107 protein-coding genes and 1 riboswitch (1 of these 108 running past the window's edge) are annotated in these 112,433 nt (G+C 65.0%); of the genes, 60 read left to right on the forward strand and 47 right to left on the reverse strand.

The window, feature by feature from the left end; translation table 11 throughout:
• From dnaA to gyrB, 3 genes are all read left to right on the forward strand, one after another.
• Entirely contained in the window at positions 1–1,464 is a 1,464-nt protein-coding gene (dnaA, locus tag AXYL_RS00010) for a chromosomal replication initiator protein DnaA (RefSeq protein WP_013390765.1), read from the forward strand.
• A 2-nt stretch (positions 1,465–1,466) separates the two neighbouring features.
• A complete protein-coding gene (gene dnaN / locus AXYL_RS00015; protein ID WP_013390766.1) occupies positions 1,467–2,576 on the forward strand; it encodes a DNA polymerase III subunit beta in 1,110 nt (369 codons plus the stop codon).
• Positions 2,577–2,671: 95 nt separating this feature from the next.
• A complete protein-coding gene (gyrB, locus tag AXYL_RS00020; protein ID WP_013390767.1) occupies positions 2,672–5,119 on the forward strand; it encodes a DNA topoisomerase (ATP-hydrolyzing) subunit B in 2,448 nt (815 codons plus the stop codon).
• Positions 5,120–5,315: 196 nt separating this feature from the next.
• Here gyrB and AXYL_RS00025 read toward each other — a convergent pair whose 3' ends face one another.
• Positions 5,316–6,011 (reverse strand): GntR family transcriptional regulator, encoded by a 696-nt coding sequence (locus AXYL_RS00025; protein WP_013390768.1) that lies wholly within the window; start codon positions 6,009–6,011, stop codon positions 5,316–5,318.
• A 101-nt stretch (positions 6,012–6,112) separates the two neighbouring features.
• Between AXYL_RS00025 and AXYL_RS00030 the strand changes: the two genes are divergently transcribed.
• Genes AXYL_RS00030 through AXYL_RS00065 form a run of 8 tightly spaced genes read left to right on the forward strand, consistent with a single transcriptional unit; the run spans position 6,113 to position 12,681 of the window.
• A complete protein-coding gene (locus AXYL_RS00030) occupies positions 6,113–6,850 on the forward strand; it encodes an HAD family hydrolase (RefSeq protein ID WP_013390769.1) in 738 nt (245 codons plus the stop codon).
• Positions 6,851–6,866: 16 nt separating this feature from the next.
• Positions 6,867–7,754, forward strand: a complete 888-nt coding sequence (locus tag AXYL_RS00035) for an amino acid ABC transporter substrate-binding protein (RefSeq protein WP_013390770.1) — start codon at positions 6,867–6,869, stop codon at positions 7,752–7,754.
• Positions 7,755–7,776: 22 nt separating this feature from the next.
• Positions 7,777–8,493, forward strand: coding sequence for an amino acid ABC transporter permease (locus AXYL_RS00040; protein ID WP_041654646.1), 717 nt, complete (start codon positions 7,777–7,779; stop codon positions 8,491–8,493).
• Positions 8,490–9,152, forward strand: coding sequence for an amino acid ABC transporter permease (locus AXYL_RS00045; protein WP_013390772.1), 663 nt, complete (start codon positions 8,490–8,492; stop codon positions 9,150–9,152). The genes AXYL_RS00040 and AXYL_RS00045 overlap by 4 nt, the downstream gene beginning before the upstream one ends.
• Positions 9,153–9,178: 26 nt before the next feature.
• Positions 9,179–9,907, forward strand: a complete 729-nt coding sequence (locus AXYL_RS00050) for an amino acid ABC transporter ATP-binding protein (RefSeq protein WP_148260571.1) — start codon at positions 9,179–9,181, stop codon at positions 9,905–9,907.
• A gap of 23 nt (positions 9,908–9,930) precedes the next feature.
• Entirely contained in the window at positions 9,931–11,055 is a 1,125-nt protein-coding gene (locus AXYL_RS00055; RefSeq protein ID WP_193353238.1) for a threonine/serine dehydratase, read from the forward strand.
• Entirely contained in the window at positions 11,052–12,278 is a 1,227-nt protein-coding gene (locus AXYL_RS00060) for a pyridoxal phosphate-dependent aminotransferase (RefSeq protein ID WP_013390775.1), read from the forward strand. The genes AXYL_RS00055 and AXYL_RS00060 overlap by 4 nt, the downstream gene beginning before the upstream one ends.
• Positions 12,256–12,681, forward strand: a complete 426-nt coding sequence (locus tag AXYL_RS00065; RefSeq protein WP_237709964.1) for a RidA family protein — start codon at positions 12,256–12,258, stop codon at positions 12,679–12,681. Before AXYL_RS00060 ends, AXYL_RS00065 begins: the two co-directional genes overlap by 23 nt.
• A gap of 72 nt (positions 12,682–12,753) precedes the next feature.
• On the opposite strand, the gene AXYL_RS00070 is transcribed toward AXYL_RS00065, so the two are convergent.
• Entirely contained in the window at positions 12,754–13,677 is a 924-nt protein-coding gene (locus tag AXYL_RS00070) for a LysR family transcriptional regulator (protein ID WP_013390777.1), read from the reverse strand.
• Positions 13,678–13,996: 319 nt separating this feature from the next.
• On the opposite strand from AXYL_RS00070, the gene AXYL_RS00075 reads away from it, so the two are divergent.
• The 6 genes from AXYL_RS00075 to AXYL_RS00100 all read left to right on the forward strand — a co-directional run bounded on the left by AXYL_RS00075 (position 13,997) and on the right by AXYL_RS00100 (position 19,980).
• The gene (locus AXYL_RS00075; RefSeq protein ID WP_013390778.1) at positions 13,997–14,683 is read left to right on the forward strand and encodes a hydrolase; all 687 of its coding nucleotides are present in this window, start codon (positions 13,997–13,999) and stop codon (positions 14,681–14,683) included.
• A 116-nt stretch (positions 14,684–14,799) separates the two neighbouring features.
• Positions 14,800–16,392, forward strand: coding sequence for an MFS transporter (locus tag AXYL_RS00080; protein ID WP_013390779.1), 1,593 nt, complete (start codon positions 14,800–14,802; stop codon positions 16,390–16,392).
• 81 nt (positions 16,393–16,473) lie between these two features.
• Positions 16,474–17,178 carry a pirin family protein gene (locus AXYL_RS00085; RefSeq protein ID WP_013390780.1) on the forward strand — a complete coding sequence of 235 codons (705 nt, stop codon included), beginning with the start codon at positions 16,474–16,476 and terminating at the stop codon, positions 17,176–17,178.
• A 41-nt stretch (positions 17,179–17,219) separates the two neighbouring features.
• Positions 17,220–17,483, forward strand: a complete 264-nt coding sequence (locus tag AXYL_RS00090; RefSeq protein WP_013390781.1) for a XapX domain-containing protein — start codon at positions 17,220–17,222, stop codon at positions 17,481–17,483.
• Between the two features lie 128 nt (positions 17,484–17,611).
• Positions 17,612–19,498, forward strand: a complete 1,887-nt coding sequence (locus AXYL_RS00095) for an amidohydrolase (protein WP_041652031.1) — start codon at positions 17,612–17,614, stop codon at positions 19,496–19,498.
• Between the two features lie 11 nt (positions 19,499–19,509).
• Positions 19,510–19,980 carry a DoxX family protein gene (locus AXYL_RS00100; RefSeq protein ID WP_013390783.1) on the forward strand — a complete coding sequence of 157 codons (471 nt, stop codon included), beginning with the start codon at positions 19,510–19,512 and terminating at the stop codon, positions 19,978–19,980.
• A 66-nt stretch (positions 19,981–20,046) separates the two neighbouring features.
• On the opposite strand, the gene AXYL_RS00105 is transcribed toward AXYL_RS00100, so the two are convergent.
• The gene (locus AXYL_RS00105; RefSeq protein ID WP_148260572.1) at positions 20,047–21,171 is read right to left on the reverse strand and encodes a hypothetical protein; all 1,125 of its coding nucleotides are present in this window, start codon (positions 21,169–21,171) and stop codon (positions 20,047–20,049) included.
• Between the two features lie 436 nt (positions 21,172–21,607).
• Here AXYL_RS00105 and AXYL_RS00110 point away from each other — a divergent pair, with 436 nt between their 5' ends.
• The 4 genes from AXYL_RS00110 to AXYL_RS00125 are packed head-to-tail and all read left to right on the forward strand — an operon-like array spanning position 21,608 to position 25,754.
• Positions 21,608–22,459 (forward strand): transporter substrate-binding domain-containing protein, encoded by an 852-nt coding sequence (locus tag AXYL_RS00110; RefSeq protein ID WP_013390785.1) that lies wholly within the window; start codon positions 21,608–21,610, stop codon positions 22,457–22,459.
• Between the two features lie 22 nt (positions 22,460–22,481).
• Positions 22,482–23,990 (forward strand): amino acid ABC transporter permease/ATP-binding protein, encoded by a 1,509-nt coding sequence (locus AXYL_RS35395; protein ID WP_013390786.1) that lies wholly within the window; start codon positions 22,482–22,484, stop codon positions 23,988–23,990.
• Entirely contained in the window at positions 23,974–25,323 is a 1,350-nt protein-coding gene (locus AXYL_RS00120) for an amidase (RefSeq protein WP_013390787.1), read from the forward strand. The genes AXYL_RS35395 and AXYL_RS00120 overlap by 17 nt, the downstream gene beginning before the upstream one ends.
• Before the next feature lie 29 nt (positions 25,324–25,352).
• On the forward strand, positions 25,353–25,754 hold the full coding sequence (locus AXYL_RS00125; RefSeq protein WP_013390788.1) for an ectoine synthase: 402 nt from the start codon (positions 25,353–25,355) through the stop codon (positions 25,752–25,754).
• Between the two features lie 18 nt (positions 25,755–25,772).
• On the opposite strand, the gene AXYL_RS00130 is transcribed toward AXYL_RS00125, so the two are convergent.
• From AXYL_RS00130 to AXYL_RS00140, 3 genes are all read right to left on the reverse strand, one after another.
• The gene (locus AXYL_RS00130; RefSeq protein WP_013390789.1) at positions 25,773–26,447 is read right to left on the reverse strand and encodes a GntR family transcriptional regulator; all 675 of its coding nucleotides are present in this window, start codon (positions 26,445–26,447) and stop codon (positions 25,773–25,775) included.
• A 53-nt stretch (positions 26,448–26,500) separates the two neighbouring features.
• Positions 26,501–27,346 carry an urea carboxylase-associated family protein gene (locus AXYL_RS00135; protein WP_013390790.1) on the reverse strand — a complete coding sequence of 282 codons (846 nt, stop codon included), beginning with the start codon at positions 27,344–27,346 and terminating at the stop codon, positions 26,501–26,503.
• A 96-nt stretch (positions 27,347–27,442) separates the two neighbouring features.
• A complete protein-coding gene (locus AXYL_RS00140; protein WP_013390791.1) occupies positions 27,443–28,366 on the reverse strand; it encodes a LysR family transcriptional regulator in 924 nt (307 codons plus the stop codon).
• A gap of 164 nt (positions 28,367–28,530) precedes the next feature.
• Between AXYL_RS00140 and AXYL_RS00145 the strand changes: the two genes are divergently transcribed.
• A complete protein-coding gene (locus AXYL_RS00145; protein WP_013390792.1) occupies positions 28,531–29,013 on the forward strand; it encodes a VOC family protein in 483 nt (160 codons plus the stop codon).
• Positions 29,014–29,030: 17 nt separating this feature from the next.
• Positions 29,031–29,705 carry a flavin reductase family protein gene (locus AXYL_RS00150; RefSeq protein WP_013390793.1) on the forward strand — a complete coding sequence of 225 codons (675 nt, stop codon included), beginning with the start codon at positions 29,031–29,033 and terminating at the stop codon, positions 29,703–29,705.
• Between the two features lie 18 nt (positions 29,706–29,723).
• On the opposite strand, the gene AXYL_RS00155 is transcribed toward AXYL_RS00150, so the two are convergent.
• Positions 29,724–30,656: a LysR substrate-binding domain-containing protein gene (locus AXYL_RS00155; protein WP_013390794.1), complete on the reverse strand. Its 933-nt coding sequence runs from the start codon at positions 30,654–30,656 to the stop codon at positions 29,724–29,726.
• A gap of 171 nt (positions 30,657–30,827) precedes the next feature.
• Between AXYL_RS00155 and AXYL_RS00160 the strand changes: the two genes are divergently transcribed.
• The 6 genes from AXYL_RS00160 (at position 30,828) to AXYL_RS00185 (ending at position 36,079) form a co-directional block, all read left to right on the forward strand.
• On the forward strand, positions 30,828–31,739 hold the full coding sequence (locus tag AXYL_RS00160) for an amino acid ABC transporter substrate-binding protein (protein WP_013390795.1): 912 nt from the start codon (positions 30,828–30,830) through the stop codon (positions 31,737–31,739).
• A gap of 93 nt (positions 31,740–31,832) precedes the next feature.
• On the forward strand, positions 31,833–32,579 hold the full coding sequence (locus AXYL_RS00165; RefSeq protein ID WP_041654658.1) for an amino acid ABC transporter permease: 747 nt from the start codon (positions 31,833–31,835) through the stop codon (positions 32,577–32,579).
• Positions 32,580–32,588: 9 nt separating this feature from the next.
• Positions 32,589–33,278: an amino acid ABC transporter permease gene (locus AXYL_RS00170; RefSeq protein WP_013390797.1), complete on the forward strand. Its 690-nt coding sequence runs from the start codon at positions 32,589–32,591 to the stop codon at positions 33,276–33,278.
• Positions 33,279–33,335: 57 nt separating this feature from the next.
• On the forward strand, positions 33,336–34,070 hold the full coding sequence (locus AXYL_RS00175) for an amino acid ABC transporter ATP-binding protein (RefSeq protein ID WP_041652034.1): 735 nt from the start codon (positions 33,336–33,338) through the stop codon (positions 34,068–34,070).
• A gap of 5 nt (positions 34,071–34,075) precedes the next feature.
• The gene (locus AXYL_RS00180) at positions 34,076–35,131 is read left to right on the forward strand and encodes a threonine aldolase family protein (protein WP_013390799.1); all 1,056 of its coding nucleotides are present in this window, start codon (positions 34,076–34,078) and stop codon (positions 35,129–35,131) included.
• A gap of 42 nt (positions 35,132–35,173) precedes the next feature.
• Positions 35,174–36,079 carry an O-acetylserine/cysteine exporter gene (locus tag AXYL_RS00185; protein WP_013390800.1) on the forward strand — a complete coding sequence of 302 codons (906 nt, stop codon included), beginning with the start codon at positions 35,174–35,176 and terminating at the stop codon, positions 36,077–36,079.
• 78 nt (positions 36,080–36,157) lie between these two features.
• Here AXYL_RS00185 and AXYL_RS00190 read toward each other — a convergent pair whose 3' ends face one another.
• Positions 36,158–36,454, reverse strand: a complete 297-nt coding sequence (locus tag AXYL_RS00190) for an acylphosphatase (protein WP_013390801.1) — start codon at positions 36,452–36,454, stop codon at positions 36,158–36,160.
• A gap of 159 nt (positions 36,455–36,613) precedes the next feature.
• Here AXYL_RS00190 and AXYL_RS00195 point away from each other — a divergent pair, with 159 nt between their 5' ends.
• The 4 genes from AXYL_RS00195 to AXYL_RS00210 all read left to right on the forward strand — a co-directional run bounded on the left by AXYL_RS00195 (position 36,614) and on the right by AXYL_RS00210 (position 40,970).
• Positions 36,614–37,510, forward strand: a complete 897-nt coding sequence (locus tag AXYL_RS00195; RefSeq protein WP_013390802.1) for a phytanoyl-CoA dioxygenase family protein — start codon at positions 36,614–36,616, stop codon at positions 37,508–37,510.
• Positions 37,511–37,715: 205 nt separating this feature from the next.
• A complete protein-coding gene (locus tag AXYL_RS00200; protein WP_013390803.1) occupies positions 37,716–38,879 on the forward strand; it encodes an alpha-hydroxy acid oxidase in 1,164 nt (387 codons plus the stop codon).
• A 104-nt stretch (positions 38,880–38,983) separates the two neighbouring features.
• Complete coding sequence (locus tag AXYL_RS00205) at positions 38,984–40,057, forward strand: extracellular solute-binding protein (protein ID WP_013390804.1); 1,074 nt, start codon at positions 38,984–38,986, stop codon at positions 40,055–40,057.
• A 79-nt stretch (positions 40,058–40,136) separates the two neighbouring features.
• The gene (locus AXYL_RS00210) at positions 40,137–40,970 is read left to right on the forward strand and encodes an AraC family transcriptional regulator (protein WP_013390805.1); all 834 of its coding nucleotides are present in this window, start codon (positions 40,137–40,139) and stop codon (positions 40,968–40,970) included.
• Positions 40,971–41,000: 30 nt separating this feature from the next.
• Here the strand turns inward: AXYL_RS00210 and AXYL_RS00215 are convergent, their stop codons facing one another.
• The 5 genes from AXYL_RS00215 to AXYL_RS00235 all read right to left on the reverse strand — a co-directional run bounded on the left by AXYL_RS00215 (position 41,001) and on the right by AXYL_RS00235 (position 47,134).
• On the reverse strand, positions 41,001–42,281 hold the full coding sequence (locus tag AXYL_RS00215) for an amidohydrolase family protein (protein WP_013390806.1): 1,281 nt from the start codon (positions 42,279–42,281) through the stop codon (positions 41,001–41,003).
• A 211-nt stretch (positions 42,282–42,492) separates the two neighbouring features.
• Entirely contained in the window at positions 42,493–43,443 is a 951-nt protein-coding gene (locus tag AXYL_RS00220; protein WP_013390807.1) for an ABC transporter permease, read from the reverse strand.
• A 10-nt stretch (positions 43,444–43,453) separates the two neighbouring features.
• Positions 43,454–44,527, reverse strand: coding sequence for an ABC transporter permease (locus tag AXYL_RS00225; RefSeq protein ID WP_013390808.1), 1,074 nt, complete (start codon positions 44,525–44,527; stop codon positions 43,454–43,456).
• 49 nt (positions 44,528–44,576) lie between these two features.
• Positions 44,577–46,106 carry an ABC transporter ATP-binding protein gene (locus AXYL_RS00230; protein WP_013390809.1) on the reverse strand — a complete coding sequence of 510 codons (1,530 nt, stop codon included), beginning with the start codon at positions 46,104–46,106 and terminating at the stop codon, positions 44,577–44,579.
• Positions 46,103–47,134 (reverse strand): BMP family protein, encoded by a 1,032-nt coding sequence (locus tag AXYL_RS00235; RefSeq protein WP_013390810.1) that lies wholly within the window; start codon positions 47,132–47,134, stop codon positions 46,103–46,105. The genes AXYL_RS00230 and AXYL_RS00235 overlap by 4 nt, the downstream gene beginning before the upstream one ends.
• A 731-nt stretch (positions 47,135–47,865) precedes the next feature.
• Between AXYL_RS00235 and AXYL_RS00240 the strand changes: the two genes are divergently transcribed.
• The 7 genes from AXYL_RS00240 (at position 47,866) to AXYL_RS00270 (ending at position 53,112) form a co-directional block, all read left to right on the forward strand.
• Positions 47,866–48,507, forward strand: coding sequence for a hypothetical protein (locus AXYL_RS00240; RefSeq protein WP_013390811.1), 642 nt, complete (start codon positions 47,866–47,868; stop codon positions 48,505–48,507).
• Positions 48,508–48,641: 134 nt separating this feature from the next.
• A complete protein-coding gene (locus tag AXYL_RS00245) occupies positions 48,642–49,571 on the forward strand; it encodes a DedA family protein/thiosulfate sulfurtransferase GlpE (protein ID WP_013390812.1) in 930 nt (309 codons plus the stop codon).
• 50 nt (positions 49,572–49,621) lie between these two features.
• A complete protein-coding gene (gene panE, locus AXYL_RS00250) occupies positions 49,622–50,548 on the forward strand; it encodes a 2-dehydropantoate 2-reductase (RefSeq protein WP_013390813.1) in 927 nt (308 codons plus the stop codon).
• A gap of 264 nt (positions 50,549–50,812) precedes the next feature.
• Complete coding sequence (locus AXYL_RS00255; protein WP_013390814.1) at positions 50,813–51,424, forward strand: NAD(P)-dependent oxidoreductase; 612 nt, start codon at positions 50,813–50,815, stop codon at positions 51,422–51,424.
• Positions 51,425–51,558: 134 nt separating this feature from the next.
• Positions 51,559–52,017: a nuclear transport factor 2 family protein gene (locus tag AXYL_RS00260; RefSeq protein ID WP_013390815.1), complete on the forward strand. Its 459-nt coding sequence runs from the start codon at positions 51,559–51,561 to the stop codon at positions 52,015–52,017.
• Between the two features lie 10 nt (positions 52,018–52,027).
• Complete coding sequence (locus tag AXYL_RS00265; protein WP_013390816.1) at positions 52,028–52,597, forward strand: flavin reductase family protein; 570 nt, start codon at positions 52,028–52,030, stop codon at positions 52,595–52,597.
• Between the two features lie 5 nt (positions 52,598–52,602).
• Positions 52,603–53,112 carry a nucleoside 2-deoxyribosyltransferase gene (locus tag AXYL_RS00270; RefSeq protein WP_013390817.1) on the forward strand — a complete coding sequence of 170 codons (510 nt, stop codon included), beginning with the start codon at positions 52,603–52,605 and terminating at the stop codon, positions 53,110–53,112.
• Between the two features lie 63 nt (positions 53,113–53,175).
• Here the strand turns inward: AXYL_RS00270 and AXYL_RS00275 are convergent, their stop codons facing one another.
• Positions 53,176–53,826 carry a TetR/AcrR family transcriptional regulator gene (locus AXYL_RS00275; RefSeq protein WP_013390818.1) on the reverse strand — a complete coding sequence of 217 codons (651 nt, stop codon included), beginning with the start codon at positions 53,824–53,826 and terminating at the stop codon, positions 53,176–53,178.
• Positions 53,827–53,975: 149 nt separating this feature from the next.
• Here AXYL_RS00275 and AXYL_RS00280 point away from each other — a divergent pair, with 149 nt between their 5' ends.
• Entirely contained in the window at positions 53,976–55,175 is a 1,200-nt protein-coding gene (locus tag AXYL_RS00280) for an arabinose transporter (RefSeq protein ID WP_013390819.1), read from the forward strand.
• 38 nt (positions 55,176–55,213) lie between these two features.
• Here the strand turns inward: AXYL_RS00280 and ribB are convergent, their stop codons facing one another.
• Together ribB and AXYL_RS00290 are read right to left on the reverse strand one after the other, a co-directional pair.
• Entirely contained in the window at positions 55,214–55,933 is a 720-nt protein-coding gene (gene ribB / locus AXYL_RS00285) for a 3,4-dihydroxy-2-butanone-4-phosphate synthase (protein WP_013390820.1), read from the reverse strand.
• Between the two features lie 111 nt (positions 55,934–56,044).
• Positions 56,045–56,199: riboswitch (FMN riboswitch) on the reverse strand.
• A gap of 112 nt (positions 56,200–56,311) precedes the next feature.
• Positions 56,312–56,839: an SET domain-containing protein gene (locus AXYL_RS00290; protein ID WP_013390821.1), complete on the reverse strand. Its 528-nt coding sequence runs from the start codon at positions 56,837–56,839 to the stop codon at positions 56,312–56,314.
• 107 nt (positions 56,840–56,946) lie between these two features.
• On the opposite strand from AXYL_RS00290, the gene AXYL_RS00295 reads away from it, so the two are divergent.
• Positions 56,947–57,867 carry a bestrophin family protein gene (locus AXYL_RS00295; protein WP_013390822.1) on the forward strand — a complete coding sequence of 307 codons (921 nt, stop codon included), beginning with the start codon at positions 56,947–56,949 and terminating at the stop codon, positions 57,865–57,867.
• Between the two features lie 7 nt (positions 57,868–57,874).
• Here the strand turns inward: AXYL_RS00295 and AXYL_RS00300 are convergent, their stop codons facing one another.
• The gene (locus tag AXYL_RS00300; protein WP_013390823.1) at positions 57,875–58,345 is read right to left on the reverse strand and encodes an Lrp/AsnC family transcriptional regulator; all 471 of its coding nucleotides are present in this window, start codon (positions 58,343–58,345) and stop codon (positions 57,875–57,877) included.
• A gap of 93 nt (positions 58,346–58,438) precedes the next feature.
• On the opposite strand from AXYL_RS00300, the gene ilvB reads away from it, so the two are divergent.
• The gene (gene ilvB / locus AXYL_RS00305; protein WP_085947774.1) at positions 58,439–60,259 is read left to right on the forward strand and encodes a biosynthetic-type acetolactate synthase large subunit; all 1,821 of its coding nucleotides are present in this window, start codon (positions 58,439–58,441) and stop codon (positions 60,257–60,259) included.
• 95 nt (positions 60,260–60,354) lie between these two features.
• Here the strand turns inward: ilvB and AXYL_RS00310 are convergent, their stop codons facing one another.
• The 5 genes from AXYL_RS00310 to AXYL_RS00330 all read right to left on the reverse strand — a co-directional run bounded on the left by AXYL_RS00310 (position 60,355) and on the right by AXYL_RS00330 (position 66,697).
• Positions 60,355–61,134, reverse strand: coding sequence for an SDR family oxidoreductase (locus AXYL_RS00310; RefSeq protein ID WP_013390825.1), 780 nt, complete (start codon positions 61,132–61,134; stop codon positions 60,355–60,357).
• A 110-nt stretch (positions 61,135–61,244) separates the two neighbouring features.
• Positions 61,245–62,099, reverse strand: coding sequence for an ABC transporter permease (locus AXYL_RS00315; RefSeq protein ID WP_013390826.1), 855 nt, complete (start codon positions 62,097–62,099; stop codon positions 61,245–61,247).
• Positions 62,100–62,112: 13 nt separating this feature from the next.
• Complete coding sequence (locus tag AXYL_RS00320; protein ID WP_013390827.1) at positions 62,113–62,883, reverse strand: ABC transporter ATP-binding protein; 771 nt, start codon at positions 62,881–62,883, stop codon at positions 62,113–62,115.
• A complete protein-coding gene (locus tag AXYL_RS00325) occupies positions 62,883–63,941 on the reverse strand; it encodes an ABC transporter substrate-binding protein (RefSeq protein ID WP_013390828.1) in 1,059 nt (352 codons plus the stop codon). The genes AXYL_RS00320 and AXYL_RS00325 overlap by 1 nt, the downstream gene beginning before the upstream one ends.
• 131 nt (positions 63,942–64,072) lie before the next feature.
• Positions 64,073–66,697 carry a DNA topoisomerase III gene (locus tag AXYL_RS00330; RefSeq protein WP_013390829.1) on the reverse strand — a complete coding sequence of 875 codons (2,625 nt, stop codon included), beginning with the start codon at positions 66,695–66,697 and terminating at the stop codon, positions 64,073–64,075.
• A 62-nt stretch (positions 66,698–66,759) separates the two neighbouring features.
• On the opposite strand from AXYL_RS00330, the gene AXYL_RS00335 reads away from it, so the two are divergent.
• The gene (locus AXYL_RS00335) at positions 66,760–69,390 is read left to right on the forward strand and encodes a GDYXXLXY domain-containing protein (protein ID WP_013390830.1); all 2,631 of its coding nucleotides are present in this window, start codon (positions 66,760–66,762) and stop codon (positions 69,388–69,390) included.
• Here the strand turns inward: AXYL_RS00335 and gluQRS are convergent.
• The 4 genes from gluQRS to AXYL_RS00355 all read right to left on the reverse strand — a co-directional run bounded on the left by gluQRS (position 69,377) and on the right by AXYL_RS00355 (position 74,134).
• A complete protein-coding gene (gluQRS, locus tag AXYL_RS00340; protein WP_013390831.1) occupies positions 69,377–70,273 on the reverse strand; it encodes a tRNA glutamyl-Q(34) synthetase GluQRS in 897 nt (298 codons plus the stop codon). The genes AXYL_RS00335 and gluQRS overlap by 14 nt on opposite strands.
• 66 nt (positions 70,274–70,339) lie before the next feature.
• Positions 70,340–70,798 carry a DUF494 family protein gene (locus AXYL_RS00345; protein WP_013390832.1) on the reverse strand — a complete coding sequence of 153 codons (459 nt, stop codon included), beginning with the start codon at positions 70,796–70,798 and terminating at the stop codon, positions 70,340–70,342.
• Between the two features lie 241 nt (positions 70,799–71,039).
• The gene (locus AXYL_RS00350) at positions 71,040–73,064 is read right to left on the reverse strand and encodes a TRAP transporter permease (protein ID WP_013390833.1); all 2,025 of its coding nucleotides are present in this window, start codon (positions 73,062–73,064) and stop codon (positions 71,040–71,042) included.
• A gap of 110 nt (positions 73,065–73,174) precedes the next feature.
• Positions 73,175–74,134, reverse strand: a complete 960-nt coding sequence (locus AXYL_RS00355; RefSeq protein ID WP_013390834.1) for a TAXI family TRAP transporter solute-binding subunit — start codon at positions 74,132–74,134, stop codon at positions 73,175–73,177.
• A 252-nt stretch (positions 74,135–74,386) separates the two neighbouring features.
• Here AXYL_RS00355 and AXYL_RS00360 point away from each other — a divergent pair, with 252 nt between their 5' ends.
• Positions 74,387–75,526: a DSD1 family PLP-dependent enzyme gene (locus tag AXYL_RS00360; protein ID WP_013390835.1), complete on the forward strand. Its 1,140-nt coding sequence runs from the start codon at positions 74,387–74,389 to the stop codon at positions 75,524–75,526.
• Between the two features lie 3 nt (positions 75,527–75,529).
• Positions 75,530–76,912 carry a hypothetical protein gene (locus AXYL_RS00365; protein WP_013390836.1) on the forward strand — a complete coding sequence of 461 codons (1,383 nt, stop codon included), beginning with the start codon at positions 75,530–75,532 and terminating at the stop codon, positions 76,910–76,912.
• A 79-nt stretch (positions 76,913–76,991) separates the two neighbouring features.
• On the opposite strand, the gene AXYL_RS00370 is transcribed toward AXYL_RS00365, so the two are convergent.
• The 3 genes from AXYL_RS00370 to AXYL_RS00380 form a co-directional block, all read right to left on the reverse strand.
• A complete protein-coding gene (locus AXYL_RS00370; RefSeq protein WP_013390837.1) occupies positions 76,992–77,120 on the reverse strand; it encodes an entericidin A/B family lipoprotein in 129 nt (42 codons plus the stop codon).
• Between the two features lie 56 nt (positions 77,121–77,176).
• Positions 77,177–77,362 carry a CsbD family protein gene (locus AXYL_RS00375; protein WP_013390838.1) on the reverse strand — a complete coding sequence of 62 codons (186 nt, stop codon included), beginning with the start codon at positions 77,360–77,362 and terminating at the stop codon, positions 77,177–77,179.
• Positions 77,363–77,583: 221 nt separating this feature from the next.
• A complete protein-coding gene (locus AXYL_RS00380; RefSeq protein WP_013390839.1) occupies positions 77,584–79,083 on the reverse strand; it encodes a helix-turn-helix transcriptional regulator in 1,500 nt (499 codons plus the stop codon).
• 181 nt (positions 79,084–79,264) lie between these two features.
• Here AXYL_RS00380 and AXYL_RS00385 point away from each other — a divergent pair, with 181 nt between their 5' ends.
• Positions 79,265–79,516 (forward strand): hypothetical protein, encoded by a 252-nt coding sequence (locus tag AXYL_RS00385; protein WP_013390840.1) that lies wholly within the window; start codon positions 79,265–79,267, stop codon positions 79,514–79,516.
• A gap of 85 nt (positions 79,517–79,601) precedes the next feature.
• Here AXYL_RS00385 and AXYL_RS00390 read toward each other — a convergent pair whose 3' ends face one another.
• A complete protein-coding gene (locus AXYL_RS00390; protein WP_013390841.1) occupies positions 79,602–80,567 on the reverse strand; it encodes a Bug family tripartite tricarboxylate transporter substrate binding protein in 966 nt (321 codons plus the stop codon).
• Positions 80,568–80,779: 212 nt separating this feature from the next.
• On the opposite strand from AXYL_RS00390, the gene AXYL_RS00395 reads away from it, so the two are divergent.
• Positions 80,780–81,973, forward strand: coding sequence for an acetylornithine transaminase (locus tag AXYL_RS00395; RefSeq protein WP_013390842.1), 1,194 nt, complete (start codon positions 80,780–80,782; stop codon positions 81,971–81,973).
• Positions 81,974–82,249: 276 nt separating this feature from the next.
• Positions 82,250–82,465, forward strand: a complete 216-nt coding sequence (locus AXYL_RS00400; RefSeq protein ID WP_237709965.1) for a barstar family protein — start codon at positions 82,250–82,252, stop codon at positions 82,463–82,465.
• Between the two features lie 36 nt (positions 82,466–82,501).
• Here AXYL_RS00400 and AXYL_RS35250 read toward each other — a convergent pair whose 3' ends face one another.
• Both AXYL_RS35250 and AXYL_RS00405 read right to left on the reverse strand, forming a co-directional pair.
• Positions 82,502–82,639 (reverse strand): hypothetical protein, encoded by a 138-nt coding sequence (locus AXYL_RS35250; RefSeq protein ID WP_237709966.1) that lies wholly within the window; start codon positions 82,637–82,639, stop codon positions 82,502–82,504.
• Between the two features lie 64 nt (positions 82,640–82,703).
• Positions 82,704–83,474 (reverse strand): Fic family protein, encoded by a 771-nt coding sequence (locus AXYL_RS00405; RefSeq protein WP_237709967.1) that lies wholly within the window; start codon positions 83,472–83,474, stop codon positions 82,704–82,706.
• Positions 83,475–84,187: 713 nt separating this feature from the next.
• Here AXYL_RS00405 and AXYL_RS34235 point away from each other — a divergent pair.
• From AXYL_RS34235 to AXYL_RS00420, 3 genes are all read left to right on the forward strand, one after another.
• Complete coding sequence (locus AXYL_RS34235; RefSeq protein WP_013390846.1) at positions 84,188–85,066, forward strand: restriction endonuclease; 879 nt, start codon at positions 84,188–84,190, stop codon at positions 85,064–85,066.
• A 126-nt stretch (positions 85,067–85,192) separates the two neighbouring features.
• Positions 85,193–90,508, forward strand: a complete 5,316-nt coding sequence (locus AXYL_RS00415) for a hypothetical protein (protein ID WP_013390847.1) — start codon at positions 85,193–85,195, stop codon at positions 90,506–90,508.
• 355 nt (positions 90,509–90,863) lie between these two features.
• Positions 90,864–91,196: a hypothetical protein gene (locus AXYL_RS00420; RefSeq protein ID WP_013390848.1), complete on the forward strand. Its 333-nt coding sequence runs from the start codon at positions 90,864–90,866 to the stop codon at positions 91,194–91,196.
• Between the two features lie 41 nt (positions 91,197–91,237).
• Here the strand turns inward: AXYL_RS00420 and AXYL_RS00425 are convergent, their stop codons facing one another.
• Positions 91,238–91,795, reverse strand: coding sequence for a sugar O-acetyltransferase (locus tag AXYL_RS00425; protein WP_013390849.1), 558 nt, complete (start codon positions 91,793–91,795; stop codon positions 91,238–91,240).
• Between the two features lie 271 nt (positions 91,796–92,066).
• Between AXYL_RS00425 and AXYL_RS00430 the strand changes: the two genes are divergently transcribed.
• On the forward strand, positions 92,067–92,939 hold the full coding sequence (locus AXYL_RS00430; protein ID WP_013390850.1) for an alpha/beta fold hydrolase: 873 nt from the start codon (positions 92,067–92,069) through the stop codon (positions 92,937–92,939).
• 11 nt (positions 92,940–92,950) lie between these two features.
• Here AXYL_RS00430 and AXYL_RS00435 read toward each other — a convergent pair whose 3' ends face one another.
• Entirely contained in the window at positions 92,951–93,373 is a 423-nt protein-coding gene (locus AXYL_RS00435; RefSeq protein WP_013390851.1) for a hypothetical protein, read from the reverse strand.
• 15 nt (positions 93,374–93,388) lie between these two features.
• Entirely contained in the window at positions 93,389–93,763 is a 375-nt protein-coding gene (locus AXYL_RS00440; protein WP_013390852.1) for a glutaredoxin family protein, read from the reverse strand.
• Between the two features lie 282 nt (positions 93,764–94,045).
• Between AXYL_RS00440 and AXYL_RS00445 the strand changes: the two genes are divergently transcribed.
• The 4 genes from AXYL_RS00445 (at position 94,046) to AXYL_RS00460 (ending at position 96,943) form a co-directional block, all read left to right on the forward strand.
• Positions 94,046–95,116 (forward strand): hypothetical protein, encoded by a 1,071-nt coding sequence (locus AXYL_RS00445; protein ID WP_013390853.1) that lies wholly within the window; start codon positions 94,046–94,048, stop codon positions 95,114–95,116.
• A 187-nt stretch (positions 95,117–95,303) separates the two neighbouring features.
• Positions 95,304–95,963 (forward strand): hypothetical protein, encoded by a 660-nt coding sequence (locus AXYL_RS00450; protein WP_013390854.1) that lies wholly within the window; start codon positions 95,304–95,306, stop codon positions 95,961–95,963.
• A 6-nt stretch (positions 95,964–95,969) separates the two neighbouring features.
• A complete protein-coding gene (locus AXYL_RS00455; RefSeq protein WP_013390855.1) occupies positions 95,970–96,467 on the forward strand; it encodes a hypothetical protein in 498 nt (165 codons plus the stop codon).
• Positions 96,468–96,547: 80 nt separating this feature from the next.
• The gene (locus AXYL_RS00460) at positions 96,548–96,943 is read left to right on the forward strand and encodes a YkvA family protein (RefSeq protein ID WP_013390856.1); all 396 of its coding nucleotides are present in this window, start codon (positions 96,548–96,550) and stop codon (positions 96,941–96,943) included.
• 29 nt (positions 96,944–96,972) lie between these two features.
• On the opposite strand, the gene AXYL_RS00465 is transcribed toward AXYL_RS00460, so the two are convergent.
• The 4 genes from AXYL_RS00465 to AXYL_RS00480 form a co-directional block, all read right to left on the reverse strand.
• Complete coding sequence (locus tag AXYL_RS00465) at positions 96,973–97,683, reverse strand: hypothetical protein (RefSeq protein ID WP_013390857.1); 711 nt, start codon at positions 97,681–97,683, stop codon at positions 96,973–96,975.
• A gap of 56 nt (positions 97,684–97,739) precedes the next feature.
• Positions 97,740–98,225 (reverse strand): hypothetical protein, encoded by a 486-nt coding sequence (locus tag AXYL_RS00470; RefSeq protein ID WP_041654665.1) that lies wholly within the window; start codon positions 98,223–98,225, stop codon positions 97,740–97,742.
• A gap of 63 nt (positions 98,226–98,288) precedes the next feature.
• Positions 98,289–98,864 (reverse strand): isochorismatase family cysteine hydrolase, encoded by a 576-nt coding sequence (locus tag AXYL_RS00475; RefSeq protein ID WP_013390859.1) that lies wholly within the window; start codon positions 98,862–98,864, stop codon positions 98,289–98,291.
• A gap of 191 nt (positions 98,865–99,055) precedes the next feature.
• Positions 99,056–100,180: an agmatine/peptidylarginine deiminase gene (locus tag AXYL_RS00480; RefSeq protein ID WP_013390860.1), complete on the reverse strand. Its 1,125-nt coding sequence runs from the start codon at positions 100,178–100,180 to the stop codon at positions 99,056–99,058.
• Positions 100,181–100,328: 148 nt separating this feature from the next.
• Here AXYL_RS00480 and AXYL_RS00485 point away from each other — a divergent pair, with 148 nt between their 5' ends.
• On the forward strand, positions 100,329–101,207 hold the full coding sequence (locus tag AXYL_RS00485; RefSeq protein ID WP_013390861.1) for a LysR substrate-binding domain-containing protein: 879 nt from the start codon (positions 100,329–100,331) through the stop codon (positions 101,205–101,207).
• A 90-nt stretch (positions 101,208–101,297) separates the two neighbouring features.
• Positions 101,298–102,050: an SDR family NAD(P)-dependent oxidoreductase gene (locus AXYL_RS00490; RefSeq protein ID WP_013390862.1), complete on the forward strand. Its 753-nt coding sequence runs from the start codon at positions 101,298–101,300 to the stop codon at positions 102,048–102,050.
• A 104-nt stretch (positions 102,051–102,154) separates the two neighbouring features.
• On the opposite strand, the gene AXYL_RS00495 is transcribed toward AXYL_RS00490, so the two are convergent.
• The 5 genes from AXYL_RS00495 to AXYL_RS00515 form a co-directional block, all read right to left on the reverse strand.
• Positions 102,155–103,048: a hypothetical protein gene (locus tag AXYL_RS00495; protein ID WP_013390863.1), complete on the reverse strand. Its 894-nt coding sequence runs from the start codon at positions 103,046–103,048 to the stop codon at positions 102,155–102,157.
• 295 nt (positions 103,049–103,343) lie between these two features.
• On the reverse strand, positions 103,344–105,770 hold the full coding sequence (locus tag AXYL_RS00500; protein ID WP_013390864.1) for a TonB-dependent siderophore receptor: 2,427 nt from the start codon (positions 105,768–105,770) through the stop codon (positions 103,344–103,346).
• 100 nt (positions 105,771–105,870) lie between these two features.
• Entirely contained in the window at positions 105,871–106,893 is a 1,023-nt protein-coding gene (locus AXYL_RS00505) for a FecR family protein (protein WP_013390865.1), read from the reverse strand.
• Complete coding sequence (locus AXYL_RS00510) at positions 106,890–107,435, reverse strand: RNA polymerase sigma factor (RefSeq protein WP_013390866.1); 546 nt, start codon at positions 107,433–107,435, stop codon at positions 106,890–106,892. Before AXYL_RS00510 ends, AXYL_RS00505 begins: the two co-directional genes overlap by 4 nt.
• Positions 107,436–107,618: 183 nt before the next feature.
• Positions 107,619–108,839, reverse strand: coding sequence for an MFS transporter (locus tag AXYL_RS00515; protein ID WP_013390867.1), 1,221 nt, complete (start codon positions 108,837–108,839; stop codon positions 107,619–107,621).
• 209 nt (positions 108,840–109,048) lie between these two features.
• On the opposite strand from AXYL_RS00515, the gene AXYL_RS00520 reads away from it, so the two are divergent.
• Positions 109,049–109,990: a LysR family transcriptional regulator gene (locus tag AXYL_RS00520; RefSeq protein WP_013390868.1), complete on the forward strand. Its 942-nt coding sequence runs from the start codon at positions 109,049–109,051 to the stop codon at positions 109,988–109,990.
• Between the two features lie 11 nt (positions 109,991–110,001).
• On the opposite strand, the gene trxB is transcribed toward AXYL_RS00520, so the two are convergent.
• The 3 genes in view from trxB to AXYL_RS00535 are tightly spaced (at most 42 nt apart) and all read right to left on the reverse strand, a layout consistent with a single transcriptional unit that may run on beyond the window.
• Positions 110,002–110,967: a thioredoxin-disulfide reductase gene (gene trxB / locus AXYL_RS00525; RefSeq protein WP_013390869.1), complete on the reverse strand. Its 966-nt coding sequence runs from the start codon at positions 110,965–110,967 to the stop codon at positions 110,002–110,004.
• Positions 110,964–111,980, reverse strand: coding sequence for a Bug family tripartite tricarboxylate transporter substrate binding protein (locus tag AXYL_RS00530; protein WP_013390870.1), 1,017 nt, complete (start codon positions 111,978–111,980; stop codon positions 110,964–110,966). Before AXYL_RS00530 ends, trxB begins: the two co-directional genes overlap by 4 nt.
• 42 nt (positions 111,981–112,022) lie before the next feature.
• A protein-coding gene (locus tag AXYL_RS00535; protein ID WP_013390871.1) for a CaiB/BaiF CoA transferase family protein crosses the window boundary here: on the reverse strand, positions 112,023–112,433 show its 3' end. Its footprint extends 822 nt past the window's final position; 411 of the gene's 1,233 nt are visible here — the last part of the coding sequence; the start codon falls outside the window, past its right edge; its stop codon occupies positions 112,023–112,025.

Genomic DNA, 112,433 nt, shown 5'->3' on the forward strand with positions numbered 1-112,433 from the left:
ATGAAAGAATTCTGGCAGACCTGCGTCAGTCGTCTTGAGCAGGAACTCCCCCCCCAACAAATCAGCGCGTGGATACGACCGCTGGTCCCGCTTGCGTACGACGAAACGCAGGCGGTGCTGCGCGTTGCCGCGCCCAACCGCTTCAAGCTGGATTGGGTGCGAAAGAACTTTTCCCACCAGATCGAAGCGTTGGCCGCGGAGTGGTTCGAGCGTCCGGTGCAGGTACTGTTTGAGTTGCCCTCCCAAGGCACTGCGCCGCGTATGCCGGTCGCGCCCGTGCGCGCTCCGCAACCCGCGCAAACGTACCCGTCCGGTGGTTCCCCTGCAGGCGGCGCGCCGCCGCCCGGACCCGCGCTAGCGCCCGCCCAGCCTGCTCCTGCGCCCGCGACGACGGCGGCTGCGCAAGCGGTGAACGCGGACGCAGCCAACATCGTGTACGAGCGCTCGCGCCTGAACACCGACCTGACGTTCGAGAACTTCGTGACGGGTAAGGCGAACCAGCTGGCGCGCGCCGCCGCGCTGCAGGTGGCCGAGAACCCCGGCACGTCCTACAACCCACTGTTCCTGTACGGCGGCGTGGGCTTGGGCAAGACCCACCTGATCCACGCCATCGGCAATGCCATGGTGGCGGCGGGCACCGGTGTGCGCGTGCGCTATGTGCATGCCGACCAGTACGTGTCTGACGTGGTGAAGGCGTACCAGCGCAAGGCGTTCGACGATTTCAAGCGCTACTACCATTCGCTCGACCTGCTGCTGATCGACGATATCCAGTTCTTCTCCGGCAAGAACCGCACGCAGGAAGAATTCTTCTACGCGTTCGAAGCGATGGTGGCCCAGCGCAAGCAGATCATCATCACCAGCGACACGTATCCGAAGGAACTGTCGGGCATCGACAGCCGCCTGATCTCGCGCTTCGATTCCGGCCTGACGGTGGCCATCGAGCCGCCGGAACTGGAAATGCGCGTGGCGATCCTGCTGCGCAAGGCGGAATCCGAAGGCGTGCCCATGCCCGAGGAAGTGGCGTTCTTCATTGCCAAGCATCTGCGCAGCAACGTGCGCGAACTGGAAGGCGCGCTGCGCAAGGTCCTGGCCTACGCCCGCTTCCACGGCCGCGACGTGCTGACGGTGGATGTCTGCAAGGAAGCCCTGAAGGACTTGCTGTCGGTATCCAACGGCCAGATCACCGTGGAGAACATCCAGAAGACGGTGGCGGATTTCTACAAGATCAAAGTGGCCGACATGTACTCGAAACGCCGGCCCGCCAATATCGCTTTGCCGCGCCAGGTCGCGATGTACCTGGCCAAGGAGCTGACCCAGAAAAGCCTGCCGGAAATCGGCGATCTGTTCGGTGGTCGTGATCACACCACCGTGCTGCATGCCGTACGCAAGATTTCCGACGCCCGCGCCAAGCAAGCGGAGCTCAACCATACCCTGCACGTGTTGGAACAAACTCTAAAAGGATGAACATGCAACTCGTACAAACCACACGCGATGCATTGCTGAAACCGCTATCGACTGTGGCGGGCATCGTCGAAAGACGCCATACCCTGCCCATTCTGGCGAACATCCTGATGCGCAAGGAAGGCAACAAGGTTGCCTTCATTGCGACCGACCTGGAAGTACAGATCACCACCCATGCCGATTTCGGCGTGGGTCAAGACAACGAATCCACCACGGTCGCCGCGCGCAAGCTGCTGGACATCCTGAAGGCCCTGCCGGACACCGGCGACGTGCGCCTGGCGCTGGCCAGCAACAAGCTGTCGGTACAGTCGGCCAAGAGCCGTTTCGCGCTGCAGACGCTGGCTGCCAGCGAATTCCCCACCGTGGCTCAGCCCGAGCAGTGGGACGTGTCGCTGACCATGCCGCAGCGCACGCTGCGTCACCTGTTCAACATGGTGCACTTCGCCATGGCGCAACAGGACATCCGCTACTACCTGAACGGCATGCTGCTGGTGTTCGAACCGGGCCGCGTGCGCGCCGTCGCCACCGATGGCCACCGCCTGGCGCACTGCTCGACGGAAGCCGACGGCATCAGCGAACGCCATGAAGTGATCGTGCCGCGCAAGACCGTGCTGGAAATGCAGCGCCTGCTGGAAGACTCCGACGAGCCGGTTTCCATCGACGTGGCGCCGGGCCAGATCCGCTTCCGCTTCGGCGACGTGGAACTGGTGTCCAAGCTGGTCGAAGGCAAGTTCCCCGATTTCACCCGCGTGATCCCGACGAACTACACGCGCCATTTCCTGGTCAACCGCGAAGCGCTCCAGGGCAGCCTGCAGCGCGCCGCCATCCTGACCACCGACAAGTTCAAGGGCGTGCGCCTGCAACTGGCGCAGAACCAGATGAAGATCTCGTCTTCCAACGCCGAGCAGGAAGAGGCGCAGGAAGAAATCGACATCGACTACGGCCATGAAGCGCTGGATGTGGGCTTTAACGTCGGCTACCTGCTCGACGTGCTGGCCAACGTCAAGGTGGACAACATCCAGTGGTCGGTCATGCCCGATGCCAACGCGTCGGCGCTCATCACCTTGCCCGAAGACGACCAGTTCAAGTACGTCGTCATGCCCATGCGGATCTGATCCGCGCCACTTGTGGGTTTGTGCCGCGGCGCAGCCTCGTGCTGCGTCCGCGGTCCGGCCGCCAGGCCGTTCTTTAAAGCGTTATCGATACAGACATGTCAGATCAGCAGAACACCACTCCCGAGAACAGCGGCTACGGCGCTGACTCGATCAAGATGCTCAAGGGGCTGGAGGCCGTGCGCAAGCGCCCCGGCATGTACATCGGCGACACGTCCGACGGCACCGGCTTGCACCACATGGTGTTCGAAGTCGTCGACAACGCCATCGACGAAGCCCTGGCCGGCTATTGCGACGACATTGTCGTCACGATCCACACCGACAACTCCATCTCGGTCACCGACAACGGCCGCGGCATTCCCACCGACATCCACAAGGACGACGAATTCCACCGCAGCGCGGCGGAAATCGTCATGACCGAACTGCATGCCGGCGGCAAGTTCGACCAGAACTCCTACAAGGTGTCTGGCGGCCTGCACGGCGTGGGCGTGTCTTGCGTGAACGCGCTGTCCGAATGGCTGCGGCTGACCATCCGCCGCAACGGCGAAGTGCACCAGATGGAATTCCGCCAAGGCGAGCGCGTCGCGCCCCTGGCGGTGACCGGCACGACCGACAAGCGCGGCACCGAAGTGCGCTTTCTGGCCGACCCGATCATCTTCAACAACATCGAGTACCACTACGAGATCCTCTCCAAGCGCCTGCGCGAGCTGTCGTTCCTGAACAATGGCGTGAAGATCCGCCTGATCGACCAGCGCCAGGGCAAGGAAGAGAACTTCGCGTTCTCCGGCGGCGTGAAGGGCTTCGTCGAATACATCAACCGCAGCAAGACCGTGCTGCACCCGAACGTGTTCTCGGTCACCACCGAGTCCTCGGCGGGCGGCGTGCCGGTCGGCGTCGAAGTGGCGATGCAGTGGAACGACAGCTATAGCGAAAGCGTGCTGTGCTTCACCAACAACATCCCGCAGCGCGACGGCGGCTCGCACCTGACCGGCCTGCGCGCGGCGATGACCCGCATCATCAACAAGTACATCGCCGATAACGAACTGGCCAAGAAGGCCAAGGTCGAAACCTCCGGCGACGACATGCGCGAAGGCCTGGCCTGCGTGCTGTCGGTGAAGGTGCCCGAACCCAAGTTCAGCAGCCAGACCAAGGACAAGCTGGTCTCCAGCGAAGTGCGCCCGGCGGTTGAAGAAGCCGTGGCCCGCACGCTGGAATCCTGGCTGCTCGAGAACCCGATCGACGCCAAGGCGCTGTGCGCCAAGATCGTCGAAGCCGCCCGCGCGCGCGAAGCCGCGCGCAAGGCGCGCGAGATGACCCGCCGCAAGAGCGTGCTGGAAGGCGCCGGCCTGCCCGGCAAGCTGGCCGACTGCCAGGAAAAGGATCCGGCGCTGTGCGAGCTCTACATCGTCGAGGGTGACTCCGCAGGCGGCTCGGCCAAGCAGGGCCGCGACCGCAAGTTCCAGGCCATCCTGCCGCTGCGCGGCAAGGTGCTGAACGTGGAGAAGGCGCGCTTCGACCGCCTGATCGCCAGCGAACAGATCGCCACGCTGATCACCGCGCTGGGAACCAGCATCGGTCCCGACTTCAACGTCGACAAGCTGCGCTACCACCGCCTCATCATCATGACCGACGCGGACGTGGACGGCGCGCACATCCGCACCCTGCTGCTGACGCTGCTGTACCGCCAGATGCCCGAGCTGGTGCAGCGCGGCTACGTGTATATCGCGCAGCCGCCGCTGTACAAGGTCAAGGTCGGCCGTGAAGAACGGTATCTGAAGGACGACCAGGAAGAAGCGCAGTTCATGCTGCAACTGGCGCTGAAGGATGCCGAGATCATCTCGGGCGGCAACATCATCCGTGGTGACGAGTTGAGCGACCTGGCGCGCCAGTACGTGGCGGCCGACGGCGTCATCGCGCGCCTGTCGCGCGTGTTCGACGTGGGCGCGCTGTCGGCCATGGCCGAAGGCGTGGAGATCAATCTGGAATCTGCCGAGTCCACCGCCGATTCCGCCCGCCGGCTGGCCGATGCCATGCGCGATCCGGTCAGCGGCAACGGCGTCGAAGTGGTGCCGCAGTTCGACGAGGCCACCGAACGCCATCGCCTGTCGGTGCAACGCATGCACCACGGCAACGTGCGCGTCAGCATCATCGACGCGGACTTCGTCAACGGGTCGGACTACGCCGTGCTATCCAAGGCCGCCAAGAGCTTCTCCGGCAAGGTCAGCGCGCGTTCGCTGGCGGCCCGCGGTGAAGGCGAAAAGCGCAAGGAACAGACCGTGTCCGACTTCCGCGAAGCCATGCAATGGCTGCGCAGCGAAGCCGACCGCAGCATCTCCAAGCAGCGCTACAAGGGTCTGGGCGAAATGAACCCGGAACAGCTGTGGGAAACCACCATGGACCCGAAGGTGCGCCGCCTGCTGCGCGTGCAGATCGAGGACGCCATCGCGGCCGACGAGGTCTTCACCACGCTGATGGGCGACGACGTCGAACCGCGCCGCAACTTCATCGAGACGCATGCGCTGTCGGCGGGGAATATCGACGCCTGATCGGCGCGCGATCCCGCGAAAATCTGGATTCTTCCTGGGAACTCCGGATTGTGTGAAAAGGGGGGCTGCATCGCAGCCCCCTTTTTTCTTGGCGCAAACGCGCCGGGCTTTGGGCTCCCAGCCTATCCGTGAACTGCCAGGCTGCGCCGGTGCCCTAGCCCGTCAGGGATGCGCGCCAGCCCTGGCTCCAAGTGCTTCAAAGCTTGGACGTTTGTTCAATCGGCCGCTTCGCGAGGCATTCGACGAGCAAGTCTCCCGTTGCACGGATGTGCTGCGTCAGGAGGCTGCAGGCGTTGTTTACTTCACCCTGCTTGCACATCGCCAGAAGTTCCCAGTGCTCCTGTTGCGAGCGATCCCGGTGGGTCGTGAACTCCCACGTGTAACGCAAATAGCGTTCGAAGCCCAGACGCAATGTCTCGACCATCGTCAGCGTCCTTGGGCGGTTAGCAGCGGCATATAGCCCCCGGTGAAAGCGGGCATTCAGCAGGATGATTTGATCGACGCTGGTTTCGTTGTCCAGCTCCTTGAGCACGCGCTCGGCTGCTTCGAACTGAACCTCTGTCAGCTTGGGGATGGCCCAAGCCAAGGCTTGCGGCTCGACCACGCTGCGCAACGTCGTCATTTCTTCGGCTTCGTCGGCCGACATGGTCGCCACGCTGACGCCGCGACGAGGCTCCGAGACCAGGAAGCACTCGCGGATGAGGTCCTTGAACGCCTCTCGCACGACGGTTTGGCTGACCCGGAAACGCGAGGCCACGGCATCCTGGCGCAGGCGTTCTCCTGGCTTTAGCTGGCCGTGGATGATTTCTCCGCGCAGGGCGTCTACCACCGCGCCAGCGATCGAACGATCCGCCAGGGCCTGCGCCACCGGCGACGCTTCACTGTAGTCCATAGATTTCCTCCTCTTAGGGATTATACGGACTGATCAGGTATTGCCGATTATCGATTATCGATTATAGTTCACGGACCCCTCACTTTTCATCAAGGTTGCATATGACGCTCCGCCTTTCCGATTTCGATGCCGTGACCTTCGACGTGTATGGCACGTTGATTGACTGGGAGCCTTCGATCGCCAAGTTTCTGACGCGCTGGGCGCGCGAGAACCGCATCGAGGCCGACGCCGAAACCCTGATCATGGCTTTCGATGGCGCCCGCGCGGCGATCCAGAAGGAACGCCCGGCGCACCTCTACCCCGACGTCCTGACCAAGTGCTTCGAGCGCATCTGCGTCCAGTTCAAGGTGGCCGTGGACCCGGACCTGCGCCGCCAGTTCGCGGCCGCGCCGCACACCTGGCCGGCATTCGACGACAGCCATGCTGGATTGGTGCGCCTGCAGCAGTCCGCCAAGGTGGGCGCGTTCAGCAACATCGACCAGGCTTCGCTCAATACCTCGTGCGACAACCTGGACTTCCGCTTCGATCTGGTGGTGACGGCACAACGCGTAGGCGCCTACAAGCCCGATTGGCCGCACTTCGACACGGGCATAGGCGATCTCATGCGCATGGGCATCCCGCGCGAACGGATCCTGCACGTCGGCCAAAGCTTGCGGGCCGACATCACGCCGGCAAACCGGCTGGGCGTCCGTTGCGCCTGGGTCAACCGCCCGGGCAGGCTGCTGGGCTTGTCGGGCGAAGGCGCGGCCGAGGCGAAACCCGACCTGACGGTTTCCAGCCTCGCAGAACTGGTTGCCGCCCTGACCGGCGCCGATCAACCCGCCCCAACGCTGGTGTGACAAGAGGAGTGACCCCATGACCACCACCATCCATTTCGTGCCCCGCGTCCTGCGCGGCGCCCTAGGCGCAGTCCTGCTCGCAGGCAGCGTGGCGGCGATGGCGCAGAGTACTGATCCCATCCTGGAGCGCATCAAGGCAAAGGGAACCATCACGCTGGGTTATCGCGAATCGTCGATTCCCTTTTCCTATCTGGACGACGCCAGGAAGCCTGTGGGTTACGCCATGGACCTGTGCATGAAGGTGGTGGACGCGGTCCGGCAGCGATTGCAGATGCCGGCACTGAAGGTCGACTACATCGCGGTGAACCCGCAAAACCGGATCGCGTTGGTCGCCAACGGCACCGTCGACCTCGAATGCGGCTCGACGGTCAACTCCCTCGGCCGCCAGGCCCAGGTTGACTTCAGCGCCCCGCACTTCATCTCGACCACCCGGCTGCTGGTGCGCAAGGGCGCGGACATCAAGGAGGTTGAGGACCTCAACGGAAAGGCTGTGGCGCTGCCGATCAACACCACTCCCGAACGGCTGATCAAGGCATTGATCGAAGCGAAGAATCTGCAGGTCCGCATCGTTCCTGTGAGGGACAACTCCGAGGGTTTTCTGGCGCTCTCGACGGGCCGGGCCGACGCTTTCTCCACTGACGACATCCTGCTCTATGGATTGCGCAAGAGCGCGCCGACGCCCGTCGACTTCGAAGTGGTCGGCCGGCCCCTGTCATTCGATCCGTACGGCCTGATGCTGCAAAAGAACAGCACCGTGTTCCTCAGCCTGGTGAACGCCACCATCGCGCGCAGTGTGCGCTCCGGGGAACTCAACGCTTCCTACGACAAGTGGTTCGCGCCCATGGGCGTTCCGCTGTCTAAGGACCTGGCAGCGGCATTCAAATTGGCCGCACTCCCGGAATGACGCGATCCGCTCGGGGCTCATGATGAACTACGCATGGAATTGGAATGTCCTTTTCGAGGAGCCTTACGCGGGCTGGCTGATCTCCGGGCTGCAAGCGACGGTGCTGATCTCGCTCGCAGCCTGGGCCATCGCCGTCGTGATCGGCCTGGCGCTGGGCGTGCTGGGCTCGCTGCCCGGCCGCATACGGTGGTTGTTGACGGTCTACGTTTCGGTATTCAGGAACGTGCCGCTCCTGGTTCAGTTGTTCATCTGGTTCTTCGTGGTGCCGGAACTGCTGCCGGGAGAGGTCGGTCGATGGCTGAAGCGTGATCTGCCGATGCCGGAGATCTGGACGGCGATTGCCGCCCTGGGCTTGTTCACCGCCGCGCGCGTGGCGGTACAGGTCCGCTCCGGCATCGCCGCATTGTCGCGCGGACAACGGCTCGCGGCCTACGCCAGCGGCATGACGCTGGCGCAGGCCTATCGCTACATCCTGCTGCCCCAGGCGCTGCGGCTGGTCCTGCCGCCGATGACCTCGGAGTTTCTTACGGTCTTCAAGAACTCCGCCTTGGCGCTGACCATAGGCGTATTCGAGATGACGGCGCAGAGCCGCCAGATCGAGAGCTATACCTTCAGCGGCTTTGAAGCATTTACCGCCGCCACCCTGGTGTACCTCTCCATCGCCCTATGCGTCACCGCAGGCATGCGCAGCCTGGAAAAGAAGCTGCTGATCCCAGGCACCCAAGGAGGACGGATATGAATGGCGTATTCGACGTCTCGGTCATCGTGAAGGCGTGGCCGTTCCTGCTGGAGGGGCTGGGGCTGAGTCTGCTGCTGACCCTGGTGGCGATGGCCGGCGGCCTCGTGCTTGGCCTGCTGCTGGCGCTTGCGCGCCTCTCCAGGCATGCGCTGCTCGCGGGAGCCGCTGCCGTGTATGTGAACGGCTTCCGCGCCGTGCCATTGATCCTCGTCATCTTCTGGTTCTATTTCCTGGTGCCGCTGATCGTCGGCAAGCCCGTGGGAGCGCTACCCTCGGCGTTGATTGCCTTCACGCTGTTCGAGGCAGCTTACTACTCGGAAATAATCCGCGCGGGCCTGCAGAGCGTGCGTTCGGGGCAATGGCAGGCTGCTGCGGCGTCGGGCCTGAGCCGTGCGCAGGCATTGCGCTTCGTGGTGCTGCCACAGGCGCTGCGCAACATGATGCCCGTGCTCATCACGCAAGCGATCGTGCTGTTCCAGGACACCTCGCTCGTCTACGTCATCTCGTTGCGAGACTTCATGACGTCCACCAGCATCGTGGCCAACCGGGACAACCGATTGATCGAGATGTACCTGTTCGCAGCGCTCGTCTACTTCGTGCTCTGCGCATCCCTTTCACTGGCGGCACACCTGGCTGCCAAGCGCAGGAGCGCCGTATGACATCAGAACAGCGAGAAGAAGCGCCCATGATCGAAGTATCCGGACTGCACAAATCCTATGGCGCGACCCCCGTGCTCAATGGTTGCGACATGGCGATCCGCCGCGGCGAGGTGGCCGTGATCTGCGGACCCTCGGGCTCCGGCAAAAGCACGCTGATCAAGTGCTTCAACGGTCTGGAGTCGTTCCAACGCGGCAGCGTGCGGGTCGACGGCGTCGATGTGGGCGCCGCTGCCTCCAATCTGAGCGATCTGCGCAGCCGTGTCGGCATGGTGTTTCAGCATTTCGAGCTCTATCCGCACCTGACCGTGCTCGACAACCTCTGTCTTGCCCCCATGAAGGTGCTGGGGCGAACGCGGGAGGCTGCGCACCACAAGGCCCGGGAATTGTTGGGCCGTGTCGGGCTGCCTGGAAAGATCGACGCGTATCCGGCCCAGCTTTCCGGCGGCCAGCAGCAGCGCATCGCGATTGCGCGGGCGCTGGCAATGGACCCCATCGTCATGCTCTTCGATGAGCCCACGTCGGCGCTGGATCCAGAGATGATAGGCGAGGTGCTTTCCGTGATGCTGGAGCTTGCCCAGGACGGTATGACGATGGCCGTTGTCACGCATGAGATGGGCTTTGCCAGGCGCGCCGCGGACAACGTCATCTTCATGGATGCCGGGAAAGTCGTGGAGAACACGCCGACGGACATGTTCTTCGCATCGCCCCGTTCCGCGCGCGCGCAGGACTTTCTGTCGGGGCTGGTCTCCCATTGAAGCTATCGAATCCGAAAATCCCCATGACACGAAACAGACCGAAGACCAGACCTGGCGCGTTCATCGCACACGAATCACTCGGCAAGATGCGCGTGCCCGTTTTTGACGATGTCAGCGCAGCGCTCGAACGCATCCGGCCTCATGTGGTCACGACGCCGCTCATGCGATCGGCAGCCCTCGATTGCATCGTGGGCGCGCCAGTCTGGATCAAGGCCGAGAACCTCCAGGTGACGGGATCCTTCAAGGCGCGCGGCGCGTTCAACGCCCTGTTGGGCTTGAGCGAGTCTGAACGGCAACGGGGCGTCGTTGCCTATTCCACCGGCAATCATGGCCAGGCCGTGGCCTGGGCGGCACGCTGTCTCGGCATTCCGGCAACGATCGTCATGCCGGCCGACGCACCTCGCAACAAGGTCGCTCGAGCACTGGCCCACGGCGCACGCGTGGTTCATTACGACCGGCGGCGCGAAAGCCGGGAAGTCATCGGCATGCGGTTGTTGCTGGAGTCAGGCGGCACGCTGATCCCTCCTGGCGATCACCCCGACGTGCTGGCGGCGCAAGGAACCGTGGCGCTGGAAGCGCTGGATGCGCTTGCGCCCGCGGCCAGGGCAAATCTGGGTACGTTTGCCGCGCCTTGCGGCGGCGGCGGACTGGTGGCCGGCTGCGGACTGGTGCTGGACGCCCTTCTGCCGAACCTGCGCGTGGTGGCCGTGGAACCCTGCGGGTTCGACGACACCGTGCGCTCGCTCGCCAGCGGAACCCGGGAGGTCAACGCGCCCACGGCGACCACGCTGGCGGATGCCTTGCAAGCGGTAACGCCCGCGCAACTGCCGTTCGAAATCAATCGGCATTTTCTTGATGAAGCCTTGGCCGTGACGGACGCAGAAATTGCGTACGCCATCCGGTTTTCGCTGACGGAGTTGGGCATGGTGGTTGAGCCGGGCGGAGCCGTGGCGTTGGCGGCGGTACTGGCCGGACGGCTGCAGTCAGGCGGCAAGGACATGCTGATCGTGTTGTCCGGCGGCAATATCGACATGCCGTTGCTGGCGCGATTGCTTCAGGAGAACGATGACACGGTCGAGATCGATCGGAATAGAGCCGCCGAACCATCACAAGTCACCCATTTTGTTAACACGACGAGAACGCCATGAATGCGATTGAAGAAAAGTTCCTGAAGCTGGGCATTGATAACGCGCCGGGCCAGGAAGTGCGGGAAAGCCACGGCGGCGAACGTCTGCTGCATGAAGGCGCAAGCCTTCCGGGCGTGGCCGTGGATTTCTCGCACGGCGACGTCAATGCCGGTGCGTTTGAACCCACGCCGGGGGCGCTTGACGCTTTCGTCCAAGGCGTTCATCGCGGCGGTTCCCAGGCCTATACCGAATACCGTGGCCAGTCGGCCATCCGCGAGAAGCTCGCGCTCGATCTGGCGGCGTTTTCGGGCCATCCCGTTTCGGGTGCCGAAGAACTCATCATCACGCCCGGTACCCAGAGCGCACTGTTTCTCGCTGTCGCAAGCACCGTGACTGCCGGCGAAAAAGTCGCGATCGTGCAGCCCGACTACTTCGCCAATCGCAAGCTGGTCGAATTCATGGGGGCGGAGATGATCCCTGTGCAACTCGACTATCTGAACAACACGGCGCATGCCGGCCTGGATTTGCAGCAATTGGAATCGGCATTCAAGGCGGGCGCCAAGGTCTTTCTCTTCTCGAACCCGAACAACCCCACAGGGGCTGTGTATTCCCGCAACGAAATCGGGCAGATCGCTGCGCTGGCCGAGAGGTTCGGCGCAACGGTCATTGTCGACCAACTCTACTCCCGTCTGCTGTATGCGGGGCAGCCATATGTCCATTTGCGAGGCGTCCCGCAGGCGGACGACAACGTCGTCACCATCATGGGACCGTCAAAAACGGAATCGTTGAGCGGCTATCGATTGGGGGTGGCATTTGGCAATGCCCGCATCATTCAGCGCATGGAGAAACTCCAGGCCATCGTCTCGTTGCGCGCGCCGGGTTACTGCCAGGCTGTGTTGCAGACCTGGTTCTCCGAACCCGCCGGATGGCTGGCCGACCGCATCGGAAGGCACCAGCAGATCCGCGACGACCTGCTGTCGCTGTTTCGCGGCATCGAGGGTGTGGCGGTCCGCACACCGCAAGCGGGCAGCTACCTGTTTCCGCAGCTGCCCAAGCTACACATGACTTTGCAGACCTTCATCCGGACGCTGCGGTCGCGGGCTAACGTCACGGTCACGCCGGGGACTGAATTCAGCCCGCACGCCGGCGACAGCATCCGCCTCAATTTCTCGCAGAACCACGAGGCGGCGGTCGACGCCGTCAAACGCATCGCGACCGTCCTTGAAGAACATCGTCTCGCTTAACCCAAGCCACCCCGAAAAAATGATCAGAAAAGCGTATTCCAGCGAATCGACGCCGCCGCCGGCCGGCACCTACAGCGTGGCCATGCAGGCTGGCCAACTCCTGTTTCTCTCGGGCCAGACACCGCGCGATCGCGACAACGTCAGACATGGAGACAAGCCCTTTGCCGCCCAGGCAAGAATGGCGCTCGACAATCTCGAGGCTGCCGCGAATGCGGCAGGGGCTAGCCTGCGCGACGCAGTCAAGGTGGGTGTGTTCTTGAGGGACCTGGCCCATGCGCAGGAATTCGACGCGATCTACGCGACCTATGTTGGGGAACCGCCGCCTGCCAGGACCTTGATCCAGTCCGGTTTCAGCGCGTTCGACATCGAGGTCGATGCGATACTCGTTCGAAGTTTCGCCTAATCATTCAATGATGGCGCGCGCCGGTTCCGACTGGCGCCGCCACCCTGGCGCAGGCCGGGAGCCGCGGGCCAGCTACACATGCACATCATTGGCCCAAGGCTCCGCCGTCAACCGCTCGGCCAGATACTCGATGAAAGCCTGTACCCGGGCCGGCCGGCGGCGCCCCGGCGGCGTGACGATATGCAGCGCGATGGGATCAACCTGCCAGTCGTCCATCACGGTCTCCAACGCGCCCGATTGCAGATCCTTCCATGCCAGGAACTCCGGCTGCAGCGCCAGCCCCATGCCCGCTTGCAGCGCCGGCGTCAGGGCTTCGGCGTTGTTCACGTTCAGGTGCACGGGCAAGGACTGCGAGAAATCACCATGCTTTTCATGGCGGAAACGCCAACTCGAGCCGTTGCGCGCATACATGTATTGCAGCGCGGTGTGGTGCGCCAGGTCCTTGGGATGTTTGGGACGGCCTGCGCGTTTAAAGTAACTGGGCGCACCCACCAACAGAATGCGCACGGAGCACAATCGCCGTGCCAGCAGCGTCGAGTCCACCAGGTTGGAGATCCGCAGCGCCAGGTCGAAGCGTTCCGACACCAGGTCCGCCTGCTTGTCGCTGAATTCGATTTCCAGGGCGACATCGGGATTGGCTTGCATGAACGGAGGCAGCATCGGCGCCAGATGGGTGACGCCGAAGGACATGGGAGCCGACAGCCTGATCTTGCCGCGCAGGCTGCTTGATTTTTCGGTGACCTCGGATTCGACCGCCTCGCCTTCCTCGAGGATGCGGGCGGCGCGTTCCAGCGCTGCGTAGCCCGATTCGGTCAGGGTCATGCTGCGCGAGGTGCGGTGGAACAGGGTCGTTTTCATCCTGGCTTCCAGACGGCTGATGCTCTTGGAAACCGTGGCTTGAGACAGGGAAAACTCGGCCGCCGCCTTGGCGAACGATCCCGTCTCGGCGACCTTGGCGAAGATCGCCCAACCTTCTAAATCCGGCAGCTTGCTCATCTCGTGTTCTCGGGAAATGCCCGCGCCGATGATAGCTCCTGCCTATGGCACGGACAAGAATGGTGGTGAACGCAGCGCAGCAAAAGCCTGTCACGCCATCGTCATCATGCAAGAAATGGAAAGGATGGAATTCCTTGCCGCGGGTTCTCAGGATCGCGGCCGCTCCCTACTATGCATATACCGGCTGACGAGATGCACGGCCTGCTTCCAGCAGCGCTTCCGTCACCGACTAGCCGGCGCGAACCAGGATGGTTTGCCAGCAGCACCGAATTCTTTCCCCCCGCCCCATTTGATCGTTTTCCTGAAAGAGAGCCCTGCCATGTCCGCCAACAAGTACCTTGAAGTCCTGACCCCGCAGAACAGCCAGATCATCTTCATCGATCAGCAGCCGCAGATGGCGTTCGGCGTCCAATCCATCGACCGACAGACCTTGAAGAACAACGTGGTGGGCCTGGCCAAGGCCGCGCGCACCTTCAATATCCCGACCACCATCACCACCGTCGAAACCGACAGCTTCTCTGGCAACACCTATCCCGAATTGCTGGCCGTGTTCCCCGAGCACAAGATCCTGGAGCGCACCTCCATGAACTCCTGGGACGACCAGAACGTGCGCGATGCGCTGGCCGCCAATGGCCGCAAGAAAGTCATCGTCGCCGGCTTGTGGACGGAGGTTTGCAACACCACTTTCGCGCTGTGCGCCATGCTGGAGGGCGAGTACGAAATCTATATGGTGGCTGATGCTTCGGGCGGCACCTCGGTGGACGCGCACAAGTACGCCATGGACCGCATGGTGCAGGCCGGCGTGGTGCCGGTGACCTGGCAGCAGGTGCTGCTGGAATGGCAGCGCGACTGGGCCCGCAAGGAAACCTATGACGCCGTCACCGCCATCGTCAAGGAACATTCGGGCGCTTACGGCATGGGCATCGATTACGCGGTCACCCACGTCCACAAGCTGGCTGAGCGCGTCCAGCACGGCGAACGCATCGGCCCCAACCCCGCCAAGTAAACCGCAAGCCGGGTCGACCAGACAGATTCTGGCCGGCCCGGCATTCTGCTTTTGAACACGGCGGGCGGCGGGACTTGCGGGTCCGTATGCTGCCTGGCGCGATCCAGGAGAGTCCCATGCCAGACCAGAAGAGCAACGCGACGCGCGGCACCTTCGCGCCCTTGCGCCAGTCCGTGTTCGCCGTCCTGTGGGCCGCGACGGTGCTGGGCAATATAGGAAGCTTCATGCGGGACGTGGCCAGCTCCTGGCTGGTGACCGACCTGTCGGCCAGCCCGACCGCGGTGGCGCTGATCCAGACGGCCGCGACCTTGCCGATTTTCCTGCTGGCGATTCCGGCCGGCGTGCTTTCCGACATTCTGGATCGCCGCCGCTTCCTGATATTCGTGCAGCTGCTGCTGGCCTCGGTAAGCGGCACGTTGCTGCTGCTGTCGCACTTCGGCGCGCTGACCGTCGATTACCTGATCGCGCTGACCTTTGTCGGCGGTATCGGCGCGGCATTGATGGGGCCCACCTGGCAATCCATCGTGCCTGAACTGGTTCCCCGCGAGGAACTCAAGGGTGCTGTCGCGCTGAACTCGCTGGGCATCAACATCGCGCGCGCCATCGGTCCGGCGGCGGGCGGGTTGATCCTGGCCAGCTTCGGCGCGGCGGTCACGTATGGGCTGGACGTGCTGAGCTACGTGTTCGTCATCGCCGCCTTGCTGTGGTGGAAACGTCCGGTAGCCGTCGACAGCGGGCTGTCGGAGAACTTTTTCGGCGCGTTCCGCGCGGGCCTGCGCTATACGCGGGCCAGCAAGGAGCTGCATCGCGTACTGCTGCGCGCCGCCGTCTTTTTCCTGTTCGCCAGCGCGGTCTGGGCGCTGCTGCCCCTGGTGGCGCGACAGATGCTTGGAGGTACTGCCGGCTTCTACGGCGTGCTGCTGGGTGCGGTGGGCGCGGGCGCGATCATCGGCGCCCTGGTCATGCCCAAGCTCAGCGCCCGCCTGAATACGGACGGGCTGGTGTTGTTGGCTTCCGTGGCCAGCGCGGCGGTCATGGCGGGGCTGGTGTCTGCGCCGCCCCAATGGGTGGCCGTGCTGCTGCTGGTGGTGCTGGGCATGGGCTGGATTACCGCGCTTACCACGTTCAACGGCGTGGCCCAGGCCATCCTGCCCAACTGGGTGCGCGGCCGCGGGCTGGCCGTCTATCTGATGGTCTTCAACGGCGCGATGGCCGCCGGCAGCCTGGGCTGGGGTTTGGTGGCGCGGGAAATCGGCGTGCCCTATGCGTTGGCGGTCAGCGCCGCTGGCCTGGTGGTGGTGGCGCTGCTGTTCCATCGCGTGCGCCTGCCGATCGGCGAAGCGGATCTGCAGGCGTCGAATCACTGGCCGGAGCCGCTGCTCGCCGAGCCGGTCGCCAATGATCGCGGCCCGGTGCTGGTGCAGGTCGAATACCGCATCCGCCAGGAAGACCGGCCCGCCTTTCTCGACGCGATGAAGCGCCTGTCGCAAGAGCGCTTGCGCGACGGGGCCTATGCCTGGGGCGTGGTCGAGCATACCGGCGATCCGCAGCGGGTGGTCGAGTGGTTCTTCGTCGAATCCTGGGCCGAGCATTTGCGTCAGCATCATCGGGTGTCGCACGCCGACGCCGATCTGCAAGCCGAGGCGCTGCGCTTCCATATGGGGCCGGACAAGCCCGAGGTGCATCACTTCCTGGCCTTGAAGCACTGACGGGCAGCAGCGGGAGCCAGCTCATGAACCATACGACGCCTGCTGTCGCGCAGGCCGGCAACCGGAACGCGGAGGCGCGCCATGGTTGAGCGCCGTCCTCTTGCAAGCCTGGGGCATGCCCGTCGCGGCTGGCTTGACGTGAAGCACCATTTTTCTTTCGCCGCTTACCAGGATCCGGAGCGCATGAACTGGGGTGCGCTGCGCGCCTGGAACGACGAAACCATCGCGCCGGGCTCGGGCTTTCCGCCTTTGCTGCATGCGGACGTGGAAATCATCACCTGCGTGCGGCAAGGCGCGCTCACTCATGAAGATGATCTGGGCAACCGCGGACGCACGGGCGTCGGCGAGGTGCAGGTCATGAGCGCGGGCAGCGGAATGACGCACGCCGAATTCAACATGGAAGGCGGACCCGCGCAGGTGTTCGAGATCTGGATCGAGCCGGATCGCCGCGGCGCGCCGCCGAGTTGGGGCAGGAAGTCCTTTACGCGCGAAGCCTGCAAGGGCCGGTTCATCACGCTGGCCAGCGGCATGGACGGCGACGAAGACGCGCTGCCCATCCGCAGCGATGCGCGGGTGCTTGCGCTGGCGCTGAAGGCGGGCGAGGACGCCACCTATCGCTTTGCGCGCGGCGCGCGGCGCGGCTACCTGGTTGCCTCCAAGGGCAGATTGAAGGTCAACGGCGTGGAGATCGGGCTGGGCGACGGCGCCGCCATCCGCGACGAAACGGAGCTGCGCCTGACGGCCCTGGACGACGCGGAAATCCTCCTGGCCGACACGCACGCCTGAGCGGCATCCTTTTCCTATCCATCGACACAATGAGGACGCACATGAAGATCTATCTGCTTTCCCTGGGCGCCGGGCTGCTGGTCGGCGTGGTTTACAGCCTGCTGCAGGTCCGCTCGCCCGCCCCGCCCCTTGTAGCCCTGATCGGCTTGCTCGGCATATTGGTTGGCGAGCAGATCGTTCCAGTGGGCCGGCAACTGCTCAGTGGAACCGCCTTCGTCGCGGCCTGCGACAAGGAAAAGGCCGTCAGCCACGTGCTCGGCCAATTGCCCGGCCGCCATCAGGCTCAGGACAAGGAACACGGCTGAGCCGATTCCCGCATCAAAGGAGATATTGCATGCCTACACGCCGCGATCTCATCGGTGTTGCTTCCGCCCTGGCGCTCAACGGGATGTTGGGACGCCACGCCATCGCCAGTTCGAAAGGAGAACCCAATATGTCCAACGCTACGCCGGATGTCATTTTTCACAATGGCCGCATCACCACGCTGGATCGCAGCAAACCGCAGGCCAGCGCCGTCGCGATCAAGAACGGCCGGTTCGTGGCCGTCGGGACCGATGCCGAAATCATGCCGCTGGCGGGGGCAGGCACCCGCGTCGTCGATCTGAAGCGCCGCGCAGCCTTGCCTGGTCTGTACGACAACCATACCCACGTGGTGCGTGGCGGCCTCAACTACAACATGGAGCTGCGCTGGGACGGCGTGCGTACGCTGGCCGACGCCATGGCCATGCTGAAACGCCAGGTCGCCATCACGCCCGCGCCGCAATGGGTGCGGGTGGTGGGCGGCTTTACCGAGCACCAGTTCGCCGAGAAGCGATTGCCCACGATCGACGAGATCAACGCCATCGCGCCCGATACGCCGGTGTTCATCCTGCACCTGTATGACCGCGCATTGCTCAACGGCGCTGCGCTGCGTGCGGTGGGCTACACCAAGACCACGCCCAACCCGCCTGGCGGCGAGATCATGCGCGATGCCCAGGGCAACCCCACGGGGCTGCTGCTGGCCAAGCCCAATGCGACCATCCTGTATGCCACGCTGGCCAAGGGGCCCAAGCTGCCCTTCGACTATCAGGTCAATTCCACGCGCCACTTCATGCGTGAACTGAACCGCTTGGGCGTGACAGGCGTGATCGATGCAGGCGGCGGCTTCCAGAATTATCCGGACGACTACGCCGTCATCCAGAAACTGGCCGATGAAAACCAGATGACGGTGCGGCTGGCCTACAACCTCTTCACGCAAAAACCCAAGCAGGAAAAGGAAGACTTCCTCAACTGGACCTCCAGCGTGAAGTACAAGCAAGGCACGGACTACTTCCGCCACAACGGCGCGGGCGAAATGCTGGTGTTCTCGGCGGCCGACTTCGAGGACTTCCGCGTCGAGCGTCCGGACATGCCGCCGGAGATGGAAGGCGAGCTGGAAGAGGTCGTGCGCGTGCTGGTGCAGAACCAGTGGCCCTGGCGCTTGCACGCCACCTACGACGAGACCATCTCGCGCGCCCTGGACGTGTTCGAGAAAGTGCATCGCGACACGCCGCTGACCGGGCTGAACTGGTTCTTCGACCACGCCGAAACCATCTCCGACAAATCGATCGACCGTATCGCCGCGCTGGGCGGGGGCATCGCCGTGCAGCACCGCATGGCCTACCAGGGCGAGTACTTCATCGAACGCTACGGCGCGAAGGCCGCCGAAGCCACGCCGCCCGTCGCCAAGATCCTGCAGCGCGGCGTGAAGGTCTCGGCCGGCACAGATGCCACCCGCGTCGCGTCCTACAACCCCTGGGTGTCCTTGTCCTGGATGGTCACGGGCAAGACCGTGGGCGGCACCCGCCTCTACCCTGCGCGCAACTGCCTGGACCGCGAGACCGCGTTGCGCATGTGGACCGAGAACGTGGCCTGGTTCTCCAACGAGGAAGGCAAGCGCGGCCGCATCGAGCCCGGCCAGCTGGCCGACTTCATCGTGCCGGACAAGGACTATTTCAGCTGCACGGAGGACGAGATCTCCTTCCTGACCTCGGACCTGACCGTGGTGGGCGGCCGCGTGGTCTACGGCGCGGGCGAATTCGGTCCGCTGGACGACAATCCGCTGCCGCCCGCCATGCCCGACTGGTCGCCTACCCGGCTGTTCGGCGGCTACGGCGCCTGGGGCGATCCGCAGGGCGCCGGCCGCAACTCGCTGGGCTATCGCAACATGGCGGCCTGCGCGTGCGCCAGCTCTTGCGGCCTGCATGGGCATGACCATGCCCGCGCGTGGGCATCGAATGCGCCCAGTTCGGACCTGCAGGGCTTCTTCGGCGCGTTGGGCTGCTCTTGCTGGGCCGTTTGAGGGGACCCGCCATGAGTACGCTCTTTCAATGGGAACGGCGGCTGGCCGATATGGCCCGCCCGCTGTTCGGTGCGTCGATGGTCCGGTTCCTGGCCTATCTGGGCCTGTGTGCCGCCTACCTGCAGGGCGGGCTGGTGAAGCTGTTCGACTTTCCCGGTGCGGTGCGCGAGATGGCGCATTTCGGGCTGTCGCCCGAGCCCTTGTTCGCGGCGCTGGTGATTGCGCTGGAACTGGTCGCTTCCCTCATGATCCTGACGGGCCGGCTGCGATGGCTGGGCGCGCTGGCGCTGGCAGCCTTCACGCTGGTGGCGACCGGGATCGCGTTGCGCTTCTGGGAGATGCCGCTGGGACAGGAACGCTTCATGGCGGCCAACTCGTTCTTCGAGCACTTGGGGTTGGCGGGCGGGTTGCTGCTGGTGGCGTGGTTGGATCTCAGGGAGACCAAGTTTGGCGGGGCGACGTCCTGGGGGCAGGCAACATAGCCTATCTTGTCGGGCGGACCAAGGTCTGCGTAACTGGCACACCGGGGGCATGCCGCAGCCATAGGGCTACTTGCCGGCGTTGCGCGAACAATCCCGGTACTTGGCGCGGGCCGCGTCGGTCGCGACCCGGTCGCGGTCCTGGCGCGCGGCCAGCACTTCCGTCTGCAGCGCCTCGCGGCAGGCTTGAAGCTTCGCGTTGCGCTCGTCCTCGCGGGCCTTGCGTGCATCCAATTTCTGGCGTGCCGCGGCGTTTCTGTCTTGAATCGCCTGCGCTTCGATGGGATCCAGGGGAATCGAATTTCTTTGTGCGCGGGCGTCGCGAGCCATTTCGGGCGTGATGACCGCCTTGATTGGCGAGGCCTCGATGGCGCGCGCCTGCTTGTCGTCCGGGGGACACTGATCGACCGCATGGTCTTTCAGCCGGGCAAGGCCGCCGGGATTCATCGCAAGCAGGATGGCAATGTCCTGCGGCGGCCGGCCCTGCCAGAAATAGAAAAGTGAAGTCTCTTCCTTGCGGCCCGCGTACATGCAGCGCAGGATATGATTTTCAGGCTTGCCCACCCGATGATCGAATCCCCGCATCATCGGCGTTTCGCCAAAAAACAGGCGCGCGGGTATCACGCTGCCGGGCTCGATCAGTTTGCGGGCCGCGCCGCTGCGCTGAGCTTCCCAGTCGTCGTACTCAGCCTGATCCCGCAGGCGCCGGTAGGTTTCGTACTCTTTCAGGCTGCCGCTGCTGGCCAGGGCGGCAGCGGCCTTGATCGGATCCGGGGTCATTCCTAGCCCGGCCCCGACGCTGAAGCCCACGGCGGAAGTCCAGCTGTTGAAGGCCTGTCTGGCGCTGGGCGGAATGCCGCCGTCGAGCGGGCGGCCATTGTTTCCGAGCGCCATGAGACTGGCCAAGCGCTGGGCCTGGTCCCCGCCGGCACTGATGCGCGGCCACGCAATCATCAGGTCCTTCTGGAACAGCAACTCGCCGAACTTGTCGCCGGCCGCGGCGCGATCCGCGGGAGCGGCGGCGAAGTATGCGCGCCGCGCTTCCCCGACCCGCGCCTCGAACTGCGCCATCTGCTGGCGCAGTTCGGCGTAGCCTTCGACGGCACGCTGGACATTCAGGGCCAAATAGTCGCGGGCTGAGGGCTGGCCGATCCAGATGACATCCTGTCCGAAAGCGCTGGCGGCCGCCAGCATGCCAATCAGGATCAGGAGCCAGCGCGGCCGGCGCCAGACCCTCGGATCCGCTTTCCTGCAGACATATGCAGGTTCAGGATGGTGCATGGGCAAGCTCTCCGGATGTAGTCCGGCGCAGGGTGTCCGGATAGCAGATGCAGCCTTTCTTGGCGGTGGAGTGCGAAGAACTATAGGTGAACGGCCTGGTGGCGTCTGTCCTCTCTTTGGATGGCATGGCGGTCCGCAGGCCGTGCATATGGCCAGATCCGAACCCGATGGCTGACAGCGCGAAGTTCACCGCATCCGGCGAAAGCGCTAGGGAAAATACCCATATCCGCTATCTCCTCGTTGCCGGAAAATCGCAAAAATTGTTCAACAATCCTGGCGCGAAAATACCTCGGGGTATAGGGCAGACCCAATCTGGCCGCGGCTTTCAGGGCGTTCCATAGGGGAAAGCATGTTCACTCAGATTCTGGTGGCGTCGCGTCTCGGCGTCGCTCACGCACTGGGCGCGTTCATGTTGTGCACGGCAGCTCCCATGGCGTTTGGCGCCGCCACCATCAAGGCGGACAGCCTCACGGTCGGGTCCGACCTCACCTACCCGCCCTATGCCTACATGGATGGTGGCAAGCCCGCCGGATTCGACGCGGATTTTTCCCGGCTGCTGGCCTCCAAGCTGTCGCTCGCGCCGGTGTTCGTCGACACGCGCTTTCCCGACCTGATCCTGGGCATGCGGGCGCGCCGCTTCGATACCGTCGCGTCGGCCCTTTATGTCACGCCCGAGCGCACCAAGCTGATCGATTTCATCCCGTACCTGAAGACGGGTGCTTCGCTGCTGGTGCTGGCTTCCAGCCAGTACGCACCCACGGGGCCGGAGGCGCTGTGCGGCAAGCGGGTGGCGTCGATCAAGGGGGCATCATGGACGCCCAAGCTGCAGAAGGTCTCGCGCGAGACTTGCCAGCCCAAGGGCCAGGGCGAGATCAAGGTGCTGGAGTTTCCGACCTCTCCCGAGGCGATGATGGCGCTGCGCTCGCAGGCGGCGGACGCGATGATCGAGGATGCGGCGGTGGTGCACGGCATGCTGGCGCAGTCCAAGGACAGCTTGAAAGTGACCTCCACCTCTCTGCTCTATCCGATCGTGATCGGGCTGGGGATCAACAAGGAATCGAAAGAACTGCAGAGCGCGCTGAACGGTGCGCTGCAGCGGGCCCGCGATAGCGGCGAGTACCAGGCGCTGCTGGCCCGCTACGGGTTGGAGGAGCCGTCCGCCGCCGAAGTCCAGGCCGCTCTGGCAGGCCCGGCGCGATAAGGCCGCGAGGGAAGCCGCAACCATGCATTTCGATTGGGATTACGCCGTCAGCCTGCTTTGGGACACCGACTTCTGGAAAGCGTGTTGGGTGGTGGTGAAGCTAAGCACGGCAACGTGGGTGATAGGCGTGGCGGCGGGTTTCCTGCTGGCGCTGGGCAAGCAGGCGAAGAACCCCTTCGTCAGCCGCCTGGCGGGTCTGTACATCTGGTTCTTCCGCAGCTTGCCTCTGTTGGTGCTGCTGGTGTTCATCTACAACCTGCCGCAGGTGTTCCCCGCGGCGGGCGCGCTGTTGTCGGACCCGTTCTACGCCGGCCTGACCGCCCTGGTCGTAAGCGAAACGGCCTTTATCGCCGAGATCCATCGCGGCGGCATCCTGGGCGTGCCGCGCGGTCAGATCGAGGCCGGACGGGCGCTGGGCATACGCTATGCCGGCATCCAACGCATGATCGTGATTCCGCAGGCATTGCGGATCGCGCTGCCCGCCCTGAGCAACGAGTTCATCACGATCGCCAAGCTGACCTCGCTGGTGTCGGTGATCTCGCTGGCCGAGATCCTGCTGGTCGGACAACGCCTGTACACGCAGAACTTCCTGGTGTTCGAGACCATGTTGGCGGTAGCGCTGTACTACGTGCTGATCGTCACACTGTTCGACAAGCTGCTGGGCTGGCTGGAGTCGCATATGAACATCCTGCGGCGCGCGCCCAAGCCCCTGGCCCTGGACGAATCGGCGCGGCGCGAGATCCAGGAAGGACAGTCCGGACCGGCGCTGACCGCCGCCGGCGACGCGCCCGCGCTGGAAGTGCGGCAGGCCCGCAAGCGCTTCGGCGACCATGAAGTGCTCAAGGGCATAGACCTGACGGTCAAGGCCGGGGAAGTCATCAGCATCATCGGTCCGTCCGGTTCGGGCAAGACCTCATTGATACGCACGTTGAACGGCCTGGAGACGCTGGACGGCGGCGAGGTGCTGTTGCATGGCAAACCCTTCCTGGGATCGCCGGGGACCGGCGCGCAGGCGGGACCTGGCGACCGCATCCTTGATATCGGCATGGTGTTCCAGAGCTTCAACCTGTTTCCGCACAAGACCGTGCTGCAAAACGTGATGCTGGCCCCGGAGTACCACGGTCGCGGCAGCGCCGGCGTATTGCGCCGCGAAGCCCTGGTCCTGCTCAACAAAGTGGGCATGCTGGATCACGCGCACAAGTATCCGCATCAACTGTCCGGCGGTCAGCAGCAACGCGTGGCGATCGCCCGCGCGCTGGCCATGCGCCCTTCCATCATGCTGTTCGACGAGCCGACGTCGGCGCTGGATCCGGAACTGGTGGCCGAAGTGCTCAAAGTCGTGGAAACGCTGGCGCGCGAAGGCATGACGATGTTGATCGTGACACACGAGATGGGGTTCGCATTCAAGGTGTCTGATCGCGTGGTGTTCATGGAGACCGGCCGCGTCCTGCTGGATGCGCCGCCGGCCGATGTGCTGGCCAGCGAGGACCCGCGCGTCAAGGATTTCCTGAGCCATGTCCATGTCTCCTGAGCGTTGCGACATATCCCTGCGCGCGGTGTCGACCTGCCTGGAGCGGGCGTCGGCGGACCCTGTTAGCGCGGCTCTCGCTCTGGTGGCGCGCCGCGACGAGGACGCGCTGGCCGAGGCACGGGCGCGGGATGCCTTGCGCGCAATAGCGCCGGATGACGAGCCGCTGGCCGGCATGGTATTGGGCGTGAAGGCTTGCTTCGACGTGCGCGGCTGGACGACGCACGCGGGTTCGCAGGTGCTGGCCGACGCGCCCGCCGCCAGGCGGGACGCTGCGTTGGTCCAAGCGCTGCGGCGCGCCGGCGCAGTGCTGCTGGCGCAGAACAATATGACCGAGTTTGCCTACGGCGCGCTGGGGCTGAATGCACGCTTCGGCACGCCGCTATCGCCGCTGATGGCCGACGTGCCTCGTGTCGCGGGCGGCTCCAGCAGCGGCGGCGCGGTGGCGGTGGCACAGGGCATGGTGAGCCTGGCTCTGGCCTCGGATACGAGCGGATCGGCCAGGATTCCGGCCGCGTTCTGCGGCGTCGCCGGATTCAAGCCGTCTCGCGGCCGCTATGAGGACGCGGGCATGATGTATCTGTCGCCCACCTTCGATGTGCCCGGCATCATCGCCGCGGACGCCGCGCAGTGCCTGCTTGTGGATAAGGTGCTGGCGCCCTGGGATGCGGCCATGCCGGCGCCGGGCGTTCAAGGCGCGACGCCGCTGGCGAGCAAGGTGTTCGTGGTGCCGGACCACGTGGAGGATCTGTTGGAACCCGAAGTCAGGCGCGCCTTCGCCGCATGGCTGGAATGCCTGATGGATGCGGGCGCCGCGCTGCGCCGCGAATCCATGCCTTGCCTGGCGCTGGCCGGCAAGGTAGCGCGTGACGGCGGCATCATCGCGGCTGACGCGTATGCCCTGCATGCGTCCTGCTTGGCGGCGGACGCAGCCCGCTACGATCCCCGCGTGGGGCCGCGCATGCTATTGGGAGCGCAGGTGCCGGCGCATGCCTATATCGCGGCACAACGCCGGCTGGCCGACTTGCGGCGGGAGTACGACCGCGCCATCGCGGGCGCGGATGCGGTACTGACGCCGACAGTGCCCATGCTGCCTCCGCCGGTCGCGCAGCTGGACGACGACGACAGCTATCTGCGCGAGAACGGCCGGGCATTCAGCCTGACGGAATTCGCCAATCGCCTGGACCTGCCCAGCATTTCCATACCGGGCCATCGGGCCGCGAAACAAGCGGTGGGGCTGATGGCGACCGGCTTGCGCGGCGGTGACCGAGCCTTGCTGCTGGCCGCCGCGCAGATCGAAGATGCGCTCGGATCGGCCTCGCGCCGCCAGCATTGATTTTTTCCACCCATTCGCGGATCTCATCCATGATAGTTATCCACAGCGACGACCTGACCGACACTGAACGCCACGCCCGGGGACCGGGCTGGGAGAGCAAGCGCATCATCATCAAGCGTGACGGCATCGGGTATTCGGTGCACGAAACCCGAGTTTTCGAAGGCGCCGAGCTGCACCTGCATTACAAGCATCACTACGAGGCGAACTACTGCATGGAAGGCGAAGGCGAGGTGTTGGACGTCGCCACGGGCGCGACGCACGCCATACGGCCCGGCACCCTCTACGCGCTGGACAAGAACGACCAGCATGTACTGCGGGCCGTGAAGGGAGACCTGCGCCTGGTCTGCGTCTTCAATCCGCCTTTGAGCGGGCAGGAGACACACCGTGCGGACGGCAGCTATGCCGAACCTGAAGCGCAGGCGCGCGCATAGACGGCGCGCCCAGCAGCCCTATTTGGCCTGCTGCTTAAGGCGGGTCAGCACGGCCATCAGCGTGCGTTCGGAATCGTCGAGATAGTCTGTGAGGGCTTGTGCGGCCAGGTCGCGCCGGCCCTGCACCAGCAGGCCGTGGATGCGGCGCTCGCGCTCGATCCAATCGGGTGTCTGGATCAGGCTTTCGTCGACCTCGGACGCGAACACCAGGCGCAGCTGCGCACAGAGCGTAAGAAAGAACTCGTCCAGCAGGCGGCTGCCCAGCTGCGCGACGATATGCTGGTGCACTTGCAGGCTCAGCGTGCCGACATTGCGCCATTTCTTCTTGGACAGCGCGCGCTCCGCCGCGTCGATGGCCGCGAGCATCTTGTCCAGCAAGGCGGGCTGCAACGGCAGGCTGCCGGCGATGGCCTGCAGCTCCAGGGCACGGCGCGCCGCGTAGATCTCGCGCAGATCCTTGCGTTCCATGCGGCGGACCACGACTCCCTTGTGGCGGATGAACGTGGCCAGCCCTTCACGGCCCAGCTGATGCAGGACTTCGCGAATCGTGTTGCGCGATGCGCCATAGTCAGCGGCCAGATCGACTTCGACCAGTTGCGTGCCGGGGGGCAGCTTGCCTTCCATGATGTCGTCGCGCAGCTGATGGCTGATGCGTTCGGCGATCGAGATTCCGCTGTCGCGTTCGGCGGGCATGATGGCATGGGCTCCTGGCAAGGCGCCGCGGCGTGGCCGGGCGCCTGTTGTTGTTATTTCCACTCGACCTTTTCAGGGTGCAGTCCGTGGACGCCCTTATACGGTGAAACCTCGGGCGGTGTCCAGCCTTGCAGCAGGGCCGGATCCAGCGCATAGACCTCCACGCCCAGGGGGCGGCACACGTCGATGGGATCGCGCGCATCGGGGCCCCACATCGGCACGGACAGGTCGCCGCCGGGGCAGGTGGACAAGGCGCAGAGCAGGTCCATTTCGGCGAAGAACTCCAGATAGTCGCCCGGCTTGGCTGGACATGCCTTCATGAAGTACTTGTCGTCGTCGTTCAGCCCTGTGACCTGGAACACGTTGAGAACATCGTGGACATCGAATTCCGTCAGGCCGTGCGGCGCCACGGCGCGGGTCAGGTTGGAATGGCAATGGAAGTGGAAGTCCTCGCCGCTGAGCAGCTTGTTGACGTAGGGATCGCAGCGCGTGCCCAGTAGATCGTGCACCCGTCCGCCGTCGCTGTCCGTGCCGTAGCCGGCCAGCGTGTCATCGGTGATCGTGACCATGGGGCGCAGGTACGGCAGCGTGGACCAGATGCGGTCGTGGGTGCTCACATGCGCCTGTTGCAGCTGGCGGGTGCGGGAGGCCCACATGCGTTCGCGCGGATTGTGCAGGTTCCACATATTGAAGTCCGCCACTTGCGGGCCTTCCAGCGTGACGATACGGAAAACGTGGCCGGCCGGAACCTTCCAGGCGAAGCCGCTGCGGATGGGAACGACGTGCGTTTCAAGCAGCTTGCGCTGCGCCGGGTCGGCGATGAGCGTCCGGTAGAAATCCCGGTCCACATTCAATACCGAACCCTTGCTCACCTGGTACGCCGCGGGGTAATTCGACATGGCCTGCCTCCTGGAAACGCTCCTGGATCCAACGCCAGGATTGTTGAACAATTGTGGGGCAGTATACAGGAGAGGAAAAGGCCTGGAGCCCTATTTTTACAGGGTCGGGGAAGCTTCCGCAGGCGTACCGCAGACCTGCTTGATCGTCTGCCTTAGCCAGCGGTGTGCCGGGTCGCTGTCCAGCCGAGGCGGCCAGGCCTGCACCACCGTGACCGGGCGCATGGACACCGGCACTTCGAAGGCGCGCAGCTTCAGGCCCAGGCGCTCGACGCCGGGCATCAGGTTCTGGGGCATCGACGGCAGCACCAGGTCGGAATCGGCCAGGGCGAAGATCGCGGCGTGGAAGGTGGGCGTGATCAGCGTGACGTGGCGCGCCAACCCGAGTTCTTCCAGGGTGTCGTCTATAGGTCCTTGCGCGCGTCCCCGACGTGAGACGCTGACGTGGTCGTAGGCGCAAAAGCGCTGCGGGGTGATGGGCGCCTTGAAGATCGGGTGTTCATTGCGCGCCAGACCGCAGAAGGCGGTAGTGAACAGGGTCTGCACCTTGATATCGGCGCCGAACTTCTGCGAGGAACCGATATAGAGATCGGCATCGCCGCTGAGCGCGTCGGCGTCGTGATTGCCTTCGGAGACGAAACGCAGCACGGCGCGCGGCGCATAGCGGCGCAAGTGTTCGCGCAGCCGGCCGCCGTAGCCGCCCACGAACACGTCGTTGGCGCGCAAGGTGAAGACACGGGTCAAGGTCGCCAGATTGACGTCTTCGCCGAAGGCCGTGAAGACGGCCTGCGCTTGATCGATCACGTGGCGCACCTGTTCATGCAGGGCCAGCGCGCGGGGCGTGGGCGCCAGGCCCCGGCCGGAACGCACCAGCACGGGGTCGCCGACGGCTTCCCGGATGCGTGCCAGGCTGCGGCTCATGGCGGGAGTGCTCAGGTTCAGCCGGCGCGCCGCGCCGACGACGCTGCCTTCCTGGATCAGCACGTCCAGGGTCAATAGCAGATTCAGGTCTAGCGGTTTCATGCGTCCAAGCATAGCGCGGCGGACAAACCCGGCGGGCGTTCCAGGGTTGCGTCTGGTGCACTTCTCGATTGCTCGGGACGGCATTCCCCGGCGTTCGGACCGGGACCAACATTCCAGCCTTGGCCGCGCGTGGGCGCAGGCCGATGAAAACCAAGGAGAGACAAATGGCGCTGGAAGTTCTGGAGCTGCATCATCACGCCGTGCGCATGCCGCTGGACAAGGTCGCGGCCATGGGCGCGTTTTATGGACACGTGCTGGGGCTGGACACGGACCGTGGCCGTTGGGAGATTCCGGGCATCGCCGGGTACTTCCTGGACATGGGCAACGACTGCCAGATCCATCTGCTGGGCAGCGACGGGCCGTCGCCCTATTCCCAAGGCCCGGGCTGTGATCCTGTGGAAAACCATGTGGCGCTGGCGGTGCGCGATATCGCGGCGGCCGAGGCGGAACTGCAGCGCCTGGCCGTGGACTACTGGAAGCTGGACAACGTGGCGGCGCCCGAACTCATGCAGCTGTTCCTGCGCGACCCGGTCGGCAACCTGATTGAGCTGCATCAGATCGGCCGCTGCCGCTGCAAGCGCAGCGACCGCGCCTTCGCCGACGCGAAGGCCGCGCAAGGCGCCGCGCCGTCGCAGGGCCGGGACTGAGGGGCTGGGGATAAGCCATGTTCATCGATCTGAATGACCTGGCGGGCCCGGCGCGCTACAAGCTGCTGACCGCGGCGATCGTGCCGCGGCCCATTGCCTGGATCGTGTCGCGTGACGCCGCAGGGACGACGAACGTGGCGCCGTTCTCGTTTTTCAACCTGATGTCGGGCGATCCGCCGCTGATCTGCGTCGGCATCGGCGTGCGCGGCGATGCGCCCAAGGACACCGCGCGCAACATCGCCGAGCGTGGCGAGTTCACGGTCAGCCTGGTGTCCGCGCCGCAGGCCGGGCGGATGAATGTGACCGCGGTGGATTTTCCGGCGGGCGTGGACGAGTCCCGGGAAGCCGGCCTGGAGCTGTCGCCATCGCGGCGCATCGAGGTGCCCTGGGTGGCGCAATCGCCGGTGGCGTTCGAGTGCCGGGTGCATGAGCTGATGCGCATCGACCGCCGCAGCCTGATCGTGGCGCAAGTGGCGGCCATGCACGTGCGAGACGACGTGGTGGCGGACCGGGAGCATCTGTATCTGGATGGCCCGGCGATGGATCTGCTGGCGCGGTTGCACAACCCGGGCTGGTATTGCAGGCCGCAGGCGGCCTTCCAGATGCCCCAGCTGACGCTGGCGCAGTGGGAGGCGTTGAAGCAGTCGGGCGAGGCCGAGCGGTATCTGGAGCAAGGCGCCGGAGAGCGCTGATGGAACCAGCGCGCGGCGTCACCGCCCCGTCCGCGCCTTCAGATCCCCCATCTCCTCTAGCATGAGCTGGTGCGCATAGCGTGAGAACACGCTGACCAGCCGCGTGCGCGTGTGGTACGGCGGGTAAAGCAGCGCCACCGTCACCGGCACGGCGGGACTGAAGGGGCGGATCTCGACATTGTGGGCGGCGTACTCCTCGCGCGCGGCCAGCGGGTTGATGAGGGCCACGCCCAGGCCCGCGCCGACCAGGGCGCAGATGGACGAGCCCAGGCCGGCCTCGGCCACGGTCTGGCGTTCGACCTTGGCCGTCCTGAACACCGCGTCGATCTTTTCGCGCAGCGGCGTGCCGCTGGTGAAGGCCACGAACGGCTCGCCGGCGAAGTCCGCGGGCTTGAGTTTTTTCAGTTTGGCCAGGCGATGGCCTTTGGGCACCACCGCTACGCAGCTCATCGTCAGCACGGGTTCGACCTGGATGCCGGGGGAGTCTCCCGACAGCATGGCCAGCCCGGTGTCGCAGAACCCTGAACTGATCCAGTTGTGCACCGTGCTGGCGTTGCCGGAATGGATGGACACCATCACGTCCGGGTATTCCGTCTTGAAGGCGGCGACGATGCGCGCCAACAGGCCGCCGGCCAGCCGCGGCATGGCGGCCACGCTCAGGCGGCTGGCGCTGAACGAGCGGATGCTGGCCGCGGCTGACTCCAGTCCGGCCAGGCCGATGAAGGTCTTCTCCACTTCCTGGAAGAAGCGCGAGCCGTCCTGCGTCGGGCTCAGGCGGCTGCCGTTGCGGTCGAACAAGGCGAACTGGGTAATGGCTTCCAATTGCGCAATTAAGCGGCTAACGTGCGGCTGCGAGGTGTGCACGCGGCGCGCGGCGGCGGTCATTGAGCCGGTCATCATGACGGCGCGGAACGCCTCGATGTGCCTCAGGCCCATCCGTGGAATGGCCATGTCAAATCCGTATAGAGGAATACTTGATTGGAACTGGATAAAACCATACCGCTAGTTGATACTTTTCGCCAGCCGCGGGGCTCATCGCGGGACGAGGCGGCTGTCAGCCTGGCTGGCGCCGTCGATCGTGAACATAAGCATGCGCCGCTCGAACGGCGCCAAGGGAATCAGATGAAAGCACTTGCTGCGATCTCCGCCGCCGTGGCCCTCTTGGGTGGTGCGGCCTCCGCCCACGCCGAAGGCCCCAGCCGCCTGGACAAGATCAAGGAAACCGGCGTGATCACGCTGGGCCACCCGGAGACCTCGGTCCCCTTCGCCTATCTCGACGGCAACCAGAAGCCGATCGGCTACACGGTGGAGATCTGCCAGGAAGTCGCCCAGTACGTGAAGGCCGCCCTGAAGCTGCCCAAGCTCGAGGTGCGCTACAACCCGACGACGTCGGCCACGCGCATTCCGCTGCTGGCCAATGGCACCATCGACCTGGAATGCGGCAACACCACCAATAACCTCGAACGCCACAAGCTGGTGTCGTTCGCGCCCACGACCTTCGTGGCGCAGGTGGTGCTGGTGGCGCGCAAGGACGGCGGCGTGGATCCCAACAACCTGGAGTCCTTCCGCGGCAAGTCCATCGCCGCGCAGGCCGGCGGCCAGACCTTCCGGCTGATCTCGCAGCTGAACGCCAAGGGCAACCTGGGCATCACCATGGCGCCGACCAAGGACACCGCCGAAACCATCCTGATGGTGGAATCAGGCCGCGCCGCGGGCTCGGCCAATGACGACGGCATCGCCTATGGCGCGGTGGCTTCGTCGAAGAATCCGGACGCCTTCGTGATCGGCACCAAGGGCCTGGAAATGGCGCCTTACGGCATCATGGAGCCCAAGGATGATCCGGCCTTCAAGAAGGTGGTGGACGATGCCGTGCGCGACTTGATCAAGACGGGCAAGGTCGCCGCGATCTACGACAAGTACTTCAATTCGCCGATCCCGCCCAAGCAGATCAACCTGAAGTACCCGATGAGCGATGCGCTCAAGCGCGCGCTGGCCAATCCGACCGATTCCGGCGATCCCAAGGCGTACGAGTAAGCAGGCTGCGCGCGGGACGCCTAGCGTCCCGCGGCTTGCGTGCAAGGATGCCGGCCGCCAGGCGCGGTGGGCATCGCCATCAAGGGACGGGGCATGAATTACAACTGGAGCTGGAGCGTCTTCCTGGATATGTCGCCGGACGGCGTGCATACCTTTCTGCAGACGATCTTCATCGGCGTGGGCTGGACCCTGGCGCTGGCCCTGACGGCGTGGGTGTTCTCGCTGTTGCTGGGGTCGGTGCTGGGCGTGATGCGCACCGCCAGTTCGCGCCTGATGAATGCGCTGGGCGCGACCTATGTGGAGGTCTTCCGCAACATCCCGCTGCTGGTGCAGATGTTCCTGTGGTATTTCGTGCTGCCCGAGCTGCTGCCGCATGCCTGGGGTCTGGCCATGAAGCAGATGCCGCAGCCCTGGGGCCAGTTCGTGCCCGCGGTGCTGTGCCTGGGGTTCTATGGATCGGCGCGCGTGGCCGAGCAGCTGCGCGCGGGCATACAGTCGCTGCCGCGCGGCCAGTTCCAGGCGGGCACCGCGCTGGGCCTGACCGAGGCGCAGGTGTACCGCTACGTCATCCTGCCGGAAGCGTTCCGCATCGTGCTGCCGCCCCTGACTTCCGAGTTCATGGGCACCATCAAGTATTCGTCGGTGGCGCTGACGATAGGACTTTTGGAACTGACCGGCCAGGCGCGTTCGATGGCGGAATTCAGCTTCCACATCTTCGAGGCGTTTTCTGCTGCCACGGTGATCTACCTGATCATCAATGGCATTGTGGTGCTGGGCATGCGCATGCTTGAACGCCACGTAGCCGTGCCCGGGCTGATCGGTTCGGCGAAAAGGCCCTAGGACGACGCCATGGGCAAATTCGATTTCGATGTGATCTGGGCGGCGCTGCCCTATCTGTTCAAGACGGGCATGACATTCACGCTGACGCTGACCGCGCTGGCGGGCGTGATGGGCCTGGCGTTGGGCACGCTGCTGGCGATGATGCGGCTGTCGCGCTTCAAGATACTGTCGGTGCCAGCGGGCATCTACGTCAACGTGATGCGTTCGATTCCGCTCTTGCTGGTGATCTTCTGGTTCTATTTCCTGGTGCCGTACATTGCCGCCTGGGTGGTGGGGTCGCCCACGCCGCTGCGCGTGGGGGCGTTCAATTCGGCGGTGATCACCTTCACCTTGTTCGAGGCCGCGTACTTCTGCGAAATCATGCGCGCGGGCATACAGTCGATCGCGCGCGGGCAGGTGTCGGCCAGCATGGCGCTGGGCCTCAACCACTGGCAGGGCATGCGCTACGTGGTGCTGCCGCAGGCCTTCCGCAACATGCTGCCGGCGTTGCTGACGCGCATCATCATCCTGTTCCAGGACACCTCGCTGGTGTATGTGCTGTCCTTGACCGACTTCCTCGGCGCGGCGGCCAAGATCGGCCAGCGCGACGGCCGGTTGGTGGAGCTCTATCTGTTCGTGGCGGTGGTGTATTTCGTGATCTGCTTCACGGCGTCCCGCCTGGTCAAGCTGCTGGAAAAGCGCACGCGAGTGCTGCGCTAGCGCAGCCCTTCCAGTTATCCACAGGTTCCAACAATGCAACTCTCTTCCCAGCCCCCGATGATAGCGATCAAGCAGGTCAGCAAGTGGTACGGCGACTTCCAGGTACTGGACGATTGCTCCACCACCGTGGGCCGTGGCGAGGTCGTGGTGGTTTGCGGGCCGTCTGGCTCGGGCAAGTCCACGCTGATCAAGACCGTGAATGCGCTGGAGCCCTTCCAGAAGGGCGAGATCCAGGTCAACGGCATTTCGGTGGGCGATCCGCGCACCAACCTGCCCAAGCTGCGCGCGGTGGCCGGCATGGTGTTCCAGCACTTCGAACTGTTCCCGCACCTGTCGGTGACGGAGAACTTGTGCCTGGGCCAGCTCAAGGTGCTCAAGCGCGGCAAGGACGAAGCCCGCCAGCGTGCGCTGGCCCTGCTGGAGCGCGTGGGCCTGTCGGCGCACAAGGACAAGCACCCCGGCGAACTGTCGGGCGGCCAGCAGCAGCGCGTGGCGATAGCGCGCGCGCTGTCGATGGACCCGGTGGTCATGCTGTTCGACGAACCGACCTCGGCGTTGGATCCGGAGATGGTCAACGAGGTCTTGGACGTGATGACCGACCTGGCCGCCGAAGGCATGACGATGATGGTGGTGACCCATGAAATGGGGTTTGCCCGCCGCGTCGCCGACCGTGTGATTTTCATGGACGGCGGCAAGATCGTGGAAGACTGCGACAAGGAGCAGTTCTTTGGCGACGTGGAGGAGCGTGCGCCGCGCACGCGCCAGTTTCTTTCCAAAATCCTGCAGCACTGATAGCCATGACCCAGACCCACCCCGCCGCCACCCGCGCACCCGTCGACCTGCGCAGCGACACGGTCACCCATCCCACCGCGGCCATGTACGAACGCATGCGTACCGCGCCCATCGGCGATGACGGCCTGGACGGCGACCCCACCGTGCGCGAGCTCGAGGCATACGTGGCCACGCAATTGGGCAAGGAAGCCGGGCTGTTCGTGCCCAGCTGCACCATGGCCAACCTGTTGGCGGTGTTGGCGCAGACGCAGCGCAATGAACAGGTGGTGCTGGAGTCGGCCGCCCATATGTACACGTCCGAACGCGGCGCCGCCACGTTCACCGGGTCGTTCTACCTGGGCGTGCGTGGTTCTGATGGCGCCATGGACCTGAACCGCCTGGAGGAAGCCTTGCTGTCCGGCGGCCACAGGTTGAAGACGGCGCTGGTGACGATGGAGACCTCGCACAACAATGCCGCCGGGGCGGTGCTGCCGCTGGACCACATGCAGGCGGTGCTCGGTCTGGCGCGTGCGGCGGGCGCGCCCGTGCACCTGGATGGCGCGCGCCTGTACAACGCCGCCGTGGCGCTGGGCGTGGCGGCGGGCGAGATCGCCCGCCATGCCGACACGGTGTCCCTGTGCTTGTCCAAGGGCTTGAGCGCGCCGGTTGGCGCGGTGCTGGTCGGCAGCCAGCCTGTCATGGCCCGCGCGCGCGTGCTGCGCCGCATGTTGGGCGGAACGCAACGCCAGTCGGGCATCATGGCCGCGGCCGGCCTGGAAGGCGTGCAGGCAATGAGCGGGCGGCTGGCCGAGGACCACGTCCGCGCGCGCCGCCTGAGCGCCGGCATCAACCGCCTGGGGCGGACGATCTCGGCCACTGAACCGCAGACCAACATCGTGCAGGTAGAGACGGCCGGGACCGGCATGAGCAATACCGAGTGGGTCGCGGCGCTGCAGGCCGCGGGCCTGCTGGTGCGCCCCTGGGGCCGCACGCGGTTGCGCTGCGTGACCCACCGCCACATCGGCGACGCCGACATCGACGCGGCCGTGCGGGCTTTCGAAACGGTGCTGAACGCCGGCTGATCTGCTCCGTTTCGGGGGGCCTGCGCGATGCGATAATGCCGCATGACCACGACCCATCTTTCCCGAAAAGACTATCTCTGCGCACTGGCGGTCGTGGTCATCTGGGGTACCAACTTCGTCGCCATGAAAGTCGGCATGCGGGGTCTTTCCCCCATGCTGCTGGGCGCGCTGAGATTCGCGCTGGCGGCCTTCCCCCTGATTCTCTTCGTACGCGCGCCGCGCCTGCCTTGGCGCTGGGTGGCGGCCTATGGGCTGGTGCAGGGCCTGGGCCAGTTCGGGCTGCTCTTCACCGCCTTGAAGTTCGGCATGCCGGCCGGCATGGCGTCGCTGGTGATCCAGACGCAGGCGTTCTTCACGCTGCTGCTGGCCGCGCCGCTCCTGCATGAGCGCGCGCAGCGCCATCACTGGATCGGGCTGGGCGTGGCGGCGCTGGGGCTGGCGGTCATCGCTGGCGGCCGCGGCGAAGGACCGGGCCAGATGACCATGGTGGGCTTTGCGCTGACGCTGGGCGGCGCGTTCATGTGGGCCGTGTCCAACATCATCGTGCGGCTGGCCAGCCGCAAGGCGCCCGGCTACGACCCGTTTGCCTTCATCGCCTGGAGCAGTGCCGCGCCGGTGCTGCCTTTCCTGCTGCTGGCCGTGCTGATCGACGGCTGGGAGCCGGTGACCGGCATGATCCTGGGCATGGGCTGGGGGGAAATCCTGTCGGTGTTGTACCTGGCGGTGCTGGCCACCTTGGTGGCCTACACGCTATGGACGCAATTGCTGACGCGCCACGCCGCCGCCAAGATCGCGCCGTTCTCGCTGCTGGTTCCCGTGGTGGGGCTGTGGGCCGCGTCGATGGCCTTTGGCGAGCGGCTGGAGCCGCTGCAATGGCTGGGCGTGGCCTGCGTTCTGGCCGGCCTGCTTTTCAACCAGCTGGGCGGGCGCTGGCTGCGCACACGCTGATTCGGGCTGCCGAGAACCCTACCCCGCGCCGCCTCGCCCGTGCGGACTAAGCCGTAACGGCGAGCAGACCCGGCGGCCTCAGAGTTGCTCGAAACGGATGTAACGCTTATCGGTGTACTCCCGGCGGGTGGTGATCTCTTCCACGCTGGCGCCCGGGGGACCGCGCCGCAGCCATTCCAGCATGTGGTCGACCTGATCGGCGGTGCCTTGCACCAGGGCTTCGACCGTGCCGTTCGGCAGGTTCTGCACCCATCCCTTGGCGCCCAGCATGTGGGCGCGCCGCACCGTGGCGTGGCGGTAGCCCACGCCCTGCACGGTGCCGGTAATCGTGACGTGCACGGTCTCGATATGGGTATCGGCTTTAGGGTCTTGCATTGTTTCTCTCTTGGATGAGGCGCCGCGCTCGGCGATGTACGTAGACGGTAGTGACTACGGCGGATGGTCTATAGGCCCGGGGGTCGCCTGGCGATACGTTAGAGCTCATGTCAAAACGTGCCAACGGGAACACCGTTACCAGAGCTTGGAGAAGCCATTATGGAAGAGACCAGTTTGTTGTCGGAAGCTGAGACAGCGCGCTACAGGGAGCAAGGTTACCTGGCCCTGAACGACATGTGCCCGCAGGACGAGGTGGGTTACATCCGCAGGACGCTGCTCGACCTGTTTGCGAACAAGACCGGCTACAACGAGGGTGCGCAGTATGACTTTGTGAGCCGTGACGACCCGTCCAAACCTGCCAAGTTTCCCAGTTTGCACGATCCGCGCCATTATGCCCCGGGCCTCCTGAAGACCGAGTACCACGAGCGCACCCTGGAACTGGCGCGCCAGCTGTTGGGCCCCGAGGCCGCCCTGTACGGCGAGCACGCCCTGCTCAAGCCTGGCCCGCACGGACCGGAAACCCCGTGGCACCAGGACGAAGCGTTCCGCTCGCCGGACTTCATCTACAACGAACTCAGCATTTGGCTGGCGCTGCAGCCGGCTACGCTAGAAAACGGCTGCATGCAGTTCATCCCGGGCTCCAACCAGTGGGAAGTGCTGGAGCATCGTTCGCCGGGCGGCGACAAGACACTGCATCCGTTGGAATGCTGCGGCGATTTTGCGCGCGACCAGGCGGTGCCGGAACCGTTGGACCCGGGCGGCATCACGGTGCACGACGCTCGCACCCTGCACTTCACCGGACCCAATACCTCGCAGTCGCCGCGCCTGGCCTACATCCTGATCTACAACACGCCGCCGGTCTACAAGCCGGGACGCCGCGAGTTCCCGTGGCTGGAAGGCCGCTGGACCGACAGCCAGACCCGCAAGAAGCAGTGGCACAAGCGCGGCGGGCTGGCCGTGGACGTGATGCGCCGTTTGCCGGGCGCGCGGCTGACCAGCCCGCGCTGGGTGGCCTGGGCCACGATCCGGGCGGTGTCCAAAGTCTGGCCGCGATAACGGGGGCGCAGGGGCCGCAAGAGTCCCTGCGATAAGGGGGGCGAACGAGGCCGGCAAGCAACGCTTGCCGGCCTCGGCGCGTATACTGGGCGGCGTTGCGGGCCCTGGGGGGCCCGCGCAATCGCTGGAGCTGCCCGCAGCTGGCGGCCCGGCGTCTAACAATAACGAGCCGCAGCTGGCGCCCCATCACTCCATAGACCACTTCATGACCGCTAACCTTTCCAAGATCACCTGCGTCGAAGATCTGCGCGCCATTGCGCAGAAACGCGTGCCGCGCATGTTCTACGACTACGCGGATTCCGGCGCCTGGACCGAAGGCACCTACCACGCCAACGAAAGCGATTTTCAGAAGATCAAGCTACGCCAGCGCGTGGCGGTGAACATGGAAGGCCGGTCGCTGCGCACCACCATGGTGGGCCACGATGTCGTCATGCCGTTGGCGATTGCGCCCACCGGCCTGACCGGCATGCAGCACGCTGATGGAGAAATCCTGGCGGCCAAGGCGGCGGCGGATTTCGGCGTGCCCTTCACCCTGTCCACCATGAGCATCTGCTCACTGGAAGACGTGGCCGAAGCGACCAAGAAGCCCTTCTGGTTCCAGCTCTACGTGATGCGCGACCGCGAGTTCGTCGCCAACCTGATCGACCGCGCCAAGGCTGCCGGCTGCTCGGCGCTGGTGCTGACGCTGGACCTGCAGATCATGGGCCAGCGCCACAAGGACATCAAGAATGGCCTGTCGACGCCGCCCAAGCCCACCCTGCGCAATCTCATCAACCTGGCGACCAAGCCGCGCTGGTGCATGGGCATGCTGGGCACCAAGCGCCGCACCTTCGGCAACATCGTCGGACACGTCAAGGGCGTGGACGACCTGTCCTTGCTTTCGTCCTGGACGGCCGACCAGTTCGATCCTCGCCTGAGCTGGGACGACGTCGAATGGATCAAGCAGCGCTGGGGCGGCAAGCTCATCATCAAGGGCATCCTGGACGTCGAGGACGCGCAGATGGCCGCCAATAGCGGCGCCGACGCGCTCATCGTCAGCAACCACGGCGGACGCCAACTGGACGGCGCCATGTCGTCCATCGCCGCCCTGCCCTCGATCGCCGATGCCGTCGGTTCCAAGATCGAAGTGTGGATGGACGGCGGCGTGCGTTCCGGCCAGGACATCCTGAAGGCCGTGGCGCTGGGCGCGCGCGGCGCCATGATCGGCCGCGCCTTCCTGTACGGCCTGGGCGCCTACGGCCAGGCCGGCGTGAAACGCGTGCTGGAGATCCTGTACAAGGAAATGGATACGACGATGGCGCTGTGCGGCCGTCGCTCTATCGAGCCCGGCGACCGCAGCATCCTGCTGCCCGGCACCTACCCGAACTGAACGGTTCGGCGGCCCATGAGAAAAAGCCTGGATACGGTAGCGTGCCAGGCTTTTTTCGTTGGCGCGCGCTCTGGGAGGGCACATGAGCAAACGCAGGAGCCATCATGACGCGTAACAAACAAGACAAGGCACGCCACCCGGGCGCGGGCAAGCGGCTGCTGGGCGCGGCGGTGGCGGCGTTGCTGTCGGCCGGGGCCGCGGCGCAGCAGACCACGCTGCATGTCGGCATGAACGGCGGCGACATGGCGCGGGTGTTCACGCAGCATGTGTTTCCGGCTTTTGAGCGCGCCCATAACGTCCGGATTGTGGTGGAGCCGGGCATATCGACAGAGGTGCTGGCGCGGGCCCAAGCGGAAAAGGACAAGCCGCGGCTGCACCTTATGTTCCTGGACGACGGCGTCATGGCGCGCGCGATATCCATGGGGCTGTGCGCGCAACTCAATGACGATCCGGTGTTGAAGGAGCTGTACCCCACCGCGGTGAAGAAGGATCGCATGGCCGCGGGGATCGACATCGGCATGACCGGCCTGGGCTACAACACCAAGGTCTTCGCCGAGCGGGGCTGGGCGCCGCCGACTTCGTGGATGGACCTTGCCGATCCGAAGTACAGGGGCCAGGTCGTGGTCCAGTCGGCCTCGAGCAGCACCTTTGGCCTGCATACGTTCCTGATGATCAACCGCATCCTGGGCGGCGACGACCGGAACTACGGACCGGGCTTCGCGCACTGGCCGACCGTGGTCGGCCCGAACGTGCGCGAATACTTGCCGGATTCGGCGCGCCTGGCCGACATGGTGCAGGCCGACGAAGCGGCGCTGTTTCCCTGGACACCCACCGCCATCACTCGCCTGAAGAAGCGCGGCGTGCACGTGGAATACGCGCAACCCAGGGAGGGATCGATGATCCTGATGGTGGGCGAATGCGTCGTCGCCGGCAACAGCCAGCCGGAGCTGTCGCAGAAGCTGGCGCTGTATTTGCTGTCCGAGCGGGCGCAGACCAAGGCGCTGGAGATGGGCGGGCACTTCCCGTCCAACCGCAACGTGCTGGCTCCCGCCGACCATGCGGATGCGCTGCAACGTTTCCAGGGCTATATGTCGAACGCCAAGATACCGAACTGGGACCAGATCAACGAGACCCGGCCCGCGTTCAACGCCCGCTGGAACCGGGAGATCGGGCGCTGACGGCCTCTGTCCCGGGTGGGCCAAAAAAGCGCAAAATCTGCAAAGGCCGGCCCGCTACATTGCTCTCCAAGGAGACCGCATGAAGCCCGCAACCCTGAACCACTATGGCCAGCGCCTGGAGCCCGTCCTGCGCTGGCTGGCAAGCCACCCCGACGCCGACCCGGACCTGTACCGGCTGGCCGAGCTGGCCTGCCTGTCGCCCTATCACTTCCATCGCGTCTACCGCGCCATGATGGGAGAGACGGTGAACGCCACCGTGCAGCGTATCCGCATGCACCGCGCGGCGGTGGCGTTGGGGAATTCCGAGGCTTCCTTGCGCGAGGTGGCGCAGCGCGCCGGCTATGAGTCGGACGCGGCGTTCAACCGGGCATTCGGCGCGACCTTCGGCATCTCGCCGGGGCGATACCGGGCTGTCCGCTCCCGTCCCTTCGACCCCCAGGAGCTAGGCATGTATCCCATCAAGATCGAAACTTTTCCCGGCGCGACGCTGGCGGTCCTGCCGCATCGCGGCAGCTATCAGGAGATCGGCCCGCTGTTCTCGCGCGCCTTCATGCTGGCCGTGAGCCGCGGCATTGCGCAGCCCGATTCCATTGGCTATGGCGTGTATTTCGACGACCCCGAGCAGGTGCCGGCCAGCCAGCTGCGTTCCATGGCCGGCATGTCGGTGGCGCCCGACGCCGACCTGGGCGCGGAGCTGGAACGCTTCGAGATCCCGCAAGGCCGCTGCGCCATCCTGACCTACACCGGGCCCTACAACGAGATGGACAAGCCCTACAACTGGATGTTCTCGGAATGGCTGCCCGGCAGCGGCGAGGTGCCGGCGGATTTTCCGATGTTCGAGCAGTATCTGAATGATCCGCGCACCACGCCGCCGGCGCAGCTGCAAACGCGCATCTGCCTGCCGTTGAAGTAAGGCGCGGCACCGCCGCCGCGCCTTGCGCGCTCAGCGGGCTGGCGTCTGGAAGCTGACCGAGGCCGGACGGCCGGGCAGGTTCAGGGTCGCGGTGGCGGGCGGCGTGGTCGCCACCACCTGGCCGGCGCGCAGCACCATCAGGCGGGTGGCGCGCAGGCGCAGCGCTTCGACGGCATCGCGCGCCTGCAGCAGCACCAGATCAGCGCGCTTGCCGACCGCCAGGCCGGTTTCGTCCAGACCCAGGATCTTGGCCGGCGTGGTGGTGACGGCTTCGAAACAGGCGCGCATCGCGTCCTGGCCCGTCATCTGGGCCACGTGCAGGCCCATGTGCGCGACTTCCAGCATGTCGCCCGAACCCAGGCTGTACCAGGGGTCCATCACGCAGTCGTGGCCGAAGGCCACCGGCACGCCGGCCGCCAGCAACTCGGGCACGCGAGTCATGCCGCGGCGCTTGGGATAGGTGTCGTGGCGGCCTTGCAGCGTGATGTTGATCAGCGGGTTGGCGATGGCGGCCACGCCGGCCTCGCGCATCAGTGGGATCAGCTTGGAGACGTAGTAGTTGTCCATGGAGTGCATGGACGTCAGGTGCGAGCCCGTCACGCGGCCTTGCAGGCCCAGGCGTTGCGCGTGGTATGCCAGCGTCTCGATATGGCGCGATAGCGGATCGTCGCTTTCGTCGCAGTGCATGTCCACGCGCAGGCCGCGTTCAGCAGCCAGTTCGCACAGGATGCGCACCGATTCCGCGCCGTCCTGCATGGTGCGTTCGAAGTGCGGAATGCCGCCGACCACGTCCACGCCCATGTCCAGCGCGCGCTTGAGATTGTCCAGGGCGCCGGGGGCGCGCAGCACGCCGTCCTGCGGGAAGGCCACCAGCTGCAGGTCCAGGTAGGGCCTGACCTTCTCGCGCACGTGCAGCAGCGCTTCGGTCGCCAGCAGGCGCGGGTCGCACACGTCCACGTGCGAACGGATGGCCAGCAGGCCGCGCGCCACGGCCCAATCGCAATAGGCCAGCGCACGCTCGACCAACGCTTCCTGGGTCAGCAGCGGTTTGAGTTCGCCCCACAGCGCGATACCTTCCAGCAGCGTGCCGGACTGGTTCACGCGTGGCAGTCCGAAGGACAGCGTGGAGTCCATATGGAAATGCGCATCGACGAAAGGCGGCGCCACCAACTGGCCCGCCGCGTCCACGGTCTGCGCCGCCTCGGCCTTCAGCGCCGGCTCCAGCGCAACGATGCGGCCGTTGGCGATGCCGATGTCGATGTTCTGGCGGCCATCGGGCAGCGTGCAGTGTCTGAGTATCAGGTCGAGCATGGTGTTCCTAGCTGAAGGTTTCTGTGGTTCATGGTACTGCGCCCCTCGTTGCATTAAACCGGCGCCGCCCTATCCGGGACGCTCAGCCGGTCCGAAGCGATGCTCATTGGCGGCATGAAGCTGGTGCTCCCCCATCCGGGTCGCATGGAGCCGGCTCTGCCGGTCCATCGCGACGCCCCTGGGGGAAGCGCGCAGCGCTCGGGGGGGCCCCCTACCTTTCGCCTTTGCGATAGGGCTTCATCAGCGCCTGCGGATACGCGGCGCGGCGCGCCATCACCACCAGGGCGAGGATGGACAGCACATAGGGCAGCATCAGATAGACCTGGTACGGCAATTCCGGCAGGCCGGGCAAGGCCGCGCCGCCTTGCTGCATGCGCAGTTGCAGCGCGTCGAAGAAGGCGAAGATCAGCGCGCCCAGCAGCGCCTTGCCGGGCCGCCATGACGCGAACACGACCAGCGCCACGCAGACCCAGCCGCGGCCGTTGACCATGTTGAAGAAGAAAGCGTTGAACGCCGCCAGCGTCAGGAAGCTGCCGGCCACGCCCATCAGCGCGGAGCCCGCGACGATGGCGCCCATGCGCAGGCGCGTCACCGACAGGCCCTGCCCTTCGGCCGCAGCCGGGTTCTCGCCCACCATGCGGATCGCCAGGCCGACCGGCGTGCGGTTCAGCACCCAGGCCAGGATGGGCACGGCGGCCAAGGCCAGCAAGGTCATGGGCGTCTGTCCCGCCAGCACCGGGCCGATGAACGGAATGCCGTCCAGGAACTTCATCTCGGCGAACGGCGTGATGGTGGGCGGCGTGGTCACGCTGGGGAAGGTGACACGGTAGGCGAAATAGCTCAGGCTGGTGGCCAGCAGCGTGACGCCCAGGCCGGACACGTGCTGCGACAGGCCGAGTGGCACGGTCAGCACTGCGTGCAGCAGCCCGAATACCGCGCCCGCAAAGGCGGCCGCCAGCACGCCCACATAGAGCGGCGCGCCCAGGTACACCACCAGCCAGCCGGTGAAGGCGCCAGCGGCCATGATGCCTTCGATGCCCAGGTTCAGCACGCCCGCGCGCTCGCACAGCAGCACGCCCAGCGTCCCCAGTATCAGCGGCGTCGCCAGGCGCAGCACTGCCACCCAGAACGCCGAAGAACTCATCAGATCCATCCATTCCATGGCGTGTTCCTCAGGCCCGGTTGCGGCGCAGGCGGTACTGCGCGAATAGCGTCGCGACCAGCATGGCGAGCAACGATGTGGCGACGATGACGTCGGCGATGTAGTTCGGCACTGCGATGGCGCGGCTCATGCTGTCCGCGCCCACCAGCATGCCGGCCACGAACAGGCTGGCCAGGATCACGCCCAGCGGATGCAGGCCGGCCAGCATGGCCACCACCACGCCGGTGTAGCCATAGCCCGGCGACATGTCGAGCGTGACGTAGCCGGTGCGGCCCGCGACCTCGATCGCGCCCGCCAGCCCGGCCAGCGCGCCGGACAGCATGGCGGTGCCCAGCATGACGCGGCTCACCGGCAGGCCCAGGAAGCGCGAGGCGTGTGCGTTGGCGCCGACCGCGCGCATCTGGAAGCCGAATACGGTGTAGCGGTTCAGCAGCCACAGTCCCAGCGCCAGGCCGGCGGCCCACAGCAGGCCGGTGTGAGCGCGGGTGCGTTCGATCAGCTTGCCGAGTTCCAGGTCGCCGTTGAGCGCCACGGACTGCGGCCAGCCCATGGCCATGGGATCCTTCATGGGGCCGTCCAGCATCATCGACACGAACAGCAGCACGATGAAGTTGCCCAGCAGCGTGGTCACCACTTCGTCCACGCCGAGGCGGGTCTTGAGGATGGCGGGAATCAGCAGCAGCAAGGCGCCAGCCAGGGCGGCGGCCAGCATCATGCCGGCAAACAGCGCGGGCACCGGCAGGTCGAAGCCGGTGCCGTCATGCAGGCCGCCCACCGCCACCGCGGCCAGCGCGCCCAGGTACAGCTGGCCTTCGGCGCCGATGTTGTAGAAGCGCGCGCGGAACGCCACCGCACAGGCCAGGCCAGTCAGCATCAACGGCGTGGCGCGGGTCAGCGTTTCCGACAGCGCGAAGCGCGAGCCGAACGCGCCTTCGAACAGCAAGGCATAGGTGCGGCCCACGGGGGCGCCGGCCCAGGCCACCAGCAAGGTGCAAACCGCCAGCGTGAAGGCGATGGCCGCGAAAGGCGCCAGGGCCAGCGCCAGGCGGCTGGGTTCCGGACGGCGTTCCAGGATCAGTTTCATGCGAGTAATGCTCGGTAGGGGGTGGAGTCGCGCGGAAGGGAGCGGGTTGTCATCCCTGCGTGCCCGTCATGGCCAGGCCCACCGTGGCGGGCGTCCATTCGGACACCGGCTTCACGGCGATCAGCTTGCCGCTGCACAGCACGGCGATGCGGTCGGCCAGCGCGAAGATTTCTTCCAGGTCTTCGGATACCAGCAGCACGCCCGCGCCGCGCGTGCGCGCCGCCAGCAGTTGCTCGCGCACATAGGCGACCGCGCCGATGTCCAGGCCCCAGGTGGGCTGGTCGGCCACGATGAAGCGCGGTTGGCGCGCCAGCGTGCGGCCCAGGATCAGCTTCTGCATGTTGCCGCCGGACAGGCTGCGGGTGCGGACGTCGAGCGACGCGGCTCGCACGTCGAACTGCTTGGCCAAGGCTTGTGCGTACGCTTTGCCGGCGCGCGCCCGAATCAGGCCCCAGCGCGCAAAGCGCGGGTCCTTCAGGTCTTCGACGATGGCGTTTTCCCACAAGGGGCTGTCGCCGATCACGCCTTCGCCGTGGCGGTCTTCCGGGATGCGGCCGACGTGGGCCGCAGTCCAGCCGGCTGGCGTCGTGGGGGCCGCCGCATGCTCGGGGCCCAGGCGTATGGTGCCGTCCGTGGGCTGGCGCAGGCCGGTCAGCACCGATACCAGCGCCTGCTGGCCGTTGCCGGCCACACCCGCGATGGCGACGATCTCGTGCTTGTGGACCACCAGGTCCAGGCTGTCCAGGCGCGTGGCGCCGTCGCGGCCGTCGCGCACCGTCACTTGCGACAGCGTCACCACGGGCGCGGCCTGCTCGGCGGCGGCCACGGCTTCGGCGTGCGGCATGACGACCTTGCGGCCCACCATCAGCTCGGCCAGTTCGGCCGGGTTGGTGCTGGCGGTCTCGCGCTCGGCCACCAGCTTGCCCTGGCGCAGCACCGCCACGCGGCCTGACACCGCCATCACTTCGTCCAGCTTGTGCGAGATGAAGATCACGGCCAGGCCTTCGTCGACGAAGCCGCGCAGGGTGGCGAACAGGTCCTGCACTTCCTGCGGCGTGAGCACCGCGGTGGGCTCGTCCAGGATCAGGACGCGCGCGCCGCGGTACAGCGCCTTCAGGATCTCGACCCGCTGCTTCTCGCCGACCGACAGCGTGCCGACGCGTGCGTCCGGGTCCACGCCCAGGCCGAAGCGCTGGCCCAGTTCGACCAGCCGCTGGCGCGCCTTGCCGCGGCCGGATGCCAGCTTCCACAGCGATTCCGTACCAACCATGATGTTATCCAGCACGGTCAGGTTGTCGGCCAGCGTGAAGTGCTGGTGCACCATGCCGACCCCGGCCGCCAGCGCGGCGTCGGGCCGGCCGGCGGGCAAGGGTTGGCCAAAGACTTCGATGTTGCCTGCGTCGGCCACGTAATGGCCGAACAGGATCGACACCAGGGTCGATTTGCCGGCGCCGTTCTCGCCCAGCAAGGCCAACACTTCGCCCTGGCGCAGCGTGAGCGATATGTCGTCGTTGGCCGTGAGGCTGCCGAAGCGTTTGGTGATCCCCGACAGTTGCAGGGCGAGAGGCGCGTGGTTCATCGTGCCGAGGACTTGGGTTCTTTGTCGTTGACCTTGACGCTGAAGCCGCCGTCCAGGATGGCCTTCTGCTTGGCCTGCACCTTGGCCATCAGGTCGGCCGGGATCTTGCTTTCGAAGGTACCCAGCGGCGCCAGCGACGAGCCCTTGTGCTTCATCAGCGAGTACTGGCCGTAGTCATCGGCCTTGAAGGTGCCGGCGCGGACCTGCTTGAGCGCTTCGTCGATGGTCGGTTCCATGCTCCACAGCGCCGAAGCCACCACGGTCTCCGGATACTGCTGCTGCGTGTCGATCACGTTGCCGATGGCCAGCTTGCCGCGTTCGCGGGCGGCATCCGACACGCCGAAGCGCTCGGCATAGAGCACGTCCGCGCCCTTGTCGATCATGGCGAAGGCGGCTTCCTTGGCCTTTGGGGGATCGAACCAGGAACCGATGAAGGTCACGGTGAATTCGGCTTGCGGGTTCACTTCCTTGGCGCCTTCGATGAAGGCGTGCATCAGGCGGTTCACCTCAGGAATGGGGTAGCCGCCCACCAGGCCGATCTTGCCCGTCTTGCTCATGCCGCCGGCGATCATGCCGGTCAGGTAGGCGGGTTCCTGGATGTAGTTGTCGAACACCGAGAAGTTGGGCTGCTGCGGCTTGCCCGAGGAACCCATCAGGAAGGCGGTCTGCGGATAGTCCTTGGCCACCTTGCGGGCGGCGGCTTCCACCGCGAAGGCCTCGCCCACCACCAGCTTGTTGCCCTGCTCGGCGTACTGACGCATCACGCGCTCGTAGTCGGCGTTGGTGACGTTTTCCGAGAACGTGTATTCGATCTCGCCGCGATCGCGGGCCGCGACCAGCGCCTTGTGGATGCGCGACACCCATTGCTGTTCGACCGGCACCGTGTAGATGGCGGCGACCTTGGTCTTGGCGGGTGCCTGGGCCTGGGCGACGCCCGAGAACAGCAGCGCGCCGGCAGCGGCGGCGGCCAGCTTGAGCAGACCGCGGCGGGCGATGCCGGCGACGGACGGGGTGGAAAAGGCTTTCATGCGGGTGACTCCTGCGCAGGGAAGGAAAGGGATGGGGATGGGAGGCGATGCGGGTCCCACACGGGCCCGCGCGCGCCTGGAGCGCGCGCGCTGCCGCGGCCCGGTTCCATATGGCGGCCGCCGGCAGGCGTGCCGGGACTAGCGTACGGAAACGAGGGCTTGGGATCGGTCATCGGATGGGAGCGCCAGGAGGCGCACCCATCCGAATGGTCGGGTTCGCAGCCAGTCCTGGCGAAGCAATTTGTATGCCATGGGGCATTCCCGCGACAAGTCGGGGAAACCTGATGGCCGGGCAGGATTATAGGCACCCTGGCGGGGATTGGTGGCACCAGAGCGGTGCGCGGCGTTTCAAGGGGTGGACAGACCGCGTGTCAGGTCGAAGTTCAGTGTGTCTGAATTTCACCTGGGCACGGATCGCCGGTCCTGCGGACGCTGCATCATTGAGACTTGAATTTGGTCCGCGTATTGGTGCGCAGCAAACAGAACGGGCAGGGACGGGCCAGTCTGAGGATAGGCGGGCGCCACGGGCCGATTTGATGAACCGGTTGCTCAAATAGGGAGGCCCCACCGGAGTGGGGCCATCGTTCGGACCTAGTTGCATCACCAGCATTCACATCTGGGAGTGGCTTTGCTAGGGCAGCGCGTCGACTGTAGCGTTTTTGAGCATGGCTTTCAACCAAGTTTTCGGCGGCGCATGCAGGACTGCCTTCTTGGAAGGAGAAATAGGACCAATGGAATGGGAACTGCGTGAAACGGTGTTCTCCGCCCCTCGAATGGGGCGCTACCTGAACCGCTATGGCGGAGACGTGTTACGGGCGGCCGTTGCCTACGATCACAATGTCCTGTTGGCGCAGGCGCTGATGCCTGCCTTGCAGACGATGGAAATAGTCCTTCGAAACGCCATCCATCGAAGCTTGAGCAGGTCGATGGGAAGCGTCGACTGGTGGAATGGTTTGCCCTCCCCTGAGTTCGAGTGGTTGCAAAGGGCGGTGGGCGACGCAGGGGTCAAGATTCAACGACGCCGGGAACGCGTCACCACCGATAAGATTGTTGCCGAGTTGACTTTTGGATCTTGGACGCGACTGTTCAATGCCCAACATGGACGCACGTTATGGGGGCGTCTCCTCCTGGCCTTTCCCACCTGTCCCAAAGCCAAGCGTCAGCGCGGCCCCATCAGTTCGTCCCTGAACCGCATTCGCGACTTGCGAAACCGAGTCATGCACCATGAACCGTCGCTGTGGGTAGCGCCTTCGGTGAAGGATATTCACGACGATATCCAGGAGGTCCTGGACTGGATCGATCCGGGCATCAACCGCTGGCTCGTCCATCACGACTCCCTGCCAGCGAGATGGGCGGAATGCGCGGCGATTTGAATGCCGCAGCCCAGGCTCGATGAAATTCGAGGCATGGAACGGCCCGTTGCAGCCGCAGGCGTGCCGATCCGGGTGTCACGAGCCTAAAATCACCTACATGAACCGCGCGCGTGCGCGGCAAGCTGGAAGACCCCATGCAAGATATACAACTGCTGCTGGAACAGTACGGCGGGTGGCTCGTATTCGCTAACGTGCTGGTCGAGCAGGCCGGCCTGCCGGTGCCCGCCTATCCCATGCTGATCGCCGCCGGTGCGCTGGGCGGTGCGGGCGGGTGGCTCGTGCCCTGGATGGCGGCTACGGTCGCTTGCCTGCTGGCTGACAGCCTCTGGTACGCGGCCGGGCAGCGCTATGGTTCACGTCTATTGGGCGTGATCTGCAAGATGTCGCTGTCGCAGGATTCCTGCATCCGGCAGACGCAGCGCCTGTACCTGCGCATCGGCGTGCGCGCGCTGCTGGTGTGCAAGTTCCTGCCGGGCGCGGGCGCACTGTCCACCGTCATGGCGGGCCTGACGGGCACGCCCTATCGCCGCTTCCTGGGTTATGACCTGGTGGGCTCGCTGATCTGGTCGGGTTCGGCCCTGCTGCTGGGCGGCCTGTTCCACAACGTGGTGAACGACTTCCTGGAAATCCTGGGCACCTATGGCGCCATGGGACTGGGCGTGCTGGCGTCGGTGCTGGCGCTGTACATCCTGGCGCGCTTCCTGCGGCGCCGCATCCTGCTGCGCAGCTTGCGCGTGATTCCGCGCCTGTCGGTGGACGAGTTGATGCAGTGGCGCCAAGCCGGCCGCAACGCGCTGGTTTTCGACGTGCGTCCCGAAGCGATGCGCGAAGAGCAGCGCATTCCCGGCGCCATCGCGGTGGACCTGAAGGCGCCCTTGCCGCGGCTGGACGCCGAGGCGCTGGAATCCGACATCGTCGTGTACTGCGCCTGCCCCAACGAGGTATCGGCCGCGCTGCTGGCGTCGCGGCTGCGCGCTGCCGGCTATCCCAAGACCTGGGCCTTGCGCGGCGGATATCAGGCTTGGCAGGAGCACGAGCACCCGCTCCCCCCGCAAGGCGCATAATTCCGCCATGAGCCCGCGCAGACGGCGGGCAGCCTACAGGAGAGACAGGCATGCGGATTTTGTTCTTGGGCGCCGGCGGCACCGGCGGTTACTTTGGCGGACGGGCAGCCCAGGCGGGCGCGGACGTGACCTTCCTGGTGCGCGAACCGCGCGCCGCACGCATCCGCGAACAGGGCCTGCGCATCAAGAGCCCGCTGGGCGACGCCACGCTGCAGCCGCAACTGGTCACGCAGCAGACCCTGCAAGGCAGTTACGACGTGGTGGTGCTGAGCTGCAAGGCCTATGACCTGGCCAGCGCCATCGAGGCCATCCGCCCCGCGGTCGGACCCGATACCGCCGTGCTGCCCATCATGAACGGCGTGCTGCAGTACGACGTGCTGGACCGCGAGTTCGAGCCGCACCGGGTGCTGGGCGGGCTGTGCCAGATCAACGCCACCCTGGGTCCCGAGGGCGAAGTGGTGCATCTGGGCAAGTACGCCAATATCGTCTTCGGCGAGCGCGCCGGCCCCGCCCGCAGCGACCGCTGCGTCGCGCTGGAACAGGCCCTGGCCGGCGGCGAGTACGTCAGCCGCCTGAGCACCGACATCTACCAGGACATCTGGGAAAAATACGTGTTCCTGACGACGCTGGCCGCCGCTACCTGCCTGATGCGGGGCTCGGTCGGGCAGATCGCCTCTACCGACGACGGCATAGACATCATGAGCGGGCTGCTGCAGGAATCGCAAGCCGTTGCCGCCGCCTCGGGCCACGCGGTGCGGCCGGAGGCCGACGCCTCGGCGCGCAAGCTGATTACAGACCGTACCCAGCCCGTCACCGCGTCGATGTTCCGCGACCTGAGCCAGGGCCTGCCGGTCGAGGCCGACCACATTGTCGGCGACATGGTGCGGCGCGCCCGCACCCTGGGCGTGGACGCGACCTACCTGCGTACGGCTTACGCGCATCTGCAGGTCTACCAGGCGCAGCGGGCCGCGGCCTGAACGCCGTCCTCTCCGGCGGCCCCCTGTTCAAGCGGGACCGCCGGGAGCACACTGGCCTGGCGGCTGCGAAAGCGCCCGGCAGACTTCCCTTCCGCCCGCCCCGTCCGGATTTGCCGGCTATTGGTGCATAAATTGCAAAGAACTAGTCCGATTTAGCGGGTTTTTTGATCGGATTTGAACGAATAGTATGGCTTTGCCTGAGCCAAAGCGCGTAGCGCCGCAAGTTGCGGCGGCCCTGGCTCCCCTACCCCAAGGAGCAAGACCATGAAAGTTGCATTGATCGGAATTACCGGCCGCGTGGGTTCGCGCGTGGCTGACGAATTGCTCAAGCGTGGCCACCAGGTCACGGGCATCGCCCGCAATCTGTCCGACGTGAACCCGCAGCTCGGCCTGACCATCAAGCAGGGCGACGCCACTGACCCGGAAGCGCTGACCTCGTTGCTGACCGGCCATGACGCCGTGATCAGTGCATCGCGCTTCGTGTCGTCGGACGCCAAGCCGCTCTTGAGCGCCGTGAAGGATGCGGGCGTGCCGCGCCTGCTGGTGGTCGGCGGCGCGGGCAGCCTGCTGGTCGCGCCCGGCAAAATGCTGATCGACACCCCCGAATTCCCCGACGCCTACAAGCCCGAGGCCCGCGCCGGCGTGGTGTTCCTGGACACGCTGCGCCATGAAAAGGTGCTGAACTGGACCTTCCTGTCGCCCTCGGCGCTGTTCGAGCCGGGCGAGCGCACCGGCAAGTTCCGGTTGGGCGACGACACCCTGCTGGCCGATGACGAAGGCAAGAGCTGGATCTCGATGGAAGACTACGCCATCGCGCTGGTCGACGAGCTCGAAGCGCCCAAGCATTCGCGCCGCCGCTACACCGTGGGCTATTGATTCCGGCTGTCGGCGGACTGAAGGGGCCTCGGCGAGAGGCCCCTTTTTCATTCCGGATACGGGCCGGAATCGATGTTTTTGTTTGTAAACTGGCGCACCGCCAGCCGGCGTTCCAACCCCTGAGTTTGCCCTGTATGCGTATGAAGTTGAAATCGTTGGCCCTTTGCATGCTGGTTGCCGCATCCTGTCTGGCGGCGGTGCCGGCCGCCGCAGCCGCGCCCCAGTCCAACAAGGACCTGGTGGTGGCGTTCTTCCGCATGATGTTCCAGGACCGCGACATCGACGAGGCGGTGCGCCTGTACGTCAGCCCGAACTACATCCAGCACAATCCCTACATGCAGGATGGCGTCGGGCCGCTGGTGGATTTCTTTCCCGCCTATTTCGAGCAGCATCCGCAGTCCATCGTCGAGATCAAGCGGGTGATCGCTGAGGGCGACCTGGTGCTTATCCACAACCTGTGGCGCGATTCGCCGGAAGACCGCGGCCAGGCCGTGATGGACATCTTCCGCGTGGAAAACGGCAAGATCGTGGAACACTGGGACGTGAGCCAGGAAATCCCCGAGAATCCCGCCAATAAGAACGGCATGTTCTAGGAAGCGCCGCATGGCCAGCATCGAACCCGTAGACCTGTCCCGCGCTTATCTGCTGCTGAATCATGGCCCCACGGTGCTGGTGACCAGCGCTCATGGCGACGCGCGCAACGTCATGGCGGCCGCCTGGGCCATGCCCCTGGATTTCAGCCCGCCCAAGATGCTGGTGGTGGTGGACAAGAACACCTACACGCGCGGATTGATCGAAGCGTCCGGCGAGTTCGCGCTGTGCATCCCGTCGCGCGCGCAAGCCCGCGCCACGCTGCGGGTGGGCACCGATTCCGGGCGCGACGAAGACAAGTTCCAGGCCAGCGGCCTGACGACCTTTCCCGCCAGCAAGATCGGCGCGCCGCTCATCAGCGGTTGCCTGGGCTGGCTGGAATGCCGCGTCGTGCCCGAGCCGCACAACCAGCAGGCCTACGACCTCTTCATCGGCGAGGTCGTGGCCGCATGGGCCGAGCCGGAAGCGTTTTCCGGCAACCGCTGGCATTTTCCCGACGACGAGCGCCGCTCGGTGCATTACGTGGCTGGCGGTTCTTTCTTCGCCACCGGCGAAGCCTTCAACGTTTCCGATCCGGAGTAATCATCATGCGCAGCGTATATCTGGCGGGTTTCGACGTGTTCCTGCCCGATGCGGCCGCGCATGGCAAACGTTTGCAGGCGCTGTGCGCCACCTACGGTTTCGACGGCTTGTTCCCGCTGGATAACGAGGCGCCGCGAGACCTGTCGGGCCAGGCGCTGGCGCAATGGATCTACCGCGAGAATGTCGCGCTGATCCGGCGCGCGGACATGGTGATGGCGAACCTGAATCCGTTCCGCGGCGCCGAGCCCGATTCCGGCACGGCTTTCGAAGTGGGCTACGCCATCGCTTGCGGCAAGCCGGTATGGGGCTACACGGGCCAGGCCGGTTCGCTGATCGACCAGGTGGCGGTGGGGGCGGCGGCCGACGACGGCGCCTCGCGCATGGTCGATGCGCATGGCTATACCGTGGAAGACTTCGGCTTGAACCTGAACCTGATGCTGGCGTGCAGCGCCCGCATTGTCACGGGCAGCGCCGCCGACTGCCTGGCGCAGATGGCGCGGGAGCCGGGGCGCTAGCGGCCCGGCATCGGTGCTTGCCGCCCACTTCCTGCGCTCATTGCCCGGGCGAAAGCGGCAACGCTAGCGGCGCGCCGTCTTGCGCGGTGCGGCGCGCGCGGCCGGTTCGCCCAGGTATCCCATCACCGCGTCGACCACTGCCTGTTCCAGCTGCTGCGTGGAAAACCCCGCGGGCGGCTCCAGCGCTGCGGCATGCACCAGCGACTCCATGATGCGCAACACCACATAGGTCGCCAGATCCCGATCCTGCTGCGCAATTTCGGCGCGATGCAGTTCCAGCAGATGACGCATGCGCCTGTGAATATCCTGGTCCGCGCGGCTGTGTTCGTGCGGCTGGTCGAACAGCGGGAACTCCCTTTCCAACACGCGATGCAGCGCGGGCTCCAGCATGTGGGCATGCAGCATCGCTTCGACGATGGCCGCGACGCGCTCGCGCAGCGTGGCCGCGGGATTGCTGTCCAGGACCCCGTCGATCACGTCCAGCATCTGGTTGTCGTGGCGGTTGTGCAGCGCCGCGATCAAGGCGTTCTTGTTGGGGAAGTACTGGTATAGCGAACCGACGCTGACGCCGGCCGTCTCCGCGATCAGGTTGGTGTTGGTGCCCGCGTAGCCGTGGGTGGCCAGAACGCGAGCCGTGGCTTGCAGAATCGTCTCTACGGTGTGCTGGGATCTGAGCTGGCGCGGCGATTTCCGGGGCTGTGGGATGGCGGTCATGGGTACTGTGAAAGGCGAGTATCGAATATGAGCAACGGCTCATAAAATTTCCGGCAGGCAATCCGGTTCATCGCCCGCACACGGCGATTATGCCATCGGCGGTTTTCAAACTGGTTCCGGATTGCGCATCTCTCACTTAAGGAAATTCAATGTCGCATTCATCGACGGCCGGGGCCATGCCCGCGGCCCAGGGGCCCGTGCGCTCCGTCTTCGCGCAGGTGCTGCCGCTGGCGCTGGCGGTATTCGTCGGGTTCTTCATGATCGGCCTGCCCATGCCGGTGCTGCCTCTGTATGTGGATGGAACGCTGGCGCTGGGGGCGCTGGTCGTTGGCGTGGTGGCGGGCCTGCAGTTCGCCGCCGCCTTGCTGTCGCGCGCCTATGCGGGTTCGCTGGCTGATCGTCGCGGCGCGAAGCGCGCCGTGGTGGGCGGCTTCGTGCTGGGCTCCGTCGCCGGCCTGTTCTATCTCTTGGCCGACGATCTGTCGGCACGGCCGCAGGCGGCGCTGGCCGCGCTCTTGGCCGGACGCGCGTTGATGGGCTGCGCCGAAAGCCTCATCGTCACCGGCGCGCTGAGCTGGGGCGTGGGCCGCGTGGGGCCGCAGAATGCGGGCCGCGTGATGGCCTGGGTCGGCGTGGCGATCTACGCCGCTTATGCGCTGGGCGCGCCCACAGGCATGCGGCTCTACGGCGTCACGGGCTTTGCGGGCATCGCTTGGGCCACGGCGCTGATTCCGCTGGCGGCACTGGCGCTGGTGTTGCCGTTGCGCGGGGCGCGCGCGGCAGGTGGGGTGCGCACGCCTTTCTACAAAGTGCTCGGTCTGGTGCTGCTGCCCGGCGCGGGCCTGGCGCTGGCCAGCGTTGGCTTCGGCGTGATCACCGCGTTCGTGAGCCTGTTGTTCTCGCAAAGGGGTTGGGACGGCGCGGCGTGGATGTTCACGGCGTTCGGCGTGGGCTTCATCCTGGCCCGCGTGTTCTTTGCCGGCCTGCCGGACAAGCTGGGCGGCGCGCGCGTGGCGCTCGTGTGCGTGCTGATTGAAGCCGCAGGGCAATGGCTGATCTGGACCGGAACCACACCGGCCTGGGCCTTTGCAGGTGCGCTGCTGACGGGCGCAGGTTACTCGCTGGCATTCCCCGCCTTCGGCGTGGAAGCCGTGCGCCGCGTGCCCGCGGCAAGCCGGGGCGCTGCCATGGGGGCATATGTGGCCTTCCTGGACGTGGCTCTGGGACTGAGCAGCCCGGCCGCCGGCTGGTTGGCCGGCGAGCAAGGCTATGGCGCGGTATATGCGATGGGCGGCGCGTGCGCGCTGGCGGCGATGGTCGTCGCCATGGCGCTCAGGACGCGGAGGTAAAAAAAACGGCGCCGGACCCGGCGCCGCCTGTACAAGGATCAGACCGTTGCGGCCATCTCCAGCACTTCGTCGTCGATCGCTTCGGCCTGGCCGTCCTTCAGCTGTTGCAGATGGTCGGCCAGTTCGGCGATGGTCAGCGCCACCAGTCCATGCTGGGCGGCGTAGCGCTCAAGAGCGGCGCCGCGCATCATGGTGCCGTCGGCATTCATCAACTCGCACAGCACGCCGGCCGGACGCAGGCCGGCCAGCACGGCCAGGTCCACCGAGCCTTCGGTGTGGCCGCGGCGGGTCAGCACGCCGCCCGGCTGGGCGCGCAGCGGGAACACATGGCCCGGGCTGACGATGTCATCGCTTTGCGCCGACGGCGAGATGGCGGCGCGGATGGTGGTGACGCGGTCCACGGCCGACACGCCGGTGCTGACGCCTTCGCGCGCTTCGATGGAAACGGTGAAGGCGGTGGCAAAGCGGCTCTGGTTGCGCTGGACCATGGGCGGCAGTTCCAGCCGGTCCAGGGTTTCGCCGGGCAGGCACAGGCAGACGATGCCGCTGCCGTCGCGGATCAGCTGCGCCATGACGGGCACGGTCAGCTTGTCGGCGGCCACGATCAGGTCGGCCTCGTTCTCGCGGTCGAAGTCATCCATGAGGATGACCGGACGGCCCAGGCGCAGGTGATGCAGGGCGCGCTGCAAACGAGCGGCGAAGGGCTGCGAAGCCAGGCTGGGGATGGGGGACTGCGGGGTAAGGGTAACGTTGGACATTTGAAACGCTCTCGCAAGTTAAAAGGGGCGAAAAACGTTTCAGGGCTACTCGACAGCCGAACGCAATACGGCAATCCAGGCGCGGGTGCGCCCGGTGTTACCGTTGTGCCGGCACATCTTCTCTCATCCGGACTATGACCGTCGGCCCTGGCATCTCACCAGATCTGCTGACCCCGGTATCCGTGAAGGACGCCGGGCGCTCGCGGGCTCGCCACATTGCATGGCATACCGCCGGTGGGGAATTACACCCCGCCCTGAAGACGTACTGCATGTCGTGTTAACGACCTGGAGGATTGTACGCCTGTCCGCGGCGAGGGCCGGAATACGCCGGCTGCGCCTGGGGTTTTCGGAACAAGGCGGGGTCCGACCCCGCCAGGATCAGGAGGCCGCTTCGACGGGTTCGGGCTGTTCAGCCGTTTCTTTCTTCTTCTTTTTGGCCGGCAGCGCCAGCATCGTGCCGCGGCACGGCGGCGTGCCGCAGAGGCAGCGGTAGCCTTCCTTCAGCTTCTTGGTGATGCGGCCGTCCAGCACCAGGCCGTAGTCGTACGATAGCTCGGTGCCGCGTGGGATGTCCTGCAGCGCGACGATGTAGACGCGCTTGCCGTGCTTGCCTTCCTGCGCTTCGCAGTTGGGCTGGCAGGAATGGTTGATCCAGCGCGCGTCGTTGCCCTGGTCGCCGCCGTCGATCACGCGGCCGGAGCTGAGCGCGAAGAAGAAAGTGTGGAAGGGATCGTCCGGATTGGTCGGATGGCGGCGGTCGGCTTCCTTGGCGCTGATGCGTTCGCCGCCGTACTCGATGATGCGCGTGCCCGCGGGAATCTTGCGCGCGGCGAAGACGCCGTTGCCGTGCAGCTTGGAGCGGCGGACGGCATACCAGGGCTTGATCGGAGTGTCTTCGTTGGTCATTGCTCGGTGGAAGTGGCGGTGAGACGAAACAGAATTATATCGGCGCGTTTTTGACAGCTTGATGGGCGTATAGTGTGCGCCGCCCTGTCCCTCCCCGGTTACGCACCATGATTGTCCGTCCGCGTCCTTCCGCGCTGGCTTTGTTCTTTGTCTTGCGCGGCTCCATCATTCCCCGGATCCTGAGCCGCATCCTGGTCATCACGGCACTGTCCTGCCTGGTGGTGTGGATGTACCACCAGGAGTGGTTCTCGCCCGCCCACCTGTCGGCGGTGCCGTTTTCGCTGTTCGGCCTGGCCCTGTCCGTGTTCATGGGCTTTCGCAACAACGTCTGCTACGACCGCTGGTGGGAAGCGCGCAAGCAATGGGGCGAATTGATCGTGCAGGCGCGTAGCCTGGCGCGCGAAAGCGCGGTGCTGCTGGCGGCCAGCACCGCCAATCCGGTGCAGGAACGCATCGTGCGGCGTTGCATCGGCTTTGGCTACGCACTGGCGGCGCGACTGCGCCAGGAAGATATGGCTGCTGCTGCGCGCCCCTGGGTGCAGCAGGACGAGGCCGAGACCCTCACCGGCTGCCGCAACGTGCCCGATGCCCTGCTCATGGCGATCAACCGCGACCTGGCGGCCTGCCTGCGGCGCGGCGAACTGACCGACATCCTGTACCAGGCGCTGACCCAGCGCGTGGCCGCCTGCGCCGCCATCCAGGCAGCTTGCGAGCGCATCAAGTTCACGCCCTCGCCCTTCGCCTATTCGCTGCTGCTGCATCGAACGGCTTGGCTGTTCTGCCTGTTGCTGCCTTTCGGCCTGGTGGGCACGCTGGAATACATGATGCCGGCGGCCGTGACCATCGTGGCCTACACCTTCTTCGGCCTGGATGCGGTGGGCGACGAGCTGGAAGACCCGTTCGGCTCGGATGAGAACGACCTGCCGCTGTCGGCGCTGGCCCGCGTGATCGAGATCGACCTCCTGGAAGGCCTGGGCGTGCGGCCCCTGCCCGAACCCGCCGAGCCGGTGGATTTCGTGTTGCGCTGAGGCGCGCCTATTCCGCCAATCCCGTCAACGGCAGCTTGGTTTCCTTCAACCGGCGCAGCACGAAGCAGGATTTGCTGTGCCGGATGCCCGGGATGCGGTAGAGCTGTTCGCGCAGCAGCCGCTCGTAGTCGCGGGTGTCGCGCACGGCGATGCGGATGTAATAGTCGTAGTCGCCCGAGACCAGGAAGGCCTCCAGGACCTCGGGTATCTGCGCCAGCGCCCGGCCGAACTCGTACAGCGTTTCCTCGCTGTGGCTCTCCAGCGTGACGTGGACGATCACCGTGTCCATGAAGCCCAGGCTGGCGGGATCGATGTCCACGGTATAGCCGCGGATCACCCCGGCGCTTTCCATACGCTTGATGCGGTTCCAGCAGGGCGTGGACGACAGGCCCACGGCGGCGCCGATGTCGTTCAGGCTGGCGCGCGCGTTGTCCTGCAGCACCTTCAAAATGGCGAGATCAAACTTGTCCAGGTTCATTTTCTTTGATTCCTTGAAATCGAAGATAAATTTACTCTGTCTACCGGTTATTCGTGGAAAAGAAGATAAATATTCTTCCGATCTACGAATAAGATAGATAGCATGAACGATCGCCTGCACCCCACCGCCGCCGCCGCGCTTGCCGCCACTGATCGCCCCGCTCACAACGGGGCGAAAATTCTGCTCGACACGCTGATTGCCCACGGCGTGGATACCGTCTTCGGCTATCCCGGGGGCGCGGTGCTGCCGCTGTACGATGCCCTCTACGCCGAGCCGCGCCTGCGTCACGTGCTGGTGCGCCACGAACAGGCCGCCGTGCACGCCGCCGAGGGCTACGCCCGCAGCACCGGCCGCACGGGGGTGGTCTTCGTCACGTCCGGCCCCGGCATGGCCAACACCACATCCGGCCTGCTGGACGCCATGTGCGATTCGATCCCGGTGCTCTGTATCAGCGGCCAGGTCGCGACGGCGGCCATCGGCACCGATGCTTTCCAGGAATGCGACGCCATCGGCATCTCGCGCTCGGTGACCAAGTGGAACACCCAGGTCCGCTCGGTGGACGACGTGGCTGCGGTGACGGCCCGCGCTTTTGAGCTGACCCGCCAGGGCCGCCCCGGCCCCGTGCTACTGGATTTTCCCAAGGACGTGCAGTTGGCCGTGCCGCGCGACGCGGATGACGATGCCGTGCCTTCGCAACAGAAGCTGGCCGCGCTGCGCGCGCGCCGCCAGGCGGGCAAGCTGGCGCCCAAGCTGCCGCAGTCGGCCGTGCGCCGCGCCGCCGCGCTGATCGCTCAGGCCAAGCGGCCCATCTTCTACGGCGGTGGCGGGCTGGTGAATGCCGGCCCCGAGGCCTGCGAGGCGTACACGGACCTGGTGCGCCACACCGGCGCGCCCTGCACCCTGACCCTGATGGGCCTGGGCGCGTTCCCCGCGTCCGACCCGCAGTTCGTCGGCATGCTGGGCATGCACGGCACGGTCGAGGCCAATCTGGCCATGCACAACGCCGACCTGGTGGTCTGCATCGGCGCCCGTTTCGATGACCGCATCACCGGCAAGTTGTCGGAGTTCTGCCCGCATGCACGCAAGATCCACATCGATATCGATCCCGCCTCCATCAACAAGGTGGTGCGCGTGGACGTGGCCCTGGTAGGCGATTGCCTGCCGTTGGTGCGCGCCCTGCGCGCCGAACTCGGCGACGAGCCCATGGACGCGGCGCGGCTGGCGCCTTGGTACAAGCGCATTGCCGCCTGGCGCGCCCAGGACTGCCTGGGCTACACCCCGGCCGCCGACGCGATCCTGCCGCAGCACCTGATGTCGCGCCTGAACGCCGCGCTGACGGACCGGGATGCCATTGTGTCCACCGACGTGGGCCAGCACCAGATGTGGGCCGCGCAGTACCTGCGTTTCGACAAGCCCAACCGTTGGCTGACCTCCGGCGGCGCGGGCACCATGGGTTATGGCGTTCCCGCCGCGATCGGCGCGCAGGTCGCACACCCGGACAAGACCGTGGTCTGCGTCAGCGGTGATGCATCAGTGCTGATGAACATCCAGGAACTGTCCACCGCCATGCAGCACCAGACACCCGTCAAGGTCGTGCTGTGCAACAACGGCTACATGGGCATGGTGCGGCAGTGGCAGGAGCTGATCCATGGCGGACGCTACAGCCATAGCTACAACGCCTCCCTGCCCGATTTCGTGGCGCTGGCGCGCGCCTTCGGCTGGGGCGCGGCCCGGGTGGACGATCCGGCGCAGCTGGACGCCGCGCTGGCCGAATGCCTGGCGCATGACGGTCCCTACTTCCTGGACGTGGCGGTGACGGCGCAGGAGAACTGCTTCCCGATGATGCCGGCGGGCCATGGGCACCAGAAGATGATGCTGGCGGAAGGCGTCTGGTATCAGGACGAGACGACTTAAGCGTCGCTGTCGGGCGCGCGGGGCGGCAGCCGCTTGGGTTCACGGGCACCGGTGGTATGCGCGCTCCGGCTTTCTCGCGCTTCGCCCTGCCACCCTCAAAACTGAATCGACAAGCCCCCGTCCACCACCAGCACGTGCCCATTCACGTATGACGCCGCGGGCGACGCCAGGAACACGGCGGCGCCCGCGATTTCCTCGGGCTCACCCCAGCGCCCCATGGGATTGCGTTCGGCGATCCGCGGACCGACCGCCGGGTCAGCCACCATCTCCGCATTGGTTTCGGTAGCGAAGGTGCCCGGCGCGATGGCGTTGCTGGTGATGCCGTAGCCGCCGAACTCCGCCGCCAGCGCGCGCACCATGCCCGTCAGGCCCTGCTTGGCCGCGGGATAGACCGCATCGCCCGAACGCGCCAGTTCCCCCACCACCGAGGTGATCGCGATCAGGCGGCCGCTGCCCTGGCGCACCATGCGCTCGGCGGCGAACTTGGCCAGCAGCATGCCGGCGACCATATCGGTGTCGATCAGCTCGCGGATCTCGGCGGGGCTGGTGTCGCGCAGGGTCTTGCGGTTGCGCGCTCCCACGTTGTTCACCAGGATGTCCAGGCGGCGATGGTCGCGGTCTATGTCCAGGAACGCGCGCTCCATGGCGGCGTCGTCGCTGATGTCGAACGGCAGCGCATGCGCGTCCAGTCCTGCGGCAGTCAGTTCACCCGCCGCGGCCGCGACGGCCTCGGCGTTGCGGCCGTTGATCAGCACGCGCGCGCCACAGCCGGCCAATGCGCGTGCGATACAGAAACCCAGCCCGCGGGCAGAGCCTGTGACCAGGGCGACCTGTCCCGTCAGGTCGAAGTTGCGCAGATACGGCAGCGTATTCATGTCAGTCGTCCAAAATGCTTCGTCTCAATCAGGGCGGCGCGGATCTGGCTCCGCCAGTCCGCAGCGGCGCCCTCCTGGGGCGAAGGGCGCGGCGCTGCGGGGGGATCTACCTATTCCCGGAACTCCGGCGCCCAGTGCAGCAGCCGGCGTTCCAGCCAGGTCACACAATAAACCAGCGCGATGCCGACGATGGACAGCAGCGTCACCGCCGCGAACATGTCGGTGGCGTTCAGCGTCGCCAGCGCGGTGATCATCAGATAGCCCATGCCCGTGGTGGAACCGACGAACTCCGCCAGCACCACCCCGATCAGCGCGAAGCTGATGGCATTCGGCAGCGCCGCGAAGGTCCACGCGGCGGCGGTCGGGATGCGCACCCGCCACAGGATCTGGCGCGGCGAACCACCCAACGTGCGGCAGAAGTCCACCAGTTCGCGCTCCACGCTGCGCCCGCCCTTGTAGGTGTTGAAGAACACCAGGAAGAACACCACGAACCAGGACGTCACCACCTTGGACGCCAGGCCCAGTCCGAAGAACATGGTGATGAGCGGCACGAAGGCGATGCGCGGCATCGAGTTGAACGCCACGATGAAAGGATTGAACACATCGGCCAGGAAGCGGCTGCGGCTGAGCGTCATGCCCACCACGAAGCCGCTGCCCACACCCACCAGCAGTCCCACCATGGTCGCTTGCAGCGTCAGCCACAGGTGTGGCCAGACCGAGCGCGGGCCGGGCTGCAGCCACTCCCACAATCGCACGGCCACGCGCGAAGGCTGGCTGATGAAGAAGGGATCGAACAGCGTGTTCTGGGTGAACCAGGGGATGCGTGTGAGCGTTTCCCAGGAGCCCAGGATGATGGCAAGAATCAGCACTTGCCACAGCGTGATGCGCAGCCGGCGCGCGATGCTGGCGCGGCGGTCCAGCCGCAGCTGGCCCTGCAGGGAATCGGCGGAATCAGTCGTGGTCATGACGCGTATTGGTTCAAGCGGCGGCGCGGAACTGCTGTCCCAGCACGCTCCATAGGCTTTGCACGTGGGTCACGAACTGCGGCGTTTCGCGCAGCGTGAAGACATCGCGCGGATGCGGGATCTCGATGCGCTCGTCCAGCAGCACGCGGCTGGGCGGGCCGGACAGCACCACCACGCGGTCGGACAGCAGGATGGCCTCGTCCAGGTCGTGCGTGACCATGACGATGGTCTGGCCCAGCTTGCGCCAGATCTCGATCAGTTCGCGGTGCAGGTGGGTCTTGGTGTGGGTGTCCAGCGCGCCGAAGGGCTCGTCCAGCAGCAGGATGCGCGGCTCGACCGCCAGGCTCATCAAGAGCGCCACGCGCCGCCGCATGCCGCCCGACAGCTGGTGCGGAAAGGCGTCGGCGAATTGGCTCAGGTGGCCCATTTCCAGCAGCTCGGCCACGCGGCGTTCGATCTTGTCGGCGGACACGCCCTGGAACTTCAGGCCCAGCGCCACGTTCTTTCTTACGCTGAACCAGGGCAGTAGCGTGTCCTTCTGGAAGATGTACCCCAGCGCCGGCGGCACCTGCCCGTCGACCACGCGGCCGTCCACGCGGATGGTGCCGGTGGTCGGCCGCAGAAAGCCCGCGATCATGTTCAGCAGCGTGCTCTTGCCGCAACCCGAAGGGCCGACGATGGAGACGAACTCGCCCTCCGGGATCGTCAGGCTGACCTCGCCCACCGCGTGCGTGGTGGCCTGGCGCGTCTGGTAGGCCTTGCCCACCTTGTCCAGCGTGATCATCAAAGGCCCCGGGCGCGGCGCACGAAGCTCATGTTCACGCAACGGTCGTAGGGCACGGTCTTGATCTCGTCGTTGGAGAACTGGCGACCGTCGCCCATGATGGCCGTCATGCGGTCATAGGCGTCCTGGGTGATGATGTTGTCCTTCAGGAACACCGTTTCCTTGTAGACGCCCAGCGTCTTCTCGATGGCGGCGCGCGGAAAGGCGTTCAGGTAATCGTCGTAGATCGCGTCGGTGACGGCCGCGGCGCTGTTGGCGCTGATGAAGTCCTGCGCGCGGACCAGACCGGTCACGAAGGCCTGCACCACTTCGGGACGCTTCTGGATGGTGTCCTGCAAAGTCAGGGCCGCGATGCCGGGTACGTCGCCGCCCATGAATTCGTTCCACGAGCTCTCAGTGGTGGCGTCGAAGATGGGCACGCCCCAGCCTTCCTGCTGGGCCTGTTCCATCATGGACATGGTGGCCATGCTGGCGGACACGGAGCCGGTCTTGAGCGCGCCCAGCATGGTCGCCAGGTCGCCCAGCGGGCGGATGTCCACCTTGTCGGCCACGCCGGCCTTCTGCATCAGGTACAGCGCCATGAGCCAGGTGCTGGACTGCGGCTGGGTGGCGCCCACGCGCTTGCCGGCCAGGTCCTTCAACGATTTGATCTTGCCGCTTTCGAAGTCTTCGCGGCGCACGATGACGTTGGCGTAGGTGAGCTTGCGGTCGAAGCCGAACACCAGCGTGGCGGGCTTGCCGGCCAGCGTCAGCGCGGGGGCGGCCGTCGCGGCGGTGGCGCCGAACACGATCTGGCCCGCGGCCAGCAACTGGTTGGTGCGCGGACCGCTCTGCGAATTCAGGTATTCGACTTCCAGCCCACCCTCGCCGAAATAGCCCTTCTTCAGCGCGACGTAGCCGGCCGCGAAGAACGGGTCGATGCTGCCCTGGCCATAGACGACGCGGCCCAGCTTGGGCTGCGCGAACGCGACGCGGCCGTTGATGAGGCTGATGCCGGCCAGCGCGCCTGCGGCGGCCAGCACGCGGCGGCGGGTGGTGGAGTCGGGGCTGTTGCTCATGTCGTCCTCGGAATAGGTCTGGTTGCAGCGGTTTGGCGTAGACAATACCCCAGCAACTGGCGTCCAACAATGGAAAACGCCCGGTTGCCCGGGCGTTGTGCGCGATACGAGGAAGAGGCGTGGCTCCCCTGCTATGCGGCGGTCTTTTTAGGCGCTGCCTTTTTCACGGCTTTCTTGACGGCCGTTTTCGTGGCCGTCTTGGTTGCGGTCTTCTTCACTGCGGCCTTCTTGGCCGGCGCTTTCTTGGCGGCGGTCTTGGTCGCGGTTTTGGCAGCCGTCTTGGCCGGCGCGCGGCCCGGCTTTTCAGGACGCGGCTCGAACTCGAAGCCGATCTTGCCGTCCGGCTGGCGGACGAGGAAGGCCTTGAACTTGCGGTTGGTACGGCTGGAGACGAAGCCGTCGAGCAGGTCGGTGCGGCCGTTGGTCAGCAGCTTTTCCATCTGCTCGCGCGAGATCTCCTGCTGCAGGATGACCTTGCCCGAACGGAAATCGCAGCTCTTTTCGGGGCCGACGGATTTCTCGCAGACGTAGCTCATACCGTGCTCGAACACGCGCGACTGGCACTTGGGGCACGAACCCACCGGCGTGTGGCCGGAGAAGTCCACGGCCTCGTTGTCGTCTTCGTCGCTTTGGCCGAAGTCGAACTCCAGCTTGAATTCATCGCTGATGCGCAGGATGGCGGCGAACGGCCGGCCCATCTTGCTGATGAAGCCTTGCAGCGGGCCGATCTCGCGCTTGGCCAGCAGCTCTTCGACTTCCGGCAGCTCGAAGGTGCGGCCGCCCGGGTGCTTGCCGATGGAGAAGTCGCAGGCGGTGCAGGCAAAGCGGCGATAGTTTTCCTTCACCACGGCGCCGCACTTGGGGCACGGCGTTTGCAGCGTGGCGTAGTCGCCCGGCACCGTGTCGCGCTCGTATTCCTTGGCGCGCTTGACGATGACCTGCGTCATCTGCGCGATCTCGCGCATGAAGGCCTCGCGGCCCAGGCCGCCCTGCTCGATCTGCTTGAGCTTGTGCTCCCATTCGCCGGTGAGTTCCGGCGAGGTCAGTTCGGTCACGTCCAGGCCCGACAGCAGCGTCATCAGCTGGCGCGCTTTGGCGGTGGGCACCAGGTCGCGGCCTTCGCGGCGCAGGTAGACCTCGTTGAGCAGGCCTTCGATGATGGCGGCGCGCGTGGCCGGCGTGCCCAGGCCGCGCTCGGACATGGCTTCGCGCAGCTCTTCGTCGTCCACCAGCTTGCCCGCGCCTTCCATGGCCGACAGCAGCGTGCCTTCGTTGAAGCGCGCCGGGGGCTTGGTCGACAGGCCGACGGCCTCCACGTCCTCGGTGCGCACGGTCTCGCCGTCCGCCACGGGTACCAGGTTGGCGTCTTCGCCCTGGGCTTCCTTGCCGTAGACGGCCAGCCATCCCGGGCTGACCAGCACCTTGCCGTCGGTGCGGAAGCGGTGCCCCTGCACTTCGGTCATGCGGGTGGTGACGCGGTATTCGGCGGCGGGAAAGAACACCGCCAGGAAGCGCTTGAGCACCAGGTCGTACAGCTTGGCCTCGGCCTCGCTCAGGTCGTGCGGGATCTGCAGCGTGGGGATGATGGCAAAGTGGTCCGACACCTTCTTGTTGTCGAAGATGCGGCGGTTCGGCTTGACCCATTGATTGCCGACCACGGTTTCCGCGTGGCGCGACAGGCCGCCCACGGCATTGGAGCCGCCCTTGGCCAGCGCGCGCATGGTCTCCTGCACCGTGGCGATATAGTCCTCGGGCAGATAGCGCGAATCGGTACGCGGGTAGGTCAGCGCCTTGTGGCGTTCGTACAGGGTCTGCGCCAGCGCCAGCGTGGTCTTGGCCGAAAAGCCGAAGCGGCCGTTGGCTTCGCGCTGCAGCGAGGTCAGGTCGTACAGGGCCGGCGACATCTGGGTCGACGGCTTGGATTCTTCCGTGACGTTGCCCGGCTGTTCGCGGCAGGCGGCCACCACGCTTTGCGCGGCGGCTTCCGACCACAGGCGCGATTCGCGCTTTTCCGGGTCGCGGTCGTCTTTCTTGAACTGCGGGTCGATCCAGCGGCCTTCGTACAGGCCGGCGGCAGCCACGAAGGTGGCGCGCACTTCCCAGTAGTCGCGCGGCACGAAGCGGCGGATGCGTTCCTCGCGCTCGGCCACGATGGCCAGCGTGGGCGTCTGCACCCGACCGACCGGGGTCTTGAAGAAGCCGCCGTCCTTGCTGTTGAAGGCGGTCATGGCGCGGGTGCCGTTGATGCCCACCAGCCAGTCGGCCTCGGCGCGCGAACGCGCGGCGGCTTCCAGCGGCTTGAGCTGGGAGTCGTCGCGCAGGTTGGCGAAGGCTTCGCGGATGGCGGCCTGGGTCATCGACTGCAGCCACAGGCGCTGGATCGGCTTCTTCACGCCCGCGTACTGAATGATGTAGCGGAAGATCAGTTCGCCCTCGCGCCCGGCGTCACAGGCGTTGATGATGGCGTCGACGTCCTTGCGCTTGGCCAAGCGGACCAGCAGCTTAAGCCGTTCGGCGGATTTCTTGTCGGTGGGACCCAGTTCGAACTCGGGCGGAATCACGGGCAGGTGCGTGAAGCTCCACTTCCCCTTGACCGGATCGTTGGGCGCGACCAAGCTGAGCAAATGCCCGATACTCGATGCGAGGACGTAACGTTCGCTTTCAAAATAGTCGCCCTCGCGCGCGAAGCCTCCCAAGGCGCGTGATATATCAAGGGCCACCGAGGGCTTCTCGGCAATAATCAGCGTTTTATTCATGTGTATCCAGTGGCGGCAGTCCCGCCGTAGTAGCGCGGATAATAAGATCGGAGATTCGCCAGATGCAAGTCGGCACTGAAAGACAAGCGGGATCCGAACTACACGCTTGGCGTCAATTCCTGGCGCGCAGCACCCTCTGGCTAGGTGTTTTGCTGCTGGGAAGCGCCGCGGTTTGCTGGGTCGCCGCCAACTGGCAGGACATGACAAAAGTGCAGCGCTTCGCCGGCATTCAGGGCTTGCTGGCGGTCTGCGCGCTGGCCGCCGCCTGGGCCGGATTGCGCCTGCGGGCCAGCCCGGGCGTGCGCCGCACCATACCGGGCGCCCTGCTCGCCCTGGCCGGCATCCTCTTGGGCGCGCTGCTCGCCTTACTAGGCCAAACTTACCAGACTGGCGCCGATACCTGGGAACTGTTCGCCTGGTGGGCGCTGCTGCTGCTGCCTTGGGCGCTGGCCGCCGGCAGCCAGGCCGTCTGGCTGCTGTGGGTGCTGGTGCTGAACGTGGCGATGGCCTTGTGGCTGGGCGAGCGGGTGTTCTCCTGGGTGCTGATATTCGGCGGCCCGGGCGTGCCCGGCCTGATGATGGCCGGCTTGAACCTGGTGCTGCTGCTGGGCTGGGAGCTGGCTGCCCGCCGCTGGCGCGCCAGCACCCTGGTCGGTCCGCGGGTCCTGGCCGCCCTGGCGATCAGCGTGCTGGTGCTGACCCAGATGCTTGGCGACTTCCTGGGCCGCGGCCTGGGCCTCTATAACGGCATCGCCTGGGTCGCGGTGACCCTGGGCCTGGGCTTCTATTATCAGAAGGGCCGGCGCGACCTGATCATCCTGGCCATGCTGGCCGCCGGCGTCATCTGCGTGTCGCTGCGGGTGGCGGGCGAATGGCTGCTGCGCCTGGAGCCCGGCGTCTGGGCGGCCTTGCCGCTGGCGGCGCTACTCATGGCCGAGGCCGTCTTGGCCGCGCGCTGGCTGCGCCGGCTTGCCGGCGACCCGCAGACGGCGGTGGTCGCGGCCGCCGATTCCGAACCGGCTGCGGCTTCGGCCGGCAACTCGGTGGACCCGGCCGACGCCAGCGCGCCGGTCGCGCAATTGGCGCCGGTCCCGGCGCCGCAGGCGGATCCGCCCTGGTACGTGCAGTGCCTGTTGGGCTTGAGCGCCTGGCTGTCGACGGTGTTGCTGCTGGTGTTCATCGCCTTCTCGGGCTTCATCACTTCCGAAGGCGGCGCGCTGGTGGCCGGGCTGGTGCTGTGCGCCGCCGGCGTGGCGGTGCTGCGCAGCGATGCGGGTCCGTTCTGGCGCCAGTGCGGCACGGCCATGGCCTTTGCTGGGCAAATTTTGATCATCTTCGGGCTATCCAGTTCGACCTCGTTCGCCAGCGCCTGCGTATTCGTGCTGCTGATGGCGGCCACGGTCTACGCGGTGGGTCCCGACGTCATCCTGCGCTTCCTGAGCGGCCTGCTGATCGCCGCGGCGGGGGCGGGCCTGATCTGGCGCGGCCTGTCGCCCGACCTGGGCGGCGAAGACCTGCTGGATGCCTGGCTGGGCTTCGACGTCATGCGCGCCACCTTCGTATGGCTGCCCATCGCCGTGACCGGCGCCTGGGCCACCGCCGTCATTTTCAGTGTCAGCCATCGTCTGGGCGGCAAGCGCGCCCATGCGTTGCAGCCGCTGGCTTGGGCCTTCCTGCTGTCGGTGCAAGGCATGGTGTGGCTGGCGGGTGGCCTCTCCGCCCAGCAGCTGCCCGCCATGTGGCAGCTCAATCCGCATACGGCGGTGCTGGTGGTTGCAGGGGCGCTGCTGCCCCTGGCGGCTGCCTTTGCGGTGCTGTGGCCCCGCCGCCACGTGCTGACCGCTGGCGTCACCTGGGGCGTCCCGATAGCCCTGTTGATCCTGGCGCTGTTCTGGCTGCCCAGCCCCGGCGTGGGCTTCGCGCTGGCCTGGCTGCTGCTGGGCTTCGGCTTGAACCAGTCGCGCCTGGTCGTGTTCGGGGTGATCAGCCTGCTGGCCTATCTGGGCGTCTATTACTACCAGTTGGACGTGCCGCTGCTGCAAAAAGCCTTGTGGCTGGGCGGCGCCGCCCTGCTGCTGTTCGTGCTGCGTGCCCTGGTCTGGCTGGTGCCGCGCCTGATGCGCACCATTGCGCCCAGCCGACGCGCGCCCCTGCCGCCGGTGTCGGCGCCCTTGCGCTGGCGCACGTTGGCCATCCTGGGCGGTCTGGCGCTGGTACTGGTGGTCGCCAACGGCGGTATCTGGCAGCGTGAAAAGCTGCTGGCTTCCGGCAAGGTGGTCATCCTGGAACTGGCGCCGGTGGATCCCCGTTCGCTGATGCAAGGCGATTACATGGCGCTGAACTTCGCTGCCAGCCGGGAGGTCACGCGCCTGCGGCTGGGCGGCGAGCGGCCCGAGGCCGAGGAATCGGTCATGGGCTACGAGCCGGACGGCTATGTGATGCTGCAGACCGACGCGCGCGGCGTTGGGCAGCCGCTACGCATCCAGCCCGACACGCACCCGCATACCGATGCCGAAGTGCCGCTGCGTTACCGCATCCGCGACAACAGCGTGCGCATCGTGACCAACGCCTATTTCTTCCCGGAAGGCCAGGCCGAGCGCTATCAGGTCGCCAAGTACGGCGAGCTGCGCGTGGCGGAAAACGGCGAGGCCCTGCTCGTGCGGATGCTGGATCAGGACCTCAAGCCGCTGTAGCGGCGCACAGCGGGAAGCGCCGCGCCCATTGCGCGGTGGCTTCCCGCAGGAATTGGTCGCGGTTCGCGGTGTCGATGACGCCGAAGCCCAAGGCGCGCCAGGCGGCCGTCAGCGCCGCCAGGGGCGCGCCGGTGTCGATGGGCGGGGCGCCGTTTTGCTTGGACAGTTTCAGGCCGCTGGACGCGTCCAGGATCAGTGGCACATGCAGGTAGCGCACCGGCGACAACCCTAGCAGCCGCCCCAGCACGCGCTGGCGCGCGGTGGAACTGAGCAAGTCCGCGCCGCGCACCACGTCGGTCACGCCTTGTGCGGCGTCGTCCACCACCACCGCCAATTGGTAAGCCCACAGGCCGTCGGCCCGCCGCAAGGCGATGTCGCCCACGGCCTGCGCCACGTTCTGTTCCTGCGGCCCCAGCCAGCGGTCCACGAAATGTTCCACGCCCTCCGGCATGATCACGCGCCAGGCGCGGGCTTCGCGGCCTGCCGGCAGGCCATGGCGGCAGGTGCCGGGATACGGGCGCTCGCCATCGGCGCCCGGGGCGGTCTGGCCGCGCAGCGCCGAATCGGCGATTTCGCGCCGGGTGCAGCCGCAGCCGTAGATCAGGCCGCGTGCAGCTAGCGAGTCGAAGGCGGCCTGATAGGCGTCGTTGCGGCGCGATTGCCACATGATGTCGCCGTCCCAGGCCAGGCCCAGCGCATCCAATTGGCCCATGATGACCTCGGCCGCGCCCGGCACCGTGCGTGGCGTGTCCACGTCTTCGATGCGCAGCAGCCAGCGCCCGTTCTGGGCGCGCGCGTCCAGCCAGCTGGCCAGCGCGGCCACCAGCGAGCCCGCATGCAGCGGGCCGCTGGGGCTGGGGGCGAAGCGGCCGATGTAATTCACGATGGGATGCCCGCGCGGCGCGGCGCGCGGGGTGGGGAAAGCGGCATCAAGCGACGCGGATGCCGGTCAATGCAGCAGGCGCACGCCGTCTTCGTCCAGCAGCTCTTCCAGGACCAGATTGTCGATCTCGGCTTCCTGGCTCCAGAGAACCATGAGGGCGATGATCTTGATCTTGGACAGCGGCACGGGCGTTTCCGGCGAAGCCAGGCCCCGGTCGATGACGATTTCGCGCAGCGGCGCGGGCAGCACGCCAGCCGATTCCAGGAAGGCGATGAAGCCGATGGATTCGGTGCCGAGCTGCTGGTATTCGTTGTCGGTGTAGATCCGGGTGCCGGTGGCGGGGGCCTGGGCGAGATCGACGCAGCGTTCGGTGGTTTCGGCCAGGCCGTAGAGCCAGCCTAGGGCGTCGTCGATGTCTTCGTGCTCGAAACCGGCGGCGGCAAGCCGCTTTGCGAGCACGTCGGCCGCAGGACAGGCTTGCGGCGTGTAGTAATTCTCGTACAGATAAACCAGGATATCGAACATATGGCGCAGTTTTGTGCCTGTGTGCACAGTCGGCCCGGAGATCGGCAGACCAGCAAACATGAATTTTACTTTACGCTGATTTAAATAGCCCGGCAACCGGCGGGAAGGTGGAATGTTGTATGGCGTCACCTTGCGACAACACGCGCACATTTTCCGCCTAAATGCTGCCAATATTCATGATTCGGAGCAAAAAGGGGCGGGTCTCGCAGATCCGCCCCTTTTTGTGCGCAGGCCGGTTCCGTCAGGCGGCCTTGGGGGCGCTTTCCAGCTTCAGCTGCGCCAGTTGGCGCATGAACACCGGAATGCAGATCGCCAGCCCCACCAGCCCGCTGGTCAGGCCCGGCAGGATCGTCAGCAAGGCGCCGATGGTGCATAGCCAGCGCTCCCAGCTCTTCATGCCCACCAGCATGTAACGCGAGAAAGCGGCCGACAGCAGCACTAGGCCGACCATGCAGCCGAACAGCGTCACGAAGAAGTCGTACCAGGTGAAGCCCTGCACCGAAATCAGCAGCGACGGCGAGAACACGAACACGAAGGGCACGATCAGTTTGGTGATGCCCAGCCTAAAGGCCGTGTTGCCGGTCTTGAACGGGTCGCTGCCCGCCATGCCGGCCGCCGCGTAGGCCGCCAGCGCCACGGGCGGCGTGATGTCCGCCAGGATGCCGAAATAGAACACGAAGAAGTGCGCCGCGATGGGCTGCACGCCCAGTTGCACCAGCGTGGGGGCGGCCACCGCCACCATGATCAGGTAGTTCGCCGTGGTGGGCACGCCGCAGCCCATCAGGATGCAGACGATGCCGGTCATGATGAGCGCGGCCACCAGCGTCAACGACTGCATGTTGGCGATGGTATCGGGGATCACCATGGCCGCGCCGCTGGCCAGCACCTGCGAGGCCGCGATCACGATGTACGAGATCTTGAAGCCCACGCCGGTCAGCGTCACAACCCCGATCACGATGCCCACCGTACCCGCGGCCGCGCCCACCGCCAGCGCGTACTTGGCGCCGGTCTCGAAGGCTTCGTACAGGTCGCGCCAGCGCAGCCGCTGGAACGGATTCAGCAGGCCCACGATGATGCAGCCGGTAATCCCCGCGAAGGCTGCCAGGTACGGCGTGCGGCCGCTGGCCAGCACGCCGATCAGCAGGACCAGCGGGATCAGCGTCGGCCAGCGCATCTTGAACGACTGCTTGAGCTTGGGCATTTCCTCTTCGGTCAGGCCGCGCAGCCCTTCGCGCTTGGCCTCGAAGTGCACCTGCATGAACATGCCGAAGAAGTACAGGAAGGCCGGGAAGATGCCCGCGATGGCGATCTGCTGGTACGGGATGCCCAGGAACTCGATCATCAGGAACGCGGCCGCGCCCATGATGGGCGGCGTGATCTGCCCGCCCGTGCTGCTGGCCGCTTCCACGCCCGCGGCGAAGTGCCGCGGATAGCCGATGCGGATCATGGCCGGAATGGTCAGCGAGCCCACCGTGACCGCGTTGGCCACCGAGGAGCCCGACAGCATGCCGAACATGGCCGAGCCGAACACCGACACCTTGGCCGGCCCGCCCGCGTACCGTCCGGCGACGGTCGACGCCACGTCCAGGAACAGCTGGCCCAGGCCGATGCGGGTGGCCAGCACGCCGAACAGCACAAAGTGAAAGACATAGGTCGCGACCACGCCGACCGCCACGCCGTACACGCCCTGGCTGGTCAGGTACATGTGGTTGACGACCTGCGACCAGGTATTGCCGGCATGCTTGAGCAGGCCCGGGAAATACGGCCCGAACATCGCATACGCCATGAACACGATGGCGATGATGGGCAGCGGCCAGCCCATGGCACGGCGCGTGGCCTCCAGCAGACCGATCAGCAGGATGGACCCCATCAGCACGTCCATGGGCATGGGATTGCCCACGCGGAACGCCAGGTCCTCGAAGATGTAGGGGATGTACAGCACCGACAGCGCCAGCGCGATGGCGATGATCCAGTCGTACAGCGGAATGCCGCCCGGTGAATACCAGGTGGACTTGGGCTGGCGCTGGTAGTGCGACTTGGAAAAGCCGAACACCAGGAAGATCAGGCTTAGCACGAAGGCCAGGTGCACGCCGCGGTGCGTGGCCTCGCGCAGCAGGCCGAAGCCGGCGGTGTAGTAGTGAAACAGGGATAAGGTGACGAGCAGGCCCGACACGATCCAGGTGGCCGTCTTGTCCAGCGGCCGGAAGCGGATTTCCGAATCGTACTTTTCCGCCAGCTGCTGGGTTTTCTCGTGGTCTATTTCCATCGCCGTGAGTCTCAGGTGATACAGCAAGCAGGGCCGCTCGTGGCGGCCCTGCTCAAACACGGCGGATCAGATTGCGCCGTGGTCTATCCTTAAAAGAAGCATCGGCTCGCTTATTTCAACAGGCCCACTTCCTTGTAGAACTTCTCCGCGCCCGGGTGGAACGGGATGCCCGCGCCCTTGACGGCGTTTTCCTTGGTGATGAGCTTGCCCTTGGCGTGGCCGGCGTCCAGCGTCTTGCGCGTGGCGTCGCTGTATAGCGCCTTGGTCACGTCATACACCACCTGATCGGGGATCTTGGCCGAGGTCACCATCTGCGCGTTGACCGAGATGGTCTTCACTTCCGGCAGGTTCTGGTACGTGTTGGCGGTGATCACGTCGGGCGTGAAGAACTCCTGCTTACCGCGCAGCGCGTCGATTTCCGGGCCGACCAGCGACACCAGTTCGATGCTGCCGGTGGAGGCCAGTTCGGCGATCGCGCCGGCGGGGGCGCCGCCCACGAAGAAGAACGCGTCCAGGCCGCCGTCCTTGAGCTTGTCGCCGGCCTGGTTGGGCTTGAGGTATTCGGCCTTGATGTCCTTGTCGGTCAGGCCGTAGGCGCCCAGGATCAAGCGCACGTCCACCAGGGTGCCGGAGCCCGGCTCGTCCATGGACACGCGCTTGCCCTTCAGGTCCGCCACGCCTTTGATGCCCGAGCCCTTGCGCGTCACCAGGTGGATGCTTTCCGGGTACAGGGTGGAGATCAGGCGCAGGTCCTGGGCCTTGGGCTTGCCTTCGAAGGTGCCGGTGCCGCTATAGGCCCAGAAGGCCACGTCGGACTGCGTGAAGCCCGCTTCGAACGAGCCGCCCATGATGCCGTTGATGTTGGCGACGGAGCCGTTGGAGGCCACCGCGGTGGCAATGAGCTTGCCCGGCTGGGACACGGCGTTGCCGATGATGCCGCCCACCGGATAGTAGGTGCCGGCGGTGCCGCCGGTGCCGATGCGGAAGAACTGCTGGGCCTGCGCCGAACCGGCGGCGCCGACGGCGGCGGCCGCAATGGTCAGGGCGGTGATCCAATTCTTGAGTTTCATGCGGGCTTCTCCGATTCTTGCTGACGGGTATCAGTGATGTGATTTCTGCCGTTGGGCGAATTCCCCCGGCAAAAACGCGCCTCCCCTCGGGGGCTTTCTTTATGATGAAATTCTGTCATGCCCACCCCCTGTAGCCAATGATTACAGGGCTATGGTTTTCCAGGGGGTCGCATCGCCCAAGGTTATGGGTGGTCCCGCTTTGGTTATGGTGTGCGCTTACATCCCTGCAGTGCTGATAACGGAGTTTCCAAGATGTCCCAGGAAGTCATACGCGGCATTGCGCTGCCCCCCGCCGCCCAGCCGGGCGATCCCCTTGCCGGCGTCGACACGCCCAGCCTGGCGCTGGACCTGACCGCCTTCGAAGCCAATCTGCGCGCCATGCAGGCCTGGGCCGACCGCCACGAAGTGGCCCTGCGACCGCACGCCAAGGCCCACAAATGCCCGCAGATCGCGCTGCGCCAACTGGCCCTGGGCGCGCGCGGCATCTGCTGCCAGAAGGTCAGCGAAGCCTTGCCCTTCGTGGCCGCCGGCATCCGCGACATCCACATCAGCAACGAAGTCGTCGGCCCGGCCAAGATGGCGCTGCTGGGCCAGCTCGCGCGCGCCGCCAAGATCGGCGTCTGCGTGGACAACGCGCAGAACCTGGCGCAGCTGTCGGCCGCCATGGTTCAGGCCGGCGCCGAGATCGACGTGCTGGTCGAAGTGGACGTGGGCCAGGGCCGCTGCGGCGTGTCCGACGACGCCACCGTGCTGGCGCTGGCGCAGCAGGCGCGCGCGCTGCCGGGCCTGAACTTCGCGGGGTTGCAGGCCTATCACGGCTCGGTGCAGCACTACCGCACACGCGAAGAACGCGCCACCGTCTCCCGCCAGGCCGCGCGCATCGCCGCGTCCTACGCGCAACTGCTGCGTGAAAGCGGCATCGCCTGCGACACCATCACCGGCGGCGGCACCGGCAGCGTGGAGTTCGACGCGGCCAGCGGCGTCTATACCGAATTGCAGGCCGGCTCCTATGCCTTCATGGACGGCGACTACGGCGCCAATGAATGGGGTGGCCCGCTCACCTTCCAGAACAGCCTGTTCCTGCTGTCCACCGTGATGAGCACGCCCACTGCGGAGCGCGTGGTGCTGGACGCCGGCCTCAAATCGGCTTCCGCCGAATGCGGCCCGCCCGCCGTCTATGGCGAGTCCGGCCTGACCTGCATTGCCATCAACGACGAGCACAGCGTGGTGCGGGTGGAAGCTGGCGCCACGGCGCCCGCCTTGGGCAGCGTGTTGCGCCTGGTGCCTGCGCACGTGGACCCCACCTTCAACCTGCACGACGGCCTGGTCGTGTTCAAGGACGGTGTGGTGCAGGACATCTGGGAAATCTCCGCGCGCGGCTTCTCGCGCTAAACCATGCCGCAGCAGCCCGTCTCCTTCGATTGGAAAATTCCCCTGTCCGACGTGCTGGACACGCTCAGGCAAATCTATTCGACCCGTCACCCGGCGCTTGCATCCGCGCGCCTGGACCTGCTTCGGTCCGTCATGAGCGACGACCGGGCCGACGACTTCCTGCCGGCGCTGGGCCAGGAGCTGGAGGCATTGGGACTGGCGCTCATCGAGCAGCGCGAAGAGGATGACGCGATTCGTCTGCTGATCGTGCCGCAGGTCGAGGCAGACAGTCTCAAGACGCAAATACAGGCGCGGGGTTGGGAGGCCGTCGCACATCGCCAGGAAGGCGCCGCGGCTGGCGCCCAGGCGGCCCTGCCCAAGCCGGCTGCGGGTCCGCTGTGCGGCCCCGAGGATTATCTGGACATCCCCTACGCCGTAGCGCTGGCTCCGGGATGGGCCTGCGCCGCCATGGAGGACTGGGAAGCTCCGGCGCTCACCGACCTGTGTGCATGGCCGGCATTGCACGCGATCGACGGCAAGTTTCCGGCGCGGCGTGGGCTGCTCGCCTCCTGCGTAAGCCTCAGCGGCGTACATGCCTGGATCGAACAGGGCCCGGACGGACTGTCCAGCACGCCCTATGCGCATCTGCTGCATTCCGGCCAGGTCGAGCTGCCCCCTTCCAACCGGCCCGGCATGCCCCTGCCGCCGCGCGCCGCGCAAGTGCAACGCCGGACCCCGGAATTTAGCCTGGGCTTTGCGGGCGACGATCTGCTGCTGGTGGACCGTGGCATGGTCTTTCTTTATCCCGCCTACGGGCGGCAGGCAGGAGACTCCGCGGCGGAGCCGACGCTGCTGCACACGGCGCCTGCGCAACGTCGTCCGGTCAGTGACAGGTCCGCCGTCATTCTTATGCCGGACGGCCGTACCTGCGTGCTGTGCCGCGGCCAACTGCTGGAGTTTCGCGAAGGGCGGCTGCATCCCTTGCCGCTGTCTTATGGCGCGCCCTTATCGGGCGATATCTCGCATCCTGTGGCCTTGGGCGACAGTGCCATTGCGTGGCTGGAGGACGGCATGCTTTGCCACGCAAGCCTGGATGTTGGCGCCGTTCATCAGCACGAAGTGGCGCACCTACCTGCCGGCGGTATGACGCTGCAAGCGCTACAGGGCGGCTGGCTGCTGCTGGGCCACTGGCATGCGCCGCATCGAAGTCTGGACCTGGGCCAGCTCTGGCATCCGGCGTCGGGCCAGTTGCTTCGAATCCGCCATGGCGCGCTGGACCTCGATAGCGGGATACAACAGTGGATCGGCCTGCCAGGTGGCGAGGTCGTGGCGGGCGGTCAGACGCGGTACGCGCGGCTAGGTCGTTTCGATGCCCTGCTGGGCCGCCTCGACGCAAAAGCGCAATAGGACGCAACGCGCAATAGGCGCAAAAAGGCCGGCGCGCTTTCAGCGCGCCAGCCGTCCAAGCAGGCTACCGGTACAGGACTTACTGGGCTTTCTGCTGGATCTTCTCCCCGCCACGTTCGATGTCCTTGCCGGCGCCTTCCATCGTGTTGCAACCGGCCGTGATGGCGGTGATTGCCAGCAGCAGCGCAAGCCAGATTCGATGCGTCATCTTTTTCTCCTTAGGGCGTACAGGGGCGTAGCGGGCCATGCCGAGGGGCTGCCGCGCTATTTCTTGTTCAGCAAGTCCCGTGCCTGATCCTTGGCCTCGCCCACGTTGCGCTGCACCTTGCCCACGGTTTTCTCCGCTTTTCCTTCGGCTTCGGTCTCGCGGTTGCCGGTCAGCTTGCCGGCCGTTTCCTTGATCGAGCCTTTGACTTCCTTGGCTGCGCCCTTGATGCGGTCGTTATCCATGTTGTCGCTCCTAATTCCAGGTTGCGTGAAACCGCGCCAGAGGGCCTTTGGGCCTGGGCTCCAGCGGCGGACGAACCCACTATAGGAAGCGCATGACGTGTGCGTAAGAAGCGCGCGCATCAGATCGGCTGGTATTTTTCTACTGACTTTTGCGGGGTTGCTTCCAGTCTCTATGCCTGAGGCTGCGGGGTCTGCATCCCGACCAGCGTTTGCGCCCGCGCCTATTTCTGCGCCTGCTTGCGCGCCGGCTTTTCATACCCCACGATGCCGCGCTGCCGCGCCCAGATGATGGCGGCGCTGCGCCGGTGCACGTCCAGCTTGCTGTACAACGCCGCCACGTGATTGCGCACCGTGTTGCGCGACAAATGCAGGCTGGCCGCGATCTCCGCATCCGTGTGGCCCTGGCACATCAGGCCCAGGATCTCGCGTTCGCGCGGCGTCAGGTCGGCCAATTCGCCCTGCTCCTGCGGCGCGCCCTGGGGGGCGCGGATCTGCGCCAGCTTCTCGATGACGGTGCGGCTGAACCACGAAGTGTCCTGCATGACCGTCTCGATCGCCTCCATCAGCTCGACTTCGCTGCGCTTGCGCTCGGTGATGTCCTGGATCGCCGCCAGCACGCAGGGCTGATCCTGGATCGACACCGGCGCGGCCGACACCAGGCAGTCCAGCAGCGCGCCCTCGCGCGTGCGCAGCGCCATCTCCTGGCTGCGCACGCTGGCGCCCTGCTCCAGCGAGGCCATGGCGCGGTCGTAGGCCTGCGGGTCGGTCCACAGCTGCGCCAGCGCATCCTCGTCGCGCGCCAGCGTCCTGGCGTCATAGCCCGTCGTGGCGACGAAGGCATCGTTGACCTCCAGCAGCTCGCCCGTCGTGCTGCTTAGTGTCATGGGTACCGGCGCCAGCCGGAATGCCGTGGCGAAGCGCTGCTCGCTATGGCGCAATGCCGATTCGGCCTTGCGGCGCGGCTCCAGGTCGTTGAAGGTGAACAGCATGCAGGGCTGTTCCGCGACCTCGATGGGCTGGCCCGCCACCACCACCAACTTGGTGCCGCCATCCCGCACCGTAATCGTGGTTTCCGTCTGCGGAATGGTGGTCCCTTCCGCCAGCCGGTGCAGCGCGTCCTCGCGTTGCGGCGTGTCGCCCAGCACGTCCAGTTGGCGCAGGGTCTTGCCCAGCACGTCCTCGCGTTTGTAGCCGGTCATCGCCAAAAATCCTTCATTGACCTTGACGTGGCGCAGGTCCGCCAGCGAGCAGATCACGGCCGGCGCGGGGTTGGCGTTGAAGGTTCTTTCGAAGCGCTCTTCCGCGTTGTAGCGCTCGGTCACGTCCAGCAGCACCAGCACCATGCCTTCGGCCGCGCCCTGCGCATCGCGCAGCTCCAGATTGCGCACCTGATGCATGCGGCTGAAGTCTGAATCGCGACGGCTCGTCACTTCCACCACCACGTCCTTGTAGGCCTCGCCCGCCAGCGCGCGATCCAGCGGATACTGCGCCGCGCGCAGCGCGCGATGGTTGCGATAGCGCAGCGTAAACGCCTTGCGATAGCCGGCGGCCGTGCCGCCCAACGCGGCCAAATCCGTCACGCCATGCATGGCCAGCGCCGTGTCGTTGGCCCAGACGATGCGGCGGTCCTGGTCCAGCAGGATGATGCCTTCGATCAGGCCATCGATGATTTCCAGCAGATGGCGGCGTTCCGTCGTGAACGCAGTGGCGGTCTTCTTCATCCTGACTCCTCGGTGCGCAAAACCGGGCCGCTGGCGCGCGGCCGCAAGATAGGAAGAAAGTACTAGATAAAGTCGTCCCGCGTGATCTGGGCGTGCGCGGACCAGGCTTCTATCGTGGTCCTGCACCGATACGCGTGCTGCTTCGCGTGAAACGCTTTGCGTGAATCTTCAGGAGATATCCATGAACACGAACCAGAAGCCCGGCGATCCCTCCAGCCAACCCGGCATCGACCCGTCCCAGCGTCCCGGCCAAGAACCCGGCGGCGCGCCGGAGAAGCAGGCTCCCGGCCAGGTGCCGGGCCAGCCCGGTCCCGATGACGTCGACCCGGGCCGAGTGCCGCCGGAAGTGCCTGGCAATCCGGGGCAGCCTGCAGAAAAGCCCCGGCAACCCGGCGAGCCCGGACGGCCGGGCCAGCCGGATGATCCGGCCTAAGCCGCGATAGCTTTATCAGCCCCTCATGCAAACCGCCCCGGCGATGCGGGGCGGTTTGCTGCGGGCATGACGTCTTGCGCGTCCGTCAGTCGACCTGCGCGCCCGACTGCTTCACCGCCTCGCCCCACTTCTTCACTTCGCCGGCAATGAAAGCACCCGTCGCATCAGGCGTCAGCGGCATCGGCTCCGCGCCGCGGTCGCGGAAGAACTTCTGCATGTCCGGGGAGTTCAGCACCTGGCCGATCTGCTTGCTCAGATAGCCCGTCACCTCGGCCGGCGTATCGCGCGGCGCCAGCACCGCCGCCCAGCCGATGGCCTCGAAACCCGGATACCCCGATTCCGCCACGGTCGGCACGTCCGGCAGCTGCGGCAGCCGCTTGGCCGTCGTTACCGCCAGCGCCACCGCCTTCTTGCTCTGCACATGCGGCAGGCCGGCAGTCACCGAATCCACCATCAACGGCACCTGATGCCCCAGGAAATCCGCCTGCGCGGGGCCGCTGCCCTTGTACGGGATGTGGCGGATGTCGATCTTCGCCGCCGCCTTGAACATCTCGGCCGACAAATGCTGCGTGCCGCCGATACCCGCGCTGGCATAGGCCAGCTCGCCCGGATTGGCGCGCGCCTGCGTCACCAGCTGCTTGAGCGACGTAATGCCCGAAGCCGGCGTCGCCAGGAACATCAGCGGCACCGAGAACACTCCCGACACCGGCGCAAAATCCTTGGTCAGGCTGTAATTGATGGTCTTGTACAGCGTCTGGTTCACCGCCGCGGCAGAGCCCGCGATCACCAGCGTGTAGCCGTCCGGCGTCGCGCGCGCCGCCTGCTCCATCCCGATATTGCTGCCCGCGCCCGCGCGGTTCTCCACCACGATGGGCTGCTTGACGGCCGCGCCCAGCTTTTCGGCCAGCGCGCGCGCAAAGATATCGGTCGCCTGCCCGGGCGGGAACGGCACGATCAGGCGGATGGGGCGCTCGGGATAATCGGCATGTGCGGTCGCCGCGGCCGTCGCCAGCGCCAGGCCGGCGGCAAGACTGGAAAGAATACGTTTCATGATTGGTCAGTAAAAAGCGACAAAGGGCTGCGCGCGGGGTCGCGCCTGTTGCATAAAATAGAGCGCCCGCGTTGTCTGCCCTTTTGAGGCGGCCCGGGGCGGATCGGCTGGGGGTGCGTCACAATAGCATCCCCCCGTCGGTGCTAAATTCGCCTATTGGCATCGTCCAATTACTTTCTCACCCCCTGTTCTCTCATTCCGCAGGAACCGCCATGGAATTCAGCCAGTTCAAGACCAACGCCCTCATGGAGATCACCTCCCGCCCGGACCTCGTGTTCGTGCGCGGCCAGGGATCCTGGCTGGAGGATCACGCGGGCAAGCGATACCTGGACTTCGTCCAGGGCTGGGCCGTCAACACCCTGGGCCACAGCGCCCCGGAAATGCAGAAAGCCCTGCTGGACCAGTCCAAGCTGCTGATGAACCCCTCGCCGGCGTTCTACAACCTGCCCTCCATCGAACTGGCCGAGCGCCTGACCGGCGCCTCGGTCTTCGACCGCGTCTTCTTCGCCAACAGCGGCGGCGAAGCCAACGAAGGCGCCATCAAGCTCGCCCGCAAATGGGGCCAGGTGCACAAGAAAGGCGCCTACAAGATCATCACCATGAACCACGGCTTCCACGGCCGCACGCTGGCCACCATGTCCGCGTCCGGCAAGCCGGGCTGGGACAAGATGTTCGCCCCGCAGGTCGAAGGCTTCCCCAAGGCCGAAATCAACGACCTGGAATCCGTGCGCAAGCTGATCGACGACCAAACCGTCGCCATCATGCTCGAACCCGTGCAAGGCGAAGCCGGCGTCGTCCCCGCCAGCAAGGAATTCATGCAAGGCCTGCGCAAGCTGGCCGACGAGCACAAGCTGCTGTTCATCGTTGATGAAGTGCAGACGGGCATGGGGCGTACGGGCACTATGTTCGCCTACCAGCAATCCGACGTTGTGCCGGACATCATGACGCTGGCCAAGGGTATTGGCGGCGGCGTGCCGCTGGCTGCGCTGCTGGCTCGTCAGGAAGTGTGCGTGTTCTCGCATGGTGACCAGGGTGGTACCTACAACGGCAACCCGCTGATGGCCGCCGTCGGCGTCGCCGTGTTCGACGCCCTGGCCGCGCCGGGCTTCATGGAATCCGTCAACGCCCGCGCCAAGCAACTGTCCGAAGGCCTGCTGGCTCTGTCGGCTAAGTGGGGCATGAAGGGTGAGCGCGGGATGGGTCTGCTGCGTGCGCTGGTGATGGATCGGGATGATGGTCCTGCCATCGTTGAAGCCGCGCGCAATCTGGCGCCTAATGGTTTGCTGCTGAATGCTCCGCGCGGAAACCTGCTGCGCTTCATGCCGGCGTTGAATGTGACGGCGGAAGAAATCGATACGATGTTGGCGCAGCTGGATGGGTTGATTGCTCAGGTGCGTAAGGCGTAATCCGAGTCTTGACGTAGTGAATTGCAGAGGCCGCATGAATATGCGGCCTCTGTGCTTTGTGGAGATCGCGTCAACCGTTGACGCGGTAGTACGCAGGGCAGGAAGTCCAGTGTTTGGCCATAGTACATATGAGAAATGCTTGAATTGCCCCGCTCATCTGCGGACGGCTGTTTCCTAAATATGGATTTGACAGGTGGTGTCATGACCGCGCGTGTACAGGAAGTATCGATAGTTCTACGTGAGGTAAATACCCCTAGGGAATTGCATGAATGCCTGATGAATGCTCTCAATTTCCCGGGGTGGTACGGCCATAACTGGGATGCCTTTTGGGACGCAATTACCGGTTTGGTGGATATGCCGCATCGATTGCGATTTATCGGCTGGTCAATTCTCGAAGATCGCCTGCCAACAGAGGCTCAGAAACTGAGAGAGTGCCTGGAGGAGATGCAAATGCGACTGCCGGAATTGGCCGCTTGCGTCAGCTATGAATAGGGGGCGGGATGGAGCACCATAGATCGAATCGAGTGCTTACTGTGGCCGTCCCGCGTCGATCCACTCCTGCACCAGCTCCATCGGCAAGCGATAGCACGCGCAGTTGTACAGATCCAGCACGAGCAGCTCTTCCACGAACATCGGCCGGAACACGTGCACATCGTCCTCCGACAAGGCTAGCGCCGCCACCGCTGATCGGCAGTTTGCCGCGCAAGCACCACTCGGCTGATCGCTTCGTTCAGCTTTTCTCGGAATCGCAGGCGAACGGAATCCGGCACGCCGCCGCATCGAGCGGAATGGCGTATTTGCGGATCGAGCGCCGATAGGACCAGGTGAAAAGATCCACCGCCAGCGCCACGTCGCCGCGTTCGTAGACGCCCATCATGGCGTAGGCATAGTCTTGTGCCTCCACATCCAGGAAGGACAGCGGCGCGGAGTTGTAGAGCATCAACGGAATATTGGCCGACAAGCGGCTGGTGCGTTTGTTGCCGTCCTCGAAGGGCTGCAGATAGGCAAGGTTCACCCAGAGAAAGAATGCCGCTTCCACGGGGTTCTTGATCAGTCGCGCCTTCTCCAGGATGTGATCGAAAATCTCCTGCAGTAGCGCGGGCGCCTGGATGGGCAGGTAGGTCGTGCCGCTGATATTGACCACGGTCTGGCGGATATGACCCAAGCCTTTGGTGTTGGGCAACAGGTGCTGCATCAGGATCGCGTGGAGGTTGCCGATGATTGCGGACGTCAGGCCGTGCATGGGCACCGCATCGATCATGAACTCGATGGCGGCCTTGTGGTTGAGCAGCATGATCGCGTCCAGATCAGTGGCTGCCGCGCCGCGTTTGAAGAGCTCTTGCGCGGCCAGCAGCGAGTACCGATTGCCTTCCAGCCGCGAAGACGACCAGGACAGGTCCAGCAACAGCGGTTCCAGCACGCGGCGCGCGTAAGTGCCGGCAGGCTGCTGCCCCTGCATGCGGCCTTCGTCGGCCAAGGCTTGGGCCAGGGCGGGAGGCAACAGGGAACTCTGATTTGGAACATAGTCCTCCACGAAGCTGCGCTGATAGCCCACCGGTGCGCGCGATGCTAGCGGTTGCCGGAGGTGGGCGAGCAGTGCCCGCCCGTGTTCGGACCAGATCATTCCGTTGGTATCGGGCGCCGGTTCCGCCAGCCGCGTGGCGATATTGGTCGCGGCATATGCCCAAGCGGACGCCTGGTCCGCGACTCGGTAGCGTGTGGCCCGGCCCCTTCCCTCGCATAACACCAAGCCTGCTTTGAGCAGGACATCCAGCTGGCGTTTCACGGTGGACCAACTGGTATCGATACTGCCGGCCAGCTCGCTGGAACTCAGCCACGGACGAGTTTCCCGCTGGCGGGTATGGAGTATTTGGAGTATGTCTTCGCGGACGCGCATGGCGTGCTCAAGGCAGGTCGAATCAGCTCAAATTAGCAGTAGTCAGCTCATTGAATAGGCCGGTTTTGGGCTTAAATGAGCTGAAATGGTCTGATTTTGAGCTGATTGGAGATTCAACCATCCGGGAGAAGGCGGCTGTACCAGCGTCTTCCGGCCGTGCGCGACCGCATGGGCTGCGCCCGGCACGACGTTCGTCTGACTGTCGCGATAGCGCGACGCGATTTAGCCGTGGCGGTTGGAAAAATATGGTGCCAGGCTGCAATTTCTCTGGGTAAATTGTAGTCTGACACCATATTTTCTCGAGGTGTCGAAAAGCTATGTGGCATCACCTGGCAACTACACAGGCCGCCGAAATTCTCTTTCCCCGGCCAGAATGCATATTCTGTAATGCGGATATGCTCTCCTGCCCGGTTGATAATTTGTGGGACTTGAACGAAGACGCGATTCGAAAAGAGCATGATCTGCAAGTTAGGCAGAACGCAATCTATGTGGATGGCTCTTTTTTATTGCATCGCCCCATTATGTCGGTACCTGAAGTCGTCGGGACGGCCTTTCATTGCTGCCCTGTTTGCGGATGGTGGTGCGTTATCCGGGAGCTTCAATATGAGACGCCTGCTAAGGGGTATTCTGCGTACCAGTGGGCTGCCGGAGCGCTCACTTCAGTGTTGCCATCGCCAATTCATAGCCCGGTTGAGGAGCTAAGGAACTATCTTTGTGCCAGATATAGCGACCGCTTTTCAATAGAGCCATACCAATTTGAAAAAATCGTGACGAGCATCTTGAAGTCTTACAGGCTCGATGTGCAAATAACGAGTCGCTCGAACGACGGTGGGTTGGACGTAATCGGAATCGACGGGTCGGGCGAAGCGTTTGGGGTTCAAGTGAAGCGTTATCGTGGCGTCATCGAAATTGAGCAGCTACGTTCTTTCGTTGGTGCGCTGGTTTTGCATGGTCTTCCGCAGGGAATGTTTGTGACGACGTCGGGCTTCACTGCCGGGGCAAAGTCAGTATGTCAAAAAGCGGAGTTGCAAGGGATTAAACTGAGTCTAATTGATTCGGAGAGGTTGCTCGAAATGTTAAAAATTGCACAAATAAAGGATTTTGACAAAGAGCAATTGCCGGATCTTGCCGATAGCTATTCTAAGAAAATCAAGGCTCTCAATTATGGATACTCTCATCACCTCGGGTCTTTGTAGAAATCGGTCCATAATTTGTAAATGTCAATAATGATGTCAGACTACAATTTTGCCGGCTATATGCTACGAAATTGTAGTCTGACACCATTATTTTCCTGATCAGTATTATTCAAACTTTTCCTAGCGATGACGACAGACCAAGGCGATGACGGTCAGAAGACCCCAGGCACCACGCAAGCAGCACCAAGCGGGACATCACCCGAGCTGACTGGCGGCCAAGGCTTCAGTTTCGAGGACGCTGTTTCTGCGGTATATGCAGTAGCGCTACTCTGCGAGACAACAGCGCCCGGCCTGCCGGGCCGTGTCGTCAGACATGTCTCCGTGCAGCAAGGTTCGTTCGGACAGCCGCTGGACGATCTCATCGTTCGGGCAGAAGGTGCCGACCAAGTCTCGATAACCTTTAGCGCCCAAGTCAAGCGCAAGCTGGTAGTCAGCGCGGCGAGCACGAACACTGACTTCCGAGAAACGATTGAACGCTCTTACGAAACACTCTCAGATCCGGATTTTCAGATTTCGTTAGACAGAGTGGGCGCCATCGTCGGCGAGATCTCAGACGCAGCCAAGAGAAGCTTCGAGACGCTTTGTGAGTGGGCGAGAGCAGAAAGCTCCTTGGAACAGTTTGTCCGAAAGCTACGGACAGATGGCGCCGCAGGAGAGAAACTCCCGCAGTTCGAAGCGGTTCGTGACATCCTGTCGTCCAAGGTCGCTCCAGACACGATTGATGCAACCACCCACAATCTGCTGAGCCACTTTGTCCTCATCAGGATGGACTTGTTGACCGAAGGCTCTCCGACCGAGGCGCAGGTAGTTGCAACCCTTGCCAACGCCGTGGCTCCAGTGGACCGCCTCCGCGCTGACGACCTGTGGCGCCGATTGCTCGCATTGGTGCGCGTTTCGCAAGGGCGCGCCGCGGGATATGACCGCAAGACCCTCGTTGCTCGCCTGAGCGGCACATTCCGGCTTGTCGAGGCGCCGAGTGCACAAGGAGCACTGCAAGCCATACAACAAGAGAGCCGACTTGCCGCAGCCGAAATCACGAACAGCATCTCTGGCTTAAGTGTGCCCCGCGACACCAGCGTTCAAGCGGTGGTCGAGGCTGCAAAATCGCCCGGCTTTGTGCAGATTGGCGGCATGCCCGGTGCGGGGAAGTCGGTCGTTCTTCGCTCGGCGGTCGAACAACTTGCCACCTCAGGAACTGTCCTCTTCCTAAAGTCAGACCGTCTGCGAGGAAGCACGTGGGCGCAGTACGCCACGGCCGCAGGCATGACGCACGGTAGCTTGGAGGAGCTCCTGGTGGAGCTTTCAGCGTCCAGCTGCAGCGTGTTGTTCGTCGACGGTATTGACCGTGTGGAGATCGAACACCGTGGCATCCTCCTAGACTTGCTGAACAGCATCTACTCCTCGCCGTTGCTGTCAGGATGGTGCGTCGTGGCCACCGTGCGCGATACGGGAATGGAACCGCTGCGCACGTGGCTGCCTGCGCGCCTGTTCTCAAGCGGAGTACGGACGCTGACCATAGACTCTTTTGATGACGAGGAAGCTGAGGCGCTCGCTCAAGTCAAGCCAGCACTTAGACCGCTGCTTTTCGGTAATGATTCTGTTCGCGCGGTCGTTCGTCGGCCCTTTTTTGCGGCCGTGCTCGCCAAGGAGGTTGACTCATCGAACGCGCAGGCCACCTCCGAGGTCGACCTTGCGGCATTGTGGTGGGAACGTGGCGGCTACGGTGCTGATCCCACGCGGGTGGGCTACCGACGAAACGCCCTGGTGCAGTTGGCCAAGACAGGCGCACATCAACTGGGCAGGCGCATCCCCATAGCAGATGTCGATGCCCAGACGCTCGCGGAACTTGAGGCAGACGGCATCGTTCGACCTGTCAGACGCGGACATACCGTGCAGTTCTCCCACGACATCTTTTTCGAATGGGCGTTCTTGCAGTACCTGGTCCGGGCGGATGAAACTTGGCCAGAGGTCATTCGCGAAATTGGGGAGCCGCCAGCGCTTGGGCGGGTCGTCGAACTACTCTCTCAGGCAGAGCTTGCCCACGGCGAGAACTGGGCCGACCACTTGGCCGCCTTGGAGGGAAATCAGAGACTTCGTTCCCAATGGCTACGCGCGTGGATGGCCGGTCCGTTTTCCTTGGAGACGTTCGCGCTGTACTCCTCAACCTTCGACCGAGCGATGCTCGACACTGCCCACTCGCGGGTCCGCAAGGTGGTCGTTTGGTACCAAGCTGAAAAGACGAAGCCGAATGCGGCCATTCTCGAGCGCTCAGATGATCCTGACCTCGACCTCGCCAAGCGCATGCTGTACGCGGACATGTGGGGGCACCCTTCGGACATCGCAGCTTGGGCGCGCTTCTGCGACTGGCTGCTGGACCACGCCTCGGACATCCCTATAAGGGTGATTCCAGACGTGGTTTCGGCGTTCGAGGTATGGCAGAACATGTTCTTGCACTATCGAAACCGGGTGTCCGAGCGCATCGCTCAGACCTGCCTAGCTTGGCTTTACCACATTCAGCATCTACAGCATCGGACGGACTTCTCGACGGATCGTGGTGTCTGGGGCGAGATCGAGGACGGGCGAGATGGCTTGGACGAGCTCGAGTCCGCGCTGCGCACGTTGGTACTGAACTCTTCGCTTACCCAGCGCTCTTTGGTCACTCAGTACCTCCGCGATTTGTGCCGCGTGGAACAAATGCCACATCAGGTCGTGCAGTCCGTTTTCTCGCACTCCCCGTTTCTCGCACGCACGTGCCCAGCGGAGTTGGCGGACTTCGCGCTTTCCGTTGTGCGCAAGCGCCTTCCAGTCGTTGTGCAGAAGGAGCTGAGAGAAGAGGACTTCCTAGTACCACACAGCTTCAGCCACATCGAGTGGGACCATCTCTCCATCGAAGACCAGTTCTCCTTCTTTCCTGCGGCGCCCACCAGAGAGCCATTCCACTCGCTGCTGCAGCAAGCACCCGATCAGGGTAGGCGGCTGGTTCGGGAAGTCGCCAACCATGCCCTTCGGTCGTGGCGACAGCTGCATCGGCTCTCCCGCGAAAAGGATGGAACACCTATCCCGCTCGTTATGCAGTTTCCGTGGGGCAGGCAAGTATTTTGGGGTGACAGCCGTCTTTACTTGGGCGCACGTGGGTGCTTCGGGTCCTCGACCGTCAACTCAGGCTGGATGGCTCTTGAGGCGTGGGCTTTTAATGAGCTTGAGAAAGGCACCCCAGCTGACGAAGTACTTGAGGCGGTTTTAGCCGGCCACCAGTCTGTGGGAGCACTTGCCGTTGCCGCAGCCATTGCCCTGCAGGAGCAGCACACCTCCGCAGTAACTCTGCCGATCGCGACGAATCAACGCCTCTGGCACTGGGACATTCGACGCCAAGTAGAAGACATGGGACAGATGGCGAACCTTATCGGGTTCCTCCAGCCGCAGGACAGACCTCACGGGCTGGCCGTCAAGGAAGGCAACGAACGGCCGGTGCGCCGTGCAGACATCCGCTCGCTCGGCACCCTCATGGTACTCAGGGGAGGAGAGCTAGGGACGCAAGCGGCTGCGGCCATCCAAGGCTTCTCAGGGGACCTGCCCTTCGACTACGCCGAGCAACGAAAAAACGCCGAGGTACGTTCGGACTTCGCAAGAACGGCAGAGATATGGGCAGAGCTTGGCAAACGAGAGAACTATCGCGCAGAGCTAAGCGCGGATGAATCCAAGGTGGTCATCTCCCACGAGAATCCCAAGGCCACTGGTGAGGACATCCAGATGATGCAAGCCCAGCACAGCGAGATGGGACGCTATCTCACTCTTCTGACCTGGGTCTACCCCTACTTTGATGAGGGCAAGCTGAAGGAGTCACTCACGCTCGAAGCTGCTGCAACAGCAGCCATCGAACTCGACTCCGAAGACCTCTTTGCGACCGGACATGAATTCACGGAGCTGGCACACCAACGGCAATCGGCCGTTGCTGGCGTAGCTGCAATCCTTCTGCTCGAGAAAGCGGAAGCGCACCTTGAATGGGCCACTGAAGTGTGCGCTCGTGCTGCGCAGACGCCAGAAGTGCCGCAACCGTTTTTCACCCGCAGTGTGAAGCTCATGCATCATCCGGTGCTCTACGCCGCCAAGGGGTTGGGGGCATTGTTCGCAGTTGCCGAAGACAACGAGGACGTCAGGCCGCTGCAGTCGTTCCTCACGCACCTGTGCGCCCATCCCTATGAGGAAATCGCAGTTGCTGCGTTCGGCGCCTTGCTGGGTGCCTGGTCTAGGTATCCAGACATCGCGTGGGCAGCGATGCGGCTGGCTACGGCGCTAGCGATCTTCGAAGTGCAATATGGTCCCGGAGACGCAGAGGCACGGCGCTACGCGCGAATCCAGGATGTCATCGCCGAGGAACTCCAACGTCTCCAAGATGGAGCGCCTGTTGCCGAGTTTCTGCCTACTTGGCCCGAACCCTGGGTGCCGATTATTGACGGCGAGGCGGTTCAAGCTCGCCGTCGACGTGGCCGCTCTGTCAATGCTGAGTGGCGGGTCAACCCAGTGCATGTCGACACCTCGCTACTGGAGAAGGTTCTGACGGTCATCCCGTTGGAAGCCACATTGGCTGACCAAGCGCACGCGGCATTGTTCCTGGATTGGAGCGAGGGCTTGACCAAGTGGACCATCAAGCGAATCGCGCCTGACTGGGCGAGAAGCCGACGGGACCTCTACGAAGCCCACGGCCCAGACTACTTCGGGTGGCGTCGCTATTTGTTCCGATTCCTGTCCCGGGTCACGCTGAAACTGGCTGTAGAGGAAGGCACGCGGCGGTTCCTGCAACCTGCCCTGGCCACCAATGACGAGACCTTCGCGAGCCTTGGCGAGTGTTTCTCAAGTCATCTGATCGCCCAGGTGGCGGACAGCTCAGAAATTCCTCAAACCGCCTTGGAGTTGCTCTCCGTCGTCACGCAGCGAGTTCTGGCCTATAGGGACTGGCGCCACGCCGCTCAAGGCGGGCACGCAGAGCAGGACTTCGTCGACATCGTCAAGCACCTGTTCTTCGCCGACCTCGGGTACGCAGGTGGGGCAGTTCGTTTTGCGAACCAAAACTGGGCCGAAGTTGGGGCTGTGATTCCAATTTTCGAGCCGATACTGCGCGTCCACGGCTCTGTCACCTTCGTTGCTCGCGCCTGGATGAGCCTTTGCGAGAGCAGCTTCGAGCACTACCCAGTTCAGCATTTCGTCGACAGCCTTGAGCATCTCTTTGCTGGAGATGGAACCCCTTCGGGGTGGCGAAACACGCAGTTGCCGGGGCGGCTGTCGGGGCTGATTCAGCGCTTCAGCGAGAGGCAGCAACCCATGCCCCTGGCGATGGCGCAGAAGCTCTTGAGAGCACTTGACAGGCTGGTGGACATGGGCGACAGGCGCGCTGCTGCTGTGCAACTTAGCGAGGTCTTCCGCTCCGTTAGAGTCACGAACTGAAGCCGACTCTGATCAATGAAACGGTGTCAGCGTGCAATTTCTGCAATTTCTCCAACCAAATTTCGCGAAATTTTAGTCTGACATCGGTTTACGGCACTACTCCCCGGTCGATACCAAACAGCTGTCCTGCGCCATACGGCTTTCAGCTTCGTGTTGAGCCCAGCTTGCAGGTCGAGCTTTAGCTACGATTGCTAATAGGCGACTGGGCATCTTGCGTTAAACGGCGATTTGGCGTGGCGGAATTGTCACCGCCGGCGCGAGATTTACTGGCTTTGTCCCATATACTCACTTCGCTACCGCCCAGCGGTGGCCCGGTTTGGAAGCCGGATAGTGTCTTTGGCGTTTGGAGGCTGTCATGCAATCCCACCCCCTAACCCAAAACCCCTGGTCCGTGGACACTGACCCCGAGTTCGGTTCCATTCCCCTCTCCCATCTCCACCACATAGACCGCGCCCGCCACGCCATCGAGGCCATCGCCCGCATGGTTGGCAACAGCGCATCTGAACCTGACGCAACCGGCGGGCAGCCGTTGGACGCCTGGGCGGTGGCTGCATTGATGGGCGGAGTGGAAGGCTTGTGCGATCACCTGGGCACCTTGACCGATGCCATGCTGGCGCAGGCGCGCTTTTGCGAGGTGGATGCAGATCTCGGCGACGTCACACACGGCGCGCCGTCGTCGATCCAGTAGCCAAACTCAGCAGACAGAGGCGCGGCGCTCACGCGCCCGCCTTATTCAGCAATCGACCGAATCACCCTGGCCGGATTCCCGCCCACCAGCGAATTCGCGGGCACATCCTTGGTGACCACCGAACCCGCCGCGACCACCGAGTTCTCTCCCACAGTCACGCCACCAATAACGGTCACACCCGCCGCGATCCAGACATTCCTCTCGATCACAATGGGCTTCGCCGTGACGAAGTCACGACGCCGCGAAGGTTCGATAGGATGGCCGGACGTGATAAGGCTCACGTTCGGCCCGATCATCACGTCATCGGCAATGCTCAACCCGCCCAGGTCATAGAAGGTGCAGTTCTGATTGACGAAGACGTTGCGCCCGACGCTGATATCGGGGCCACCGGTCGTATAGAACGGCGGAATCAACAGGAAGCTGTCATCGACCGTCTTGCCGATCAGCTCGCTGAACAAGGCGCGGACTTCAGCGGCGTCGTTGAAGGTCAGGCGGTTGAGGGCGGCGGTGATCGTCATCGCGCGTTTGATGTTGGCCGTCATGGCTGCTGATTCGGGCGTTCTTCTGGGAATGATCAGGCTGCGGTCGTCATTTGCCATCTGCGGCTTTCCTTTGGGGGTTCGGCGTAGCGGGCGGTTGGCTGACCAACCGCATGTTGCGAAATCGTAGCCTGACGTCTTTATCCCGGGCGATCTTCCGGAATTCCGGAAAGCCAAAAGCGGATAGAGGCGCTTACGGCATCACGCGCGGCGTTGCATGCGATTGCCTCGGGACATTCCCCCCTGGGGCGAGCCCTGTCCAGGCACTGTGATTGCTGACGAGTAGCGGCCATCTACACCCTCCCATCGTCCGCAACCCAAGGAGCCTCCCATGACCGCCCCTGTCGAGCACCGCCGCATCCCCGTCGACAACATCGACACCTTCTACCGCATCGCAGGCCCTTCCGACGCGCCTGCCCTCCTGCTGCCTCACGGCTACCCCTGTTCTTCGTACGAGTTCCGCAACCTGATGCCTCGCCTGGCCGATCGCTGGCGCCTGATCGCGCCCGACTATCCTGGCGCCGGCTACAGCGCCACGCCCGAGGACTTCGATTACAGCTTCGACGGTTATGCGGCCTTTCTGGATCGCTTTGTCCTGGCGCTGGGCCTGGACCGCTATGCGCTCTACCTGCACGACTTCGGCTCACCCATCGGGGCGCGGTTGGCGATCCGTGCGCCTCATCGGGTGACGGCGCTGATCATTCAGAATGGCGACGTTCCCTACGAGGACGCCTTGGGGCCCAAATATGCGGACATCGAAGCCACCTGGGCGCTGCCGCCCGCGGAGATGCGCGGCGCCATAGGCGACAGCATTACTGAAGCAAGCTTCCAGGAGGAATTCCTGAACCATGTCGGGCCGGAGGTTGTCGACCGCATTTCCCCGGATCTATGGAAGCTGCATTGGTCGCTGATGACGCCGCGCCGCAAGGAGGTTGCCATCGACTTGATTGCCGGCCTGAAGCAAAACCGCGCGTGGTTTGCGGAGCACCGGCGGTATCTAAGGGATCACCAGCCGCCTACGCTGATTGTCTGGGGGCCGCAGGATCACTACATGCCAGAAGCTTCCGCCCGCGCCTATCTGCGGGATTTGCCGGATGCTGAACTGCACCTATTGGAGGGTGGCGGCCATTGGTTGTTGGAGACGCATCTGGATGAGGTGGCTGTGCTGATGCGGGGATTTCTGCAACGGGTGCTGGCGGCATGACGTCGCTGCGCTCAGCGCGGCTTCCAATTCACTCCATCCCTGGACCGATACTCCGGCGTCCCCGTGCAGCACCCGCCCGCCCCAAACGCCTGCCGCCCGATAAACGCAGTCACCACGCCCTTGCTCTCGGTCAGCGATTGACGGATGCAGCTGGTCGGCAGCGGATACAGGTCGCCTTCCAGCACCAGCGTCCACTTCAGGTTCTCGCCGTCGGCCGGTTCGACCATGTACACCTTGCATTTATGCATCAGCAGATGCACGGGCTTCCCCGCCAGCACGCCCTTGAACTGATGCTCCGGAGGGGTGTCGCGCGTGGCGATGGCTTCGGCGTTGAGTTTCGACCCGGGCGGCGCGGGCTCCAGCGCGGCATCGCAGCCGGCCAGCGCGCTCGCGGCGGCCAAGGTGATGAGGAACAGGCGAGCCAGGCGCATCATGCCCATGAACCCTTGTCAGGCTACGTTGGCGAAGCGTTGTTCAAGGTAGGCGATGATGTCGCTGGACTCGTACATCCAGCGCGTGCCCGCGGCGTCGTCGATGCGCAGGCACGGCACCTTCACCTTGCCGCCGCCTGCCTGCAGTTGCGCGCGCGCTTCGGGATCGCCCTTGGCGTCGCGCAACGCGATGGGCGCGTTGAGCTTGTGGATGGCGCGCCGCGTCTTGACGCAGAACGGGCAGGCGTGGAACTGGTAGAGCGACAGCTTGGCCGCTTCGGTGTTGACCGTGGCCTGGCCTTGCGCGGAGCGCTGTTGCGGGCGGGGCCGCGTGAGGGCGTCGCCCAGCACGATGATTTGACCCAGGCCGACACGTAGGGCTTTGACTAGCATGGAGTAGGACTCGATACAGATGGACAGGCGGCCAGTCTACTCTGTGCAGCGTATTCCGGTCTTGCGAGTGCCGTCAGCTGCGCAGGCCGGTGGTCATCCCGTGTCACATCATGGGTTGGTAGTCGAAGCCCGCGCGTTATTGAAACCGCACTGGGTAGCTGCAGCCCGTATAGAAGGTCCGGCGCGATATCATGGCTGCGCCTCTACGCGTCGGGGCACTGCGTGGCCCAGCGTCTCGCAACGCCCGACTCCTTACTGCTTCGGAAACAGGAACCCAGAACGATGATGTCCATTCCCGTGCCTGCCCGCTTGTGCCTGATGACCGCCCTGCTTGCTCCGGCATTGACGCTGGCTCAGCCTTCCGTCGATGCGGATCTGGCCGCCCGCGCGGCTGCGCAGATGGAGCGTCATCGCGCGAACGTGGACGATTTGCTGAGTACGGTGCGGCGGGAGGGCATGGCGCTATTGGTGATCCCGACGATCAATCTGGATGCCGCCCCACAGCGGGATTTCGACAATGAAGCCACGCGCGACCGCTATGTGCGCCAGCGCAGCACATTCATGCGTTGGAACCACAAGTCGGAAAAGGACTACGCGATCAGCGCCGGACAGGGCGAGCACAAGCTGGATATGGTGGACGTAGGGCCGCAGTTCCAGACGGTGCGCGGCAAGCTGCTGTATCAGGTGATACCGGTGTGGCCGGGTGAGTACTGGCTCAACCGCATCACCTATCATCAGCCGCGCACAGAGCTTCCTGAAACGGTGCCGAGCCAGAGTGCCACGGAGCGGCTGAAGAAGATCGGCATCGCGACGTTGGACTACGCGGTGGATCGCGAATTCAAGAAGACCTCAACCCGGCCGCAGTCCGAGCCAGAGGCCGACGACGGGCTGGGCCAGGGCTGCGAAGTGGTGCTGCGGGTGGGCGGCGGTTGTGACGAGGCGGCGCGGGAACTGCGCTGGCGGATCAGCGCGGAGCGCGCATTCAATGAGGGATGGGCGGATGCCGTACCGGCGCCTGGCATTGATGTCGAACTGTCGTTTTCACCGATAGCGGCGATCAAGCTGGAAGCGGGCGAGGTGGTGCTGACGGACGGTTTCGTGTTGCCGTTGGACCAGCCGGTGATGACACCAGATTCGTGCGAAGGGGTGGCTTTCGATCCGGTCTGCACGATGGACTCGATCACGTTGACGCGCCTGCCCGCGAGCTTGGAAGATTTTCGGCAGGCGCCGGATGCAGGCAGTTTCAAGCTGCCCAAGCTGGACGAGGCGCTGCGCGACCTGGTGTATCGAGCGCCCACGCTGTACTACAAGCCGGAATCCGCGGCCGCGCCGAACCTGATCCGGGCGGAATAGCGTCTGGTTGCAATCGGAGAAAGCGCCGGACTGCGATAGCGCCCGCAGTCGTTGCAGTTCCGGATGCCGAGGATCCCATTTTCGGATGGCTCCTGATGGATTAATCCCGACCCGGATCCTGCGGGATCGTTATTAAATGTGCGGCAAGCGCCACTGTCTCGGTGGTTGAGTAAAGCGAGGTGTACCCATGCCGCACGCTCGATTCACCCTGCACGCTTTGGCCGCTCTCGGGGCCTTGTCCATGACGCTGGGCGCCACAGCCCAAGCGCAAGGCACCGGCCAGAACGCCCCAGCAACGCCGCTTGCGCCGGCGAAATACTGTGAATGCCGCTTCTCATCCGGGCAATACGAGGCCTATAGCGTCAACGGGACGTGCACCGTCCAGCGGTATGCCGGCGGACGCAAGTGCGAATACGGTTTCTCGGGTATTGGGGCCAATCCAACGGTTCTCACGTCAATACTTGGGCAGGGCGCGGACCACGCGCAGCTGCAATCAGCGGCGAAGATAGTCACCCTCTATCTGGCGTATGCGGAATCGGGAGACACGTCTGCCTTGAGCGAGAGCCGTTTCATTGAGGGCGCCCTGCCGGTCCTGGCGCGAGGCAGCCTGTTTCGCCAGGCCGTCGTCAACGCCGAATTGCCCGTCAAACAGATTGATAGCGAGATCGTTATTTTTTCCAGGAAGTACAGCAACGTCATCGCGGAAGTATTCCAAGGCAAGAGGCCGCCGCTTTCGGTGACGTGGACGGAAGGCTTTCAGTTTGAGATCGGGCGAGGCTATGTGCTGATGGACTACAAGCAAGCGTCGCAATTGCTGGTGCTTTTCTTCTCTGCTGCGAAGAGGTGATCGGCCATGGACCTGACCTGCATGCGAGAACTTCCCGGATTGGATTGGGCCGTGCTGCTTGTTGCCGTCGTGGTGGCCCTGATCTTGTTTGTGCTCGGGATCTACTTGTTGTTGCGACCCAGGCCCTCCCCTACGCCAAACACCAAGCATGAGGTGGAAACGACCATCGACAAATATGGCTTGAAAGCACCTGCCGGCGTGTTCTTGATAGTTCTCTCCATCGCCTTGTTTGGAGGGCTTTATTGGCAGTTGAACAACAGGTTCCCCGCCAACGCGGAAGAATTCTCAGGGGCGCCTCGCACACTCGGTTCCATCGCCGAAGGGCTACGCCGGAACTCCAGCGCCGATATTCTGTTGAAGGGAGGAGCCGAGACCGTGGTGATCTCTCAACCGGTCAGCGGCGCCTGCTGGTCCGCGCTGGTGGACAAGCTGTGCGCGGCGCATCGGGATACGTTGACGTGCAGCCGGGATGGCGATCGGATTGTCATCGACCGCAAGCCCTGAGGCAGCGCGCCACATGAGCGGAAAAGGTGTGTCAGACTACGCCCATTCACGGCTATTGGGTGCGAGCACTCGCTTTCCGCATGAACCTCAGCGACCGCCTGAAAGCCTGGGCCAAGCGCATCAAACGCGACGGCCTGACGCTATGGTTTGCCGGCAAGCACGCCCGCACGCCCTGGTACGCCAAGGCGCTGGGCCTGTTCGTGGTGGCCTATGCGCTCAGTCCCATCGACCTGATTCCCGACTTCATCCCCGTGCTGGGCTACGTCGACGACGTGCTGCTGTTGCCTGGCCTGATCTGGCTGGCCATCAAGCTGCTGCCGCCCGACGTGCTGCAGGAATGCAGGGTTCAGGCGGACGCCTGGATGCAGTCGCAGGGCAAGAAGCCGCGTAGTGTGGCGGGCGCGGTGATGATCGTGGCGCTATGGCTGGGGATAAGTATTGTGGCGTGGTTCTGGCTTGCGCCGTATTTCCGGTAACGCCCTGACCGGCGGGCTTGCGCGCAGAACTACGCCGAACCTTCTTCCACAAACCCCAAGTTCCTTAGTTCCGCGATTGCGCCCTTTTCCTCCTCCCGCCGCCCCTTGGGTGCGGCCAGCGAGGCGGTCAGCAGCATGGACTGGGCGGGCGAGCTATCAAAGCTATGCAGCGTGCTGGCGATGCCCGGGAACGCCTGGACGAAATCCGCTCCCAGCGCCTTGTGCCCCGGATAATTCCCCTGCTTGTCCACGATGACCTGCGTCTGCGGATAGCGCCGGATCAGATGCAGCGGCACGCCTTCACAGCGCAGGCCCAGCAGCTTGGCTTCGCTGATGTCCAAGGCCCAATCCGTCTCGGCGTAGAAGGCGACGCGCGCGGTTGCGAACTGATCGAGGAGGCGTTCGTCCGTGCAGAAGGCGGTGGGCGTCAGGTTGAGGTTGATTTTGCCGATCTTGCCCACCAGTTTGACCCTGCGAAAGAACGAGGCCCACACCAGCAGGATGGGGTTGGTGGACAAGTCCTCGATCAGCACGTCTTCAAACATGCAGGGGTGGATCATCGAGTTGACGGCGCGGCATTTGGAAAGGAGCACGTTCTGCACACGCGACATGCGCTGTGGGATCTTGACCATGGACAAGGCGCAGTTGTCGAAGGTGCAGTCGTGGAAGTGCAGATCGCTGAAATGCGAATTGCCCTTGTCGTATGCCATCAGGAAGGTTGCGCCTTCGGTTTTCTGCATGGAAGCGTGTGCCGATGAGATGGGTTGCTGACCTGTGCCCTGGCGGAGGGATTGCTTCAATAGCTACCCGCCGGCAGCACATCCGCCAAATAGGCGGCGGCATCTGGTTCATTGCGCAATACATGTCGCGTCCACGCGCCGCGCTCATGCGCGGTCACTTCCAGCTCCCATACGCATGCGATGAACGGTCCTCGCACGGGCTGAAACTGCTCGGGCTGATCCAGCGGCGCGGAGTACATCTGTTGGCACAGGATGCCGCCGGATATCCACCAGTCCGCCAGCAGCCAGACCGCTTCTTCGCCCACATGCACGATGCAGAAACCCAGGCCCGTGGCGCGCGGATCGCTGGCGGCGTCTTGCAACGCGGCCATCGCGGTCTTGCGGGCGGCTGCGGCCACTTCAGCGGACAGCAGCGCGACGGCGGGATCAGGATTGCGCTGTATCGCGTAGGCCTTGATGGCCAGGCCGTCTTCGCGCCATTGCTCGATGAACGCCATGCGGCGCGATGCGTAAGGTTCTGCGGGTATGGTTCGGAAAGGCATGATGGGCAGCGGGGGGGGGGAACCCTGCGAGGTCATGAAGGCAGATATTCTTCCAGCAGTCTGCTATGCCAGCAAGGACAAGGCATCGTCCAGCGACAGCACGGTGGTGCGCGATTCAAACGCCGTGGCGAAGAGATGCTCGTGCACGACGGGGTCCGGGTCGTAGCAGCAGTCCTTGACCGTCAGCAGGCGGTAGTCCGCGTCGCTGGCATGCGCAATCGATGACAGCATTACGCCGGTGGACGCGATGCCGGCCATGATCAGCGTGTCTATGCCTTGCGCGGAAAGCCGTACTTGCAGGTCGGTGCCGAAGAACACGCTGGCGCGGTGGGCGGTGATGATGGGCTCGTCTTCGCGGCGGCCGAGTTCGGGCGAGACGCGGTCGTGGACGAAGCGGCCCAGCTGCTTGATGCCCTGGCCGTTCTTGTTCAAGGGGCTGACTTCAGGATACCCGGGGCTGAAATGGATCTTGGCGAAGTAGACGCTGACGCCGGCGCGCCGCGCGGCGTCGCACAGTTGCCGCGTGTTGTTGAGCAAGGCGGGGGCGACCGACGGGAACAGTTCCATGATGTCGGTCTGGTAGTGCATGACCAGCAAGGCGGTACGCGCCGGGGTGATAGCCGAGGGCTGTGTGTTCATGCTCCGCTCCGCAATAGGGTTGCCACGCGTGCCTTGCGGGTTCCGGCCTGCTGCCGGATGGGCCAGCCCGGTTGTGATGCGTGGCGACGTGATGGAGTGCGACAGGAAGGACGCACGACTCTACCACGGCCGCCACAGCATGTCGGTGTCTGGATTGCGGCCCCGCGGGACCTCTCGCGGACTCTTGTGAACTACGCTGCTGGCAACTGATTCGTCACGCAATGAATCCCGCCGCCGCCTGACGCAATGGCGTCGATGTCCAGCTGCACCACCTTGCGGCCCGGATACAAACGCGTCAGCAGCTCGCGCGCCTTCGCGTCCGCTTCCGCATCGCCGAATTCCGGCGCGATGACGGCACCGTTGATGACGAAGTAGTTGATGTAGCCCGCCGCGAAGTCTGGGTTGTCGCGCAGGAACTTGCTGCGCCTCGGATTGAGCGGCGGGCTCATGGTGTGGATTTCCAGCGGCTTGCCGTCGGCGTCCGTCGCGCGCCGCAGAATCTCCAGATGCTTGCGGGTCAGCGCGTAGTCGTAGGACTCGGGATCCATGTCGAGGTTGGCGACGACGACGCCGGGTCGGGCGAAACGAGCGTAGAAATCGACATGGGCGTCGGTGATGTCTTTACCCTTGATGCCGGGCAGCCAGATGATCTTGCGCAGGCCCAGGCAGCGCTTCAGTTCCTCTTCGACTTCCGCCTTGCTCCAGCCAGGGTTGCGGTTGGAATTGATCCAGCTGCTTTCGGTCATGATGCCGGTGCCGTGGCCATCGACTTCGATGCCGCCGCCTTCGCCAATCAGTTCGCTTTGCAGGTACTCGGTGTCAGTGACCTCGGTGGTTTCGGCGGCGATCTTGGCGTCGGCGGCGTGGCGCTGCTTGTTGCCCCAGCCGTTGAAGTTGAAGTCCACGCCGGTGGCCGAACCCCGCCCATCCAACACGAAGTTGGCGCCGATGTCGCGCATCCAGATGTCGTCCAGGCGGGTTTCGACAAAACTCACGTTGTCCGTGCCGCAATGGCGTTCGGCCAGGCTGCGTTCGCGGCTGCGGCAGAACACAGTGACGGGCTGGTGCGCGGCGATGGCGCGGGCGATGCGGCCGAGCGCGGCCTGGACGTCGGCGGTGAAGTCTTCCCAGATGGCGTCCTGGGCGCCGAAGGCGATGAAGGCGCGGGCCTGGGGGGCGCCTTCGTCGGGCATGTGCCACTGTGGCGCGGACGCGGCCCGCGCGCCGGATGCGAGCAGACCCAAACTCAGCGAGGCGGCGGCGTGGATGCCCATGAGCGTGGCGGTGTGTTGGATGAGTTGGCGGCGGGTGGGCACGTGGGGCTCCTGTAATTCTGGATGATCGATAAAAAATGGTTATGTCGGAGTCAAAGGTGCGCACCTCATGAATTGCAGTGTATTTCCCGCCAAATCGCCTGGACAAGCGATATATTTAGCGGAATTATGATTAGCAAGGCTTATCGATATGCTTAAGCAATGGCCTCCCCTGAACGTGCTGCGCGGCTTCGAGGCGGCCGCCCGGCTGGGCAGTTTCCACAAGGCGGCCGACGAGTTGCATCTGACGCAGTCGGCGATCAGCCAGCAGGTGCGCAGCTTGGAGGACTATCTGGGCCAGCCGCTGTTCTTCCGCCAGGGACGCGCGGTGTCGTTGACGGATGCGGGCTGGGATCTGTTGGGCACGACGCAGGCGATGCTGCAGCAGTTGGCGGCCGGCATCCGCAGGCTGGATCAGTACCGCAAGCCGAACCAGCTGATCGTGAACACCAGCCCGGCGTTCTCGCGGCACTGGCTGCTGCCCAGGCTGGAGGCCTTCCGCGCCCTGCATCCCGAGGCGGATCTGTGGCTGTACACCAGCGATGCCGCGCCGGACATGGCCAAGCAGACCATCGATATCGCGCTGCGCGACGATCTGGGTCCGCAAGCGGACTGCGCGTTCCGCGTGCTGGTCGAGGACCGCATGTATCCGGCCTGCCATCCTCGCCTGCTAGCGGCGGACGCGCGCGCCACGCTGCATGGCGAGCGAGAGATGGATTGGAGCCATTGGGAAACGCAGGGCGGCGCCGATGTGGGTCAGCATGGCCAGGGCATGAATTTTTCCGACCCCGGCCTGTTGCTGGATGCGGCGCGCGAGGGCCTGGGCATGGCGCTGGTCAGCAGCTTGCTGGCCGGGCGCTCGCGCCGCGACGGCTCGTTGGCGGCGTTGACGGAGCAGACCGTGCGCGGTCCGAAGTGGGCCTGGCTGGTGCATCGGGACAGCCAGGACGATCCGCTGACGCGCGCGTTCTGCGAGTGGGTGTCCGAAGAGCTGGAAGCGTCCCGCGAGGGCGGCGGCGCGGCAGCCTGAACCTTGCCTCTCAGGTTGGGGCTTTCATCACGGTGTTAAGTTGTAGCCTCGCCGCCGCATGCGGCACATTCCAGAGCAAGAGATTTCTCGATGTCCAATCTGCAATCCATGCGTCCTGTTGCCTTGATCACGGGTTCCACCTCAGGCATAGGCGAGGCCATTGCCCGCCGCCTGTCGCGGGACGGTTATGCCGTGGTCGTGCATTCACGCCGTTCGGCTGAAGCCGGCCATGCCTTGGCACGTGAGCTGGGCGAGGCGGTCTATGTGCAGGCGGATCTGGCGAACGATGCCGACCGGGTCCGATTGGTTCGGGAGGCCGTCGCGGCATGGGGGCGGCTGGACGTGCTGGTCAATAACGCCGGAATCAGCTGTGTCATTCCCCACGCGGACCTGGCCGCGGCCAGGCCGGACATCTGGCATGAATTGCATGAGGTCAACGTGGTGGCGCCGTTTCGCCTGGTGGCCGAGGCGCAGGCCGCGTTGCAAGCGGCGGCGGCGCATGGCCGGCCTGCCTGCGTGATCAATGTGAGTTCGCACGCGGGCATCCGGCCCAAAGGCGCTTCCATTCCTTATGCGGCGACCAAGGCGGCGCTCAATCATGTGACGCGTCTGCTGGCGCTTTCACTTGCGCCGGATATCCGGGTGAACGCGGTTGCGCCAGGCCTGGTGGATACGCCTTTGACCGCCGATTGGACACAGGCCCAGCAGTTGTGGCGCGACAAGGCGCCGATGCGCCGGGCGGCCAGTCCCGAGGATATTGCGCAGGCTGTCTCAATGCTCGTCGCGTCGGACTATCTGACCGGCGAGATCCTGCTGTCTGACGGCGGATTGAACCTGACCTAGCAGCACAGACTGGGCGGCAGGCCACGGCATCCCCCGCCGATGACGTAGCCATGGCGCCCATGGTGCCTGCCGCGCATGGCTGCGCGCAGGCATCGACGCCGGCCTTACTTCTGCACGTACTTCTTGCCCGCCGCATCGTAGGCGTAAATGACCGCATCGCCCGCGCCCAGCTGGCGGGTCTTGTCCGGCCCGGAGATTTCCGTGCCGCTGCGCTTGACGGTCACGCGGGGCATGTCGCTGCCGCCATGCGCCGAAAAGACCAGTTCGCCCGAGCTGGCCACGCAAGGCATGACGTCGCCTTCGGCGCAGGCCGCGCTGTTGTCTTCGCCGGTATTGATGCTGCCCACATAGGTCCAGCCCGCGCCTTCGTCCGGACCCGCCGGATTGAAGATCAGCAGCGCGTAGCCGCTGAAACTGATGCCGTTGTCGAAGCCCTCGGTGGGCACGGCCAGCAGCAGTTTGCCGGCGGGCGTGCGGTATTCCACCGGCTTGCGACGGGTGTCCACATCTTCCGGCTTTTCATAGGCGCCAAACTCGCCGATGGTGTGCTCCATGCCGCGGAACTTCCAGGGGCGTTCGGGCGTGGAGCCGGTCAGGGTGAAGGTGGCTTCTGCCAGGTTGACCTGGGTGCCAGGGCCGACCTCGTCTTCGCCGGGTTTGCCGTAGCGTTCGCGCGTGTCCCAGACGAAGCCGGTGTAGTAGCCCGTGCCGCCCAGCTCGAAGGCGTGGCCGAACCAGAAGGTGGCGATGCTGCCGTTGGCGACTTCGTAGGAATCGGCGCCCTTGCCGTCGATCTGGTAGATGGAATACATCACCGTGGGCGCATCCGGCGGCGTGATGGCGGCGGCGCGGGCGGTGGGCGGCAGCGCTGCGGCGCCAGCGGCTTCGGCGGCCGTTGCGGCTGGGCTGAACATGGCGGCCAGTGTGGACGCCAGCAAGCCGGCCAGCGTGGTGCGGAGCGAACTGCTGCGGGGGCGGGTTTTCTGAATGGTTTTCATGTGTCGGACATCTTCTTGTCGGCCTTAGGCGGGAAAGCCTTGTGATCGCCTGTCTCTGTCTGTGCGGCGCCATCCTAATCGCCCGTTGCAATCCGCGTCGGACAACAATTTGCCAATTGTGTCGGACTGCAATGCCTGGAGCGCCTGTGGCTAGTCTGCCACGGAATCGGCGTTTTGCTCGGGGATCGTAGGATGGGTGTTGCGCGAGAAAGACGTGGCGGACAGAACTGTCCTGCAACGCGTTCAACCCATCGCCCGTTGCCGCACGGGAATGGGTTGAACGTGGCGGTTTCCCTCAGTACGTCGCCCGCAGGTTCAGCATCACGCTGCGCGGCTCGCCGTAGTAGTTCGAGCCGTAAGCCGCCCACACGCGCTGGTAATAGACCTTGTCGAACAGGTTGTTCACCGTCAGCGTGCCTTCCAGGTGCTTGTTGAAGCGGTAGCCGGCTTGCGCGGACACGGTGGTGTACGGGCGCTGTTCGAACTTCACCGGACCGTTCAGGCGGTACATGCTGCTGACGCTGCGCACGCCCGCGCCCAGCGACAGGCCTTCCAGCGTGCCGGTGGCGAAGGTGTACTTGGTCCACAGGTTGAAGGTATGGCGCGGCGTGATGAAGGCGTACTGCTGCGACTTCTGTTCTTCCGTGCCCTTCAGGGTCTTGGTGGTGGTGTAGGCATAGCCGGCGGTGATGTCCCAGCCGGGCGCCGGGCTGCCGCTGATCTCTGCCTCGAAGCCCTGGCTGCGCATCTTGCCCGCAGCCATGGAGAACAGCGGATTATTCGGGTCCGTCATCGAGCGGTTCTCGTCTTCCATGCGGAACAGCGCGGCGTGGCCGTTCAGGCGCTTGTCCAGGAATTCGCCCTTCAGGCCGATCTCGAACTGCTTGCCGGTGCGCGGGTCCAGCAGCTGGCCGTTGACGTCGGTGACGGTCTGCGGCGTGAAGATGCTGGTGTAGCTGGCGTAGGCCGACAGCTGCTCGTTCAGGTCCACGACCAGGCCCAGGTAGGGCGTGAACTTGCCGTTGATCTTGTCGCTGGTGTTGGTGAACTGGTTGAAGTAGGCGTTGCGGTTCTGCGTGCGGTTTTCCCACCAGGTGAAGCGGCCGCCGGCGATGATGGTGGCCGCGTCGGTCACGCGCAGATTGGTGCGCGCATACAGGCCGTACTGATCGGTCTTGCTGTCGTTGCCGTTGGTGAACTGGTAGTCCGGCTTGGGAATGTTGTTGTTGGGGTGGTAGAGATTGGTGTCGGCGTTGTCGCCGCCGCCGTAGCGGAAGTTCTTGTGGACGTTGCGGTAGTCGGCGCCCACGGTCAGCTCGTGCTGGCGGCCGAAGGCTTCGAAGGGCGTGGCCACGAAGGCGTCCAGGCCATAGGTCTTCCAGTGGCTGCGGTACTTCCAGCTGACGAGGCAGGTGTCGCCGGTTATCGGGTCCACCGCGCAGTCGGACCAGCCGAACTCGCGGCTGGGCTCGTCCTGTTCGCGGTAGATGCCGCTGACCTTGATGCGCCCGCCGTTGGCCAGGCGGTGGTCCACGTCGGCGAAGTACTCGGTGACTTCCTCGGTGATGTGGTTCCAGCTGGGGTCCAGGTTGGTGGAACGGCGCACGTCCAGCAAGCGGCCGTCGGTGTAGCCGGGCAGGCCGAAGAACGGGCGGCCCTTGTATTGCTGGTACGTGGCGCCGGCGGTCAGGACGGTGTCGGGCGTCAGATCGAAGCTCAGGGTGCCGTAGAACAGCGGCTTCTCGGTGTACACGCCGTCGACGAAGGATTTACGGTCGTCATAGGACGCCACCAGGCGGCCGCGCAGGCGGCCATCGCTGTCCAAGGGGCCGGTGATGTCGGCCTCGGTGTAATAGCGGTCCCAGGAGCCCGTCATGACCTGGCCGCTGAAGGCGAATTCCTTCTGCGCGCGCTTGCGCACCAGGTTCACGGTACCGCCGGGGTCTCCCGCGCCCTGGTACAGGCCCGAAGGTCCGCGCAGCACTTCGATGTGGTCGTAGATGGCCAGTCCGAAACCTGCGGAAAGGTCGCTGCCGGTGCTGGCAGGCGTGTTTACGCCGTCGACCTGGATCGTGTCCAGGGCATAGCCGCGCGAGTAGAAATTGCCGTGGTTGCCGCCGATGCTGCTGGCTTCGACCGTGATGCCGGTGACGGTGCGCATGGCATCGTCCAAGTTCGTCAAGTTCTGGTCGTCCAGCAGCTGGCGTGTCACCACCGAGACCGATTGCGGGATCTCGCGCAGGCTTTGCGCGTTCTTGCCGATGGTGACGGCGGGGGCGGTGTAGGACCCCGTGCCTTCGGTGACGGTAAGGTCGCGGCCGGTGACCGTCACGGGGGCCAGCGTGATGGCGTCGGTGGAGGATGCATCGGCCGGCCGCCGCACCACGAAGCCTGAGCCGCTGGGCACGGCGACGAGGCCGCTGCGCGCCAGCAGGCGGTTCAGCGCGATTTGCGGCGTCATGGCGCCGGAGACGGCGGGGGCGCTCAGGCCGGCCACCGTGTCGGGGCTGAACAGCACTTGCAATTGCGCCTGCCGGCCCAGCGCCACGAGCGCATCGGCCAGGCTGCCGGCGGGCAGGTCGAAGGTTTGCGCGGCCGCGCTCTGCGCGTGCGCGGCGGATGGCGCCAGCGCTTGCACCGTCAAGGCGGCAGTCATGGACAGCGCGCACAGCAGCGCGTAACGGCCGGCGCTCAGCCGACGATGAAAATGGCATTGCGCCATGGACTTTCCCCAGTCTGGAAGTGGATCTTCAACTGGGGAAGACGCGCCAGCCGCCAAAACCCGAACCTGTCTAATTAAAAATAATTCTTAATTCTTGTTTTCAGCGGCTGCTGATCACGGCGGCGCCGTCCGGCCGCCGGCTTACCGTCACCGGCAGCAGGCCGGGCAGCATGTCCAGCACCGCGTCGGGCTGGCGCAGATCCAGCGTGCCGGACAGGCGCAACCCCCGGGCGCGCTCGTCGGCAAAGCGCAGCGGCGTGTCGCGGTACAGGGCCAGATAGCCGGCCAGCTGCTGCAAGGTGGTGTCGTGCATCACCGCCACGCCGCCCTGCCAGGCGCCGATCTCGCTGGCGGGCACCTGCTGGCGGCGCAACAGGCGCGCGTCGGCGCGCGACAGCAGTACCGTGTCGCCGGCCTGAAGCGTCTGCGCGGCGGGGGCGTTGGCGCCCTTCGCGTTCAGCCTGACTTCGCCGCTGCGTACGCCGACCTGCAGCACGTCGGGCAGCAGCAGCACGTTGAACTCGGTGCCGATGTCGCGCAGCTCCGCGTCGCCCGCAGCCACGATCAGCGGCCGGCGGTCGGGCGCGGCATCGATGTAGACCTCGCCGCCCTCGACGCGGATATGCCGTTCGGCCAGGGTGTAGCGCACGCTCACGCGTGTGCCCACGTTGGCGTGCAGGTGGGTGCCGTCAGAGAGGTCCAGGCTGCGGGTCTGGGTGGACGCGTTGGCCACGGTCTCGTAGCTGATGGGCACGTATTGGTAGGCGGCGGCCGCGATCAGCAGCATCGCGGCCAGTGCGCCGCCCCAGCGCAGGAAGGCGGGGCGGCGGGCGGGCGAGGACCACGGGCGGGGCTGGGATTGCGGCCGGGTGCGCGGCGGGATCTGAGCTTGGCCAGTCGACTGGGCGTGCGTACGCGTCGGCGCGGAGTCCGGGCGCGGCAGCGCCGCCATGTCCTCCCACACCTGCTCCAGCCGTTCGTACTCCCGCTGGTGCTCGGCCGAAGCTCGCAGCCACGCCTGGAAGGCCTGTTCGGCGCCTGCATCGGACGCGCGTTCCCGACGGCGCATGAACCATGCGCTCGCGGCCTCTTCGACAGCGGACAAAGGTAGGGATCGGGTCATGGCGTTTCGCCGTGGACTCGGCGCTTGCAGTGCGCCAGCGCCAGTTGCAGGTGCTTCTCCACCGCCCGCACGGAGATGCCCATGTGTTCGGCGATGTCCTCGCAACGGAGCTCATCATACCGATAAAGCAGGAAGGCCTCGCGCTGGCGCGGCGGCATCTCGTCGATGGCGGCCTGCAGCAGGCGCAGGCGCTGGCTGGCGTCCGCGCGGGCTTCGGGCTGTTGTCCGGCGGGAGCAGCCAGACCGCACGTCATCGGTTCGAAATCCTGATCGTCCAGGCTGGCCACCACGTGCTCGTCGCGCACGTTCTCGCGGCGCCAGTGATCGCGCAGCAGGTTGCGGGCGATCTCGTACAGATAGGCACGCGGCTTCTCCGGCGGCTCGGCGCCTTGATGCGCGGCCAGCCATTTGGCGAAGGTCTCCTGCGCCAAATCCTGGGCGGCCTCGGGCGAACGCTTGAGCTGCCGGTTCAGGAAACCGACCAGCTCCGCGTTCCACGACTTGTATGCCTCGGCGATTACGCCGAAGAACCGCTCCCCCATGATGCCCCTGTCGATGTCCGGCGCCGGGTTCTGTGACCTGGGCGCGTAGGCATGGCTTGATCAAATGATAATGATTCTTATTGTATCAAGATTGTCGAGTGTTGCTGCCGGGGATAGTTGCAGCGCGATCTCTACGCGGAACTGGCCGATGGCTTCGATGCACTGTTCAACACGCAAACGGGTTCAGGGCGCGTGCAAGCTCCTGAGCTTCCTAAGCTCCGGAAACCACCGCATCCACAACCCCGCCACGGCGATGGTGCCTACCCCGCCGATCACCACCGCGGGCACCGCGCCGAACGCCGCGGCCATGACGCCGGATTCGAATTCGCCGAGCTGGTTGGAGGCGCCGATGAATAGCGTGTTCACGGCGCTGACGCGGCCCAGCATATGGTCGGGCGTGTTCAGTTGCACCAGTGACGAACGCACCACCACGCTGACCGCATCCGCCGCGCCCAGCAGCACCAGCGCGCCGATGGACAGCGGGATCGAGGTCGACAGGCCGAATACCGTGGTGGCCAACCCGAACACGATCAACGCGCCGAACAGCAGCCGGCCCACGTGTTCGCCCAGGCTCAGGCGGGCCAGGGTCAATGACATCAGCGCGGCGCCGCAGGCGGGGGCGGCGCGCAGCGCGCCCAGCGCCCAGGGGCCGGCGTTGAGGATGTCCTTGGCGAAGATGGGCAGCAAGGCGGTGGCCCCGCCCAGCAGCACGGCGAACAGGTCCAGCGACAAGGTGCCCAGCAGCAGGCGGCGCTGAAAGATGAAGGTGATGCCGGCAAACAGCGTGCGCCAGGTGGTCGGCTCCTTGCGCGGCGGAGCGCGCTCGATGACGAGCGTGGCGATGGACGCGAAGGCGGACAGGTATAGCGCCGCGGCTACGCAATAGATCCACCCTGCCCCCAGCCCGTAGCCAACGCCGCCCAGCGCCGGGCCGGCGATCTGCGCAATTTGTCCGCTGGAGGAAGCCAGCGCCGTCGCGCGCGGCAGCCATTCGCGCGGCACAACCGCCGGGATCAGCGTGGCCATGGTCGGCGCTTCAAAAGCGCGGGCCGAACTCATGATGATGATGGTGGCGTAGATCAGCGTCTTGCCGCCGACGCCATGCAGTGCAGCGATGGCCAGTACCAGCGTGGCCAGCGCCTCCAGCGCCATGCACACCGCCACGATCTTGCGGCGGTCGTAGCGGTCGGCCACGTGGCCCACCACCAGCGTCAACGCCGCCATGGGCAGGAATTGCGCCAGGCCGATCAGCCCCAGGTCCAGGGCGCTGCCGCTCAGCGCATAGATCTGCCAGCCCACCGCGACCGAGACGATCTGGAAGGCCAGCGATGCGCCGATGCGCGCAAACAGGTAGTGCAGGAAGGCGGGACGGTGAAGCGGACTGGGGGAATCGGGGGCGGGCATGGGAGATGGCGCTTGGGGCGCGTGACGGGCGCCGAACCCCGCATTCTAGGAAGAAGTCGCTGACGGGAAACTAAGAGCCTCCCTGCAGACGGGTTTCGGAAAGCCAGTCTGTCCTGGAAGACGGCGGCTCTCATTCATGCACAAGGCGGATGCGTGAAATCTATAATTCCGATTCCTGCATAAATCGACCCGTACAGGGAAACCCACCCATGGCCACGCTTCCCGACCTGAGTTCGCGCGAATTGCAGGCGATCAGCACTGTCGCCGAATGCGGCAGTTTCGTCGCCGCCGCGCTGACGCTGAATATCTCGCAACCCGCGCTCACGCGCACGGTGCAGCGGGTGGAGAAGGCCTTGGGCGTCGAGCTGTTCCATCGTTCCACCCGCCGCGTTGAAACCACGCCGGCGGGCCAGGAGTTCGTATCGCTGGCGAACCGCATGCTGTCCGATCTGCGCATTTCCTACGAGAACATGCGCGAGATCTCCGACGAGCAGCGGGGCCGCAGCATCGTGTCGGCGGTGATGTCGGTGGCCTACACGCAGTTGCCCGGCATCGTCGCCCGCTATCGAGAATCGCGGCCTCGCATCGAATTGCAGATCCGCGAGGGCGTGCACGGCACGGTGCTGGACGACGTGCGCAGCGGCGTGGCCGACATGGGGATCACCTATATCGACGAAGTGCCTGGGGATTTCTCGGTGGTGTCGCTGGGCCGCGAGGCTTTTCATGTGGTGATGCCGCGCAAGCATCCGCTGTCCACGCAGACTGGCGTGACGCTTGAGCAGCTGGCGCCGTATGCGCTGGTCTCACTGCCGCGCGAGGCGCAGACGCGCCGCCTGATCGACAGCCATGCGTCGATTGCCGGCGTGCAACTGCGGCACGCGGTCACGGTCAGCCAGTTCGCCACCGTGATGCAATGCGTATGGGCCGGCGTAGGCATCGCCATCGTGCCTGGTGGCGCGGTGCCGGCCGCGTTGAGTGCGGACCTGGTGGCGCGGCCGTTGACCAAGCCCGCGTTGAGCCAGGCCATCGGTGTGGTGTTCCTCAAGGAGCGCGGCCTGACTCCCAGCGCCAGCGGCTTCCTGGCGCAGTTGCGCAGCGACTGGGTGCAGGTCGTTGCGCCCGCGCGCCGCGGCCGCCGTAGTGGTGCCTAGACCAACCGGCCTCAGACCGCCGACCGTTCCAGAAAGCGCTGCGCGTCAAGCGCCGCCATGCAGCCGCTGCCGGCGCTGGTGATGGCCTGCCGGTACACCGTGTCCTGTACGTCGCCAGCGGCGAACACCCCGCCTATGCTGGTCATGGTGGCGAGTCCCTTGCGTCCAGCTTGCGTCACGATATAGCCGTCCTCCAGCGCAAGCTGGCCTTCGAACAACTCCGTGCTGGGACGATGGCCGATGGCGATAAAGCATCCGCTCACCTCCAGATCCACACAGCTTCCATCGGCCAGGCGTCGGACACGCACCCCCGTCACGCCGCCTGCGTCGCCCAGCACCTCATCCAACACACTGTCCAGCTTCAACCGGATCAGGCCTTGTTCGACCTTGGCCTTGAGTTTGTCCAGCATGATGGCCTCGGCGCGGAAGGCGCCGCGCCTGTGGATGAGGGTTACGGATCGGGCGATGTTCGACAAGTACAGCGCTTCCTCGATCGCCGTATTGCCGCCGCCCACCACGCATACGTCGCGGCCGCGGTGGAAGAAGCCGTCGCAGGTGGCGCAGCCGGATACGCCCCGGCCCATGTAGGCCTGCTCGGAATCCAGGCCCAGATAGCGCGCGACTGCGCCGGTTGCCACGATCAAGGCATCGCAGGTATAGGTCGCGCGTTCGCCACGCAGGGTGAAGGGGCGCCGCGACAGGTCCACGCTCTGCACGTGGTCGGCGATGACTTCGGTGCCGAAGCGCAGCGCATGGTCCTGGAATCGCTGCATCAGGTCAGGTCCCTGCACGCCGTGCACGTCGGCGGGCCAGTTGTCGACTTCGGTCGTGGTCATGAGCTGGCCTCCCTGAGCCATGCCCGCGATCAGCACCGGCTTCAGGTTGGCGCGGGCGGCGTAGACCGCGGCGGCATAGCCTGCCGGTCCGGAGCCGAGAATGAGCAGCCGCGCATGGCGGTGGGAGTCGGCGGCGCTCATTGCAGCCGGATCCCCGCCAGCCGCACGATCTCGGCATAGCGCTGCGCTTCGGAACGGCAATAGGCGTCGAAGTGTTCCGGCGTATCGCCCACGGGCATGGCCTGCGCGTCGGCCAGGCGCGCCCGCACGTCGGGCCGCTGCAGTACCGCATTCACTTGCTGGTAGATGCGTGCGACCAGTTCCGGCGGCGTTTGCGCCGGCGCCCACATACCGTACCAGGTGGTCAGGTTGACGCTGGGATAACCCAGTTCGGCGAAGGTCGGCACGTCCGGCAACGCGGCCACGCGTTGGTCCGAGGTGACCGCTAGCGCGCGCAGTTTGCCGCCTTTGACGAGGCTGATGGACGAGGGCATCGAGTCCAGCATGTAGGTGACCTGGCCGCCGATCACATCGGTCAGCGCCGGCGCGCTGCCCTTGTAGGGGATATGCGTGACGTCGAGCTTGGCGGCCGCCTTGAACACCTCTCCAGCCAGATGGCCGGGCGTGCCGTTGCTGGATGACGCGAAGTTGTGGCGGCCGGGTTGCGAGCGCACCAGGGCGATCAGGTCGGCAACCGAGCGCACCGGCGAATTGGCGCTGATTACCAGCTGGATGGGCGTCGAGGCCAGATTGGTGATGCCGCGGAAATCCTTGAGCGGATCATGCGACATGTTGGCGTAGAGCGCCGGGTTGACCAGCTGGCCCGAGACATTGATCAGCAGCACGTAGCCGTCCGGTGCCGCCTTGGCCACGACGTCCGCGCCTATCATGCCGCTCGCGCCGGGGCGGTTGTCGATGACGACCGATTGCCCCAACTTGTCGGCAAGCGTTGCGGCGACGATGCGGCCCACGATGTCGGTGGGACCGCCGGGCGGATAGGGAATGACGACACGCAGCGGCTTGGACGGGTAGTCGGACGAGGCCAGTGCCTTGGCGCCGCCGCAAAGCGTACCCAGGGTTGCGCCCGCGGCTCCGATCAACAGGCGGCGCCTGAGGGGGTTTGAGGGGTCCTGCGCCAGAATGCATGGTTCCATGGTTTGTCTCCCTAGTCTCATTCTTGTGTAAGGCACAGCTACTCAGGATGCGGCGGCGATCGCGCCGTTGCGCCGCAGTTCGGCGAGCGCCTCTGGCGCCAGTCCCAGCATGTCGCGCAGGACCGGTTCCGTATGGGCGCCCAGTACAGGAGGCGCGCTGCGATACTCCACAGGCGTGCCCGATAGATGCAGGGGATTGCCGACCAGTTCGGCGCAGCCCGATTGCGCGTCGGGCATAGGCACGCGCATGCCGCGTTGCAGGACTTGCGGATCGGCGAATACTTCCGCCAGGCCATTGATGGGGCCGCAAGGCACGCCCAGCGTTTCAAGCGTGGACAGCCAGTGCGCGCTGGGCTGTTCCGCCATCTGTGTCTGGATCTGCGGAATCAGCGTGTCGCGCGATGCCAGCCGCGCCGTGTTGGTGGCGTAGCGCGGATCGTCCGCCAGGTCGGG

The sequence above is a fragment of the Achromobacter xylosoxidans A8 genome, from assembly GCF_000165835.1.
GTDB lineage: Bacteria > Pseudomonadota > Gammaproteobacteria > Burkholderiales > Burkholderiaceae_B > Achromobacter > Achromobacter xylosoxidans_B.

Bases quoted from the DNA above. Each gene is read 5' to 3' on its own strand.
- AXYL_RS00355 (WP_013390834.1), bottom strand. From the start codon at position 74,134: ATGAAACTCAAGAATTGGATCACCGCCCTGACCATTGCGGCCGCCGCC.
- AXYL_RS00200 (WP_013390803.1), top strand. From the start codon at position 37,716: ATGACCGCTAACCTTTCCAAGATCACCTGCGTCGAAGATCTGCGCGCC.
- AXYL_RS00320 (WP_013390827.1), bottom strand. From the start codon at position 62,883: ATGATCACGCTGGACAAGGTGGGCAAGGCCTACCAGACGCGCCAGGCC.
- AXYL_RS00175 (WP_041652034.1), top strand. From the start codon at position 33,336: ATGATAGCGATCAAGCAGGTCAGCAAGTGGTACGGCGACTTCCAGGTA.
- AXYL_RS00215 (WP_013390806.1), bottom strand. From the start codon at position 42,281: ATGCTCGACCTGATACTCAGACACTGCACGCTGCCCGATGGCCGCCAG.
- AXYL_RS00345 (WP_013390832.1), bottom strand. From the start codon at position 70,798: ATGTTCGATATCCTGGTTTATCTGTACGAGAATTACTACACGCCGCAA.
- AXYL_RS00530 (WP_013390870.1), bottom strand. From the start codon at position 111,980: ATGGAACCATGCATTCTGGCGCAGGACCCCTCAAACCCCCTCAGGCGC.
- AXYL_RS00290 (WP_013390821.1), bottom strand. From the start codon at position 56,839: ATGACCAACGAAGACACTCCGATCAAGCCCTGGTATGCCGTCCGCCGC.
- AXYL_RS00235 (WP_013390810.1), bottom strand. From the start codon at position 47,134: ATGAAAGCCTTTTCCACCCCGTCCGTCGCCGGCATCGCCCGCCGCGGT.
- AXYL_RS00425 (WP_013390849.1), bottom strand. From the start codon at position 91,795: ATGGCAAATGACGACCGCAGCCTGATCATTCCCAGAAGAACGCCCGAA.
- AXYL_RS00505 (WP_013390865.1), bottom strand. From the start codon at position 106,893: ATGACCCGATCCCTACCTTTGTCCGCTGTCGAAGAGGCCGCGAGCGCA.
- AXYL_RS00365 (WP_013390836.1), top strand. From the start codon at position 75,530: ATGCCGCAGCAGCCCGTCTCCTTCGATTGGAAAATTCCCCTGTCCGAC.
- trxB (WP_013390869.1), bottom strand. From the start codon at position 110,967: ATGAGCGCCGCCGACTCCCACCGCCATGCGCGGCTGCTCATTCTCGGC.
- AXYL_RS00310 (WP_013390825.1), bottom strand. From the start codon at position 61,134: ATGAATACGCTGCCGTATCTGCGCAACTTCGACCTGACGGGACAGGTC.
- AXYL_RS00490 (WP_013390862.1), top strand. From the start codon at position 101,298: ATGTCCAATCTGCAATCCATGCGTCCTGTTGCCTTGATCACGGGTTCC.
- AXYL_RS00205 (WP_013390804.1), top strand. From the start codon at position 38,984: ATGACGCGTAACAAACAAGACAAGGCACGCCACCCGGGCGCGGGCAAG.
- AXYL_RS00195 (WP_013390802.1), top strand. From the start codon at position 36,614: ATGGAAGAGACCAGTTTGTTGTCGGAAGCTGAGACAGCGCGCTACAGG.
- AXYL_RS00245 (WP_013390812.1), top strand. From the start codon at position 48,642: ATGCAAGATATACAACTGCTGCTGGAACAGTACGGCGGGTGGCTCGTA.
- AXYL_RS00330 (WP_013390829.1), bottom strand. From the start codon at position 66,697: ATGAATAAAACGCTGATTATTGCCGAGAAGCCCTCGGTGGCCCTTGAT.
- AXYL_RS00420 (WP_013390848.1), top strand. From the start codon at position 90,864: ATGCAATCCCACCCCCTAACCCAAAACCCCTGGTCCGTGGACACTGAC.
- AXYL_RS00415 (WP_013390847.1), top strand. From the start codon at position 85,193: ATGACGACAGACCAAGGCGATGACGGTCAGAAGACCCCAGGCACCACG.
- AXYL_RS00105 (WP_148260572.1), bottom strand. From the start codon at position 21,171: ATGCTGGCGGCCGCCAGCGCTTTCGGACAGGATGTCATCTGGATCGGC.
- dnaA (WP_013390765.1), top strand. From the start codon at position 1: ATGAAAGAATTCTGGCAGACCTGCGTCAGTCGTCTTGAGCAGGAACTC.
- AXYL_RS00085 (WP_013390780.1), top strand. From the start codon at position 16,474: ATGGTTGAGCGCCGTCCTCTTGCAAGCCTGGGGCATGCCCGTCGCGGC.
- AXYL_RS00185 (WP_013390800.1), top strand. From the start codon at position 35,174: ATGACCACGACCCATCTTTCCCGAAAAGACTATCTCTGCGCACTGGCG.
- AXYL_RS35395 (WP_013390786.1), top strand. From the start codon at position 22,482: ATGCATTTCGATTGGGATTACGCCGTCAGCCTGCTTTGGGACACCGAC.
- AXYL_RS00430 (WP_013390850.1), top strand. From the start codon at position 92,067: ATGACCGCCCCTGTCGAGCACCGCCGCATCCCCGTCGACAACATCGAC.
- AXYL_RS00485 (WP_013390861.1), top strand. From the start codon at position 100,329: ATGCTTAAGCAATGGCCTCCCCTGAACGTGCTGCGCGGCTTCGAGGCG.
- AXYL_RS00150 (WP_013390793.1), top strand. From the start codon at position 29,031: ATGTTCATCGATCTGAATGACCTGGCGGGCCCGGCGCGCTACAAGCTG.
- AXYL_RS00475 (WP_013390859.1), bottom strand. From the start codon at position 98,864: ATGAACACACAGCCCTCGGCTATCACCCCGGCGCGTACCGCCTTGCTG.
- AXYL_RS00210 (WP_013390805.1), top strand. From the start codon at position 40,137: ATGAAGCCCGCAACCCTGAACCACTATGGCCAGCGCCTGGAGCCCGTC.
- AXYL_RS00385 (WP_013390840.1), top strand. From the start codon at position 79,265: ATGAACACGAACCAGAAGCCCGGCGATCCCTCCAGCCAACCCGGCATC.
- AXYL_RS00455 (WP_013390855.1), top strand. From the start codon at position 95,970: ATGGACCTGACCTGCATGCGAGAACTTCCCGGATTGGATTGGGCCGTG.
- AXYL_RS00270 (WP_013390817.1), top strand. From the start codon at position 52,603: ATGCGCAGCGTATATCTGGCGGGTTTCGACGTGTTCCTGCCCGATGCG.
- AXYL_RS00025 (WP_013390768.1), bottom strand. From the start codon at position 6,011: ATGGACTACAGTGAAGCGTCGCCGGTGGCGCAGGCCCTGGCGGATCGT.
- AXYL_RS00120 (WP_013390787.1), top strand. From the start codon at position 23,974: ATGTCCATGTCTCCTGAGCGTTGCGACATATCCCTGCGCGCGGTGTCG.
- AXYL_RS00360 (WP_013390835.1), top strand. From the start codon at position 74,387: ATGTCCCAGGAAGTCATACGCGGCATTGCGCTGCCCCCCGCCGCCCAG.
- AXYL_RS00335 (WP_013390830.1), top strand. From the start codon at position 66,760: ATGCAAGTCGGCACTGAAAGACAAGCGGGATCCGAACTACACGCTTGG.
- AXYL_RS00375 (WP_013390838.1), bottom strand. From the start codon at position 77,362: ATGGATAACGACCGCATCAAGGGCGCAGCCAAGGAAGTCAAAGGCTCG.
- AXYL_RS00510 (WP_013390866.1), bottom strand. From the start codon at position 107,435: ATGGGGGAGCGGTTCTTCGGCGTAATCGCCGAGGCATACAAGTCGTGG.
- panE (WP_013390813.1), top strand. From the start codon at position 49,622: ATGCGGATTTTGTTCTTGGGCGCCGGCGGCACCGGCGGTTACTTTGGC.
- AXYL_RS00225 (WP_013390808.1), bottom strand. From the start codon at position 44,527: ATGAAACTGATCCTGGAACGCCGTCCGGAACCCAGCCGCCTGGCGCTG.
- AXYL_RS00095 (WP_041652031.1), top strand. From the start codon at position 17,612: ATGTCCAACGCTACGCCGGATGTCATTTTTCACAATGGCCGCATCACC.
- AXYL_RS00030 (WP_013390769.1), top strand. From the start codon at position 6,113: ATGACGCTCCGCCTTTCCGATTTCGATGCCGTGACCTTCGACGTGTAT.
- AXYL_RS00055 (WP_193353238.1), top strand. From the start codon at position 9,931: ATGACACGAAACAGACCGAAGACCAGACCTGGCGCGTTCATCGCACAC.
- AXYL_RS00500 (WP_013390864.1), bottom strand. From the start codon at position 105,770: ATGGCGCAATGCCATTTTCATCGTCGGCTGAGCGCCGGCCGTTACGCG.
- AXYL_RS00050 (WP_148260571.1), top strand. From the start codon at position 9,179: ATGATCGAAGTATCCGGACTGCACAAATCCTATGGCGCGACCCCCGTG.
- AXYL_RS00370 (WP_013390837.1), bottom strand. From the start codon at position 77,120: ATGACGCATCGAATCTGGCTTGCGCTGCTGCTGGCAATCACCGCCATC.
- AXYL_RS00045 (WP_013390772.1), top strand. From the start codon at position 8,490: ATGAATGGCGTATTCGACGTCTCGGTCATCGTGAAGGCGTGGCCGTTC.
- AXYL_RS00240 (WP_013390811.1), top strand. From the start codon at position 47,866: ATGGAATGGGAACTGCGTGAAACGGTGTTCTCCGCCCCTCGAATGGGG.
- AXYL_RS00440 (WP_013390852.1), bottom strand. From the start codon at position 93,763: ATGCTAGTCAAAGCCCTACGTGTCGGCCTGGGTCAAATCATCGTGCTG.
- AXYL_RS00350 (WP_013390833.1), bottom strand. From the start codon at position 73,064: ATGGAAATAGACCACGAGAAAACCCAGCAGCTGGCGGAAAAGTACGAT.
- AXYL_RS00300 (WP_013390823.1), bottom strand. From the start codon at position 58,345: ATGAACCTGGACAAGTTTGATCTCGCCATTTTGAAGGTGCTGCAGGAC.
- AXYL_RS00275 (WP_013390818.1), bottom strand. From the start codon at position 53,826: ATGACCGCCATCCCACAGCCCCGGAAATCGCCGCGCCAGCTCAGATCC.
- AXYL_RS00470 (WP_041654665.1), bottom strand. From the start codon at position 98,225: ATGCCTTTCCGAACCATACCCGCAGAACCTTACGCATCGCGCCGCATG.
- AXYL_RS00265 (WP_013390816.1), top strand. From the start codon at position 52,028: ATGGCCAGCATCGAACCCGTAGACCTGTCCCGCGCTTATCTGCTGCTG.
- AXYL_RS00435 (WP_013390851.1), bottom strand. From the start codon at position 93,373: ATGATGCGCCTGGCTCGCCTGTTCCTCATCACCTTGGCCGCCGCGAGC.
- AXYL_RS00445 (WP_013390853.1), top strand. From the start codon at position 94,046: ATGATGTCCATTCCCGTGCCTGCCCGCTTGTGCCTGATGACCGCCCTG.
- AXYL_RS00135 (WP_013390790.1), bottom strand. From the start codon at position 27,346: ATGTCGAATTACCCCGCGGCGTACCAGGTGAGCAAGGGTTCGGTATTG.
- AXYL_RS00390 (WP_013390841.1), bottom strand. From the start codon at position 80,567: ATGAAACGTATTCTTTCCAGTCTTGCCGCCGGCCTGGCGCTGGCGACG.
- AXYL_RS00380 (WP_013390839.1), bottom strand. From the start codon at position 79,083: ATGAAGAAGACCGCCACTGCGTTCACGACGGAACGCCGCCATCTGCTG.
- AXYL_RS00165 (WP_041654658.1), top strand. From the start codon at position 31,833: ATGAATTACAACTGGAGCTGGAGCGTCTTCCTGGATATGTCGCCGGAC.
- AXYL_RS00125 (WP_013390788.1), top strand. From the start codon at position 25,353: ATGATAGTTATCCACAGCGACGACCTGACCGACACTGAACGCCACGCC.
- AXYL_RS00325 (WP_013390828.1), bottom strand. From the start codon at position 63,941: ATGAGCAACAGCCCCGACTCCACCACCCGCCGCCGCGTGCTGGCCGCC.
- AXYL_RS00295 (WP_013390822.1), top strand. From the start codon at position 56,947: ATGATTGTCCGTCCGCGTCCTTCCGCGCTGGCTTTGTTCTTTGTCTTG.
- AXYL_RS00520 (WP_013390868.1), top strand. From the start codon at position 109,049: ATGGCCACGCTTCCCGACCTGAGTTCGCGCGAATTGCAGGCGATCAGC.
- AXYL_RS00280 (WP_013390819.1), top strand. From the start codon at position 53,976: ATGTCGCATTCATCGACGGCCGGGGCCATGCCCGCGGCCCAGGGGCCC.
- AXYL_RS00260 (WP_013390815.1), top strand. From the start codon at position 51,559: ATGCGTATGAAGTTGAAATCGTTGGCCCTTTGCATGCTGGTTGCCGCA.
- AXYL_RS00450 (WP_013390854.1), top strand. From the start codon at position 95,304: ATGCCGCACGCTCGATTCACCCTGCACGCTTTGGCCGCTCTCGGGGCC.
- AXYL_RS00075 (WP_013390778.1), top strand. From the start codon at position 13,997: ATGTCCGCCAACAAGTACCTTGAAGTCCTGACCCCGCAGAACAGCCAG.
- AXYL_RS00040 (WP_041654646.1), top strand. From the start codon at position 7,777: ATGAACTACGCATGGAATTGGAATGTCCTTTTCGAGGAGCCTTACGCG.
- AXYL_RS00070 (WP_013390777.1), bottom strand. From the start codon at position 13,677: ATGAGCAAGCTGCCGGATTTAGAAGGTTGGGCGATCTTCGCCAAGGTC.
- AXYL_RS00230 (WP_013390809.1), bottom strand. From the start codon at position 46,106: ATGAACCACGCGCCTCTCGCCCTGCAACTGTCGGGGATCACCAAACGC.
- AXYL_RS00190 (WP_013390801.1), bottom strand. From the start codon at position 36,454: ATGCAAGACCCTAAAGCCGATACCCATATCGAGACCGTGCACGTCACG.
- AXYL_RS00160 (WP_013390795.1), top strand. From the start codon at position 30,828: ATGAAAGCACTTGCTGCGATCTCCGCCGCCGTGGCCCTCTTGGGTGGT.
- AXYL_RS00130 (WP_013390789.1), bottom strand. From the start codon at position 26,447: ATGCCCGCCGAACGCGACAGCGGAATCTCGATCGCCGAACGCATCAGC.
- AXYL_RS00220 (WP_013390807.1), bottom strand. From the start codon at position 43,443: ATGGAATGGATGGATCTGATGAGTTCTTCGGCGTTCTGGGTGGCAGTG.
- AXYL_RS00315 (WP_013390826.1), bottom strand. From the start codon at position 62,099: ATGACCACGACTGATTCCGCCGATTCCCTGCAGGGCCAGCTGCGGCTG.
- AXYL_RS00395 (WP_013390842.1), top strand. From the start codon at position 80,780: ATGGAATTCAGCCAGTTCAAGACCAACGCCCTCATGGAGATCACCTCC.
- AXYL_RS34235 (WP_013390846.1), top strand. From the start codon at position 84,188: ATGTGGCATCACCTGGCAACTACACAGGCCGCCGAAATTCTCTTTCCC.
- AXYL_RS00060 (WP_013390775.1), top strand. From the start codon at position 11,052: ATGAATGCGATTGAAGAAAAGTTCCTGAAGCTGGGCATTGATAACGCG.
- AXYL_RS00180 (WP_013390799.1), top strand. From the start codon at position 34,076: ATGACCCAGACCCACCCCGCCGCCACCCGCGCACCCGTCGACCTGCGC.
- AXYL_RS00145 (WP_013390792.1), top strand. From the start codon at position 28,531: ATGGCGCTGGAAGTTCTGGAGCTGCATCATCACGCCGTGCGCATGCCG.
- AXYL_RS00090 (WP_013390781.1), top strand. From the start codon at position 17,220: ATGAAGATCTATCTGCTTTCCCTGGGCGCCGGGCTGCTGGTCGGCGTG.
- AXYL_RS00110 (WP_013390785.1), top strand. From the start codon at position 21,608: ATGTTCACTCAGATTCTGGTGGCGTCGCGTCTCGGCGTCGCTCACGCA.
- AXYL_RS00255 (WP_013390814.1), top strand. From the start codon at position 50,813: ATGAAAGTTGCATTGATCGGAATTACCGGCCGCGTGGGTTCGCGCGTG.
- AXYL_RS00460 (WP_013390856.1), top strand. From the start codon at position 96,548: ATGAACCTCAGCGACCGCCTGAAAGCCTGGGCCAAGCGCATCAAACGC.
- AXYL_RS00515 (WP_013390867.1), bottom strand. From the start codon at position 108,839: ATGCCCGCCCCCGATTCCCCCAGTCCGCTTCACCGTCCCGCCTTCCTG.
- ribB (WP_013390820.1), bottom strand. From the start codon at position 55,933: ATGTCCAACGTTACCCTTACCCCGCAGTCCCCCATCCCCAGCCTGGCT.
- AXYL_RS00155 (WP_013390794.1), bottom strand. From the start codon at position 30,656: ATGGCCATTCCACGGATGGGCCTGAGGCACATCGAGGCGTTCCGCGCC.
- dnaN (WP_013390766.1), top strand. From the start codon at position 1,467: ATGCAACTCGTACAAACCACACGCGATGCATTGCTGAAACCGCTATCG.
- AXYL_RS00465 (WP_013390857.1), bottom strand. From the start codon at position 97,683: ATGCAGAAAACCGAAGGCGCAACCTTCCTGATGGCATACGACAAGGGC.
- AXYL_RS00400 (WP_237709965.1), top strand. From the start codon at position 82,250: ATGAATGCTCTCAATTTCCCGGGGTGGTACGGCCATAACTGGGATGCC.
- AXYL_RS00100 (WP_013390783.1), top strand. From the start codon at position 19,510: ATGAGTACGCTCTTTCAATGGGAACGGCGGCTGGCCGATATGGCCCGC.
- AXYL_RS00035 (WP_013390770.1), top strand. From the start codon at position 6,867: ATGACCACCACCATCCATTTCGTGCCCCGCGTCCTGCGCGGCGCCCTA.
- AXYL_RS00080 (WP_013390779.1), top strand. From the start codon at position 14,800: ATGCCAGACCAGAAGAGCAACGCGACGCGCGGCACCTTCGCGCCCTTG.
- AXYL_RS00140 (WP_013390791.1), bottom strand. From the start codon at position 28,366: ATGAAACCGCTAGACCTGAATCTGCTATTGACCCTGGACGTGCTGATC.
- AXYL_RS00495 (WP_013390863.1), bottom strand. From the start codon at position 103,048: ATGAAAACCATTCAGAAAACCCGCCCCCGCAGCAGTTCGCTCCGCACC.
- gyrB (WP_013390767.1), top strand. From the start codon at position 2,672: ATGTCAGATCAGCAGAACACCACTCCCGAGAACAGCGGCTACGGCGCT.
- AXYL_RS00170 (WP_013390797.1), top strand. From the start codon at position 32,589: ATGGGCAAATTCGATTTCGATGTGATCTGGGCGGCGCTGCCCTATCTG.